This is a genomic window from Mycobacterium palustre (assembly GCF_002101785.1).
Classification (GTDB): domain Bacteria; phylum Actinomycetota; class Actinomycetes; order Mycobacteriales; family Mycobacteriaceae; genus Mycobacterium; species Mycobacterium palustre.
The window spans coordinates 1-112902 of sequence record NZ_LQPJ01000070.1 but is presented as its reverse complement, the minus strand read 5'-3'; the positions used below and the strand labels follow the sequence as shown (position 1 = coordinate 112902).

The window sequence follows — 112902 nt, the reverse complement described above, 5'->3', positions numbered from 1 at the left end:
AGGGGATAGTCGTCGACGGGCGCCAGCATCCGCAGCTGCGGATCGACGCGGCGCAGCAGGGCGCGCAGGTTGTAGTACTGGCGGAAGAAGGCGTGGAAACCGCGGTTCATCGCCAGCTCGGCGCCGTCGTGGTGTTCGGTCCAGCCGCCCACGCGGCCGCCGAGGTGGTTTTGGCGTTCCACGACGTCCACCGCGACACCGCGGTCGGCGAGTGCGGTGGCCGCCGTGAGGCCGGCGATCCCGCCGCCGACCACGACGGCGCGGGGCCGCGACGCCAGCGCGCCGGCGTCGGGCAGCCCCGGCGGCGCCGGGTGGAGGCGGCGGCGGCGGTCGGTCCCGGTCATACCGGGGCCTCCCCGAGGAACGTGTGCACGACGCCGCGCTCCCACCCGGGCATGGATTCGGCACGCACCGAGGCGAATCCGGCCTCGCGCATGCGGCGGCGGAAGCGCTCGGCGCCGTCGAAGCTGAGGACGCTGCGCCACAGATGCCGGTACAGCGTGGCGTCCCGGGTGTGCCACCACCCCGCGGGGATGATGACGCCCCAACACACGGCGTGCCAGATTGCCGTCGCGGCGCGGGAATCGCGTACCGAGTACTCGTGCACGGCCAGGGTGCCGCCCGGCCGCAATAACTGCCGGAAGGCCCGCAGTTGGTCGTCCGGGTCCGCAAGGTTGCGCAGCAGATAGGCGGCCAGGATGGCGTCGAACGGCCCGGCGACGCCATGGTCGCCCAGTTCTTCGATGCGGGCATGCACGAACCGGACCGACGGCGGCCACGGCTTGGCCGTTGCGGCGTCGAGCATTCCGCCCGACGCGTCGACGGCGACGATCTCCGCGTCGGGGGCGGCCGCCAGCAGGGCGGCCGTCGACGCGCCGGTGCCGCAACCGGCGTCGAGCAGCCGCAGGCCACGGCCGCGGGCCGGCAACCGCATCCGGCGCGCCGACAGGCCGAGGTTGGCGTGGTAACACGGGTTGGCGCCGACCAGCCGGTCGTATGCCGGCGCTCCGGCGTCGAAGGCGCCGGGGACGTCGGGCCGGGGCAAGCCCGTCCTACCGATTCGCACGTTGATGCTCCCACAGCAGCAGCACGGTGGTCACCAGCGCGAAGCCGAACAGGAAGTCCTCGAGCGGGATGTCGAACGGAAATCGCAGCCCGCTGGTGTGCCGTTCGTCGTAGATCACGATCGGGGCGCTGCGTTTGGTCAGCCAGCCGTCGACCGGCACCTGGAAGCCCAGCACGATCGCCATCGACAGCCAGTAGGCCGGTCGCCGGAACAGCCCGGTGCGCAGCACCGCGAACTCCAGCGCGCACACCGCCGCGACCGCCACCACGGCGGGCAGGGTGTAGCCGAGCCCGCTCATCGCCTCTTGCTCCGTTGCAGGATGGCGCTCACCGCGTTGTAGGTCAGCACGCCGCTTACGGGGATCACCAAGAAAAACAGCACCTCCTCGATCGGCACCCGGAACGGGACGTGGATGCCGGCGAGGTACGCGCCGTTGTACGTCCACACGCCGGCGGCGATGGCCACCGCGTCCCAGCCGAGGAACACGGCGGCGACGGGCAGCACGGCGCGCGCCAGGCGGCGCGGTTGGCGGTACACGCCGGCGCCGAACAGCTCCAGGGGCGCGGTGATCGCCAGGCACAGGCCCAGCAGGATCAGGTATTGCCACCGGTCGCTCACGCGGCGCCCGCCGGTTGCGGATCGGACCGGCCCCGGCGCGCCCACCAGGACCGCATCAGCGCGCCGCCGGCGACCTGGACTCGGCGCGCCGTGCCGACCCGCGCGCGCTCGCTGAACACCGAAAAGTCGGTTGCCTCAATGCGATCCAGGATTTCGGAGTAGAGCGTCAGCGCGGTCTGCACGCAGGGCCGCGAGCGGGGCGCCAGCAGCGCGATCCCCCCGGCGGCGAACCGGTAGACCTCGCGGGTGACGTCGTGCTGGGCGGCAAGGGCGGCCCGGACGCGGGCATCGGTGCGGCGCCGGGCGTGACACCAGGTCATGAGTTCGCGGTCCACGCCATAGGCGGCCAGCTCGTCGGCCGGCAGGTAGATCCTGTTGCGGGTCAGGTCCTCGGCGACGTCGCGCAGGAAGTTGGTGAGCTGGAACGCGCGACCCAGCGCCGCGGCGTAGGGCGCCGCCTCGTCGGGGGCCACGACGGTCCCGAGGATCGGAAGCAATTGCAGCCCAATGGCTTCCGCGGATCCGTGCATGTAGCGGTTGAGCGCGCCGCGGTCGGGATAGTCGGTGATGGTGAGATCCATGCGCATGGAGGCGAGAAAGTCTTCGAACAGGTCTGTCGCGATCCCGTAGCGGCGGACGGTGTCGTCGACCGCGGCCAGGACGGGCTCGTCACGATGGTCACCTCCGCCGAAGAAGCGGTCGGAGAGCCGCTGGAGCCGCTCGGCGCGCTCGGAAACGCCGACGGTCGAATCGAGTTCGTCGAGGATGTCGTCGGCGTGGCGGGCGAAGCCGTAAAGCGCGTGGACCGCCGGGCGCTGGTCCGGGGCGAGTAGCCGGGTGGCCAGGAAGTAGGTGCGGCCGTGTTCGGCGGCGATGGCGCGGCAGCGCCGGTATGCCCGGCGCAGGCCCGAGTCGGCGATGCCGGCGGCGTCCAGTTCGGTGCGGATCATCGGGATCGCGCCGCCAGGTCGAGGGTGGTCGGCGATCGCCCGGCGCGGCCGGTGACGCGGTCGGCGGCCAGCCGGCCCGAGATCAGGGTGGTCGGCACCCCGACGCCGGGCAGGGTCGACGACCCGGCGAGCACGGCGTTTTCGATGCCGCGCACGGTGTTGGCCGGCCGAAACGGCCCGGTCTGGGCGAACGTGTGCGCCAGCGCGAACGGTGTCCCGGCCGCCATGCCCTGGCCGGCCCAATCGGCGGGGGTGTCGACATGCAGCAGCCGCGCATCGTCGCGCAGGCCGGGCAGCAGCCTGGCTTGCACGACGTCGAGGAGGGATTCGGCGTACCCGGCGCCGATCCGCGACCAGTCGATGCCGCACCGGCTCAGGTTGGGCGCGGGTGCCAGCACGTAGAGCAGGTCGCGTCCGGCGGGGGCCAGGGTGGGGTCGCCGGCCGTGGGTCGGGTGACCAGCAGCGAGGGGTCGGCCATGAGCCGCCCGTCGCGAACGATTTCGGTGAAGGTCTGATCCCAAGCCGCGCCGAAAAGGATGGTGTGGTGGGCGATTTCCGGCGCCACGGCGCGGCAGCCCACGTGCAGCACCACCGCCGAGGGCGCCGCGCGCAACCTCACCGGGCGCCGCGGCGTCCGGCCCAACATCTGGTAGGTCTGCGGCAGTTCGGTGGTCAACACCACCGCGTCGCAGTCGATCTCGCGGCCGTCGTCGGTGCGCACCGCGGTGATCCGCCCGCCCGTGCGCTCCAGGGCGGTGACCGTCGAGGAGTAACAGAACCGCACGCCGGCGTCGGCGGCCGCCCCCGCGAGCGCGTCGGGCAGCGCCCGCACGCCGCCGCGCGGGAAGTACACGCCCGCAACGGTGTCCATGTAGGCGATCACCGCGTAGACCGCCAGCGCCTGCTGCGGCGCGACACCGGCGTAGAGCGACTGGAACGTGAAGACCCGTCGCAGCCGGGGGTCGCTGATGTAACGCTTGACCATCGTGTCCCACCGGCGGAATCCGCCCAGCGCGATCAGCCGGGCCAGCCGGGCGTTGAGCAGGCCGAGCGGCGAGTCGAAGTTCGCGGCGATGAAGCCGTCGAATTCGGTGCGATACAGCCGGCTCAGCCACTTTCGCAGGTTGCGGTAGCCCTGGGCCTGTTGGGGGCCGGCGAATTCGCGCACGGCGGCGGCCATCCGGTCCGCGTCGCTGTGCACGTCGATAACGCTGCCGTCGGCGAACCTCGCCCGGTAGGCCGGGTCCAGGGGAAGCAATTCGAGCCGCCGCGAAAGCGATTCGCCGACGGCGGCGAACGCCTCGTCGATGAGGTCGGGCATGGTCAGCACGGTCGGGCCGGTGTCGATCCGGTAGCCGTCGATGTCTCGGCGGCCCGCGCGTCCGCCGGGCCACGGGTGCCGCTCGACGACCGTGACCTGGCGGCCCCGCCCGGCCAGGTGCAGGGCGGCGGACAGCCCGGCGAATCCGGCGCCGACCACCACGACGTGATCGGTGGGCCCGCGCAGGGCGCGCGCGGTCATGCCGCGCGCCCGGCGCACAGGCCGGCCATGTCGCCCAGCGCGTCGGCGAGGGGATGCCTGATCATGCCGCGCTCCAACGCCTTTCGCGCCGCCCCGACGCGGTCGGCGATGAGGCCTTCGACCCACTGCACGGCCCCGGTGGCGAGGATCAGCTTTCGCCAGTGCTCGATCGCGGCATCGTCGAGCCGGTCGGCGGCAAACAGCTCCCGCAACTGCCGCCGGGTCGAGGCGTCGGCGAGCCGGTGTGCGGCCACCACGACGCTGGTGGCCTTCCGTTCGATCAGGTCGCCGCTGTTGGGCTTGCCCGTCGCGGTGGGTGATCCGAAGATGCCCAGGATGTCGTCCCTGAGCTGGAACGCCTCACCCACGTCGGACCCGTAGGAGGCGAGGGTCGCCAGCACGAGTTCGTCGCAGCCGGCCATCGCGGCGCCGATCTCCAGCGGCCGGCGCACCGTGTAGTTGCCCGATTTCAGCCGGGCCACCTCGAGCACGGCCTCGAGGGGTGGCAGGTCGCGCAGATCCGTTGCGAGGTCGGCGAATTGGCCGATCGCGAGCTCGGTGCGCATGGCGTCGTAGCGGGGCCACGCCCGGGCCAGGCGGTGGTGGGGCAGCCCGCTGTCGCGCAGCATCTGTTCGGCCCAGATCAAACACAGGTCGCCGAGCAGGACGGCGGCCGATTCGCCGAACCGGCGCGAGGGGCCGGACAGCCCGCGGCGGCGATGCCAGTCCGCGAACTGGACGTGGGCCGCCGGGCGGCCGCGCCGGCGCTCCGAATCGTCCATGACGTCGTCTTGCAGCAGCGCGAACGCGTGCAGCAGCTCCAGGCTGGCGGCGGCGGTGAGCGCCGCGTCACTGTCGGGCTCGCCGCACAGCCAGCCCAGGTACATGAACGTCGAACGCAGGCACTTGCCGCCGGCGACGAACTGCAGCAAGATGTCGCCGGCCACGTCGACCCCGCAGGCGCCCAACTCGTCGGCGCACCGGGGGGCCACGAACTCGGCGACGCGGGAAAGCGCGGCGCTCCGCAGGCCCGTTCGCCAGGAGTCCAGCTGGCCCGCGCCAAGCCCTCGCACTGTGGCCTCTGCGAGGCGCACCCTGGGGAACGCTTGCACAGCCCCCACCGAAACCTCCCTCGCCGGGTCGGTCAGCCACTGGCTCGAACGGCTCAGACTCACGCGCTGGTACCCCTTTGACGAGAAAACAAACACCAGGCGTCGCGGACGCGCCCTCCACCGGGCCGGCCCGTCAGCCGCTAGTAGCTTAAGTAACTGAAACGTTAATTATCTGAATGATCGAGCGATCCGCCAGCCGCGGTTTTCTCGACGGGCGCCCGGTGGTGGTGCGGCGTGTGTCCGCGTTCCCGAAACAGCCTGTGGGTTAACCCGTTACCGCATCAAGACGGGATCGCGGCGGCGCGGGGAAGCTTCGTGCCGTGCGTGTCGGTCGCGGACCATGCCGGCCAGGAAGCGCCGCCGGGAGCCGACGATGTCCTCGATCAGCTGAAGCGCCTCGGCGACCGAGCCCACGACCGGCAAGCCGTGGTCGCCGACGATGCCCAGCAGCGGGTGCAGCGCGGCCCCGGCGACGACGCTGCAGTGCACCCTGGCCTGCTGATGCTCGTGATTGAGCACCAGCAACGCTCGGAACCCGTCGACGCTCAGGAACAACTGGCTCAGATCGAGGATCAACGGCGTCTTCAGCAGGGCGAAGCGGCGGATCGCCTGGGCGACGCTCGTCGCGTTCACGGCGTCGATCTCGCCGTCGATGCGCAGCACGGTGCCCAAACTGCGCGCGTAGACGAACAGCCGGGCCCCGTCGAAGTCGGCCATGTACCGGCAGCGCGGAGGCCGGCCGTGGCCGGCCGGATCCGTGGCGTGGGTGGGTTGCGAAGCGCTCATGTCATAGCCCGTCGATGGTGCCGCAGGGGAGTGACGGGTGCAGCACGCGCCGCTCCGAAAAGCAAGGAGCTGTGGACTCAACCTTGCCTAGACTCTACGCCCGCCTGTCCTCACCGGGGGCGGAAAATCGCGGAAAGTCAAAGTCGAACAACGCGTCCGGCGCGGGCCGGTGGCCGGCTCGGCGTTTGATCCCGCCGAGAGCGGGTATCTCAGCCGGCAAATTAGCAGCCGGCGGATCCCCGTGGGATGCGAGAGGCGGTGTGGCCCAATGGAAATGACGTGCGGCCGTTGCTGTCGGGCAGCGATTGCGGTGGCGTTCACCGTCGCGTGGGCGAGCGGGTTCCCCCCGGCAACCGCGAGTCCGGGCGCCACGATGTATCCCGGCATGCAGATCTATCAGGGCGGCGCCGCCTGCATGGTGGGGTTTGTCGAGGCACGGTTGCGGGTCGCGGTGACCATCGGTCAGTGCGACGAGGGGTCGCTGGTCACCGACCGCGACAAGAAAATGCTCGGGACGGTGGTGGTGGCCCGCCGTCAGAACACCGACGACTCGCTGCAAGCGGCGGGGGCCGTCGAATACGAAGTCATCGCGGTGGCGCCGGATGTCACCGCGACGGATCTGCTGCCCACCGGCCGGCAGCTGCGCTCGACGCCCGCCCTCAGCGCGCGCCAGGGGCTGCCGGTGTGTCAATTGCGGGTGTCGGCCGGCCAGAAATGCGGCATCGTCGGGCCGGTCGGCAACGGCCGCTTCACCATCGCCGATATGGCCGTCGACGGCCGCGACTTCGGCGGTCCGGTGTATGCGCTCACCGACGACGGCGGCGCCGTGATGGTGGGGCTGTACGAGGGCATCTGGCGCTCGGCGCCCACGATCGAATCGTGGCAGGCGGTGATGGCGCAGGTTTACATCGACACCCGCTCTCGCGGCGGGCAGCAGCCGTCCGAGGGTGTGCGGCTGGCCGGCTGGCAGGCCCAGGTTTCCCGTCGCTGAGAACGGGAACCCGGCGCCGGTGAACGTTTCCGATCTCATGGAGGTCGCGGCCAAGCCCTTCCAATGGGGATCGGCCCTCCGCGGCCGCCGGTTCTTCCATCCCGTCGGGGTGTTGGCCAAGGGCAGCGTCGAACGCGTCGCGCCCGCGTCCCAGGGGCTGCCGATCCCGTCCTCCGACGTCGTTGCCCGGCTTTCGAAGGCCGTGGGCACCCCGGGTGCCTTGCCCGACTTCATCGGACTGGCTTTCCGCGTCGCGCCGCAGCAGGCGGGGGCGACGCCGTGGGACATCCTGCTCGTCTCGTCGGGCTCCGGGGTGCTGACCCGGGCGGTGGCCCTGCGGCCGACCACGTCGTGGACGGGTCAGACGCTGACCAGCCTGATGCCGCTGCGCTATCGCGGCGGCATCTGGTGGCTGCGGGCCCGAACCATCGGCGATGTCAACGGTTCGGGGTTGGCGCTGGACGGCGTCCGGGACGCGATCGCGCGCGGTGGTATCGAGTTCGCGATCGACCAAGCCCGCGGGAGGGGCGATTTCACGCCGTTGGGGCGGTTGCGGTTGACCACCGCGGTAGGCCCGGACCCTACCGATGACGTGTCGTTCGACCCGGTCCTCAACACCCCGCCGGGGTTGAGCCTTGCCCCCGGCTGGCTCGCCGATCTGCGGGCGCGCGCCTACCGGCGCAGCCGCGAGGGCCGGGACGCCGGCTAGCGCACCCGCCCCAGCAGGTGGCGCAGGGCCTGGTCAAGGTCGGGCTGGCGGAAGCGGTGCCCGCGCCCGGTGAGCTTGCGGGGCACCACTTTCTGGCTCGCGCAGGCCAGTTCGCGGGCGCCCTGCTCGCCGAGGAGTATGCGCGGGGCCGGCGACGGCACCGGCAACACCGCGGGCCGGCTCAGCACGCGGGCCAGGGTGCGGGTGTACTCCGCGTTGCGGACAGGCTGCGGCGCAACGGCATTCACCGCTCCAGACAGCGTGGTGTCCCATAGCGCGCGGTGGTAGACGTCGACCAGGTCGTCGATCCCGATCCAGGAGAGCCACTGCTTGCCGTCACCGAGCCGGCCGCCCAGCCCGGCGCTGAACAGCGGACGCATCAGCTTCAACGTGCCGCCGCGAGGGGATTGCACGATCCCGGTCCGCACCCGGACCACGCGCAGTCCGGCGAGCTCGGCGGGCGCGGTCGCGTCCTCCCAGTCGGCGACCACGCCGGCCAAAAACCCGTCGCCGCGCTCGCTGTCCTCGGTCAGCGGCTCGTCGCCGCGGTCGTATCCGTAAAAGCCGATCGCGGAGGCCGAGATGAAGGCGGCGGGCCCCGGGGAAGTGCGGCCCGCCAGTTCGGCCAGCAGACGGGTGGGCCCAATTCGGCTGTCGCGGACCGCCTTTCGGTGTCGATCGGTGAACCGACCGGCGATCGACGCCCCGGCGAGGTGGATCACGGCGTCAACCCCCGCCAGCAGCTCCGGGTCGGGATGTTCGGGGTTCCACTGCCGTTCGTCCGCACCGGAAGCGCTCCCGCGGACCAGCCGGACGACGCGATGCCCGCCGGTGCGAAGGAACGCCGTCAGCGCCGAACCGACCAGACCCGACGACCCGGTGACCGCGATCGTCGTCGACGCCAGGCCGTTGTCGGCCGCGAGCCGGTGCGCGGCCAGGTCGTCGGCCAGCTGGCGGTGCCGGTAGACGAACATGGGCCGCAACAGCGACCCCGGCACCGGGGTGTCCACCCGGTCGATGACCCGGGTCCGGTCGCCGCCGACGTCTTCGAAGTCATGGGTGTGTCGCCAGCGCACCGCGATCCGGGCGGGCAGCGAGGCCGGCCCGTCGGCGGCGACGGCGTCGGCGAAACGCCGTGGCGGGTCGTAGGAATCGGGCCGGTGCGCGGCCACCCAGCGCAGGCCACCGGGCAGGGCCAGGGTCGCCCGACCGTCGCGAAGGGAGGCCGCCTCGGTGACCAACCGCATCGGTTGCCAGGGCGGCGACAGCCGGGTGAACGCCCCGGGCCTGGCGTGCCAGGCGAAAACCTCGCCGCGCGGCGCGTCGACGACGCTGGAATATTCCAGCCCCATCGTCAGCGGTTCGGCAGCGCATGCTCGACGATGCGCTGCCGCGGCTGCGGTTGCCGTTCCCCGCGCTTGGCCGCCAGGTAGACCTGTGATGTCTCGGATGCGACTGTGCCCCAGTCGAAGTCGGAGGTGAGCCGTTCGCGGGCGGCGCGGGCGCGCCGTTGCGCGGCCGCCGGGTCGTCGAGCACGGTGCGCACCGCCGAGGCCAGGGCCGCCACGTCGCGGGGCGGGAACGAGACGCCGGTCTGCCCGTCGATCACCGCCTCACCCAGGCCGCCGATGTTGGAGGTCACCAGCGGGGTTCCCGCCGCCGCGGCCTCGAGGGCCACCAGCCCGAACGGTTCGTAGTGGCTGGGCAGCACCGCGGCGTCGGCGCGGTGCAGCAGCGCCAGCAGTTCAGCGTGGTCCAGGTGCCCGACGAACCGAGTCGCCTTGAGCACCCGGTGTTTGCGCGCCTGCTCGACGAGCCACTCCTGCTGGGTGCCCTCCCCGGCGATGGTGAGGGTGGTGCCCGGGTGGGTGCGCCTGATCCGCGGCAGCGCGGCGATTGCGTCGTGCACGCCCTTCTCGTACTCGAGGCGTCCGAGGTAGAGCAGCTCGGCGGGGCCGGTGCGCGGCCGGCGTTCCGCGAACGGCCAGCGCGCCGCGTCAATGCCGTTGCGGATCACGGTGATTGCGGCCAGCCCGGGGCCGAACAGCTCGGTGATCTCGTTGGCCATCGACGCCGAACACGTGATCAGCGAATCGGATTCGCGCACCAGCCACGACTCGATGGCGTGCACCTGCCGGCTGAGCGCGCCGCTGACCCAGCCGGAATGCCGGCCGGCCTCGGTGGCGTGAATCGTGGAAACCATTGGCGCGTCGTAGAACTGGGCGAGCGCGATGGCGGGGTGGGCGACCAGCCAGTCGTGCGCGTGCACGACGTCGGGACGCCAGGGCCGGTCGCTGCGCGGCTTTTTCAGCGACAGCCCGGCGCGGATCATCGAGTGCCCCATCGCCAGCGTCCAGGCCATCATGTCGGCGTTGAAGGTGAATTCGTGCGGATCCTGCGCGGCCGCGATCACCCGCACGCCCTCTTTGACCTCGTCCGACGACGGGTGGGTGCTGGGATCGGTGCCCGTGGGGCGGCGCGACAGCACGACGACGTCGTGGCCGGCGGCGGCCAGCGCCGTCGAGAGGTGGTGCACGTGCCGGCCCAGCCCGCCGATCACCACCGGCGGGTATTCCCACGACACCATCAGGATCTTCACGCGCCTGCCCACCCCGTTCGCGGCCACCGCCCCCACCTCACCGGGGCAGCCTACGCGCGTCCAGGGCGCCGAACAGGCCGTCGGCGCGATTCCACCCCTCGGCCAGCCGCTGCGCGGCCTCGCGGCGGCCCGACGCCAGCGCCCCGGCGATCTCGCGGGTGGCGTGGGCGTGCAGGTGGGCCCGGTATCGGGCGTAGTCGGCGGCCGAATCCTTGCTGACCATGAACGGCCAGTCGCTGGACACGGTCAGCAGGGTCTCGCGCAGGATCTGGTCGGCGACGTGGTCGCGGGGCAGCGGGGCGTCCAGCGACGCGTTCTGCGACAGCGCCTTGTCGACCGTGCTCAGGGCGGTGTCGACCACCTCGGTGTTGAGCTGCACCAGGTCGGCCACCTGCTCGCCGGCCCACACCTGCCAGTCCTTGCCGGACCCCCACGAGCTGGGCGGCAGGGCGACCGGGTCGCCGACGAAGCCGCCCGCGATCGCGTCGCGCAGGGTGCCCACCCGCACGCCGGCCGCGGGCAGCGCGCGCAGCACCCGCGCCAGCCACGTCGGGCCCTCGTACCACCAGTGGCCGAACAGCTCGGTGTCGAAGGCGGCGACCACGTGGGCGGGCCGCCCGATGCGTTCGGACTCGCCCACCAGCCGGCTGCGGACCACGTCGACGAAGTCGGCGACGTGCACGTCGACCGCCCGGTCGGCGCGCTCGGGGTCGTAGGGCGCCTTGGCCTCCGACGGCACGTTGCGGCCGGTGACCCGGGCCGGCTTGAGCCCGGTCAGGTGGTCGTAGGTGTGAAAATCGCGGTAGGCGGCGTGCCCGGGGTAGCCGGACTTGGGTGACCACACCCGGTAGCTGACCTGCAGGTCGCGCCCGAAGGCCACGACGTCGGTGTCGCCGACGGGCCGGCCCAGCGCGGTGTCGCCGTGCAGGGACGGGCCGTCGACCATGAAGTGGGTGACCCCAGCCGCGGCGTAGTCGTGCTCCATGCCGGGCGCGTAGGCGCACTCGGGCGCCCAGATCCCGGTCGGGCGGTGGCCCAGGCGCGACTGCGCGTCGGCCAGGCCCTCGCGCAGCGCGAACTCGCGCAGCCGCGGCGCCAGCAGCGGCTGGAAGGGGTGGGCCAGCGGGCCGCCGAGCAACTCCACCGTCCCGGCGTCGATCAGGCCGCGCAGCAGCGGGCTGCCGCCGTGCCGCCACAGCGTGGCGAAGTCGTCGAGCGCCCGGTCGGCCTCGGCGCCGTCACGAATCCCGAAGGCCCGCAACGCTTCCGGTGTGCAGGACTGGTAGCCGGCCGACTTCGATTTCGGGATGGCCCACACGCTGGCCGCCTCGGTCGCACGCAGCCGCCAGTTGGCCAGCCAGTGGTGCATGCCGTGCAGGCAGTACGGGTCGTCGAGCTGCGCGTTGACCACCGGGGTGACGCCGAGGGTGATCAGCCGGTGGCGGTCCTCCTCGGCCAGCGTGCGCAGCACCCGCAGCAGCGGCAGGTAGGCCGCCGCCCAGGACTGATAAAGCCATTCCTCGCCGACCGGCCAGCGGCCGTGGTGGGCCAGCCACGGCAGGTGGGTGTGCAGCACCAGGGTGAACATTCCCGGCACCGGGGTCGCGGGTGTGCTCACGGGCGCACCGCGATCGCGACGAGGTCCAGGCTGTCGTCGATGTCCCGGTCGCCCCCGGTTTGCACCAGGTCGAAGTCCTCGCAGCGCACGGCGGCGACGTCGGCCACCAGCTCGGGCGGCCACGGCGAGTCGCTCACCGCCCGCTGGATCTGCGCGTCGATGATCGACCCGCCGTGGCGGGCGTCCATCTCGAGCAGCCGCGGGCCGTGGAACAGCCCGCTGATCGACACCGGACCGAACCCGCCGCCGACCAGGAGCTCGGTCAGCTCGGCGGCGTCGAGCTCGCGGGTGTGGAACGGGTTGATCGGGGTGTCGCGGCCCGGGGAGAAGGTGATTCGGTTGGGGGTGGACATCATCAGCAGCCCGGAGGGTCGCAGCACCCTGGCGCATTCGGCGACGAATTGTGGCTGATCCCACAGGTGCTCGATGACTTGGAAGTTCACCACAACGTCCATTGACGCGTCGGGCAGCGGCAGCTCGGCCAGGTTGGCCCGCATGACCTCGACCCGGGGGTAGCGCGCGCGGACGTGGGCCACCGCGGCCGCGTCGTAGTCGAGGGCCACCACCCGGCGCGCGACGCCGGCGATCAGGTCGGCGCCGTACCCTTCGCCGCAGCCCGCCTCGAGCACCTCGCGGCCGGCGCAGCGCGGGGCCAGCCGCTGGTAAACCACCTGGTGGCGGCGGAACCAGTAGTTCTCGACGTCCAGGTCCGGGATGGTGCGCTCGCCCGTCAGGGTCAGCACCGGGGTGGCCTCGCCCGCGGCGTCGGCGGGGTCGGGTCGGGGACCGTCGGGTAGGAATGCGCTCATCGCATAGGCAGGCTAACGCGAAGTGTCCGATTCGCGAACCGGCGAAGCGGGCAGTGCCGGTGGGGGGCGGCGGACGGGGCGAAAGAACCTGCCGCCCGGCACGATGCCGCCCGCTGGCGGACGGGGGAGGAGTGGGCAGTTGTGCCTGCGTGACCCGCTATGGTGTGAAGGCAGACCGCACAAAGTTACTTGTCAGTAACGCGGGAGTGCGGCTACATAGTGCGTGACCGAGGTCCCCGGCCGGCCGCCGCGGGACTCCTTCGAGGAGGATTAGCCAGTCTCATGACGAACATCGTGGTCCTGATCAAGCAGGTCCCAGACACCTGGTCGGAGCGCAAGCTCACCGACGGCGACTACACGCTGGACCGCGAGGCCGCCGACGCGGTGCTGGACGAGATCAACGAGCGCGCCGTGGAAGAGGCGCTGCAGATCCGGGAGAAGGAGGCCGCCGACGGCGTCGAGGGATCGGTGACCGTGCTGACCGCGGGCCCGGAGCGCGCGACCGAGGCCATCCGCAAGGCGCTGTCGATGGGCGCCGACAAGGCCGTCCACCTCAAGGACGACGGCATGCACGGCTCGTGCGTCGTGCAGACCGCCTGGGCGCTGGCCCGCGCGCTCGGCACCATCGAGGGCACCGAGCTGGTCATCGCCGGCAACGAATCAACCGACGGCTCCGGCGGCGCCGTGCCGGCGATCATCGCCGAGTACCTCGGCCTGCCGCAGCTGACCCACCTGCGCAAGCTCTCCATCGAGGGCGGCAAGGTCACCGGCGAGCGCGAGACGGACGAGGGCGTCTTCACCCTGGAGGCCTCGTTGCCCGCGGTGGTGAGCGTGACCGAGAAGATCAACGAGCCGCGCTTCCCGTCCTTCAAGGGCATCATGGCCGCCAAGAAGAAAGAGGTCACGGTGCTGTCCCTGGCCGAGATCGGGGTCGAGGCCGACGAGGTCGGGCTGGAAAACGCCGGGTCGACCGTGCTGTCCGCGACGCCCAAGCCGCCCAAGACCGCGGGTGAGAAGGTCACCGACGAGGGCGAGGGCGGCAGTCAGATCGCCCAGTACCTGGTCGCCCAGAAGATCATCTAGCACCCGATCCTTACACGAGAAGAGCGAATAACCCATGGCTGAAGTTTTGGTGCTCGTCGAGCACGCCGAAGGCGCACTGAAGAAGGTCACCTCCGAACTGATCACCGCCGCCCGCGCGCTGGGCGAGCCGGCCGCCGTCGTGGTCGGCAAGCCCGGAACGGCCGCGCCGCTGGTCGACGGGCTGAAGGAGGCCGGCGCCGCCAAGATCTATGTCGCCGAGTCCGACGACGCGGAGAACTACCTGATCACCCCGGTGGTCGACGTGTTGGCCTCGCTGGCCGAGTCGAATTCGCCCGCGGCGGTGCTGCTGTCCGCCAACGCCGACGGCAAGGAGGTCGCGGGGCGCCTCGCCGCCCGCATCGGGTCCGGCCTGCTGGTCGACGTGGTGGAGGTGAAGGAAGGCAACAAGGCCGTGCATTCGATCTTCGGTGGCGCGTTCACCGTAGAGGCGCAGGCCAACGGGGACACCCCGGTGATCACCGTGCGAGGCGGCGCCATCGACGCCGAGCCGCAGCCCGGTGCCGGCGAGCAGGTCACCGTCGAGGTGCCCGCCCCCGCCGAGAACGCCACCAAGATCACCGCACGCGAGCCCGCGGTCGCCGGTGACCGGCCGGAGCTGACCGAGGCGACCATCGTCGTCTCCGGCGGGCGCGGGGTCGGCAGCGCGGAGAACTTCAGCGTCGTCGAGGAGCTGGCCGACTCGCTCGGCGCGGCTGTCGGGGCCTCGCGCGCCGCGGTCGACTCGGGCTACTACCCGGGCCAGTTCCAGGTCGGGCAGACGGGCAAGACGGTGTCCCCGCAGCTCTACATCGCGCTGGGCATCTCCGGCGCGATCCAGCACCGCGCGGGCATGCAGACCTCGAAGACGATCGTCGCGGTCAACAAGGATGAAGAGGCGCCGATCTTCGAGATCGCCGACTATGGCGTGGTCGGCGACCTGTTCAAGGTCGCCCCGCAGCTGACCGAGGCGATCAAGGCCCGCAAGGGCTGATCCGGGTCCGATGGTGCGTGACGGCCACGTCGGTCACGGGCGCACCGAGCGGGAACCACCTACACGATCCGGGAAAGCGCTATCGCATGCGATAGCGCTTTTCGCGGTCGCCTAGCGATGTCCGGCCTGTGACCGAGTGCGGGTTTTCCGCCTCATTCGTCATCTGACGTGCACCGACACGTCACAGCGGCGACGCCGATTAGCTCATCGGTTGCGCCACGTTGTTTCCCATGAGCATTGCTTCTGTCCTGATAGCCGGCGAGAGGCCGGAGGGGGCGGCGACCGGCGCGGCCGCGCCGCGGTACTCGCTGTTGTTGTCCGCCGACCCGGATCTGGTCGAGGCGGCGCAGCGGCTCCGGTACGACGTGTTCACCAGCACCCCCGGCTTCGCGCTGCCGACGGCCGGCACCGACCACATCGACGTCGACAGGTTCGACGAGTTCTGCGACCACCTGCTGGTCCGCGACGACGACACCGGTGAGCTCGTCGGGTGTTACCGCATGCTGCCGCCTTCCGGCGCGATCGCCGCCGGCGGGCTTTACACCGCAACGGAATTCGACGTGAGCGCCTTCGACCCGCTGCGGCCGTCGCTGGTGGAGATGGGGCGCGCGGTGGTGCGCGACGGCCACCGCAACGGCGGCGTGGTGCTCCTGATGTGGGCGGGCATCCTGGCCTACCTGGACCGCTACGGCTATGACTACGTCACCGGCTGCGTGTCGGTCCCCATCGGCGACGAATCCGACGGTGACGTGCCCGGCAACCGGCTGCGCGGCGTGCGCGACTTCGTCCTGAGCCGGCACGCCGCGCCGGCCGAGTTCCGCGTGCACCCGCACCGGCCGGTCCGCGTCGGCGGGCGGTCCCTCGACGACATCTCCGCTCCGCCACGGCCGTCGGTCCCGGCCCTGATGCGCGGCTATTTGCGGCTGGGCGCGCAGGTGTGCGGCCAGCCGGCGCACGACCCGGACTTCGGCGTCGGCGACTTCTGCGTGCTGCTGGACAAACGCCGGGCCGACACCCGATATCTGCGCCGACTGCGGTCGGTGTCGGCGGCGGCCGAGCTGGCCGGCGGCGCGCGATGAACGCTCCGATCGCAACCCGGCTGGCCGCCCACGCCTGGCTGCCCCGCGCGACCTGCGACAGCAGCTGCGTCGGTGTCGGCCCCGCGTCCTCGCGCTGGCGGGTGGCGCTGCGGGTGACGCTTCGCGTCATGCTGGCGCTGCTGCTGGCGCCTGGGGTGCCGCTGGTGGTGGTGCCGCTCCCGGGCCAGCTGCGGGTGCAGCGCTTCTACTGCCGCGTGGTGTTGCGCTGCTTCGGCGTGCGAATCCGGGTGTCGGGCAGCCCGATCCGCAACCTGCGCGGGGTGCTGGTGGTCAGCCCGCACATGTCGTGGCTGGACGTCTTCGCGATCGGTTCGGTGCTGCCGGGGTCGTTCGTGGCCCGCGCCGACATGTTCACGGGCCGCCTGGCCCGCATGCTCAAGATCATCCCCATCGAACGCGCCAGCCTGCGGCGGCTGCCCGGCGTCGTGGACACCGTCGCCGCCCGGCTGCGCTCCGGCCGAACGGTGGTGGCCTTCCCCGAGGGCACCACGTGGTGCGGCGTGGCGTGCGGCTCGTTCTACCCGGCGATGTTCCAGGCCGCTATCGACGCCGGGCGTCCGGTGCAGCCGCTGCGGCTGACCTATCACCACGTCGACGGCACCGTCTCCACGGCCCCGGCCTTCGTCGGCGACGACACCCTGTGGGCGGCCATCTGCCGCCTGCTCGCCGTGCGCCGCACGTGGGCGCACGTGCACGTCGAATCCCTGCAGCTGCCGGGCACCGACCGGCGGGTGCTGGCGCGCCGCTGCCAGGCGGCGGTGGGCGTGGGGAGGCCGCAGCGCCTTGGGCCCCGCCACGTGCTGGTGGCGTCCTAGCGTTAGCGCCGCCCCGGTATCGTGGGGCAAGTCATGGTCTACCTGGATCACGCCGCCACCACCCCGATGCACGCCGCCGCCGTCGAGGCGATGACGGCCGTCCTCGGCACCGTGGGCAACGCGTCGTCGCTGCACACCAGCGGCCGGGCGGCCCGGCGCCGCATCGAGGAATCCCGGGAGCTGATCGCGGACAAGCTGGGCGCGCGCCCCTCGGAGGTGATCTTCACCGCGGGCGGCACCGAGAGCGACAACCTGGCCCTCAAGGGCATCTACTGGGCGCGCCGGGCCGCCGAGCCGCACCGCCGGCGCATCATCACCAGCGCCGTCGAACACCACGCCGTGCTGGACTCGGTGAACTGGCTCGTCGAACACGAAGGCGCCGAGGTGACCTGGCTGCCCACCGCCGCCGACGGCTCGGTGTCGGCGGCCGCGCTGCGCGACGCGCTCGAAGGCCACGACGACGTCGCCCTGGTATCGGTGATGTGGGCCAACAATGAGGTCGGCACGGTCCTGCCGGTCGGCGAAATGGCAGCTGTGGCAGCCGAATTCGGCGTGCCGATGCACAGCGACGCCGTTCAGGCGGTGGGGCAGTTGCCCGTCGACTTCGCCGCCAGCGGGCTGTCGGCGATGAGCATCACCGCCCACAAGTTCGGCGGCCCGCCCGCGGTGGGCGCGCTGCTGCTGCGCCGCGACGTCGCCTGCGTGCCGCTGCTGCACGGCGGCGGCCAGGAACGCGACATCCGTTCCGGCACACCCGATGTCGCCGGCGCGGTGGCGATGGCGACGGCGGCCAGGATCGCGGTCGACGGGCTCGAGGCGCACAGCGCGCGCCTGCGGGCGCTGCGCGACCGGCTGGTCGACGGCGTGCTCTCAGGTATCGACGACGTCAGCCTCAACGGCGCCCGCGACCCGCTGCGGCTGCCGGGCAACGCGCACTTCACCTTCCGCGGATGCGAGGGCGACGCGCTGCTGATGCTGTTGGACGCCAACGGGATCGAGTGTTCCACCGGGTCGGCGTGCACCGCCGGCGTCGCGCAGCCGTCGCACGTGCTGACCGCGATGGGTGCCGACCCGGCCAGCGCCCGCGGATCGCTGCGGCTCTCGTTGGGGCACACCAGCGTCGACGCCGACGTCGACGCGGTGCTGGCCGTGCTCCCCGCGGCCGTCGACCGGGCACGACGGGCCGCGCTGGCCGCCGCGGGGGCCTAAGTGAAGGTTCTCGCCGCGATGAGCGGCGGCGTCGACTCGTCGGTCGCCGCCGCCCGCATGGTCGACGCCGGGCACGACGTGGTCGGCGTGCACCTGGCGCTGTCGGCCGCGCCGGGCGCGCTGCGCACCGGCTCGCGGGGCTGCTGCTCGAAGGAGGACGCCGCCGACGCGCGCCGCGTCGCCGACGTGCTCGGGATCCCGTTCTACGTATGGGATTTCGCGGAGCGGTTCGAGGCCGACGTGATCGACGACTTCGTCGAGTCGTACGCGCGCGGCGAGACACCGAACCCCTGCGTGCGGTGCAACCAGCGGATCAAGTTCTCGGCGCTGTCCGCCAAAGCCCTCGCGCTGGGCTTCGACGCGGTGGCCACCGGCCACTACGCGCGGCTTTCCGGCGGCCGGCTGCGCCGGGCCGTCGATCGGGACAAGGATCAGTCCTACGTGCTGGCGGTGCTGACCGCCGAGCAGTTGCGCCACGTGGCGTTTCCGATCGGCGACACGCCCAAGCCCCAGATCCGCGCCGAGGCCGCCCGCCGCGGCCTGGCCGTCGCCGACAAGCCCGACAGCCACGACATCTGCTTCATCCCGTCCGGTGACACCCGGGCCTTCCTGGGCGAGCGCATCGGCGTGCGGCGGGGCAGCGTCGTCGGCCCCGACGGCGCCGTGCTCGCCAGCCACGACGGCGTGCACGGGTTCACCATCGGGCAGCGCAAGGGCCTGGGCATCGCCGGGCCCGGGCCGGACGGCCGCCCGCGCTACGTGACGGCGATCGACCCCGACACCGCGACCGTGCGGGTGGGCCAGGCGGCCGACCTCGACGTGCACGCGCTCGCGGGGCGGTCTCCGGTTTTCACCGCGGGGGTCCCGCCGCGAGGACCCGTCGAGTGCGCCGTCCAGGTCCGGGCGCACGGCGAGACGGTCGGCGCCATCGCCGAACTGGCCGGCGACGAGCTCGTCGTGCGGCTACGCAGCTCGCTGCGCGGCGTGGCGCGCGGCCAGACTTTGGTGCTGTACCGCCCGGACCCCGATGGCGACGAGGTGCTCGGCAGCGCGACCATCGCCGCCACCGCGCGCTGAGCGCTCCAGCAATTCCTTGAGGATCCGCCAAGGGCGGTTTTCGACCTTTCCCCGTCTGCGGAGAAAGGAGCTTACCGGCATGAGCACCCAGCAAGTCGCGGCGCGTGGGGCGCCGGCCGTGCAAAGCTGCGCCCGGCTCCACCGCGCTTGCGATCGCCACTAGGCCGGAACGTTGGCGGCGATGTTGGTCATCACGATGTCGGACACCGATTGCGGGAAGCCGCAGAACGTGACCTCCAGCAGGGCCACCGAGGCGACCCGGTAGTCGCGGCCGCACCCGCCGGGTCCCAGGTGCAGGGTGCTGGTCTTGGCGGTCCAGTCGCCGACGAGCAGCTGGCCGGCCGAGCCGCCCGCGCAGTCGCCGACGGTGCGCACCAGGGCGGCGAACGCGCGCCGCGCGGTGTCGGCGTCGGGGTAGGCCGCGGCGCCCTCGGAGATCAGCGCGCCGGCGGGCGGGTCCTGGAAGGTGGTCTTGTGAAATTCCTCGACGTCCGGCCCGAAGGTCGCGGTCTCCGCATAGAGGAATCGGCACTCCCGCGGCGTGCTCTCGGCGAGGGCGTCGATGTCCACCGGGCGGTTGCCGTCCATCGAGGGAATGATTGTCAGGTGCTCACCGGCGCCGGTGATGGCGCGCATCCGCGACTGGTCGAGCAGGATGGTGTCGACGTTCACGCCGCGCACGCCCTTTGCGCCGGGGCCGAAACCGGGCAACGCCGCGCCGTCGACCACCCGGGTGCATGCCGCCGCCAACAGCACGGCGCCCCACCCGCACAGCAGCAGCCGCCGCCCTGTCTGTCTTGCCACGCCCCACACCGTTCGCACCTTCTTCGGCTTGAACCTACCCGCCGGGCACACCCCTGGCGACCGGCATCCGGCACCGGGTCGAATACGGTTGGGCGGTGAGTGCTTTCGCGCACCCGTTCGCCACGGCCAGCGGCATCGGGTCCTGGCCCGGCACCGCCGCGCGGCAGGCCGCCGAGGTGGTCGTCGGCGAGTTGGCGGACGCGCTGGCCCACCTCGTCGAGCTGCCCGCCCGGGGGGTGGGCGCCGACCTGCTCGGGCGGGCCGGCGCGCTGCTAATCGACGTGGCCATCGACACCGTGCCGCGCGGCTACCGCATCGCCGCGCGGCCCGGGGCGGTGACCCGCCGCGCTGTCAGCCTCCTCGACGAGGACATGGATGCGCTCGAGGAGGCCTGGGAGACCGGCGGGCTCCGCGGCGGCGGGCGCGTGGTGAAGGTGCAGGCCCCCGGCCCCATCACGCTGGCCGCCGGGCTCGAGCTGGCCAACGGCCACCGGGCCATCACCGATCCGGGGGCCGTGCGCGACCTGGCGGCGTCGCTGTCCGAGGGCGTGGCCGCGCACCGCGCGGCGCTGGCTCGCCGCCTCGACACCCCGGTGGTGGTGCAGCTCGACGAGCCGTCGCTGCCGGCGGCCTTGGGGGGCCGGCTCTCCGGGGTGACGTCGCTGAGCCCCGTGGCCGCGCTCGACGAGGCCGTGGCCGTCACGCTGCTCGACGCCTGCGTGGCGACCGTGGGCGGCGAGGTGCTGCTGCATTGCTGCGACCCCGAAGTGCCGTGGGAGTTGTTGCAGCGCAGCACAATTGGTGCGATATCCGTGGCGGCGTCGACGCTGCGCGCGCCGGACCTGGACGGCGTGGCCGCGTTCGTCGAATCGGGCCGGACTGTCATGCTCGGCGTGGTCGACTCCGTCGCCCCGGAGCGGCGACCCTCGGCGGAGGAGGTGGCGCGCGCGGTGGTCGCGGTGACCGATCGCCTCGGGTTCGAGCGCTCGGCGCTGCGCGACCGGATCGGCCTCACCCCCGCGTGCGGCCTGGCGGGCGCGACGCCGCAGTGGGCACGCACCGCGATCGCGCTTGCCCGCAAGGCCGCCGACGCGTTCGCCGAGGACCCCGACGCGATCTAAAAAACGCAACCAAACGGTTGCGCGTTGGCCCGCGGTGTGGTGTAGTGACAGGCAACCAGGAGGTTGCATATGAGCACCGATCGCATCGAGAAGCAAGTACTGCTGCGCGCGCCGCTGGAGCGGGTGTGGCGGGCCATCAGCGACGCCGAGGAGTTCGGCCGCTGGTTCGGGGTGCGTTTCGACGGGCCGTTCGTCGCCGGCCGGCCCGTCACCGCGACGATCACCCCGACCACCGTCGACGAGGAGGTCGCCCGGCGTCAGGAACCGCACGCGGGGGTGAGCACCACGTGGCACGTCGTCGCCATCGAACCGCCGCGACGCTTCGCCTACCGCTGGCAGCCGTGCGCGGGCGACCCGGACGTCGACGGGGGCGCCACCACGCTGGTCGAGTTCGCCCTGTCCGAGACGCCCGACGGTGTGCTGCTCACCATCACCGAATCCGGCTTCGACGCCATCCCCGAGGCGCGCCGCACGTCGGCCTTCGAGTCCAACTCCGAGGGCTGGGCCATCCAAACCGACCTGGTGCGCCGGTACCTGGAAGACGCCCGGGTATGAGCCCCGTCGGCGCGCCGCTGCACCCCTTTTTCAGCGCGCTCGGCGATCCCAACCGGCTGCGCATCGTCGTGCGGCTGTGCGAACTGGGCCCCAGCTCGACGTCGCAGGTGAGCGGCGAGATTCCGGTCACCCGGCAAGCCGCGAGCAAGCACCTGGCGCTGCTGGAGGACGCCGGGCTGGTCACCAGCAGCCGGCGCGGCCGCGAACGCGTGTGGACGGTGCAGACCGAGCCGCTGGCCCGGGCCAGCGACTACCTCACCCAGCTGTCGCGCCGGTGGGACGCCGCGGTGGAGCGGTTGCGGGCCTACGTGGAAGAGGACTGAGCGTTTACGTCTCCGCGAACGCGGCGGCCGGGCCCGTCGGCGCGCTCCGATAGCCTGCGAGGGTGAGTTCAGCAGAGGCTGATCCGACCGAGGCGCCAGCGCCCGACGTCCGGCGGGAATGGCAGGAATTGGCCGACGAGGTCCGCGAACACCAATTCCGCTACTACGTGCGCGACGCGCCGATCATCTCCGACGCGGAGTTCGACCAGCTGCTGCGCCGGCTGGAGGCGCTCGAGCAGCGCTACCCGGAACTGCGCACGCCCGACTCGCCGACCCAGCTCGTCGGCGGCGCCGGCTTCGCCACCGATTTCACCTCGGCCGAGCACCTCGAGCGGATGCTCTCCCTGGACAACGTGTTCAGCGCCGACGAATTCGAGCTGTGGGCGGCTCGCGTCCGCGCCGAGGTCGGCGGCGAGGTGCCCTATTTGTGCGAGCTCAAGATCGACGGCGTCGCGCTCGCGCTGGTCTATCGCGGTGGCCGGCTGGTCCGGGCCGCGACCCGCGGCGACGGGCGCACCGGCGAGGACGTCACGCTCAACGCCCGCACCATCGATGACGTCCCCGAACGGCTCACCCCCAGCGAGGCTTACCCCGTCCCCGACGTTCTCGAGGTGCGCGGCGAGGTGTTCTTCCGGCTCGCCGACTTCGAGGCGCTCAACGCCGCCCTGGTCGAGGACGGCAAGACGCCGTTCGCCAACCCGCGCAACAGCGCCGCGGGCTCGCTTCGGCAGAAGGACCCCGCGGTCACCGCGCGCCGCAGGCTGCGGATGATCTGCCACGGCGTGGGCCACACCGAAGGCTTCCGGCCCGCCACGCTGCACGACGCCTACCTCGCGCTGGGCGCCTGGGGGCTGCCCGTCTCCGAACACACCGCCCGGGTCGACGACGTCGCCGGTGCGCTCGAGCGCATCACCTACTGGGGCGAGCACCGCCACGACGTGGACCACGAAATCGACGGCGTGGTGGTCAAAGTCGACGACGTGGCGCTGCAGCGCCGGCTCGGATCCACCTCGCGGGCGCCGCGCTGGGCGATCGCCTACAAGTACCCGCCGCAGGAGGTGCAGACCAAGCTCCTCGACATTCGTGTCAACGTCGGGCGGACCGGGCGCGTCACCCCGTTTGCATTCATGACGCCGGTCAAGGTCGCCGGCTCGACGGTCGGGCTGGCCACCCTGCACAACGCCGCCGAGGTCAAGCGCAAGGGCGTGCTGATCGGCGACACCGTAGTGATCCGCAAGGCCGGCGACGTCATCCCCGAGGTGCTGGGCCCCATCGTCGACCTGCGCGACGGCTCGGAACGCGAATTCGTCATGCCCACAACGTGTCCCGAGTGCGGCACCCCGCTCGCCCCGGCCAAGGAGGGCGACGCCGACATCCGCTGCCCCAACGCCCGCTCCTGCCCGGCGCAGTTGCGGGAGCGGGTTTTTCACGTCGCGGGCCGCGGCGCGCTGGACATCGAGGGGCTCGGCTACGAGGCCGCCATCGCGCTGCTGCAGGCCGGCGTGATCGCCGACGAGGGCGACCTGTTCACGCTGACCGAGGACGACCTGCTGCGCACCGAGTTGTTCCGCACCAAGGCCGGCGGGCTGTCGGCCAACGGCGCCCGGCTGCTGGCCAACCTGGACAAGGCCAAGGCGCAGCCGCTGTGGCGGGTGCTGGTGGCGTTGTCGATCCGGCACGTCGGGCCGACGGCCGCGCGCGCCCTGGCCACCGAGTTCGGCAGCATCGAGGCGATCGAAAAGGCGTCGACCGAGCAGCTGGCCGCGGTCGAGGGAGTCGGTCCCACCATCGCGGCCGCCGTCACCGAGTGGTTCACCGTGGACTGGCACCGCGCGATCGTCGACAAGTGGCGCGAGGCCGGCGTGCGGATGGCCGACGAGCGCGACGAGAGCGTGCCGCGCACGCTGGAGGGCCTGACCATCGTCGTCACCGGGTCGCTGACCGGCTTTTCCCGCGACGACGCCAAGGAGGCGATCGTGGCGCGCGGCGGCAAGGCCGCGGGCTCGGTGTCGAAGAAGACCGACTACGTCGTCGCCGGCGACTCGCCCGGCTCCAAGTACGACAAGGCGGTAGAGCTGGGGGTGCCGATCCTCGACGAGGACGGCTTCCGCCGGCTGCTCGAGCACGGCCCCTCCGACACGGCGACCTAGCTCGGCCGAGACGTCGCGGGAAGCCTTTCGTGGGCGCTACGACACGGGCTGCCGACCGGCATGGGCGCTCTGATCCACCGGCGCAACGTTGCGCAGACGCCTTTTCAGGCTCGCGGTCCGCAGCAGCCGAATGGTGAGGCTTATGCTGCCCAGCATCGGGCCCAATCCGATATAGATCCGGAGCGAATGTATGCCGTGCAGTTCGAGGTTGCCGAACACATAGAAGCATCCCAGGCTGAAGACGGTGGCGGGGATGGAAAACGCCATCGGGGAACTGCGATCCGCGATGACTTGCCTCGCGTAATCCAGCTCGTCGTTGGACATCGGTTCCCCGCGGCGCAATTTATTGAGGACTTTCGCGGCGCCGCCGATTTCTTCGCTGATCGGGGCGGATTCGCGTCGCATGATCCGTTGCGAGAAGGCATAGAACAACGTGCCGAAGACCGGTATGCCCACGCCGGCGAGTATGGCCAGATAACCGAAAAGGCTCATATGACGACGCTCTCAGGGCCGGCCCGCGCGCGACGAGTCGAAAGCCACCGCGGGGTCTCCGTCCTCCCAGAGCAGCAGTTGGCGAACCGCCGAACGCGGCCCGTACGGGCGAAGCATGCTGCTGGCGGGGCGGGGGCGCACGCGCTGGGGCCACCAGAACCACCGGCCGAGCAGCGCGGCGACGGACGGCGTCATAAACGAACGCACGATCAGCGTGTCGAACAGCAGCCCTAGGCCGATCGTGGTACCGACTTGGCCCAGCACCAACAAAGCGGAGAACACGAAGGACGACATGGTGAAGGCGAACACCAGGCCGGCTGACGTCACCACCGCCCCGCTGCCCGCCATCGCACGGATGATGCCGGTGTTCAAGCCGGCGCGGACTTCCTCTTTGAACCGGGAGATCAGCAACAAATTGTAGTCGGACCCCACCGCCAAGAGGATGATGACCGACAGCGCAAGGCAAATCCAGTACAGCTTGATACCCAAAACGTCCTGCCAAATCAGCACCGAAAGCCCGAAAGAGGCGCCCAACGAAAGCGCCACCGTGCCGACGATGACGATCGCGGCGACCAGGCTGCGGGTGATGATCAGCATGATGATCAAAATCAGGCTCAGCGCGGCTATCCCGGCGATCATGAGGTCGTACTTGGCGCCGTCGGCGATGTCCTTATAGGTCGCCGCGGTGCCGGCGAGATAAATGTTCGAGTCCCCGAGGGGAGTGTTTTTCACGGCTTGTTTCGCCGCCTCCCGAATCGGGTCGATATGCGAGATGCCTTCGGGGGTGGCGGGATCCCCCTCGTGGGAAATGATCATGCGGGCGGCCTTGCCATCCGGCGAGAGGAACATTTTCAAACCCCGCTGGAACTCGGGGTTTTGGAAAGCCTCCGGGGGCATGTAGAAGGAGTCGTCGTTCTTCGCGGCGTCATAGGCCTGCCCCAGGGCGGTCGCCGTGTCGGTGTTAGCTCGCGTCTGGGCATTGATCCCGAAATTGGTGGCGTAGTTGGACAGCGTCAGTCCCAGGTTCTTCTCCTGGTCGGCGATCTGGGGCGGCAGCAGCGTCACCAGCTTCTGCTGGCCCGCATCCAATTTGTCCAGGCTGGCGGTGAGCTTTTCGAACTGCGCGCTGAGCTGATCAATGCCGTCGAGCGCGTCGAAGACGGACCTGAGCGCATAGCATGCGGGAATGTCATAGCAGTGCCTTTCCCAGTAGAAGTAACTGCGAATCGGCCGGAAGAAATCGTCGAAATTCGCGATCTTGTCGCGCAGCTCGTTAATGGTGGCGATCGTGTCGTGGAAGCTCTGGGTCTCGTCGTGGGTTGAGGCCGCGAGGTCTTTTTGCAGCGAATACTGCCGGTTCAAAATGCTGATGGTGTCTCTTAGCGTGTCGGCCTGCTTCCGTATGTCCTCCGCGCGCTCTTTTTGGTACTGCAGGTTCTCGATGTTGCCGATGCTGCCCGCGCTGATCTGAAAAGCCAACGACGTGTGTTCGATCGGCGTTCCCAGGGGCCTGGTCATCGACTGCACTTGGGCGATGCCGGGCAGGTGGGCGATGGCTTTTGCGACCCTTTCCAAATTGATCATGTCGGCCGGATTCCGCATGTCGTGATCGGTTTCGATCATCAGCAGTTCGGGATTCAGCCGGGCCTGGGAAAAATGGCGCTCGGCAGCCGCATATCCGATGTTGGCGGGCGCACTGGCGGGCATGTAGGCACGGGCGTCGTAGTTCGTCTTGTAGCCGGGCAGGGCGAGCAAACCGATGAGCGCTACCGCGGTAGCCACCACCAGAATCGGTCCGGGCCAGCGGACGATCGCGGTGCCGATGCGCCGCCACCCCCGGGTCGCGACCCTGCGCTTGGGGTCGAAGAGCCCGAACAGACCGCCCACGGCGATCACGGCGGGGGCCAGGGTGAGGGCGGCCGCCAGCGCGACCAGGATGCCTAGCGCGGCGGGAATCCCCAGGCTCTGAAAATAATTCAGCCGGGTGAAGCGCAAACAGAACACCGCGCCGGCAACGGTAAGGCCCGAGCCCAAGACCACGTGGGCGGTTCCGCGATACATGGTGTAAAAGGCGGTTTCGCGGTCCTGCCCGTCGTGCCGTGCCTCGTGGTAACGGCCGAGAAAGAATATGGCGTAGTCCGTCCCGGCGGCGATCACCAGCAGGGTGAGCAGATTCGTCGAATAGGTCGACAGCCCGATCAACCCGACGCTTCCCAAAAACGCGACCACGCCCCGGGCCGCGGCCATTTCGATGATGACCGCCGCCAGCACCACGATCGAGTTGACGAACGAACGGTAGACCCACAACAGCATCGCCAGAATCACCAAGACGGTGATGATCGTGACCTTGAAGGTGCCTTTGCTACCGACTTCGAACTGATCGGCCACCAGCGGCGCCGCGCCGGTCACGTAGGCCTTGACGCCGGGTGGCGGCGTCGTATGAGCCACGATCTGGCGGACCGTGTCGACGGACTCGTTGGCTAGGGCATCGCCCTGGTTACCGGCGAGATACACCTGAACGTAGGCGGCCTTGCCGTCCTTGCTTTGCGAGCCCGCCGCCGTCAGCGGATCTCCCCAGAAGTCCTGGACGTGCTCCACATGCTTGGTGTCTTGCTCGAGTTTGCGCACCAAGGAGTCGTAGAACCGGTGCGCGTCAGCGCCCAGCGGTTTGTCGCCTTCCAGCACGATCATGGCCGCGCTGTCGGAGTCGAACTCGCGAAACACTTTGCCGATGCGTCGCATCGCCTGAAACGACGGCGCATCGGGGGAGTTCAGGGACACGTTGTGCGCTTTGGCGACGTCTTCCAGGTTCGGCACCGCGATATTGGCGATGGCGGCCAGCCCCACCCAGAGCAGCAGGATCGGCACCGAAAGCCGGCGGATCGCGTGCGCCACGGCAGGGCGCGGGGCGTCTGGGTCGCTCATGCGGACTTCACCAGGCAAAAGGTGTAGGCGTTCACTTCGTTGACGATCCTTTCGTCCTTCACTTCGCCGTCCACCAGGATGCGACAGCCAAGGGAATCGCTATTGCCTTGTGCCACAAGGTTGCTGAATGCTCCGGGCTGCGTCGTGACCATGGTTAAGGACCACGGCAGGGGCGCGTTCAAGACCTGCCGCGGCTGAACATTGGTGTCCACGTAATTGATCGTTGCCACCGCCCCCGGGTCGCCAAAGACCTCAAGGGTAATGTGTTTGGGATTGAACGGCTCGGTCTGTTCCGAGGCGCCGCTGGCGGCCGACGTATTGTTGTGCGACCCGAAGACCCCGTGGAGTCGATAGATGCAGAACGACGCGACGGCCGCGACCACGACGACGACCAGCGCTATCCACCACCGCCTGACCCCAGTGGTGACTGACATCCTGCTCACCGTTGGCCTTTCGATCGACAGCTTGACAGTACGGTACGGGACCGGCCAGGACAAGAGACGGTACCGTCTACATCGGCCGGGGCGCACCGGCCGCCCGCCGGGCATTCGGTTAGCGAATGTCGTTATCCGCCAGGGCGCGTCAGGGCGGGGATGATCACCTCATCGACCAGGGCCTCCACGGTGCGTTGGGTGGGCGGCCGGTTGGCCATGACCGACCGAAAGATGAGGTAGCCGGGCAGCAGGTCCCAGAGTTCGTCGCTGGGGGCGGCCTCGCCGATCTCGCCCCGCTCGACGGCCTGCCGCAGGATGTGCGCGACCAAGGCCTTCCGCTGATCGAGAAACTGATGCATCGCGTCGTTGAGCGCGCTGTTGCGAGACACCTCGACCAGCACCGCGCGGATGGTGCGGGCGTGCTGGCCGGCCTGCTCGCACACCACCTGACCCAGCCGCAGCAAATCGCCCCGTAGCGTGCCGGTGTCGGGTGCGACGACCACCTGGCGGATGCCCTCGATGAACGCTGCCAGCACCAGTTCGGCTTTGGAGGGCCAGCGCCGGTACACCGTGGCTTTGCTGGCGCGCGCGGTGGCCGCGACGGCGTCCACCGTCAACCCGTCGTACCCGTGCTCCTGCAGGAGCCGCAACGTCACCGCCAACAACTCAGCCTCCCGAGGAGACCACAGCGATGACCCGGCGGTGCGATCGGAAATCTGGGTCACAATGCCTACCATAAAACGTTCGCCGAAGCGCGGCCGCGAGACGCGGATGAGGGCCCGCGGCGGTGGTAGGCGCCGGCTCAGCGCAGCATGGTGGCCACGATCCCGGCGAGGTAGCCCAGCCGCGCCACCTCCGACGGACGGAACTCCGGGCCCGGGCGGCCCAGCACCACCGCCGTGTGCGGGTCCCCGAGCGGCGCGGCGACCATCGCGATGTCCAGGTCGCGCCACGCCGCCGGCACCCATTCGCCGGCGCCGTCCAGCGTCGCCGCCCGCTCGATCGGCAGCCACGGGGCCGAATCCGCCGGCGTTTCCGGGGCGCCCGGGCTGCCCGCGAGGCGCTGCGGCTCCCCGTGTTCGTTGCGCAACACCGTGCACCAGCTGACCCGCAGCACCTTGGGCGCCTCATCGACGAGCGTCTGCAGCCGCGAGGCGTTGTCGCGGGCCGCGGCGACATGGTCGAGCAGCTCCAGCTCGCGGTGGGCCTCCAGCAGCCCGGTGTGTGGGCGGACGCTGTCGACGCGGACGTCGGGCAGCGACTCGGCCGCCGTGATCAGCCGGTCCGGCATCGCCCCCGGCGGCAGCTCGATGACCAGGTCGTCGATCGCATAGCCCGCGCTGCGCTCCACCACGTCCAGCGACAGGATGTCGGCCCCCACCGAGCCGAGCGCCACCGCCAGCGACCCCAGGCTGCCGGGGCGGTCGGCCAGCACGATGCGCAACAGGTAGGACGGCACGGCCAACACTGTTGCACAGCGATGTGTCGGCAACATTTCGGTTTGCATCGCTCCGGCGGGCGAGCGCCAAGCGCGCGCTGGGTAGGCTTTCGGGTCGTGTCTCAGATCTCTCGCGACGAGGTGGCGCACCTCGCCCGCCTGGCCCGGTTGGCGTTGACGGATGCCGAGCTCGACAGCTACGCCGGCCAACTCGACGCCATCCTGACCCACGTCGGCCAGATCCAGGGCGTCGACGTCACCGGCGTCGAGCCCACCGACAACCCGCTCAAGGACGTCAACGTCACGCGACCCGACGAGATGACGCCGTGCCTGACCCAGCAACAGGCGCTGGCCGAGGCGCCCGAGGCCGTCGACGGCCGCTTCGCCGTCCCGCAGATCCTGGGGGACGCCGAGTGAACGAGATCGTCCGCTCCGACGCCGCGACGCTGGCCGCCCGGGTCGCCGCAAAGGAGCTGTCGTCCACGGAAATCACCCGGGCCTGCCTGGACCGGATCGAGGCAACGGACGACCGGTACCACGCGTTTCTGCACGTGGCGGCCGACGAGGCGCTGGCGGCGGCGGCGGCCGTCGACAAAGCCGTGGCCGCCGGGGAGCCGCCGCCCTCGGCGCTGGCCGGGGTGCCGCTGGCGCTCAAGGACGTCTTCACCACCACCGACATGCCGACCACCTGCGGCTCCAAGATCCTCGAAGGCTGGCGCTCTCCCTATGACGCCACGGTCACCGCGCGGCTGCGCGCGGCCGGCATCCCGATCCTGGGCAAGACGAACATGGACGAGTTCGCGATGGGCAGCTCGACGGAGAACTCGGCCTACGGCCCCACCCGCAACCCGTGGGACCTGGACCGGGTGCCCGGCGGCTCGGGGGGCGGCAGCGCGGCGGCGCTGGCCGCGTTCCAGGCGCCGCTGGCCATCGGCACCGACACCGGGGGCTCCATCCGCCAGCCGGCTGCGCTGACCGCGACCGTCGGGGTCAAGCCCACCTACGGCACGGTGTCGCGCTACGGGCTGGTCGCCTGCGCGTCGTCGCTGGACCAGGGCGGGCCGTGCGCGCGCACGGTGCTGGACACCGCGCTGCTGCACCAAGTGATCGCCGGGCACGACCGCCGCGACTCGACCTCCCTGGCCGCCGAGGTGCCCGACGTCGTCGGCGCCGCCCGGGCCGGCGCGGCCGGTGACCTGCGCGGCGTGCGCGTCGGGGTGGTGCGCCAGCTGCGCGGCGAGGGCTACCAGCCGGGGGTACTGGCGTCGTTCGAGGCCGCCGTCGAGAAGCTGACCGGCTTGGGCGCCGAGGTCAGCGAAGTCGACTGCCCCCATTTCGACCACGCGCTGGCCGCCTACTACCTGATCCTGCCGTCGGAGGTGTCGAGCAACCTGGCCCGCTTCGACGCGATGCGCTACGGGCTGCGCGTCGGCGACGACGGCACCCACAGCGCCGAGGAGGTGATGGCGCTGACGCGGGCCGCCGGGTTCGGCCCGGAGGTCAAGCGGCGCATCATGATCGGCACCTACGCGCTGTCGGCCGGCTATTACGACGCCTACTACAACCAGGCGCAGAAGGTGCGCACGCTGATCGCCCGCGACCTCGATGAGGCCTACCGGTCGGTGGACGTGCTGGTATCGCCCGCGACGCCGACCACGGCGTTCCCGCTCGGCGAGAAGGTGGACGACCCGCTGGCGATGTACCTGTTCGACCTGTGCACCCTGCCGCTCAACCTGGCCGGCCACTGCGGCATGTCGGTGCCGTCGGGGCTGTCGCCGGACGACGGCCTGCCGGTGGGGCTGCAGATCATGGCCCCCGCGCTGGCCGACGACCGGCTGTACCGGGTCGGCGCCGCCTACGAGGCGGCTCGGGGCCCGCTGCCGGCCGCTCCCACGGTTTAACGGTTTGGCGGCCAACCGCGCCTTTCGACGGGCTACCGCCCGCTTCCGCGGGGCAAGATGAAGGCATGCGGATCGGAATTCTCACCGGGGGCGGCGACTGCCCCGGCCTGAACGCGGTCATCCGGGCGATCGTGCGCACCTGCGACGCCCGCTACGGCTCGTCGGTGGTCGGCTTCCAGGACGGGTGGCGCGGATTGCTGGAGAATCGGCGGCTGCAGCTGCACAACGATGACCGCAACGACCGGCTGCTCGCCAAGGGCGGCACGATGCTGGGCACCGCGCGGGTGCATCCGGACAAGCTTCGCGCCGGGCTGGACCAGATCAAGCAGACCCTGGACGACAACGGCATCGACGTGCTGATCCCGATCGGCGGCGAGGGCACGCTGACCGCGGCGCACTGGCTGTCGGAGGAGAACGTTCCCGTGGTCGGCGTGCCGAAGACCATCGACAACGACATCGATTGCACCGACGTCACTTTCGGCCACGACACCGCGCTGACGGTGGCCACCGACGCCATCGACCGGCTGCACAGCACCGCCGAGTCCCACCAGCGGGTGATGCTGGTGGAGGTGATGGGGCGACACGCGGGGTGGATCGCGCTCAACGCCGGGCTGGCGTCGGGCGCGCACATGACGCTGATCCCCGAGCAGCCCTTCGACGTCGAGGAGGTCTGCCGGCTCGTCAAACGGCGCTTCCAGCGCGGGGATTCGCACTTCATCTGCGTGGTGGCCGAGGGTGCAAAGCCGGTCGCGGGCTCAATCACGCTGCGGGAGGGCGGAATCGACGAGTTCGGCCACGAGCGTTTCACCGGGGTGGCCGCCCAGCTGGGCGCCGAGGTGGAAAAGCGGATCAACAAGGAGGTCCGGGTGACGGTGCTGGGCCACGTCCAGCGCGGCGGCACCCCGACCGCCTACGACCGGGTGCTCGCGACGCGGTTCGGTGTCAACGCGGCCGACGCGGCACACGCGGGTGAGTACGGCCAGATGGTGTCGCTGCGCGGCCAGGACATCGGCCGGGTGCCGCTGGCGGATGCCACGCGCCGGCTCAAGCTGGTGCCCGACAGCCGCTACGACGATGCGGCCGCCTTCTTCGGATAGGTGGCGACCGGTTCGCAAACATCCGGTGGCGCCGATTCGACGCCCGGCTGAATTTGCCGTCACATTTGGCAGCGCATGCCTGGTCGGGGCGGGGTTGGTGGTTTTCGGCCAGTTCGAGAGGTTATACGGTGAGGTATGAGCAACCGCGGCTCCCTTCGCGGAGTCGTTCAGCCGCCCGCCGCACCGGCAAGGCCATCGAGGTCGCCGGATCTTCGTGTGCCGCCCTTGCGCTGGCGCGCCGACGCGGATCCGACACCGGCGACGGTGCCCGAGCCCTATCGCGCCGCGCCGCCAAAGCCCGTGAAACCATTCTCGGCCCCCCATACCGCCCGGGCCCCGGTGCGGCGGGTGTCGTCGCCGTTTCGCCGCGAGCCGACAATGGGTGGGACGGCCCTCGACGGCCTGGACCAGCCGAAGCTGGACGACTCGGGGCGGACCGGCTGGCGGGATGTGCTGCGCCGGCTCACCGGAATCGACCTCGGTCCCGGCAGGGACGCCGCCTACGCACACGACCTGCGGGAGCGCATCCGCACGCCGGTGCGCGGGGCGTTCCCGATCGCGGTGCTCAACCTCAAGGGCGGGGTGGGCAAGACCGTGGTGGTCGAGGCGCTCGGCTCGACCTTGGCCGCGGTGCGCAACGACCGGGTGATCGCCGTGGACCTCGACGCCGGCGACCTCGCGGAGCGCCACGGCCGCCGCAACCCGCTGAGCTTGGCCGACCTGCTCGCCGACGGCTCGGTCGCGGACTACGCGCGGATCCGGGCGCACACCTACATGAACAGCTTCGGGCTGGAGGTGCTCGGGCTGCCGGACTATTCGCGCACCGACTGGCGACTGGAGCGCCGCGACGTCGTCAAGGCGTTTTCGATTCTGCGCAAACACTATTCGCTGGTTCTGGTGGACTGCGTCAAGGCGGTCAACTCGGCCGTGATGGACGCCGTCCTGCCGGCGGCCTGTGCCCTGGTGGTTGTCACCAGCACCTCCACCGACGCGATACGCAAGACGAAGACCACCCTGGATCTGTTGAGCCACAACGGGTATCAGCGTTTGATGGCATCCACGGTGCTGGTGATCAACCATGTCCAGCCCGGCAAGGTCGGCGTGCTGGCCGCCAAGGAGCTCGACGAGCTGTCCGCCCGCGTGGGCGCCAGCGTGGTGCTGCCCTTCGACCGCCATGTGCAGGACGGCAAAGAGATCGGGCTGGACCGGCTGAGCAGGGAAAGCAGGCGGGCGTACCTGGAGATGGCGGCCGCGATCGCCGACATGTTCGGGCCGCCGGCTGGCGGGGGAAACCTGCGGTTCGGGGCCCGGCGGGCGCCGCACGGGTCGTGACCGGCGTCCCTCGTTAGGATCGACGGCATGAGTGTTGCTGCCGGCGAGTTGCTGGAGTACGACGAGGTCGTCGCGCGTTTCGACCCGGTCCTGGGCCTCGAGGTGCACGTCGAGCTGTCCACCGTGACCAAGATGTTCTGCGGCTGCGCCACCACGTTCGGCGCCGAACCCAACACCCAGGTGTGCCCCGTATGCCTGGGGCTGCCCGGTTCGCTGCCCGTGCTCAACCAGGCCGCGGTCGAGTCGGCGGTCCGGATCGGCCTGGCGCTGAACTGCGAGATCGTGCCGTGGTGCCGCTTCGCGCGGAAGAACTACTTCTACCCGGACATGCCGAAGAACTACCAGATCTCGCAGTACGACGAGCCGATCGCCATCAACGGCTACCTCGAAGCACCGCTCGAGGACGGCAGCACCTGGCGGGTGGACATCGAGCGGGCGCACATGGAAGAGGACACCGGCAAGCTCACCCACCTGGGCAGCGAGACCGGCCGCATCCACGGCGCGACGACGTCGCTGATCGACTACAACCGGGCCGGCGTGCCGCTGATCGAGATCGTCACCAAGCCCATCGTCGGCGCCGGCGCTAAGGCGCCGCAGATCGCCCGCGCCTACGTGACGGCGTTGCGAGACCTGTTGCGCGCCTTGGGCGTATCCGACGTCCGAATGGACCAGGGGTCGATGCGCTGCGACGCCAACGTGTCGCTGATGCCCAAGGGGGCCGCCGAGTTCGGCACCCGCACGGAAACCAAGAACGTCAACTCGCTGCGTAGCGTCGAGGTCGCCGTCCGTTACGAAATGCAGCGCCAGGCAGCCGTGTTGGCGGCGGGCGGCCGAATCACCCAGGAGACCAGGCACTTTCACGAGGCCGGGTACACCAGCCCGGGCCGCACCAAGGAGACCGCCGAGGACTACCGCTATTTCCCCGAGCCCGACCTGGAGCCCGTCGCACCCGACCGCGAGTGGGTCGAGCGGCTGCGAAAGACCATTCCCGAGCTACCGTGGTTGACCCGCAAGCGGATTCAGCAGGAATGGGGTGTTTCCGACGAGGTGATGCGCGACCTGGTCAACGCCGGCGCCGTCGACCTGGTCATCGAGACCGTCAAGCACGGCGCGGGAAGCGAGCCGGCGCGGGCCTGGTGGGGAAACTTCCTCGTGCAAAAGGCCAACGAGGCCAACGTCGGGTTGGACGAGCTGGCCATCACGCCGGCCCAGGTCGCCGCGGTGATCGCGCTGGTCGACGAGGGCAAGCTGTCGGTCAAGCTGGCCCGCCAGGTCGTCGAGGGGGTGCTGGCCGGTGAGGGCGATCCGGACCAGGTGATGGCCGCGCGCGGCCTGGAACTGGTGCGCGACGACTCCGTCACGCAGGCCGCCGTCGACGAAGCCCTGGCCGCCAATCCCGATGTGGCCGAAAAGATCCGCGGCGGCAAGGTGGCCGCGGCCGGCGCGATCGTGGGGGCGGTGATGAAGGCCACCCGCGGGCAGGCCGACGCGGCGCGGGTGCGCGAACTGGTGCTGGCCGCCTGCGGACAAAGCTGACCGGCGCCGCCGCGGGCCGAGTGTGAAAACGGCGGCGCGACACGCCGATACGGCGTCGCAAGATTCACGCTCGCCGAGCGAAATCAGGTCTTGTCGTCGTTGTTGCGCGGGAAGCCGCCGCCCTGCGGGAACAGCGGGAACACCACGTCGTCGAGCTTCTCGGCGTCCCCGGCCGTCTTGTTGACCGTTGCGCCCCAGACGTTTCCGTCGGGCGACATGCGCAGCGCCCACGCGTGGGCGTGGGTGTCCTTGCGGACCACGTCGGGTTCACCGGTCACGGCGCCCGTCGACGGCGCGAGCCGTACCGCCACCGTCAGCTTCGTGTTGATCAGGTTGACCAACACCGTGCCATCCATCGCCGCGCACCCGGCCACGCCCGGCTTGTCCGGCCAGGTCCACACCGTGGAGACCTCCGAGTTCTTGGTGATGCGCTGCAGGCGATCCGCGGTGGGGGTGCGGTCGGCGACATACAGCGAGCCGTCGACCGGGTCGATGCACAGGCCGCCGCCGGCCCCGACCCCGGACAGCGCCGTCGTCGGCGGCGCCTGACCGATGGTCGTCGGCTGCTCGATGCGCAGCACCTTGCCGGCCAGCGACTTCGGGTCGGCGGCCGCCGCCGGGTTGCCCGCGTCGCCGGTCATCACGACCAGCGTGGTGGGGCTGGTGAAGATCAGCGCCCCGGTGTTGCCGGTGGCCCCCTTCGGGATCCCGGTCAGGATGTCCTTGGGGATGTCGCCGTCGGCGATGCGGATCACCCGGTTGTCGCTCGGCGTGCTGATGTAGGCGTACATCAGCCGGTCCTGGGTGTAGGTGGGCGAGAGCACGATGTCCATCAAGCCGCCGTCGCCGGACGGGTCGACCGGGATCACCATCTTCACCTTCGGCTCGGCGCTGACGGAGATCTCCTTGACCGCCCCGGTGGTGCGCTCGGCGACCAGCGCGGTTTTGCTGTCGGTGCCCATGATCAGGCCGCTGGTGCTCTCCAGGCAGCCCTGCATGACGCCGGGCGCCGGGCACGCCTTCGGGAACGGCGTGGGCGGCAGCGGCGGCGGCGGGGGAGGCGTCGAGCTCGGCTGCGGCTTGAGTTCGGGGTTGGTCGTGAACGGCTGTGACTGGGCGTCGTTGAACCGGGCGCACCCGCTCGACACGAGCGCCACCGCGCACAGCGCGGCGAGCCCCCGCCGCGCCGAGCGCCCTGACAGCCCTAGTCGCATGACCGACAGGCTACGGACACTGCGCCCACCGCCGCCACATGCCCGCCCGTGTCGGGCGCCCGGCCGGCCCCGCTTTGGCGACCCGTCCGGCAAAGCGCGCGGGGTGATTTTGGGGGCATCGGGGCCGTTTTGGCGTACTATCCGCCGATTGCCCGGCCAAAGCGTCGCTCAAATCCCCAATTCAGGGCCATTTGCCCTTACCCTGACACCCGTGACCAGTCAATCGAATGACGCACATTGGCAGCGGCCGGGAGAGTCCCCGGAGGCAATTCCCGGGCGCCCCGCGTCGGCGCGCCTGGTCGATCCCGAAGATGACCTGACGCCGGTCGGGTATCCGGGCGATTTCGGGACCACCACGGTCATCCCCTACCAAGACCCCGGCCAGCACTCCGCGGCGGGCCCGGGTGGCTACAACCTGCTCGACCAGCAGGAGCCCTTGCCTTACGTGCAGCCGCAGTCGGTGCCGCATGCGGCGCCGATCTCGGCCACCGAGCCGGCCCGCATCGACTCGGACATCGAGGACGACCCGCACCGCGCCGCGGGCCGGCGCGGGACCCAGCATCTGGGTTTGCTGCTGTTGCGGGTCGGGCTTGGAGTGGTGCTCGGCGCCCACGGGCTGCAGAAGCTGTTCGGATGGTGGGGCGGCGGGGGGCTGGCCGGTCTGAGGAACTCACTGTCCGACGTCGGCTATCACCACGCCGACGTGCTGGCGTACGTGAGCGCCGGCGGCGAGATCGTGGCGGCCGTGCTGCTCATCCTGGGTCTGTTCACCCCGCTGGCCGCGGCGGGCGCGTTGGCGTTCCTGATCAACGAGCTGCTGGCCACCGTCTCGGCGAAGCCGCATTCGCATTCGTTCTCGTACTTCCTGCCGCAGGGGCACGAATACCAGATCACCCTGATCTTCCTGGCGGCCGCCGTGATCCTGTGCGGGCCGGGCCGCTACGGCTTCGACGCCGGCCGGGGCTGGGCGCATCGCCCGTTCATCGGGTCGTTCGTGGCGCTGCTGGGCGGCATCGCCGGAGGCATCGGGGTATGGGTGCTGCTCAACGGGGTCAACCCGATCGCCTGACCCTCATCGGTAGGGATTGGGGACCCGCCCCGCGCTCGCCTCGGTCAGCAGCGGCAGGGTCGCGAAGCTGACCGCGGGCAGCCGCAGCTCCGCCCCGCTCTTAAGGCGCGCCCGCGCCCAGGATCCCCGGTGAAAGCGCAGCCCGTCGATGTCGTCCCAGGCCACCGCGCGGCTGCCCAGCAGCGTGCGAACGGTCACCCCGGCCTCGTCGGCGACGGTGCGCAGCCGGATGATCAACGCCGACAACAGCACCGGGATGGCCAGCAGCGGCGCGGACACCGGCCACGCCAGCACCGGTATCAGCAATCCCAGGGTCAAGAAGCCGACGGCCAAGTGCGCCATCGGCGACACCTTGATCACGACGGGGGAGTCGGTAACCACCCTGGCATCATCGCACCGCCGCTCGACGCCGGTTCCGGCGCGGAGTCGGGTCGGCGTCGTCGGTGACCGGATTTGACTCTTGAGCTGTGCGAAGGCTACCGTCGGACCCTATGGAAACCGCCGGAAAGCCCGGGATGCTCGTAGTACTTAGTCAGCGCGTTGGTGCCTGACTGAGCCCTTCAGCATTTGAAGCGATCCAGCACCAACGCGCAACCCTCGTTCAGCCGCTGAGCTGACGGGGGTTTTTTCATGCGCGACAACGAGACTGCCAAGTGAAGAGGACGAAATCACAGTGAGCGCTCCCGCCAGGCCGCACGCGCAGCAGCAGCGTGCGACCGACATCGCCACCGACGCGGTGAAACCCGCCGCGAAGACCCCCGCTGTCCAATCGAAACGCGTTGCGCCCGAACAACTTACCGGCGCCCAGGCGGTGATCCGATCGCTGGAGGAGCTCGACGTCGAGGTGATCTTCGGGATCCCCGGCGGCGCGGTGCTGCCGGTATACGACCCGCTGTTCGACTCGAAAAAGCTTCGCCACGTGCTGGTTCGCCACGAGCAGGGCGCCGGCCACGCCGCCAGCGGGTACGCCCACGCCACCGGCAAGGTCGGCGTGATGATGGCGACGTCGGGTCCCGGCGCCACCAACCTGGTCACCCCGCTGGCCGACGCGCAGATGGACTCGATTCCCGTCGTCGCGATCACGGGCCAGGTCGGGCGCGGGCTGATCGGCACCGACGCCTTCCAGGAGGCCGACATCTCGGGCATCACGATGCCGATCACCAAACACAACTTCCTGGTTCGCTCCGGCGACGAGATCCCGAGGGTGATCGCCGAGGCATTCCACATCGCGGCGTCGGGGCGCCCGGGCGCGGTGCTCGTCGACATCCCCAAGGACGTGCTGCAGGGGCAGTGCACGTTCAGCTGGCCGCCGAAGATGGACCTGCCGGGCTACAAGCCCAACACCAAGCCGCACAACCGCCAGATCCGCGAGGCCGCCAAGCTGATCGCGGCCGCGCGCAAGCCGGTGCTCTACGTCGGCGGCGGGGTCATCCGCGGCGAGGCGACCGAGCAGCTGGCCGAACTGGCCGACCTGACCGGCATCCCCGTGGTCACCACGCTGATGGCGCGCGGCGCGTTCCCCGACAGCCACCCGCAGAACCTCGGCATGCCCGGCATGCACGGCACCGTGGCGGCGGTGGCCGCGCTGCAGCGCAGCGACCTGCTGATCGCGCTGGGCACCCGCTTCGACGACCGGGTGACCGGCAAGCTGGACTCGTTCGCGCCCGAGGCCAAGGTCATCCACGCCGACATCGACCCCGCCGAGATCGGCAAGAACCGGCACGCCGACGTGCCGATCGTCGGCGACGTCAAGGCCGTCATCACCGACCTGATCGCGATGCTGAAACACCATGATGTTCCCGGTCACATCGAGATGACCGAGTGGTGGGCGTACCTGCGCAGCGTGCAGGCCACCTACCCGCTGAGCTACGGCCCGCAGAGCGACGGCAGCCTGAGCCCGGAATACGTCATCGAGAAGCTGGGCGAGATCGCCGGGCCGGACGCGGTGTACGTCGCCGGGGTCGGGCAGCACCAGATGTGGGCGGCGCAGTTCATCTCTTACGAAAAGCCGCGCACCTGGCTGAACTCCGGCGGCCTGGGCACCATGGGATTCGCCGTTCCGGCGGCCATGGGCGCCAAGCTCGGCCGCCCGGAGGCGGAGGTGTGGGCGATCGACGGCGACGGCTGCTTCCAGATGACCAACCAGGAGCTGGCCACCTGCGCGATCGAGGGCGCGCCGATCAAGGTGGCGTTGATCAACAACGGCAACCTGGGCATGGTGCGGCAGTGGCAGACTCTGTTCTACGAGGAGCGCTACTCGCAGACCGACCTGGCCACGCACTCGCACCGCATCCCGGACTTCGTGAAGCTGGCCGAGGCGCTGGGTTGCGTCGGATTGCGTTGCGAGCGGGCCGAAGACGTCGTCGACGTCATCAACAAGGCACGCGAGATCAACGACCGCCCGGTGGTGATCGACTTCATCGTCGGCGCCGACGCGCAGGTGTGGCCGATGGTGGCCGCCGGGACCAGCAACGACGAGATCCAGGCCGCGCGCGGCATCCGCCCGCTGTTCGACGACGAGAGCGAAGGGCACGCATGACCAAGACGCACACGTTGTCGGTGCTCGTCGAGGACAAGCCCGGTGTGCTCGCCCGGGTGGCGGCACTGTTCTCGCGCCGCGGCTTCAACATCGAGTCGCTGGCCGTCGGCGCCACCGAGCAGAAGGACATGTCGCGGATGACCATCGTGGTCTCCGCCGAGGACACCCCGCTCGAGCAGGTCACCAAGCAGCTCAACAAGCTCATCAACGTCATCAAGATCGTCGAGCTGAATGAGGACAATTCGATGTCCCGGGAGCTGGCGCTGATCAAGGTGCGCGCCGACGCCGGCAGCCGCAGCCAGGTCATCGAGGCGGTGAACCTGTTCCGCGCCAAGGTGATCGACGTTTCGCCGGAGGCGTTGACCATCGAGGCGACCGGCAACCGGGGCAAGATCGAGGCCCTGCTGCGGGTGCTGGAGCCGTTCGGCATCCGCGAGATCGTCCAGTCCGGGCTGGTGTCGCTGTCCCGCGGCGGGCGCGGAATGAGCTCCGCCAAATAGTTTTTCAGCTGATCGATTCGAAGGAGATAGGAAGTGACGAAGCCTTCTGGTGAGGCATTGCAAATGTTCTACGACGACGACGCCGACCTCACCATCATCCAGGGTCGCAAGGTCGGGGTGATCGGGTACGGCAGTCAGGGGCACGCGCACTCGCTGAGCCTGCGCGACTCCGGCGTGCAGGTGCGCGTGGGCCTGAAGGAGGGTTCGAAGTCGCGGCCCAAGGTGGAAGAGCAGGGCCTGGACGTCGACACCCCCGCCGAGGTCGCCAAGTGGGCCGACGTCATCATGCTGCTGGCCCCGGACACGGCCCAGGCCGACATCTTCAAGAACGAGATCGAGCCCCACCTGAACGACGGCGACGCTTTGTTTTTCGGTCACGGGCTCAACATCCACTTCGACTTGATCAAGCCGCCCGCCGAGGTCACCGTCGCGATGGTCGCGCCGAAGGGGCCGGGCCACTTGGTGCGCCGCCAGTTCGTCGACGGCAAGGGCGTGCCCTGCCTGATCGCCGTCGACCAGGACCCCACCGGAAAGGGCGAGGCGCTGGCGCTGTCCTACGCCAAGGCCATCGGCGGTACCCGGGCCGGCGTCATCAAGACCACCTTCAAGGACGAGACCGAGACCGACCTGTTCGGTGAGCAGGCCGTGTTATGCGGCGGCACAGAGGAATTGGTGAAGGCCGGCTTCGACGTGATGGTCGAAGCGGGCTACCCGCCGGAGATGGCCTACTTCGAGGTGCTGCACGAGCTCAAGCTGATCGTGGACCTGATGTACGAGGGCGGCATCGCGCGGATGAACTACTCGGTGTCCGACACCGCGGAGTTCGGTGGCTACCTCTCGGGCCCGCGCATCATCGATGCCGACACCAAGGACCGGATGCGCACCATCCTGCGCGAGATCCAGGACGGCACCTTCACCCGCAAGCTGGTCGCCAACGTCGAGGGCGGCAACAAGGAGCTGGAGCGGTTGCGCAAGGAGAACGCCGAGCACCCGATCGAGGTCGTCGGCAAGCGGCTGCGTGACCTGATGAGCTGGGTCGACCGCCCGATCACCGAGACGGCGTAATCGTTTCCGCCGAACGTGCTCTCAGGGCGCACTTTTCGCGATTTTTTCGCCCTGAGAGCACGTTGGGCGGCTCACGGCGCCGGCCCAGACGACGTCGTCGCCGGTGGCCGCCGGAAGGTCTTTGGTTGCTTCGTAATCCGCGGTCCACGCAGGGTTGTGAGCGAACGTCTGGGGGTCCTTGCGTCTCGGCGACGTGTCGCAGCCGCACCTCGGCGTCCGCGGACTGCGCCGCCGCGGCGACGCGCCGTGCGATCGTGGTGGCCGAGTAGTAGATGATCGCGAGCTTGGTCATGGGGCCAGCCCAGGCATGCCGAGGCCGAATTCGCGGCGCAACAGCGTTCGCGCGGCGTAGTAGCCGGCCATGCCGTGCACGCCGCCGCCGGGTGGGGTGGCCGCCGAGCACAGATAGGCCTTGGGAATCGGTGTGCGCCAAGGGTTTAGGCGCGGTGTGGGGCCGGCGATCGCGCGCCAGGCGGAGTTGGCGCCCATCCCAATGTCGCCGCCGACGTAGTTGGCGTTGTGGTCGGTCATCCGCGCGGCGGGTACGGCCCGCGCCGCCACCACGATGTCGCGAAAGCCCGGGGCGAACCGCTCGACGATCCCGGTCACGGTCTCGGTCGCGTCGAGGGTGGAGCCCGACGGCACGTGGGCGTAGGTCCAGAACGGCCGGCGGCCGACGATGTCGATGCGGCCGGGATCGGCGATGTGCGGCGAGGCGGCCAGCACCATCGGCCACTGGGCGTGGCGCCCCGCGGCGATGTCGGCCTCGGCGCGCGCCATCTGCTCGCGGGTTCCGCCCAAATGCAGCGTCGGCGCCCGCCGCAGGCGCGGGTCCGACCACGGGATCTCGTCGCTGAGCACGAAGTCGACCTTGGCGACACCCGGACCAAAACGATAGCGGCGCAACGCTTTTGCGTAGCGAGCGGGAAGCGCGTCGCCGTAGATCCGCAGCAGCGCGGTCGGCGCCGTGTCGAAGACGACGACGCCCGGCGGCGGCTCGGTGACCTCGGTGTTGGCGGCGAGCTCGCCGCCGTGCGCGCGTAGGTCGGCGATCAGCGCGTCGGTGATCGCGCGGGTGCCACCCACCGGGATCGGCCAGCCGACCGAATGGGCCAGCGTGGCCAAAAGCATCCCGGCGCCGGCCGCCGTCGGCGACGGCATTCGCGAAATGACATGGGCGGCAACGCCGGTGAACAGCGCCCGCGCGTCTTCTCCGGCCAGCAAGCCCCACGCCGGGGTGCCCTGGGCCAGCATCCGCAGCCCGAGCCGCAGCGCGGTCGGCGGCGAGGGTGGCACCGAGCGTTTGTCGCCGAGCAGCAATCCCACCACGCCGTCGGAGTGGGTCACCAGCGGGCCGAGCAGCCGCCGCCAGGAGGCGCCGTGCTCCAGCTCGGCGCAGGTGCGCTCGAGGTCGCGGTAGGCGATGGCCGCCGGGCGGCCCGGCAGCGGGTTGGCGTAGGAGATCTCCGGCACCGCCAGCTGCACGCCGCGCGCGGGCAGGTCGAACTCGGCGAAGAACGGCGAGGCCAGCGCCAGCGGGTGAACCGCCGAGCACACGTCGTGTACGACTCCGGGAGAGTCCGGGTCGGCCGCGGTGCGGGCGCCGCCGCCGAAGGTCGGCTGTGCCTCGATGACCTGCACTTTCAGGCCGGCCCGCGCGCAGATGACGGCCGCGGCGAGCCCGTTGGGTCCGCTCCCCACGACGGTGACGTCCACCGGTCAATTACAGCCGATAGGCTGGCCGGGTGAACCTGCCAGTTGTACTTATCGCCGACAAACTCGCCGAATCAACCGTGGCCGCCCTGGGGGACCAGGTCGAGGTGCGCTGGGTGGACGGGCCCGACCGGGAGAAGCTGCTGGCCGCCGTGCCCGAGGCCGACGCGCTGCTGGTTCGGTCGGCCACCACCGTCGACGCCGAGGTGCTGTCGGCCGCCCCCAAGCTCAAGATCGTCGCCCGCGCCGGGGTGGGTCTGGACAACGTCGACGTGGACGCCGCCACCGAGCGCGGGGTGCTGGTGGTCAACGCGCCGACGTCGAACATCCACAGCGCCGCCGAGCACGCGCTGGCGCTGCTGCTGTCCGCGGCCCGCCAGATCCCGGCCGCCGACGCGTCGCTGCGCGCCCACACCTGGAAGCGGTCGTCGTTCTCGGGCACCGAAATCTTCGGCAAGACGGTCGGTGTCGTCGGCCTCGGCCGGATCGGCCAGTTGTTCGCGCAACGGATCGCGGCCTTCGGCACCCACGTCGTCGCCTATGACCCGTACGTCGCGCCCGCCCGGGCCGCGCAGCTCGGCATCGAGCTGCTCTCGCTGGACGAGCTGCTGGCCCGCGCCGACTTCATCTCGGTGCACCTGCCGAAGACGCCCGAGACGGCGGGCCTGATCGACAAGGAGGCGCTGGCGAAGACCAAGCCGGGCGTCATCATCGTCAACGCCGCGCGCGGCGGCCTGGTGGACGAGGCGGCGCTGGCCGACGCGGTCAGCAGCGGCCACGTCCGCGGCGCCGGCATCGACGTGTTCGCCACCGAACCGTGCACCGACAGCCCGCTTTTCGAGCTGCCGCAGGTGGTCGTCACGCCGCACCTGGGGGCGTCCACCGCCGAGGCCCAGGACCGTGCGGGCACCGACGTGGCCGAGAGCGTGCGGCTGGCGCTGGCCGGCGAGTTCGTCCCGGACGCGGTCAACGTCGGCGGCGGCGTCAGCGAAGAGGTGGCGCCGTGGCTGGATTTGGCGCGCAAGCTCGGCGTGCTGGCCGCCGCCCTGTCCGACGGCCTCCCGTCGTCGCTGCAGGTGCAGGTGCGCGGCGAGTTGGCTTCCGAAGACGTTGCGGTGCTGAAGCTTTCGGCGCTGCGCGGACTGTTCTCGGCGGTGATCGAGGATCAGGTCACCTTCGTCAACGCGCCGGCGCTGGCCTCCGAACGCGGCGTGACCGCCGAAATCAGCACGGCGTCGGAGAGCCCCAACCACCGCTCCGTCGTCGACGTGCGCGCGCTCGCCCACGACGGATCGTGCGTCAACGTGGCGGGCACCCTGTCGGGACCGCAGTTGGTCGAAAAGATCGTGCAGATCAACGGCCGCAACTTCGACCTGCGCGCCCAGGGCACCAACCTGGTGATCAACTACGTCGATCAGCCCGGCGCGCTGGGCAAGATCGGCACCTTGCTGGGGGCGGCCGGGGTGAACATCCAAGCGGCGCAACTGTCCGAGGACGCCGAGGGCCCGGGCGCGACGATCCTGCTCCGACTCGATCAGGACGTGCCGGGCGACGTGCGGTCGGCGATCGCCGCCGCCGTCGGCGCCAACAAGCTTGAGGTGGTTGACCTCTCGTGAAGCTGGCTGTTATCGGTGGCGACGGGATCGGTCCGGAGGTGGTGGCCGAGGCGCTCAAGGTCCTCGACGCGGTGCTGCCCGGTGTGGAGAAGACCAGCTACGACCTGGGCGCCCGCCGGTTCCACGCTACCGGCGAGCTGCTGCCGGATTCGGTGCTCGCCGAGTTGCGCGAGCACGACGCGATCCTGCTCGGGGCGGTCGGCGACCCGTCGGTGCCCAGCGGCGTGCTGGAGCGAGGTTTGTTGCTGCGCCTGCGTTTCGAGCTGGACCACCACGTCAACCTGCGGCCGGGCCGGCTCTACAAAGGGGTGACCAGCCCGCTCGCCGGCAACCCGGACATCGACTTCGTGGTGGTGCGCGAAGGAACCGAGGGGCCCTACACCGGAAACGGTGGCGCCCTTCGCGCCGGCACGCCCCACGAGGTGGCCACCGAGGTGAGCGTCAACACCGCGTTCGGTGTCCGCCGGGTGGTGCGCTACGCGTTCGAGCGCGCCATGCAACGCCGCAAACACCTGACGCTGGTGCACAAGAACAACGTGCTGACCTTCGCGGGCAAGCTGTGGTCGCGGATTGTGGCCGAGGTCGGCGAGGAGTATCCCGACGTTGAGGTGGCGTATCAACACGTCGACGCCGCCACCATCTTCATGGTGACCGACCCGGGCCGCTTCGACGTGATCGTCACCGACAACCTGTTCGGCGACATCATCACCGACCTGTCCGCGGCCGTGTGCGGCGGAATTGGCTTGGCCGCCAGCGGGAACATCGACGCCACCCGCGCCAACCCCTCGATGTTCGAGCCGGTGCACGGCAGCGCGCCCGACATCGCCGGGCAAGGCATCGCGGATCCGACCGCGGCGATCATGTCGGTGGCGCTGCTGCTTTCCCACCTCGGCGAGGACGCGGCCGCTGCTCGGGTGGACCGGGCCGTCGAAACCTATCTGGCAGCCCGCGGTGACGGACGACCCGCCACCAGCGCAGTCGGCGAACGGATTGCAGCCGCGCTCTAGCCTCCAAGCCGGGCGGCAGCAGCCGCGTCGGCACCAACGGTATTGCCACCAACGGGAATAGCCCGCACAGGGCCCACGCCGGCGGGTATTTCGCGGCGGTGATCAAGACACCGAACAGCGGGGACCCGGCCGCGGCCGCCAGCCGCTGGGTGGTGTTCTGAATGCCCAGGGCGCGGCCGCTCCAGAAGGGCCCGGCGAATTCGGTGACCGCGGTCGCCTCGAGGCCGTTGTCGAGCACGGCGATCACCGAGACGGCGATCATGAGCGGCACCTCGTAGCGCGAACTCAGGTGATCGGCGATGGCCAGCAGGAACAGGGTCGAGGCGGCCGCGACGGCGATGATGCGGACCGGTCGCATCCGCGAGCCCACCCGGTCCGACCAGCGACCCGCGGCGATGCGGCCCAGCGCGCCCAGCAGCTGGGACACGGTCACCAGGCCACCGGCGGCCGCGACCGACCAGCGGTGATGGTCCATGAGCCACACCAGCATGAAGGTCACGGTCACCGTCTGCGGCATCATCAGCAGGCCGGCCACCGCGTGGATGCGCCACAGCACCGACGAGCCGCGGTACGGGCTGGACAATTCCTGGGTGGTGGCCGTCTCGCGGGGTTTTCGCGGCGGGTCGACGACGCCGACCGCGCTCGCCAATGCCGCCGCCGTGCACACCAGCGCGGGAAACATCAGCCCCGCGCGCGGTCCCCGCTCGGCCAGCTCGGGCATGATCAGCGCGCCCAACGCGATGCCCAGCGGCTGCGCGGTCTGGCGAATGCCCATCGCCAATCCGCGCTGCTGTGGCGGAAAACACGCCGACACCAGCCGGCCGCCGGCGGTGTTGCAGCTCGCCGCGGCCATGCCGCCGAGGAACAAGTAGACGCCGACCCACACCATCGAGTGCACCGACGCCGACGCGTAGGCGGCCGCCGCCGTGAGGCACGAGCCCGACGTCAACACCAGCCGCTCGCCGACCCGGTCGAGCACGTAGCCCCACGGGATCAGCGTGACGACCATGCCCCAGCTCGGCATCGACGCCAGCAGACTGGCTTCCGCCAACGGGGTTCCGCGGTTGGCTTCCAGCGACGGGATCAGGAAGGCGACGCCGTTGATGAACAGGAAGGAGCCGGTCGTGACGAACAGCGAGACCATCATCATCGACCAGCGCTTGCCGGCGCCGAGCCCGGCGGCCTGGCCCTCGGGCATCAGCCCATGTTGACACAGGCCCGCAGCGCCCGGCTGCGCCGCGCTCGCGACCGTCACGGGGTCGATGGTGACGGCCCGCAGCGCCCGGCTGCGCCGCGCTCGCGACCGTCACGGGGTCGATGGTGACGGCCCGCAGCGCCCGGCTGCGCCGCGCTCGCGACCGTCACTAGGCTTAGCCCAATGCGCCTTGGTCGAATCGCCAGCCCCGACGGTGTCGCGTTCGTCAGCATCGAGGGCGAACTCGACGATCCCGCCGGCATGGTCGCCCGGGAAATCGCCGAACACCCTTTCGGCACGCCGACCTTCACGGGCCGCTCGTGGCCGCTGGCCGACGTCCGGCTGCTGGCACCGATGCTGGCCGGCAAGGTGGTCTGCGTCGGCAAGAACTACGCCGATCACATCGCCGAGATGAGCAACTTCGCAACCGGTCCCGCCGCGGCGGACCCGATCATCTTCCTCAAGCCCAACACCTCGATCATCGGCCCGAACGTCCCGATTCGGTTGCCGGCCAACGCTTCACCCGTTCATTACGAGGGGGAGCTGGCCGCGGTGATCGGCCGGCCGTGCAAGGACGTCACCGTGGCCCAGGCCGCCGACAACATCCTGGGCTACACCATCGGAAACGACGTGTCGGCGCGCGACCAACAAAAGGCCGACGGCCAATGGACGCGCGCCAAGGGGCACGACACCTTCTGCCCGGTCGGGCCCTGGATCGTCACCGATGTCGACCCGGCCGACCTCGAATTGCGCACCGAGGTCAACGGGGAGGTGAAGCAGCACAGCCGCACCTCGCTGATGATCCACGACGTCGGGGCCATCGTGGAGTGGATCTCGGCGGTAATGACGCTGCTGCCGGGCGATCTCATCCTCACCGGAACCCCGGCGGGCGTGGGCCCCATCGAGGACGGCGACACGGTGTCCATCACCGTCGAGGGCATCGGCACCCTGACCAATCCCGTAGTCCGCAAGGGTAAGTCGTGACCGCCCCGGCCGCCGCGGAAGGCACAGTGCGCGTGCGGTTCTGCCCGTCGCCCACCGGCACCCCGCACGTCGGGATGGTCCGCACCGCGCTGTTCAACTGGGCCTACGCGCGACACACCGGCGGCACCTTCGTGTTTCGCATCGAAGACACCGACTCCCAGCGCGACACCGAGGAGAGCTATCTGGCGCTGCTCGACGCGCTGCGCTGGCTCGGCCTGGACTGGGACGAGGGGCCCGAAATCGGGGGGCCCTACGGCCCGTACCGGCAGTCGCAGCGCAGGGACATCTACCGCGACGTGGTGGAAAAGCTGCTCGAGGCGGGAGAGGCCTACTACGCCTTCTCCACCCCCGAGGAGGTCGAGGCGCGCCACGTCGCGGCGGGCCGCAACCCCAAGCTGGGCTACGACAACTTCGACCGGCAGCTGACCGATGCGCAGCGCGCGGCCTATCTCGCCGAGGGCCGTCGGCCGGTGGTGCGGCTGCGGATGCCGGACGAAGACCTCGGCTGGGACGACCTGGTGCGCGGCCCCACCACGTTCGCGGCGCGGACCATCCCCGATTTCGCGCTCACCCGCGCCAACGGAGAACCGTTGTACACCTTGGTCAATCCGGTCGACGACGCGCTGATGAAGATCACCCACGTGCTGCGCGGTGAGGACCTGCTGCCGTCGACCCCACGCCAGCTTGCCCTGTATCAGGCGCTGATCCGGATCGGAGTCGCCGAGGGGACGCCCCAATTCGCCCACCTGCCAACGGTGTTGGGCGAGGGAACGAAGAAACTTTCTAAGCGCGACCCGCAGTCGAACCTGTTCGCCCATCGCGACCGCGGCTTCATCCCCGAGGGCCTGCTGAACTATCTGGCGCTGCTCGGCTGGGCGATCGCCGACGACCACGACCTGTTCACGCTTGACGAGATGGTGGCCGCGTTCGACGTCGTCGACGTCAACTCCAACCCGGCCCGGTTCGACCAGAAGAAGGCCGACGCGCTCAACGCCGAGCACATCCGGATGCTGGACGTCGGCGACTTCACCGCCCGGCTGCGCGACTACTTCGACGCGCACGGCCATCGCATCCCCCTCGACGATGCCGGGTTCGCCATGGCCGCCGCATTGGTGCAGACCCGCATCGTGGTCCTGGGCGACGCGTGGGAGCTGCTGAAGTTCCTCAACGACGACGACTACGCGATCGACCCCAAGGCCGCCGCCAAGGAGCTCGGCCCGGACGGGATCGCGGTGCTCGACGCCGCGCTGGCCGCGCTGGACGGTGTGACGGAGTGGACCACGCACAACATCGAGGCGGCCCTCAAGGCCGCCCTCATCGAGGGCCTGGCGCTCAAACCGCGCAAGGCCTTCGGTCCGATTCGGGTCGCCGCGACGGGAACAACGATCAGCCCGCCGCTGTTCGAATCGCTCGAGCTGCTCGGCCGTGATCGCAGCATGCGGCGGCTGCGGGCCGCCCGCGACGACGCGGCGTAGATCTTTGATAGTCTGCACTGCGGTTCGCAAACGTCCACAGCGGCCTACAGCGGCCGGCAGACGCGGTCCCGGGGCGGGCATCAACCTCAGGAACCCGCTCTGACCAGCGTTTTTAGGCAGCCAATGGGGTATGGTGTAATTGGCAACACAGCTGATTCTGGTTCAGCCGTTCTAGGTTCGAGTCCTGGTACCCCAGCAAAGCCGCACCAGCGCAAGCGATTAGGTGCGCCCCCGGCTGTGAGCTATGCTGGCAGCTCGGATCGGTTCTGGCCCCGTCGTCTAGCGGCCTAGGACGCCGCCCTCTCACGGCGGTAGCGTGGGTTCGAATCCCATCGGGGCTACAAAACCGTCTGCGCGCCGTTACTGGCCGTCGCGCAGGGCCGCCGGCGCGGTCGACCCGCCCACCGGCATCGGCGGCAGGCCGAGCTTGCGGTGATCCCAGGAGCGGGCGCGACGCGCGACGATGCGCACGCAGACTCGCTTGTTCATCATCTGCTCGACGAAGGGCTTCATCTCGTCGCTGTAGGGGCCGGTGTAGCGCTCGAACACGCTGACCCCGACCCGGTGCGAGACCTCTGGATCGTCGACGATCTCGGCGACGCCTTCGAAGGACACCCCACGCAGCGTGTCGTAGGTGTCGCCGTCCTCGATCAGAAAGCTCACCCGGGGGTCCCGCTTGAGGTTGACCGCCTTCTGGGATTTCGCCTTGGTCTCGAGCCAGATTTCGCCGTCGACCACCGCGTACCACATCGCGGTCAGGTGCGGCTGGCCGTTGGGCCCGACCGTGGCCAGCGTGCCGGTGCGGCTCTTGGCGACGAAATCGGCGATCTCGTCGTCGGACATGACGATGCTCGCGCGCTGATTGGTTCCCATGGTTCGTCAGTGTGTCAGGTCGGCTGCGGCGCCCGGCGTTTGGCTACAGCCGACGGGTGAGGGCCTCGGCCGCGGCGAGAAGGTCGGCGGCCCAGCGGGCACCCGGTCGCCGCCCGATCCGGTCGACGGGCCCCGACACCGAAATCGCCGCGACGACGATGCCGCGGCGGTCGCGAACCGGCGCGGACACGCTCGCGACGCCCGGCTCGCGCTCGGCGACGCTTTGCGCCCAGCCGCGCCGGCGCACCTCGGCCAGCGCGCGATCGGTGAATTTCGCCGTCGGCAACACGGTTTTCTGCGTCGCTGCGTCGCTGTAGGCGAGCAGTACTTTGGCCCCCGACCCCGCGGTCATCGGCAGACGCGCGCCGACCGGAACCGTATCGCGAAGACCCGCAGCCGGTTCCGCGGCGGCCACGCAGACCCGCGAAGTGCCCTCGCGGCGATACAGCTGCACGCTCTCGCCAGTCGTCTCACGCAGCGCGGGCAACACCGCCGCGCTGGCCGCCAGCAGGGGATCGTCGACGCGCGACGCGAGCTCGCTGAGCGCGGGACCCAAACACCAGCGCCCTTCGTCGTCGCGCGCGACCAGCCGATGCACCTCCAGGGCGGCCGCCAGGCGGTAGGCGGTGGCCCGGGGCAAGCCCGTCCGTTCGCACAGTTCGGCTAACCCGCAGGGCGATTCCGCGATCGTGTGCAGCACCCCCACCGCTTTGTCGAGGACGCCGATGCCGCTATGCTGTCTCACATAGAGATAGTAACGTCTCGGATTCTGAGACGCAGCTTAAGGCACCGAACAGAGGCGAAATGGCATACGACTCCAAGGCGGCCGGCGCAGCCGGGCCGCGCACCCTGGCCGAAAAGGTCTGGGCCGACCACGTTGTGGTGAAAGGCGGCGACGCCGAACAAGGCGATGCGCCCGACCTGATCTACATCGACCTGCACTTGGTCCACGAGGTCACCAGCCCGCAGGCCTTCGACGGCCTGCGCCTGGCCGGCCGGCCGGTGCGTCGCCCCGAGCTGACGCTGGCCACCGAGGACCACAACGTGCCCACCGTCGACATCGATAAGCCGATCGCCGACCCGGTGTCGCGCACCCAGGTCGAGACGTTGCGGCGCAACTGCGCCGAATTCGGTGTCCGGCTCTACCCGATGGGCGACATAGACCAGGGCATCGTCCATGTCGTCGGGCCCCAATTGGGCCTCACCCAACCGGGAATGACGATCGTCTGTGGCGACAGTCACACCTCCACCCACGGCGCGTTCGGTGCGCTGGCGATGGGCATCGGCACCTCGGAGGTGGAGCACGTGCTGGCCACCCAGACGTTGCCGCTGCGGCCATTTAAGACGATGGCGGTCAACGTCGACGGCGAGTTGCCCCCCGGCGTCACCGCCAAGGACATCATCCTCGCGCTGATCGCCAAGATCGGCACCGGCGGCGGACAGGGTCACGTCATCGAATATCGCGGCAGCGCCATCGAATCGCTGTCGATGGAGGGCCGCATGACGGTGTGCAACATGAGCATCGAGGCCGGCGCCCGCGCCGGCATGATCGCCCCGGACGAAACCACCTACGAATTCCTGCGCGGCCGCCCGCACGCGCCGACCGGCGCGGACTGGGATGCCGCGCTCGGGTATTGGCGCCAGCTGCGCACCGACCCCGGTGCCGTCTTCGACACCGAGGTCTATCTGGACGCGGCCGCCTTGAGCCCGTTCGTCACGTGGGGAACCAACCCGGGCCAGGGGGTGCCGCTGGCGGCGACGGTGCCGGATCCCGAGGAGATGCCCGACGACGGCGAACGCCAGGCCGCGGAGAAAGCTTTGGCATACATGGACCTTCGCCCGGGCACCCCGATGCGCGACATCGGTGTCGACGCCGTGTTCGTCGGCTCTTGTACCAACGGTCGTATCGAAGACCTGCGTGCGGTGGCCGATGTGTTGCGTGGGCGGAAGGTGGCCGACGGCGTCCGGATGCTCGTCGTCCCGGGCTCCATGCGGGTGCGCGCGCAGGCCGAAGCCGAAGGGCTGGGCGAGGTTTTCACCGCCGCGGGCGCCGAGTGGCGGCAGGCGGGCTGCTCGATGTGCCTGGGCATGAACCCCGATCAGCTCGCGCCGGGGGAGCGCTGCGCCGCGACGTCCAACCGCAATTTCGAAGGGCGGCAGGGCAAAGGCGGCCGCACACACCTGGTGTCGCCGGCCGTCGCCGCGGCGACGGCCGTGCGGGGCCGGCTGTCCGCGCCGGCCGACTTGAACTAAGAGACCACACCGAATCGAGGACGAGATGGAAGCCTTTCGCACCCACACCGGTATTGGCGTGCCGCTGCGCCGGTCCAATGTCGACACCGACCAGATCATTCCCGCGGTCTTTCTGAAGCGGGTAACCCGAACCGGTTTCGAGGACGGCTTGTTCGCTTCGTGGCGGTCGGATCCCTCATTCGTGCTCAATCTCAGCCCCTTTGATCGGGGCTCGGTTCTGGTTGCCGGACCCGATTTCGGCACCGGCTCGTCGCGTGAGCACGCGGTGTGGGCGCTCATGGACTACGGGTTCCGGGTCGTCATCTCGTCTCGATTTGGTGACATTTTTCGGGGCAACGCGGGCAAAGCGGGCCTCCTGGCGGCCGAAGTTTCCCAAGACGGCGTGGAACTGCTTTGGAAGCTGATCGAGCAGAGCCCCGGCTTGGAAATCACTGCCAATCTTCAAGATCGAAATATCACCGCGGGAACGACGGTGCTGCCGTTCAAGATTGACGACCACACCGCCTTCAGACTGCTCGAGGGTCTCGACGATATAGCCCTTACGCTGCGGAAACTCGACGAAATCGAGGCGTTCGAGGCGGCGCGTCCGCAGTGGAAACCGAGCACCTTACCCGCCCCGTGACGGGCCGACGGGGATCGGGTTTCTTCTCGGTCGGCTAAGTAAACCGGACCGGTTTTGCGGCCCCGCCACCGGTCAAGGGCGGCAACCGGATTGCGAAACATCGACCGTTCGGTCGGTGAAATTGCGCGTGGCTCTTGGAAATTTGCTGGGTAAGGGTTTACCGTGTCCACTAGTCGGTTCGCAAAACGAGGACCACTAGCTTCGGAGGGTTTGGATGAACAAAGCAGAGCTCATTGACGTGCTCACACAGAAATTGGGCTCGGACCGTCGGCAAGCGACCGCTGCCGTCGAGAATATCGTCGACACCATTGTGCGCGCGGTGCATAAGGGTGACAGCGTGACCATTACCGGGTTCGGTGTGTTCGAGCAGCGTCGGCGCGCGGCGCGGGTGGCCCGCAATCCGCGCACCGGTGAGACGGTGAAGGTGAAGCCGACGTCGGTCCCGGCGTTCCGGCCCGGTGCCCAATTCAAAGCGGTTGTCTCTGGCGCACAGCGCCTCCCGGCGGAAGGACCGGCCGTGAAACGTGGTGTGGTTGCAAGCGGTGGCGCGGCCAAGAAGGCGGCCAAGAAGTCGCCGGCGAAGAAGGCGGCGACCAAGGCCCCGGCCAAGAAGGCCGCGACCAAGGCGCCGGCCAAGAAGGCGGCGACCAAGGCGCCGGCCAAGAAGGCGGCGACCAAGTCGCCGGCCAAGAAGGCCGCGACCAAGTCGCCGGCCAAGAAGGCGGCGACCAAGGCCTCGACTTCGGCCAAGAAGGCCCCCGCCAAGAAGGCCGCGACCAAGGCCCCGGCCAAGAAGGCAGCGTCAAAGAGGCCGGCCAGCAAGGCTCCTGCCAAGAAGGCCACCTCGCGGCGCGGCCGCAAGTAGGTAGTTCCACACGCGAATACCCTTCGGGGTGGCACCGGAGCCACCCGGAGGGTATTCGCGTGTTAGGCCCGCACGTTGGCGGCCAACGCACCGCCGATGTGGTCGGCGGCGATGAGCCGGCCGGCTGACAGCGACAGCACCCACGTGCTGCCCTTGTGGTTGCGGGACTTATCGGGCTTGACCCCGTCGCGGTCGCACCACCACTCGATCAGGTTCGGAATCACCTTGCCCTGCGTGCAGATCACCGGCGTGCCCGTCCCCTCGGCAATCTCCAGCACCCGGTGCCGGCCGCGTTTGGGGTTCTTGGCGTAGGCCTCCTCGGTCAGTGTGGGCTCGTTCTGCACCGTCACCCCGAGTTCCTCGGCGAGCGGTTCGACGGTCTGCTGGCAGCGCAGCCGGTCGGCCGCGTGCACTTCGGTGGCGCCGAACGCCAGCAGCTGCGGAACCAGCGCCTCGGCCTGGGCAAGGCCGCGTTTGTCCAGCGGCCGCTTGGTGTCGTCGCCCTTGAAGCGCGACTTCCGCCCGGCGGTGCCATGCCGCACGACCAGCACGGTGCGCGTGTCCGCGGGGTGTTTTGCGAAGCGGCGCAACAACTTTCGGTCGTGGCTGTAGGTGAGTTTGTCGTTGGCGTCGGCGATGGGCAACCACACCAAGTCGTCGACCTCGCTGCCCGGGGCGAATTCGCCGCCGGTGCTGCGCGCCGCCCAGTAGTAGACCTTTTTGACGCCTCGAGCGGGTGGGTCGATCGGGTAGCTCACCATGTCGAGCCGCCTGCCGAGCACGGCGTGGTGACCGGTCTCCTCCACCACCTCCCGCACCGCGGCGACGGGCGCCGTCTCGCCGGGATCCACTTTGCCCTTGGGCAGCGACCAGTCGTCGTAGCGCGGGCGATGGATCAGGGCGATCTCGAAGTCCGGGCCCGCGGAATCGGGGTGGGCCGGGCGCCACAACACCGCGCCCGCGGCGTACACGATCTTGCTCCCCGAGCGCCGAGCGGCGGACGAGTTCTGGGTCGGCAAGTCAACTCCTGCAGGTCAATTCGGCTAGGGTCGCTCCGGCCGTTGGCGTGATTGGCAAAGCTACCACATGGCGTCAGCTGCTGCGGTGCAGCTCCATCAGTGACTCCTGATGGTCGCGCACGCTGTGGCCATCCTGCGGCGACGCGGCCCACTGCCCGTCCGCCCCGAGCTCCCAGCATCGCGTGGACGGGTCCAGAGCGGACTCGAACAAGTCGTTCAGATACGCGGTGAGCCTTGGGTCCTTGACCTGAACCAACACCTCGACCCGCCGGTCGAGATTGCGGTGCATCATGTCGGCGCTGCCGATCCAGAACTCGTTGAGGCTTTCGAAATGGATGATGCGCGAGTGCTCCAAAAACCGGCCCAGGATCGAGCGGACGGAAATGTTTTCCGAAAAGCCTTCCGCGCCCGGGCGCAGCGCGCAGATGCCGCGCACCACTATCTCGACGCGCACGCCGGCCTGCGACGCGCGGTACAGGGCGTCGATGACCTGCTCGTCGACCAAAGCGTTCATCTTGAGCCGGATCCGGCCCCCGCCGCGCTGGCGGTGCGCCTCCACCTCCCGCTCGACGCGGTCGATGATGCCGGTCCGAATGCTGTGCGGGGCCACCAAGAGGTTGCGGTAGGACACCTTGCGTGAGTAGCCGGTGAGCGAGTTGAACAGGTCGGTCAGGTCGGCCCCGATGTCGGGGGCGGCGGTGAGCAGACCCACGTCCTCGTAGAGCCGCGCCGTCTTGCCATTGTAGTTACCGGTCCCCACGTGGCAGTAGCGCCGGATCGTCGACCCCTCGCGGCGCACCACCAGGCAGGTCTTGCAATGTGTCTTCAGCCCGACGAAGCCGTAGACCACGTGCACGCCCGCCTGCTCAAGCGTGCGGGCCCAGCGGATGTTGGCCTGTTCGTCGAAGCGCGCCTTGATCTCCACCAACGCCACGACCTGCTTTCCGGCCTCGGCGGCGGCGATGAGCGCCCGGACGATCGGCGAGTCACCGGACGTGCGGTACAGGGTCTGCTTGATCGCCAGCACATTGGGGTCGGCCGCGGCCTGCTCGATGAAGCGCTGCACGCTGGTCGAGAACGAGTCGTACGGATGATGAACCAACACGTCGCCTTCGCGCAGCGTCGCGAAGATGCTCTTCGGTGTTTCGCGGTCGACGAAGGCGGGGTGGGTGTCCGGGATGAACGGGCGGTCCTTGAGCGCCGGGCGGTCCAGCGCGTAAATCTGCCACAGCGATGAAAGGTCGAGAAGCCCAGGCACTTCGATGACGTCGTCGGGATTGACGTCGAGCTCGCGCAGCAGCAGCTCCAGCATGCTCTCGGTCATGTCGTCGGCGACCTCGAGCCGCACCGGGGGGCCGAACCGCCGGCGCGCCAACTCCCGTTCCAGCGCCTGCAGCAGGTCCTCGTCGCGGTCCTCTTCCACCTCGAAGTCGGCGTTGCGGGTGATGCGAAAGGCGTGATGCTCGACGATCTCCATGCCGGGGAACAACACCGGAAGGAACGCCGCGATCAGCTCTTCCATTGGCAGGTACCGGATTATCGTGTGTCCCTCGGACCCGTCGAAGCCGTCGCGGCCTTCGAGTTCGACGAAGCGGTCGACGTTGTTGGGCACCTTGACCCGCGCGAAATGCGTGCCGCCGTCGTCGGGCTGGCGCACCGTGACCGCCAGATTCAAGCTGAGCCCGCTGACGAACGGGAACGGGTGAGCGGGGTCGACGGCCAGCGGTGTCAGGACCGGGAAGACCTGCTCGTTGAAATAGGTCGACAGTTCGTCGCGTTCGGCTTGATCCAAATCGGCCCACGTGACGATGCGGATGCCTTCCTCGGCCAGCGCCGGCCGCACCGAATCCAAAAACACCCGGGCGTGCCGGGTCGCGATCCGCTGGGTCTGTTCGCCGATGCGGGCCAGCTGTTCGCGCGGGCTCAGGCCGTCGGCGGAGCGCACCGACAGCCCCATCTCGTCGCGGCGCTTGAGGCCCGCGACCCGAACCATGTAGAACTCGTCGAGGTTGGACGCGAAGATCGCCAAGAATTTGGCGCGCTCCAGCAGCGGCAGGGAAGTGTCGTCGGCGAGGGCCAGCACGCGCGCGTTGAAGTCCAGCCAGCTCAGTTCGCGGTTGAGGTAACGGTCCTCCGGCAGCGCGTCATGGATGGCGGCGGGCGTCGCCGCGGGCGGGGCCGCCACGGCCGAGTCGGCGGATCGCCATTCGGTTTCGTCGAGGCGCGCTTCGGCTTCAATTTCAGTCACCCTGGAATCATTGCTCATCATCCGCCGTGCCTGCCAGCGTCGCGGGGCCATCCGTTCGCCGTTAGCGTGGCGTTCATCGGCCGGACAGGTTTGCTGCCGCGGCGGCGCGCCGATGCCGCATCGCTAGTGCGCGGCGAGGGCCCGGGCGGTCGCGGGCCCCACCCCGAGGCGGCGCGCGGCCGCCAGGTCGGCGGGAGTGTCGACGTCACACCGTAGGCCGGGCCACGCACCGGTCAGTTCGATCGCACCCGAACGGCGGTGGCGCGCGCAGGAATCCGGCCCGAACTGCGGATCGAGCGGGGCGCCGAACGCGCACAGCGCGGCGGTTCCGGTGGCCAGCCGGTCGGCGACAAAGCTGCGCCGGTGCTGGCGGGCCGCGGCGATCGCCTCGGCCAGCTCCTGAGGCTGCAACGCGGGCAAATCCCCTTGCAACACAACAATATTCGAATAAGACTCGGCCAGGACACGCTCCGCGGCGCCGATGGCGTGGTTCAGCGGGTCGCCGTGCCCTTCGGGCGTCGGATCGGGCAGCACGTTGGCTCCCAGGCCGGTCACCGCGGCGGCCGCGGCCTCGTCGGGCGTGATGACGGTGATCGAGCCCAACGCCGTGACGCGGGCCGCGGCCGACAGGGTGTCGACCAACATGGCCACCACCACCGCCTCGCGCGTGCGCGCCGAGAACACCGGGGCCAGCCTGGTCTTCGCGGCGGCCAGCCGCTTGACGGCGATGATGAGCGCCACGTCACCCGCGTCGTCGCCCCCGCCGCCGGCGCGTGTGCCGCTCATGGGGCCATCCTGCCAGCCGCGCGCTCGCGATCGCCGCGAGTGCGGCGTGACGGCAACCCGCCGCTGGATCTAAGGTGTAGCGGCTGCAGATGCCGCGCGACGACAGACGGGGGTGATGAATGGCCGGCACGAGGCCCGGTGCGGACGGTGCCGTCGCGGTGATGGGCGCCGGTGCCTGGGGCACGGCGCTGGCCAAGGTGCTCGTCGACGCCGGCGGACCCGGGACCGAGGTGATTCTCTGGGCGCGGCGATCCGACGTTGCCGAGGAGATCAACGCCACCCGATACAACGCGGCATACCTGCCCGGCACGTTGCTGCCTGCCGGAATCCGTGCCACCACCGACGCCGGCGAGGCGCTGCGCGGCGCGTCGACCGTCCTGCTGGGCGTGCCGGCCCAGACGATGCGGGCCAACCTCGAGGCCTGGGCGCCGCTGGTGGCCGACGGCGCGACGCTGGTCAGCTTGGCCAAGGGAATCGAGCTCGGCACGCTCATGCGCATGAGCCAGGTGATCCTGTCGGTGACCGGCGTGGACCCCGCACAGGTCGCGGTCATCTCGGGCCCCAACCTGGCCAGCGAGATCGCCCAGTGTCAGCCCGCGGCCACGGTCGTGGCGTGCAGCGACTCCGGCCGGGCCGTTGCCGTCCAGCGCATGCTGAACAGCGGGTACTTCCGCCCCTACACCAACAGCGACGTGGTCGGCACGGAGACCGGCGGGGCGTGCAAGAACATCATCGCCCTGGCCTGCGGGATGGCGGCCGGCGTCGGGCTGGGCGAAAACACCGCGGCGGCCATCATCACCCGGGGCCTGGCCGAGATCATGCGGCTGGGCATGGCGCTGGGCGCCAAGGGCGCGACGCTGGCCGGGCTGGCCGGCGTGGGTGATTTGGTCGCCACGTGTACGTCGCCGCACTCGCGCAACCGGTCGTTCGGCGAATGCCTGGGCCGTGGCGGAACGATGGAGTCGGCGATGCAGGCCCGCGACGGACACGTCGTCGAGGGGGTGACGTCCTGCGAGGCGGTGCTGGCCCTGGCGTCCAGTTACGACGTGGAGATGCCGCTGACCGACGCCGTGCACCGGGTGTGCCACAAGGGGCTGTCGGTGGACGAGGCGATGGCGCTGCTGCTCGGCCGCAGGACCAAGCCCGAGTGAGCCCGCGCGGCGAAAACCGCAGCTAGCGGCCCGGAGCCCGACCCGAGGTCCGCTCACCCGGTAGCCTCTGAAGGTTGTGAGTGCCAGCGCCAGCCGCGTGCGTGTCGCCGTCGTGTTCGGCGGGCGCAGCAACGAGCACGCGATTTCGTGCGTGTCGGCGGGCAGCATCCTGCGCAACCTGGACCCGCAGCGGTTCGACGTGATCGCGGTCGGCATCACCCCGGAGGGGTCGTGGGTGTTGACCGACGGCGATCCCCGGGCGCTGGCGATCACCGACCGCCGGCTGCCCGAGGTGACCGCGGAATCGGGGACCGAGCTGGCCCTGCCGGCGGATCCGCGGCGAAGCGGCCAGCTGGTGTCGCTTTCGCCCGGCGCCAGCGAGGTGTTGGCGTCCGTCGACGTGGTGTTCCCGGTGCTGCACGGCCCCTACGGCGAGGACGGCACCATCCAGGGGCTGCTCGAATTGGCGGGGGTGCCCTACGTCGGCGCCGGCGTGCTGGCCAGCGCCGTGGGCATGGACAAGGAGTTCACCAAGAAACTGCTTGCCGCCGAGGGCCTTCCGATCGGACCGCACGCGGTGCTGCGGCCGTCGCGGTCCGCACCAGAGCTCGACGGGTGCCGGAGGCTGGGTTTGCCGGTGTTCGTCAAACCCGCGCGCGGCGGCTCGTCGATCGGCGTGAGCCGGGTTTCGAGCTGGGACGAGCTGCCCGCGGCGGTCGCCCATGCGCGCCGCCACGATCCCAAGGTGATCGTCGAGGCGGCGATCAACGGTCGCGAGCTGGAATGCGGCGTGCTCGAAATGCCCGACGGCACAGTGCAAGCCAGCACGGTCGGCGAGATCCGGGTGGCCGGGGTGCGGGGGCGCGAGGATTCGTTTTACGACTTCGCCACGAAATACCTCGACGACGCAGCCGAATTGGACGTGCCGGCCAAGATCGACGACGACGTCGCCGGTGCGGTGCGCCAATTGGCGATCCGGGCGTTCAGGGCCATCGACTGCCAGGGCCTGGCCCGGGTCGACTTCTTTCTCACCGAGGACGGCCCGATCATCAACGAGATCAACACGATGCCGGGGTTTACCACGATCTCGATGTACCCGAGGATGTGGGCGGCCAGCGGCGTCGACTATCCCACCTTGCTCGCGACGATGGTCGAGACGGCGTTGGCGCGGGGTGTGGGCCTGCGCTAGTGGCGATCGCAAGCGCGGCGTAGCCGGGCGCGGCGGGTCGCCACCATGGGTCTAGTGGCGATCGCAAGCGCGGCGTAGCCGGGCGCGGCGGGTCGCCACCATGGGTCTCGTGGCGATCGCAAGCGCGGCGTAGCCGGGCGCGGCGGGTCGCCACCATGGGTCTGACAAGCGCTACCGGGGCTCGGCGGGATTGATGGGCACCGCCGCGAGGGCGCGATCGATCACCTCGGATATCTGCTGGATCGGCGTCGGCCCGGAGCCCGGCGGCAGCGTCAGCGCCACGTACACCGACCGGTCCACCGCGTACCAGGTCGATCGGCCGTCACCGCCGGATTGCGGGCCGCTCGTTACCTCGAACCACTGCACCCGGTCGACGACCTGGATCGGGGAACCGACCACGAACTCGGCGGGGCGGTCGAGCCCGCAGCGCAACACCACCGGCTGCCCGTCGGCCCCGGCTCGCCAGGCCGCCGCGCCCGGGGGCGCGGGCTGCGCGAGCTGCGTTCGCTGATAGTCGCCGAGCCGCTGCGGCAGCGCGTCGGACAGCGCGCGGCACGGCGCGCTGCTCGCCTGCGGCGCCGGAAACCCCGGCAGGACCACTGGTTGCGGCCGCGCCTGGCGGGTGGCCGCGACGGCCAGGACTACGCCGATCGCCGCGGCGGCCACCGCGATTGCGGCGATGATCGCGGCGCGCGGCGGTCCCGTATCGGCGGCGGAACGGGTTTCGGGGTCGGTCGGCACCGCCCGCGGACCTCCTCCTCATCGTCGCGGCGCTCTAGACTGGCGCGGTCCGAAGAACCCAACTTACCGCAGGTCGGTGACCTCGAACCGGCCGAAGGAGGCGGCGTGCGAGACGACGAATCGTCAGAATCGCCCACGCTGCAACAGCTTGGCGAGTTCGCCGTCATCGATCGGGCGGTACGCGGCCGCCGGCAGCCCGCCCAGGTGCTGCTCGGGCCCGGCGACGACGCGGCGGTGGTTTCGGCACGCGACGGCCGCGCCGTGGTCTCGACCGATGTGCTGGTGCAGGATCGGCACTTTCGGCTGGACTGGTCGACGCCCCACGACGTCGGCCGCAAGGCGATCGCCCAGAACGCCGCCGACATCGAGGCGATGGGCGCCCGGCCGACGGCCTTCGTGGTCGGCTTCGGGGCGCCCGGTGACACGCCCGCGGCGCAGGTGGACGCGCTGATCGACGGAATGTGGGAGGAGGCCGGGCGGGTCGGTGCCGGCATCGCCGGCGGTGACCTGGTCAGCTGCCCGCAGTGGGTGCTGTCGGTGACGGTGCTGGGCGACCTCGACGGCCGCCGGCCGGTGTTGCGGTCGGGGGCTACGGCCGGCTCGGCGGTCGCCGTGACGGGTGATCTGGGCCGCTCTTCCGCCGGATATGCGTTGTGGCGCAAAGACATTCACGAGTTCGACGACCTGCGGCGTCGTCATCTGGTGCCGCAGCCGCCGTACGGCCAGGGGGTGGTGGCCGCCGACGCGGGGGCGCGGGCGATGATCGACGTCTCCGACGGCCTGATCGCCGACCTGCGCCACGTCGCCGAGGCGTCGGCGGTGACGATCGACCTGTCCACCGCGGCGCTGCGCGCCGATCGCGACGCGCTGGATGAGGCGGCCCGCGCGGCGGGCGAGGACCCGTGGCCGTGGGTGCTGGCCGGCGGCGAAGACCACGCCCTGGTGGCCTGTTTCGCCGGTCCGGTGCCCGCCGGGTGGCGCGAGATCGGCCGGGTGCTCGACGGGCCGGCGCGCGTGCTCGTCGACGGGGCGGAGTTCGGCGGCTACGCCGGCTGGGTCTCGTACTTGGGTGGCCCGGTGATGTCAACGTGACCGTCTACGCCATCGCCCAGCTGAGGTTTTCCGACCGTGCGGCCTACGACCGGTACCAGGCGCGGTTCTTCGACGTCTTTCGCCGTCATCCCGGCACGCTGCTGGCCGCCGACGAGTCGCCGACGGTCGTCGAGGGCTCCTGGGACCGCGAGAAGCTGGTGTTGATGTCGTTTCCCGACGAGGCGGCATTTTACGGCTGGGCGCAATCGCCTGAATACCAAGAGATTTCGAAGGACCGCCGCGCGGGCGCCGACACGGTGGTGCTGCTGGTGCGGGGGCTGCGATGACGGCGCGCCCGCTGAGCGAACTCGTCGAGCCGGGCTGGGCGGACGCGCTCAAGCCGGTGGCCGATAAGGTCGCCCAGATGGGGCAGTTCCTGCGCGCCGAGCTCGCGGCCGGGCGCCGGTACCTGCCCGCGGGCCCGAACGTGTTGCGCGCCTTCACCTATCCGTTCGACGACGTCCGGGTGTTGATCGTCGGTCAGGACCCCTATCCGACGCCGGGACACGCTGTGGGCCTGAGCTTTTCGGTCGCGCCCGAGGTGCGTCCCCTGCCGCGCAGCCTGGCCAACATCTTCGACGAATACACCGCCGACCTCGGGCACCCGCCGCCCTCGTCCGGTGACCTGACGCCGTGGGCGCAGCGCGGGGTGATGCTGTTAAACAGGGTCCTCACCGTGCGCCCCAACAACCCGGCGTCGCATCGCGGGAAGGGCTGGGAGGCGGTGACCGAGTGTGCGATCCGCGCGCTGGCCGAGCGGGCGCGCCCGCTGGTGGCAATTTTGTGGGGCCGCGACGCGTCGACGCTCAAACCCATTCTGGCCGAGGGCAATTGCGTGGCGATCGAGTCGCCGCACCCGTCACCGCTGTCGGCGGCGCGCGGTTTCTTCGGTTCGCGTCCGTTCAGCCGCGCCAACGAGCTGCTGACCTCGATGGGCGCCGAGCCGATCGATTGGAGGCTGCCGTGACCGAGATGACCGCGCTGCGCGCGCACCGCCGCGGCGGCCCCGAGGTGCTGGTCGTCGAGCGCGCGCCGGTGCCGGTCGCCGCCGCCGGCGAGGTGCTGGTCGAGGTGCGCGCCGCGGCGATCACCTTCGACGAGCTGACCTGGGACGAGACCTGGACCCGTGACGGCGCCGACCGCACCCCGATCATCCCGTCGCACGAGGTCTCAGGCGTCGTGGCCGAAACCGGCTCGGGGGTAACGGATTTCGCCCCCGGTGACGAGGTGTACGGGCTGATCGATTTCGAGCGTGACGGCGCGGCGGCCGAATTCGTCGCCGTCCCCGCCGCCGACGTCGCCGCCAAGCCGTCGACCGCGTCGCACGCCGTGGCCGCGGCGCTGCCGCTGGCGGGGCTCACCGCCTTGCAGGCCCTCGTCGACCACGCCGCGGTCCGGCCCGGCGAGGCGGTGCTCGTGCTCGGCGGCGCGGGCGGCGTCGGCGCTCTGACGGTCCAGCTGGCCGCCGGCCTCGGCGCCCGCGTCACCGCCACCGTCCGCAGCGACGCCCGCCAGTTGCTCAGCGGTTTCGGCGCGCAGCGCGTGATCGACGTGCGCACCGAGGCGTTCGACGACAGCGGGCCCTATGACGTCGTGATCGACACCGTCGGCGGCGAGACGCTAAAGCGCTCCTTCGGCGTGCTGCGCCGCGGCGGGCGGCTGATCACGCTGTCGGCACCCCCGCCCGAAGGCAAGGCCGACGAGTACGGCGTCTCGGCGACGTTCTTCATCGTGACGCCGAACCGGGATCAGCTCGGCGAACTCGCGACCCTCGTGGACGGCGGGCGGCTGCGCGTGGAAATCGCCGCGACGTTCCCGCTCGGCCAGGGCCGCGAGGCGTTCGAAAGCGGCCGGCGGCCGGGCCGGCGACCCGGCAAGACTGTCATCATCGTCGGGCGGTGACGGACCCGGCGCCTGGCCTGCGCCTTGACTAGCCGCGGACGACCTTGCCGGCCTTGATGCAGGACGTGCAGACGTTGAGCCGCTTCTTGTTGCCGCCCGGGCGGGTGACGACGTGAACGGTTTGGACGTTGGGGTTCCACCGGCGGCTGGTGCGGCGGTGGGAGTGCGACACCGACTTGCCGAAGCCGGGGCCTTTCCCGCAGATATCGCACACAGCGGCCATCGTTCTAGCTCCTCAAATGTTGGGGGTCCGGCGCGTCGGATACGTCGGGACGTGCCGGGCCAGCCCAGAATACCGACTGCTGCCAGAAACCACCAAAACGATCCACAGTGACAGCGCCGCTGAACCCCGGCGCTGTCGCCCCCGCTGGCTAGGCTCGACGGGGGCTACGCTGGCGCGCATCGGGAGGCCGGTGCGGGAGGAGGTGGGTGGCACTGGGCACTTCGGATGCGTCGGAGGAGCGTCCGCTGGACGCGGTGACCCTGCGCGATTGGGCGCACACCGCCGTCAGCGACCTGATCACCCATATCGACGAAATCAACCGGCTCAACGTGTTCCCCGTCGCCGATTCCGACACCGGCGCCAACATGCTGTTCACCATGCGTTCGGCCCTGGCGGAGGCGAACGCGGGCGCCGGCGCCGACGGCGGCCAGCGTTGCGTCGCCCGGGTGGCGGCGGCCCTGTCGGTCGGGGCGCTCAACGGCGCGCGGGGTAATTCCGGCGTCATCCTGTCGCAGATCCTGCGCGGCATCGCCGACGTCGCCGCGACCGCGGCGGCCGAGTCCGGCGGCGAGCTGCACCACATCGACGCCCCCACGCTGGGGGCCGCGCTGCGGCGCGGCGTCGAGCTGGTGATCGCGTCGATGGGCGGACAGGAGGTGGCCGGGACCATCGTCTCGGTGCTGCGGGCCGCCGCCGACACCGTCAGCGAATGCGCCGACGAAGGCCTGGCCGCGGCGGTCACCGCGGCCGGCGACGCGGCGGTGGTCGCGCTGGAGAAGACCCCCGAGCAGCTCGACGTGCTGGCCGACGCCGGCGCCGTGGACGCCGGCGGGCGTGGCCTTCTCGTCCTGCTGGACGCGCTGCGCTGCACCGTCGCCGGCCAGGCGCCGGCCCGCACGGTGTACGAGCCGTCGCCGCGAGCGCCGCGGCCGGAAGCCCAAGCCGCGCATCCCGGGCCCCAGTTCGAGGTGATGTACCGGCTCGACGACTGCGACGCCGCGGCGGCCGACGCGCTGCGCAACCGGCTCGAGGAGCTCGGCGAATCGGTGGCCATCGCCCAGGCCGCCGCCCGCGAAGCCGACGCCCGCGACAGCTACTCCGTGCACGTGCACACCGACGACGCCGGGGCCGCGGTCGAAGCGGGACTGGCGGCCGGGCGGCTCAGCCGGATCGTCATCTCGGCGCTGGGCCCCGGCGCCACCGGCCTGCCCGCGGGCGGCTGGACGCGGGAGCGGGCCGTGCTGGCCGTCGTCGACGGCGCCGGCGCGGCCGAGCTGTTCGCCGGGGAGGGCGCCTGCGTGCTGCAACCCGATCCGGCGGCCGGCGTCAGCGCCCATCAGCTGATGCGGGCCGTCGTCGACACCGGCGCCGCGCAGGTGATGGTGCTGCCCAACGGCTACGTGGCCGCCGAGGAGCTGGTGGCCGGGTGCACCGCGGCCATCGGCTGGGGGATCGACGTGGTGCCGATACCGAGCGGGTCGATGGTGCAGGGGCTGGCCGCCCTGGCCGTGCACGAAACCGATCGGCAGGCCGTCGACGACGGCTACACCATGGCCCGCGCCGCCGGTGCCGCCCGGCACGGATCGGTGCGCGTCGCGACCGAGAGCGCGCTGACCTGGGCCGGGCGCTGCCAGCCCGGTGACGGCCTCGGCATCGCGGGTGACGAGGTGCTGATCGTGGCGGCCGACGTCACCACCGCGGCGATCGGCCTGCTCGACCTGCTGCTGGCCTCCGGCGGCGACCTGGTGACCGTGCTGGTCGGTGCCGGCATCGAAACCGGCGCCGAGGCCGCCGGGATCGGCGACACCCTGCAACGGCACGTTCACGACAACCACCCGGGGACCGAACTGGCCACCTACCGCACGGGTCACCGCGGCGACGTCCTGCTGATCGGGGTCGAATAGCCGTGACGTCGCTGTCGGACCGGTTGGAATACGCCGTGGGCGCCAAGGCCGCGCGGCCGCTCGAGGAGATCTTCGGCATCCGCACCGTCGACGACCTGCTGCGCCACTACCCGCGTGGCTACTCCGTGGGCGCGGCTCGCTGGGGCTTCGAGGACGAGCGGCCCGAAGAGGGCGAGCACATCACCGTCGTCGACGTGATCACGGACGCGGTGACCAAGTCGATGAACAAGGACCCGAGGAAGAAGTACTGCCGCATCACGGTGGGCAGCGGCCGCAACAAGGTGACGGCCACGTTTTTTAACGCGGGCTGGATCAGCAAGGAGCTGACGAAAAACACCAAGGTGATGCTGTCCGGGGAAGTGGGTTACTACAAGGGCGTCATGCAGTTCACCCACCCCGCGTTTCTCGTCCTCGACTCGTCGGACGGAAAGGTCCATGGCACAAGGTCGTTGGCCAAGATCGCCGGCGCGTCCCGAGCCAGCAGCGCCGAAGAGGTCGTCGAGGCCTACCAAAGCCGGTTCTTCCCGATCTATCCGGCCAGCGCGAAACTGCAGAGCTGGGACATCTTCGCGTGCGTGCGGCAGGTGCTCGACGTCTTGGACCCGGTGCCCGATCCGCTGCCGGACGAGCTGCGCGCCGAGCTGGGCCTGATGTCCGAAGACCAGGCGCTGCGCGCCATTCACCTCTCTGAGGACGAACACGAACGCGACCGCGCGCGCGAGCGGTTGACCTTCGACGAGGCCGTCGGCCTGCAGTGGGCGCTGGTCACCCGCCGGCACGGTGAGCTGTCGCAATCGGGGCCGCCGGCGCCGCCGCGGGTCGACGGCCTGGCGGCGGAGTTGTTGCTGCGCTTGCCCTTTCAGCTCACCGCGGGGCAGCGCGAGGTGCTCGACTCGCTATCCGACGGGCTCTCGGCGACGCGCCCGATGAACCGCCTGCTGCAGGGCGAGGTGGGATCGGGCAAGACCATCGTCGCGGTGCTGGCGATGCTGCAGATGGTCGATGCCGGCTATCAGTGCGCGCTGCTGGCTCCGACAGAAGTGCTTGCCGCACAACATCTTTCGTCGATCACCGACGTGCTGGGTCCGTTGGGCATGGGCGGCCAGCTGGGGGGCGCCGACCAGGCCACCCGGGTGGCGCTGCTGACGGGCTCGATGACGGCCGCGCAGAAAAAGCGGATCCGCGCCGAGGTGGCCAGCGGTCAGGTCGGCATCGTCGTCGGCACCCACGCGCTGCTGCAGGACGCGGTGGAATTTCACAACCTGGGAATGGTGGTGGTCGACGAGCAACACCGCTTCGGCGTCGAGCAGCGAGACCAGTTGCGCGCCAAGGCCCGTCCCGGAATCACACCGCACCTGCTGGTGATGACGGCGACGCCGATACCGCGCACCGTCGCGCTGACCGTGTACGGCGACCTGGAGACGCTGACGCTGCGCGAACTGCCGCGCGGGCGCCAACCGATCACCAGCAACGTCATCTTCATCGCGGACAAGCCCGGGTGGCTCGAGCGCGCGTGGCAGCGCATCGTCGAAGAGGTCGCCGCCGGGCGCCAGGCCTACGTGGTGGCGCCGCGGATCGACGAGACCGACGAGCCCGCCACGCAGGCCGGCAAGGAAGCCGGCAGGGAAGCCAAGCCGACCCGGCCGTCGGCCACCGCCGTCGGGCTTTTCGACCGGTTGCGCTCCCGGGAGTTGGCGAACCTGCGGCTGGGCCTCATGCACGGCCGGTTGGCGGCCGAGGAGAAGGACGCCGCGATGGCCGCCTTCCGCGCGGGCGAAATCGATGTGCTGGTGTGTACCACCGTGATCGAGGTCGGCGTCGACGTCCCGAATGCGACGGTCATGCTCGTCATGGACGCCGACCGATTCGGGATCAGCCAGCTGCACCAGCTGCGCGGGCGGATCGGTCGCGGCGCGCATCCCAGCCTGTGCCTGCTGGCCACCTGGGTCCCCGAGGACTCGCCGGCAGGCCGGCGGCTACGGGCCGTCGCCGACACCATGGACGGGTTCGCCCTCGCGGATTTGGACCTCAGGGAGCGTCGGGAGGGAGATGTGTTGGGCCGCAACCAATCCGGGCGGGCGGTAACGCTGCGGCTGTTGTCGCTGGCCGACCACGGGACGTTCATCGAGGCCGCCCGCGAGTTCTGCGTCCGCACCTATGCCGAGGACCCCTCGAATCGCGAATTGGCCTTGCTGGCATCGCGATTCATCAGCACCGACCGGATCGAATACCTGGACAAGTCGTGACCGCCGGCGACGATGCAGTGGGGGCACCCCCAGCCGCGAAGCGGCGAGGGGGACGTAGCGACGAGGTGGGGGCGCCACCCGGTTGCGGGGGAAAGCGGCGCAAGTGAATCGCAGGCTGCTGCTGTGGTTGACGGCCGCCGCGGTGCTCGCGGTGCTGGTCGCGTACCAGACGCTGGGATCGTCGGCGGCCCGGCGCGCCGAGGTCGCCGCCCGCGCCGACGTGCCCACCGTGCAGCCCGGCGCCGACGTGCTGGCCGGCGTCGCGGTGCTGCCGCAGCGAACGCACCGCTACGACTACCGCCGCGCCGCGTTCGGCGACGCCTGGGACGACGACAACGACGCCCCGCTGGGGCACAACGGCTGTGACACCCGCGACGACATCCTCGACCGCGACCTCGTCGACAAGACGTACGTGTCGATCAAGCGGTGTCCGAACGCGGTCGCCACGGGCACCCTGCACGACCCATACACCAACACCACCGTCGTCTTTCAGCGCGGCGCCAAGGTCGGCGAAGCGGTGCAGATCGACCACATCGTGCCCCTGGCCTACGCCTGGGACATGGGCGCCTACGGCTGGCCGCAGCCCGAACGGCTGCGTTTCGCCAACGATCCGGCCAACCTGCTGGCCGTCGAGGGCCAGGCCAACCAGGACAAGGGCGATTCGCCGCCGGCGTTGTGGATGCCGCCGAACGCCGCGTTCGCCTGCCAGTACGCCATGCAGTTCATCGCCGTGCTGCGCGGCTATCAGCTGCCGGTGGATCAGGCTTCGGCGGGCGTGCTGCGCCGGGCGGCGGCCACCTGCCCCGCGGGGTGACGTGGGCCGCTACGAGCCTTCGTAGGTGTTCGGTTCCGGGCGCAGCCGGGTGCCGTCGTTGAGGCCGTTGATCAGGTCCATGTGTTCGTTGGCCAGTTCGAAGTCGAAGATGTCGAGGTTGCTGGCGATGTGTTCGGGCTTGCTGGACCGGAAGATCACCGAATTGCCCAGTTGTACGTTCCAGCGCAGCAGCACCTGGGCCGGCGTCTTGCCGTACTCGCCGGCCACCGAGGTCACCGTCGGGTTTTCCAACAGCTTGCCCAGCGCCAGCGGCGTGTAGGCCTGCGTCACCACGTTGTGCTGCGCGTTGGCCTTGCGCAACTCGGCCTGGTTGAGCAGGGGGTGCAGCTCGATCTGGTTGACCGCCGGGGTGACGAAGGTGAGGTCGATGACGGTCTCGAGGTGGTCGGCGGTGAAGTTGGATACGCCGATGGAGCGGGCGAGCTTCTCGCCGCGGCACTGGATCAGGCCACCGAAGGCGTCCACGTATTTGCCGAGCGTCGGCACCGGCCAATGGATGAGGTAGAGGTCGACGTAGTCCAGGCCGAGCCGTTCCAGGCTGGCGACGCAGGCCTCCTGCGCCTTGGTGAAACCCTGGTCGGCCGTGGCCAGCTTGGTGGTGACGAACAGCTCGGCGCGCGGAATCCCCGACGCCGCGATCGCGCGTCCGACGGCGGCCTCGTTGCCGTAGGCGCTGGCGGTGTCGATCAGCCGGCAGCCGACCTCGAGCGCGCCCGACACCGCGCGTTCGGTCTCGTCCTCCAATAAATCTGCGACGCCGAGTCCGAGCACCGGGATGGTGTTTTCGTCATTGAGAGCTACCGAGGGTATGGCGGTGCCCGACTCGCCAGTCAACGTCATTCACCTGCCTAAAGATTCGTGGGTCCGGACCCAGTCGGTGTCGTCCGTAAGGCACTGAGTTCGAGATCGAACACGTCGAAATTGCTCCCAATCCGTGCGGGTTCACCGGCTTGGAGATCACGATATTACCCAGCTGGATATGCCACCTCGTCAACGCCTGCGCCGGGCGCCGCGCGCGTGCCGCGGCGGCGGCCGAGCGGGGGATGGGTGGGCGGCGCTCCGCGGAGGTGGGAAGCGCCCGCGGGGTGGTCCGGGTCGGCGCTGGCCGGCGAGCTCACGACGTAGAGTTGGTCGCGCGGTCGACGACGGGGATCGCGTTGCCGTCGCTTTGCGTCAATAGGTCAATAGGGGAGCACTCATGACCGGAAGCCTGCCAGGCGCACCGGCCCTCGATCGGGGAGCGGAAGGCGCATCGATGCGGTGGACCAGTCGCCTGCAGGGCACCGCGACCACCCTGGGTGTGAAGGTCATCCCGTGGATTCCGACCGCCGTGCGGCGGGCGCTGGTCCACGGACGGGCGGTGATCATCGACGGCAACACGCTGGACCCGACGCTGCAGCTGATGCTGTCAGGCCTGCACGCGGTCGGCGTCGACGGGCTGGTCGTCGACGACGACGTCGCGGCCTCCCGCGCCCAGATCCGGGAGACGACGACCAGCTTCCCCGGCCCGCAGATTCACGTCGAGGCCGACGAGCTCACGCTGCCCGGCCCCGCCGGCGACATCCGGGCGCGGCACTACCGCCCGCCCAACGGCGCGGCGGCGCCTTTGCTCGTCTACTACCACGGTGGCGGCTGGACGCTCGGCGACCTGGACTTCGCCGACGCGCTCTGCCGGTTGACCTGCCGCGACGCGGGGATTCACGTGTTGTCGATCGACTACCGGCTGGCTCCCGAGCACCCGGCGCCCGCCGCGATTGACGACGCCTACGCGGCCTTCAAGTGGGCCTACGAGCACGCCGGCGACCTCGGCGCGACGCCCGGGCAGGTCGCGGTCGGCGGCGACAGCGCGGGCGGCAACCTGTCGGCCGTCGTGTGCCAGCTGGCGCGGAACGACGGCGGCCCCGCGCCGGTGCTGCAGTGGCTGATCTACCCGCGGACCGACTGCACCGCCCAAACCCGCTCGATGAGCCTGTTCTCCCGCGGTTTTTTGCTGACCCGCCGCGACATCGACTGGTTCCACGCGCAATACCTCCGCGGTTCCGGCATCGACGCGACCGACCCGCGGGTGTCGCCGGCGCTGGCCGAATCGCTGTCCGGCCTGGCGCCCGCTCTGATCGCCGTCGCCGGCTTCGACCCGTTGCGAGACGAGGGCGAAAGCTACGCGGCGGCGCTGCGCGCCGCGGGCACCCCGGTCGATCTGCGCTACATGGGTTCGCTGACCCACGGCTTCGTCAACCTGTTCCAGCTGGGCGGCGGCAGCGCCGCGGCGACCAGCGAGCTGATCTCCGCGCTGCGCGCCCACCTGAGCCGGATCTGATTTTTCGGCGCGATCGGTACTCTAGAGGCGCCTGTCCGACCCGCCAGCCCGAAGGATCAGCGAACCCGTGGCCGACAAACCCAAACCCCCGCGCTTTGATGTGAAGGCCGCGACCGGCAAATCCGGCCGACTGGTCCAGATCGGCGGCACCGCCTTCATCGTGGTCTTCGCCGTCGCGCTCGTCTTCTACATCGTGACGTCGCATCACAAGAAGGCCGGGGGCACCGGCGAGGGCGACACGGTGCGTGTCACATCGAGCAAGGTGGTGAACCAGCCCGGGACCAACAACCCCAAGGCCGTGGTGAGCTTCTACGAGGACTTCCTGTGCCCGGCGTGCGGCAACTTCGAGCGCACCTTCGGGCCCACGGTGTCCAAGCTCATCGACATCGGCGCGATCGCGGCCGACTACTCGATGGTGTCGATCCTGGACAGCCAGAAGAACCAGAATTACTCGTCGCGGGCGGGCGCGGCGGCGCTGTGCGTCGCCGACGAATCCATCGACGCGTTCCGGCGTTTCCACAGCGCGCTCTACAGCCCCGACATCCAGCCCGACGAGCGCGGCACCCGCTTCCCCGACAACGCCAGGCTGATCGAGCTGGCCCGCGAGGCCGGTGCCGCCGGCAAGGTCCCCGACTGCATCAACAGCGGCAAGTACCTGTCCAGGGTCACCGGCGAGGCCGCCGCGGCCAAGATCAGCGCTACCCCGACCATCAAGATCAACGGCCAGGACTACGAGCCTTCGACGCCCGATGCGCTGGTCGCCAAGATCAAGCAGATCGTCGGCGACGTGCCGGGCATCGACGGCGCCGTCGCTCCCGCCGCCGCATGACGACCCCGGTGTCAGCCCAAACTGCCGACCTGACACCGGATCCGCGCCCCGCGACGCGGGTGTCCACCGCCAGCGCGTGGGCGGTGTTGATCGCCGGCGCGGTCGGTCTGGTGGCCTCGATGACGCTGACGGTCGAGAAGATCGACCTGCTGCTCAACCCCGCGTACGTGCCGTCGTGCAACATCAACCCGATCGTGTCGTGCGGTTCGGTGATGGTCACGCCGCAGGCGTCGCTGCTGGGGTTTCCCAACCCGCTGCTGGGCTTGGTGGGCTTCACCGTGGTGCTGGTCACCGGCGTGCTGGCGGCAGCGAAAGTGTCGCTGCCCCAATGGTATTGGATGGGCCTTACGGCCGGTGTGCTGATCGGTGCGCTGTTCGTGCACTGGCTGATCTTCCAGAGCCTGTACCGCATCGGGGCGCTGTGCCCGTACTGCATGGTGGTCTGGGTGGTCACCATCGCGCTGCTGGTTCTGAGCGCGTCGATCGCGTTCCGTTCTGCACTGAAATCAGTTGTGCCACAGGCCCTTTACCAGTGGCGGTGGTCGATCGCCGCGCTGTGGTACACCGCGGTGGTCCTGCTGATCATGGTGCGGTTCTGGGACTACTGGTCGACGTTGTTGTGATTGCCGGCACGTGACGCGGATCATCGGCGGCGTCGCCGGCGGCCGGCGCATCGCCGTCCCCCCGCGGGGGACCAGGCCAACCACCGACCGGGTCCGCGAGTCGCTGTTCAACATCCTCACCGCGCGACGCGACCTGACGGGCCTGTCGGTGCTCGACCTCTACGCCGGTTCGGGCGCGCTGGGGCTCGAGGCGCTGTCGCGCGGAGCCGCCGCGGCGCTCTTCGTGGAATCCGACCCGCGGACCGCGCGCGTCATCGCCCGCAACATCGAAACCCTGGGCTTTCGCGGCGCGACGCTGCGCCGCGGCACTGTGGCGGCCGTCCTGGCGGGCGGGGCCGCGTCCCCGGTGGATCTGGTCCTGGCCGACCCGCCCTACGACGTCGGGGCCGCCGAGGTGGACGCGGTGCTGACCGCGTTGAGCGCCCACGGCTGGGTGCGCGAGGGGACCGTGGCGGCGGTCGAGCGGGCCGCGGCGGGCGCGGCGCTCAGGTGGCCGGCGGGCTGGTCGGTGTGGCCCGAGCGCGTGTACGGCGACACCCGTCTGGAGCTGGCCGAGCGGCTCTGACGCGCCGTGTACGGTAATTGTTCATGGCTGGCGCCGTATGCCCGGGGTCGTTCGACCCAGTCACGCTGGGCCACATCGACGTATTCGAACGCGCCTCGGCGCAGTTCGACGAAGTGGTGGTGGCGATCCTGACCAATCCCGCCAAGAAGGGCATGTTCGACCTCGACGAGCGGATCGCGATGATCGAGGAGTCTACGACGCATCTGCCAAACCTGCGGGTGGAATCCGGGCAGGGGCTGGTGGTCGACTTCGTCCGGTCCCGGGGCATGACGGCCATCGTGAAGGGGCTGCGCACCGGCACCGACTTCGAATACGAGTTGCAGATGGCGCAGATGAACAAGCACATCGCCGGCGTCGACACCTTTTTCGTGGCAACCGCGCCGCGCTATTCCTTCGTGTCGTCGTCGTTGGCCAAAGAGGTCGCGATGCTCGGCGGCGACGTGTCCGAGCTGTTGCCCGAGTCGGTGAATCGTCGCCTGCGCGAGAAGCTTTCGGGTCGATAACGGCGACTGCATCGAGGCTGTCGTCGCGCACGATCCGCCGTCAGTGGCCTTCGTGTGAGTGGTCGTGGCGCTCGGTGTCGGTATCGGGGGAGCCGCCCATCATCCGCACCATCGCCAGGCCGCCCGTCGTGACGAACCGGGCGATCAGTATCGCCGCGACGAGCAAAAACGCGATGTTGAGCCACGTGGTGTAGTTCCACGAGATCGACGCTTCCATGACCGTCGCGTTGCGCTGCTTCGGGATGAAACCGGCTGTGCCGAAGAGCAATTCGACAAGGTAGCCGGCGACGGCCATCGCGGCGTAGAAGGTGCCCAGCAGTGTGAGCATCATCCGGGTGCCGTAGTACTTGCGGTAGATGTTGAGGATCGGCAGGATCACCAGGTCGGCGTAGATGAACGCGATGACGCCCCCGAAGCTGATGCCCCCGTTCCAAAGCACCGCTGCCAGCGGCACGTTGCCGATCGAGCACACGAACGACACGATCGCCACGATCGGCCCCACAAGCGGGCCCCACACCGCAGACCAGCCGGGGTGATCGGTCAAAAAGAAGCTGCGCCAAAAGCTTTCGGGTACCCACGCCGCGATCGCGCCCGCGATCAACAGGCCCACGACGAGGTCGCGCAAAATCGCCAACCACTCCATGACGAACACGTGCGAGACTGAGGTAAACCCCTGCGGGGAGATTAGCCGTCGCCAAAACGAACCGTCCGCCTTGATGGACATGTCCATGGCGGCATGGCCTTCCATCGAGCCGGCGATCCCGCGCTCGGCCTGTTCGCGGGCGGCCTCGACGAGCCGGGACCGCACGAACACGCGGAACAAGGCGGCCAGCACCACGATCATCAGCGGGCCGCCGACGAACTCCGCGGCGGTGAACTGCCAGCCCATCAGCAGGGCCAGGATGATTCCCAACTCGATCACCAAGTTGGTGGAGCCGATCTCGAACGCCATCGCGGCGGTGAAGTCGGCACCCTTGCGGAACAAGGAGCGCGCCAGGGCCACCGCGGCGTACGAGCACGACGACGACGCCGCTCCCAACCCGGCCGACACCGCCAGGGTGCGCGGCCGGTCGTCGCCCATCAGCGACACGATCGTCGAGCGGCGGACCACGGCCTGCACGACCGCCGACAGGGCGAAGCCGAGGATCAAGGCCCACAGGATTTCCCATGTCATCGATCCCGCCAGCCCCAAGGCGTGGCCGATGGCCGCCAACATTCTCATCGGGTCCTCCGCTTCGGGTGTGCGATGCATTAACCTATACCCCCTGGGGGTATTAGTCAAGCCGGCACCGTCCGGCCGACGGCGCCTTATTCCGTCGGGCCGTCCACTCGGCCCTTGGCCCGGAGAATGAGGCCCGACCGGCCGGTCATAGCAAAATCGGTGCCGTGGCCCGCGGGTCCCTAGAATGGCTGCACAACCGGTGCGGGGGCCGGCGGCAAGGGCGTGAATAGGGCAAAGAGGTGCGGCGGCGGCCTGCGGTTGGTCGGGCGAAAGGCCGACACACCGGCTCAGCACCGCTGTCACAGACGTAACAGCAGGCACACTGGTAACAACGTGGATTTGCAGGAAGCCAGGAGGGTATCGCCGTGTACCGAGTTTTTGAAGCGCTGGACGAATTGGGCGCCATCGTCGAAGAGGCCCGCGGCGTGCCGATGACGGCCGGCTGCGTGGTACCCCGCGGCGACGTGCTCGAACTGATCGACGACATCAAGGACGCGATCCCCGGCGAGCTGGACGACGCCCAGGACGTGCTCGACGCCCGTGACTCGATGCTGTCCGACGCCAAGGCGCACGCCGACTCGATGGTGTCCTCGGCGACCACCGAGTCGGAATCGATGCTCAACCACGCCCGCGCCGAGGCCGACCGGCTGCTTTCCGACGCCAAATCGCAGGCCGACCGCATGGTGAGCGAGGCGCGCCAGCACAGCGAGCGGATGGTCGGCGAGGCACGCGAGGAGGCCATCCGGATCGCCACGGCCGCCAAACGCGAGTACGAGGCCAGCGTCAGCCGCGCCCAGGCCGAGGCCGACCGGCTGATCGAGAACGGCAACATCTCCTACGAGAAGGCCGTCCAGGAGGGCATCAAGGAACAGCAGCGCCTGGTGTCGCAGAACGAGGTGGTCCAGGCCGCCAACGCCGAGGCCACCCGCTTGATCGACACCGCGCACGCCGAGGCCGACCGGCTGCGCGGCGAGTGCGACATCTACGTCGACAACAAGCTCGCCGAGTTCGAGGAGTTCCTTAACGGCACGCTGCGGTCGGTCGGGCGCGGTCGCCACCAGCTCCGCACGGCTGCGGGCACGCACGACTACGCGACTCGCTAGCGGCGATCGCGAGGGCGGCGAAGCCGGGCGATGCGGGTCGCCGCCATCGGGCCAGCGGCGATCGCGAGGGCGGCGTAGCCGGGCGATGCGGGTCGCCGCCATCAGGCCAGCGACCTTTTCTTACGCGCCCGGCGCCGTAGGATTTCACCTATGACGCGGCAACACGGCACGACAGCGCGCCATCCGACCTCGCCGACGCGGCTCGACATCACCCGGCTCGGCCGGCGTCCCGGAGCGATGGTCACCCTGCGAAACACGGTGCCGAGCCCCTCGCGCATCGGGCTGCCGATGATCGCGATCGACGAGGGCGCCCCGCTGGAGATGGACTTGCGGGTCGAGTCGGTGTCCGAAGGCGTCCTGGTGACGGGAACGGTCGCCGCGCCGACCGTCGGCGAGTGCGCTCGCTGCTTGACGGCCCTCAACGGGCGGGTGCAGGTCGGGCTGACCGAACTGTTCGCCTACCCGGACAGCACCACCGAGGCGACCACCGAGGAAGACGAGGTCGGTCACATCGTCGACGACACCATCGACCTGGAGCAGTCCATCATCGACGCCGTCGGGCTGGAGCTGCCGTTTTCGCCGGTGTGCAGCCCCGATTGCCCCGGCCTGTGCCCGGACTGCGGCGTCTCGCTCGCTGCCGAACCCGACCATCACCACGACCGCATCGACCCGCGCTGGGCCAAGCTGGCTGAAATGCTGTCCGACCCGGATAACCCGCGGGACCGACGGTGACGTCGCGCAAAACGCTGCTCGACGCGCTCGGGGTCGACCTGCCCGAGGAGCTGCTGTCCCTGGCGCTGACGCACCGCAGCTACGCCTACGAGCACGGCGGGCTGCCGACCAACGAGCGGCTGGAATTCCTCGGCGACGCCGTTCTGGGGCTGACCATCACCGACGAGCTCTACCACCGCCATCCCGACCGTTCGGAGGGCGATCTGGCCAAGCTGCGGGCGAGCGTCGTCAACACGCAGGCGCTGGCCGACGTCGCGCGCAACCTGGCCGATGAGGGCCTGGGCGTCCACCTGTTGCTGGGCCGCGGCGAGGCCAACACCGGCGGCGCGGACAAGTCGAGCATCCTGGCCGACGGCATGGAATCGCTGCTGGGGGCCATCTACCTGCAGCACGGCATCGACACGGCGCGTGAAGTCATCCTGCGGTTGTTCGGCCCGCTGCTCGACGCCGCGCCGACGCTTGGGGCGGGGCTGGACTGGAAGACCAGCCTGCAGGAGCTCACCGCGGCGCGCGGGATGGGCGCCCCTTCTTACGTCGTCACCTCCACGGGACCCGACCACGACAAGGAGTTCACCGCCGTCGTGGTCGTGATGGACACCGAATACGGGACCGGCGTGGGCCGCTCGAAGAAGGAGGCCGAGCAGAAGGCCGCGGCCGCGACCTGGAAGGTGCTGGAAACCCTCGATGCCGCCGGGAAAACCTCCGTTTGAATCCCATGGTGATGACCCGCCGCGCCCGGCTTCGCCGCGCTTGCGATCATCACTGAATCGATGGTGATGACCCGCCGCGCCCGGCTTCGCCGCGCTTGCGATCATCACTGAATGCCCGAGCTGCCCGAAGTCGAGGTGGTGCGCCGCGGCTTGGACGCCCACGTGGTGGGCAAGACGATCACCGCGGTGCGGGTGCACCATCCGCGTGCGGTGCGCCGCCACGAGGCCGGCCCCGCCGACCTCACCGCCCGGCTGCTGGACGCGAAGATCACCGGAACCGACCGGCGCGGCAAGTACCTGTGGCTGCTGCTGGACGCCGACACCGCGCTCGTCGTGCACCTCGGCATGAGCGGGCAGATGCTGCTGGGCGAGGTGCCCCGCAGCGACCACGTCCGGATCTCGGCGCTGCTCGACGACGCAACCGTGCTGAGCTTCGCCGACCAGCGCACCTTCGGCGGCTGGATGCTGGCCGACCTGGTTGAGGTGGACGGCAGCGTGGTGCCGGAGCCGGTCGCCCACCTGGCGCGCGACCCCCTGGACCCCCGGTTCGACGTGGACGCCGTCGTTAAGGTATTGCGCCGCAAGCATTCCGAGATCAAACGCCAACTCCTGAACCAGGAGGTGGTGTCGGGAATCGGCAACATCTACGCCGACGAGGCGCTGTGGCGGGCCAAGCTGCACGGCGCGCGGATCGCGGACACGCTGAGTCGCCGCCAGCTGACCGCCGTCTTGGAGGCCGCGGCCGACGTAATGCGCGACGCGTTGGCGCAGGGCGGAACGTCGTTCGACTCGCTGTACGTCAACGTCAATGGCGAGTCGGGTTACTTCGACCGATCGCTGGATGCCTACGGCCGCGAGGGCCAGAGCTGTCGCCGCTGCGGGGCGGTGATGCGCCGGGAAAAGTTCATGAACCGGTCGTCGTTCTTCTGCCCGCGCTGCCAACCGCCACCGCGGCGTTCGAGTGTGAACTGACGGCTTTGAGTGTGAGGCTGCGGTGACGACACGCCGAGCCGCGCCGCCCAGGGCACACACGCAAAGCCGTGGCTTCACACGCAGCGCCGTGGCTTCACAGGCAGCGCCGTGGCTTCACAGGCAGCGCCGTGGCTTCACACGCGGCGCCGTGGCTTCACACGCGGCGCCGTGGCTTCACACGCGGCGCCGTGGCTTCACACGCGGCGCCGTGGCTTCACAGGCAGCGCCGTGGCTTCACTGGCAGCGCCGTGGCTTCACTGGCAGCGCCGTGGCTTCACTGGCAGCGCCGTGGCTTCACAGGCAAAGCCGTGGCTTCACACGCGAACCCGTGGCTTCCTTTCTGCCTGAGCTGGCGGGAGCGAGCGCCCGGTAGACCGGTAGAAAAGACCCATGACCAAACTGTGGGTGGAACGCACCGGATCGCGCCGCTACACCGGGCGCAGCTCGCGCGGCGCGCAGGTCCTCGTCGGCGGCGAGGACGTCGAGGGCGTCTTCACGCCCGGGGAACTGCTCAAGATCGCGCTCGCGGCCTGCAGCGGCATGTCCACCGACGAGCCGCTGGCCCGCCGGCTCGGCGACGACTACCAGGCCGTGGTCAGGGTGTCGGGCCCGGCCGACCGCGAACAGGAGCGCTACCCGCTGCTCGAGGAGACCCTCGAGCTGGACCTGTCCGGGCTCTCCGACGACGAGAAGCAGCGCGTGCTGGTGGTGGTCAATCGGGCCGTCGAGCTGGTCTGCACCGTCGGGCGCACGCTGCAGTCCGGCACCAAGGTCAACTTCGAGGTCAAGAATGTCGGAGCCTGACGCCCGGCTGACCGCCTGGGTGCACGGCCGGGTCCAGGGGGTTGGCTTTCGCTGGTGGACCCGCTGCCGTGCGCTGGAGCTCGGCCTGACCGGGTATGCGGCCAACCAGGCCGACGGCCGCGTCCTGGTGGTCGCCCAGGGGCCGCGCGAGGCGGCCGAAAAGCTGCTGCAACTCCTCGACGGTGGCGACACCCCGGGCCGGGTCGACAAGGTGGTCGCCGACTGGTCGGCGCCGCAGGAGCGGTTCGACGGCTTTGTCGAGCGGTGAGACGCAAGAACAGGTGACCGATGTGGCCCGTGTGACCGGTGCGTCGCAACGTGAACGGGCGGCGAATTTTGGGCCAGCCCGACACCCCGCGGTGCGCCGGAACAGGCCAACCTGAGCGGTAGTCTGGCTCGCCGTGTACCTCAAGAGTCTGACGCTGAAGGGCTTCAAGTCCTTCGCCTCGCCGACGACTCTGCGCTTCGAGCCGGGCATCACCGCCGTCGTCGGGCCCAACGGTTCGGGCAAGTCCAACGTCGTCGACGCGCTGGCGTGGGTGATGGGGGAGCAGGGGGCAAAGACGCTGCGCGGCGGCAAGATGGAAGACGTCATCTTCGCCGGCACGTCGTCGCGCGCCCCGCTCGGGCGCGCCGAGGTCACCGTCACCATCGACAACTCCGATAACGCTCTGCCCATCGAGTACTCCGAGGTGTCGATCACCCGCCGGATGTTCCGCGACGGCGCCAGCGAGTACGAAATCAACGGCGCGAGTTGCCGTTTGATGGACGTCCAGGAGCTGCTGAGCGACTCGGGGATCGGGCGCGAGATGCACGTCATCGTAGGGCAGGGCAAGCTCGACGAGATCCTGCAGTCGCGCCCCGAAGACCGCCGCGCGTTCATCGAAGAGGCCGCGGGCGTGCTCAAGCACCGCAAGCGCAAGGAAAAGGCGCTGCGCAAACTCGATGCGATGTCGGCGAACCTGGCCCGGCTCACCGACCTGACGACCGAGCTGCGCCGCCAGCTCAAGCCGCTGGGCCGCCAGGCCGAAGTGGCCCGTCGCGCCCAGACCATCCAGGCCGACCTGCGCGACGCCAAGTTGCGCCTGGCGGCCGACGATCTGGTCAACCGGCGGAACGAGCGCGACGCGATCTTCGAGGCCGAGGCCGCGATGCGCCGCGAGCACGACGAGGCCGCCGCGCGGCTGGCGGTGGCTTCAGAAGAGCTGAGCGCGCACGAGACCGCGCTGGCCGACCTGTCGGTGCGCGCCGAATCCGTGCAGCAGACCTGGTTCGGGCTGTCGGCCCTGGCCGAACGGGTGGCCGCCACGGTGCGCATCGCCAACGAGCGTGCCCAGCACCTCGACGTCGAGCCCGTGAGCACCGGCGACACCGACCCGGACGCGCTCGAGGCCGAGGCCCAGCGGGTCGAGGCGGCCGAGCAGCGGCTGCTGGCGGAGCTGGCCGAGGCGCGCACCCGGCTCGACGCCGCCCGCGCCGAGCTCGCCGAGCGCGAGCGCGAGGCCGCCGAGGCCGACCGGGCGCACCTCGCGGCCGTGCGCGCCGAGGCCGACCGGCGCGAGGGCCTGGCGCGGCTGGCCGGCCAGGTGGAGACCATGCGGGCGCGGGTCGAATCGATCGACGACAGCGTCGCCCGGCTGTCCGAGCGCATCGAAGAGGCCGCGACCCGCGCGCAGCAGACGCGGGCGGAGTTCGAAACCGTGCAGGCCCGCGTCGCCGAGCTCGACCAGGGCGAGGTGGGCCTCGACGAGCACCACGAGCGGACCGTGGCCGCGCTGCGGCTGGCCGACGAACGCGTCGCCGAGCTGCAGGCGGCCGAGCGGGGCGCCGAGCGCGAGGTGGCGTCGCTGCGGGCCCGCATCGACGCCCTTTCGGTGGGCCTCGAGCGCAAGGACGGCGCGGCCTGGCTGACCGAAAACCGCTCCGGCGCAGGCCTTTTCGGGCCCATCGCCAAGCTGGTCAAGGTCCGGCCCGGTTACGAGGCGGCGCTGGCCGCGGTGCTCGGGTCGGTGGCCGACGCGCTGGCCGTCGAGAGCTTCGGCGCGGCCCGGTCGGCCATCGCCGCGCTCAAGGAAGCCGACGGCGGCCGGGCGGCCCTGGTGTTGGGCGACTGGCCGGCCGAGCCGCCCGCGCCGGCCGCGGCGCTGCCGGGCGGTGCGTTGTGGGCGCTCGACCTGGTCGAAGCCCCGCCGCGGCTGCGCGGCGCGATCGTCGCCATGCTGTCGGGCGTCGCGGTGGTCCACGACCTGGGCGAGGCGCTGGACCTGGTTGCCGCGCGGCCCGAGCTGCGCGCCGTCACCCTCGACGGCGATCTCGTCGGCGCCGGCTGGGTGAGCGGCGGTTCCGACCGCAAGCTGTCGACTTTGGAGCTGACCTCCGAAATCGACCGCGCAGAAAGCGAATTGAGCGCCGCCGAGGCGCGGGTGGCCCAGCTGAGCGCGGCGTTGTCGGGGGCGCTCGTCGAGCAGGCGGCCCGGCAGGACTCCGCGGAGCAGGCGCTGGCCGCGCTCAACGAGTCCGACACCGCGATCTCCGCGATGTACGAGCAGCTGGGCCGGCTCGGGCAGGATGCCCGCGCCGCCGAAGAGGAGTGGAGCCGGCTGCTGCGGCAGCGCGAGGAGCTGGAGGCGGGGCGCGCGCAGACCGTCGAAGAGGTCACCGAGCTGGAAACGCGACTGCGCAACGCCCAGGAGACCCAGCCGGTGCACGCTGTCGAACCGGTGAACCGCCAGCAGATCGCCGCGGCCGCCGAGAGCGCTCGCGGCGCCGAGGTGGAGGCCCGGCTGGCCGTGCGCACCGCCGAGGAGCGCGCCAACGCGGTGCGCGGGCGCGCGGACTCGCTGCGGCGCGCCGCGGCCGCCGAGCGCGAGGCGCGGATCCGGGCCCAGCAGGCGCGCGCGGCGCGGCTCCGCGCGGCCGCGGTGGCGGCGGCGGTGGCCGATGCCGGCCGGCTGCTGGCGGCGCGGCTGGACCGGGTGGTCGCCGCGGCCGCGGCGATCCGCGACGCCCTGCTCGCCGAACGCCAGCAGCGTTCGGCGGCGATGGCCGCGGTGCGCGACGAGGTCAACGCGCTGGGCGCGCGGGTCGCCCAACTCACCGACGCACTGCACCGCGACGAGGTGGCCAACGCCCAGGCGGCCCTGCGCATCGAGCAGCTCGAGCAGATGGTGCTCGAGCAGTTCGGCATGGCGCCGGCCGACCTGATCGCCGAGTACGGCCCGCAGGTCGCGCTGCCGCCCACCGAGCTGGAAATGGCCGAGTACTTGCAGGCCCGCGAGCGCGGCGAGCAGGTGTACGCCCCCGCCCCGATTCCCTACGACCGGGCCACTCAGGAGCGCCGGGCCAAGCGTGCCGAGCGTGAGCTGGCCGAGCTGGGCCGGGTCAACCCGCTGGCGCTGGAGGAGTTCGCCGCGCTCGAGGAACGCTACAACTTCCTGTCCACCCAGCTCGAGGACGTCAAGGCGGCCCGCAAGGACCTGCTCGACGTCGTCGCCGACGTCGACGCCCGCATCCTGCAGGTGTTCAGCGACGCCTTCGCCGACGTCGAACGGGAATTCGCCGAAGTTTTCACCGTGCTGTTCCCCGGCGGGGAGGGCCGCCTGCGGCTCACCAACCCCGCCGACATGCTCACCACCGGCATCGAGGTCGAGGCGCGGCCCCCCGGCAAAAAGGTGACCCGGCTGTCGTTGCTGTCCGGCGGCGAGAAGGCGCTGACCGCGGTGGCGATGCTGGTGGCGATCTTCCGGGCCCGCCCGTCGCCGTTCTACATCATGGACGAGGTGGAGGCCGCGCTCGACGACACCAACCTGCGCCGCCTGATCAGCCTGTTCGAGCTGCTGCGGGCCCGGTCGCAGCTCATCATCATCACCCACCAGAAGCCCACGATGGAGGTCGCCGACGCGCTGTACGGCGTCACCATGCAGGGCGACGGCATCACCGCCGTGATCTCGCAGCGAATGCGGGGCCAGCAGGTGGGGCAGCTGGTTTCCAGCTCCGCCTAACCAGGCCCGGTCGGGCCGGCGCCGGGCCGCTTGGGAGAATGTCAGCGTGTCCCAAGGTCTTTGGATCGCCGTCGCGGTGGTCGCCATTCTGGTCGTCATCGCCGCGCTGGTCGCAGGCCTGGTGCGGTACCGCCGGCGCCGGATCCGACTGGCCCGGCCAGAGCCGGGCGCGCTCGACCGCTCGGGTGGCTACACCGCGTCGTCCGGCATCACGTTCAGCCGGACCCCGACGGCGGAGCGGATCGACACCAGCGGGCTGCCCGGGGTAGGCGACGACGCGACCGTCCCCCGCGACGCGCCGCGGCGCACGATCTCCGACGTAGAGCTGCCCGAACCCGAGACGGTCGCGCCGCCGAAGCCGCCCGAGGCCCCCGAGATCTCGGTGGCCGCCGGGGCTCCGTTGGCCGCCGAGATCGAGGCCATCGCCCCCACGCAGGGCAGGCTGGAGCGCCTGCGAGGCCGGCTCGCCAAGTCCCAAAACGCGCTGGGGCGCAGCGTGCTGGGCCTGATCGGCGGCGGCGACCTGGACGAGGAATCCTGGCAGGACGTCGAGGACACCCTGCTGGTCGCCGACCTGGGCCCGGTGGTCACCGAGTCGGTGGTCGGGCAGCTGCGCGGCAGGCTCGCCAGCGGCAACGTCCGCACCGAGGCCGACGCCAAGGCCGTGCTGCGCGACGTGCTGATCACCGAGCTGCAGCCGGGCATGGACCGCTCGATCCGCGCGCTGCCGCACCCCGACCACCCCTCTGTGCTGCTGGTCGTCGGCGTCAACGGCACCGGCAAGACCACCACCGTCGGCAAGCTGGCCCGGGTGCTGGTGGCCGACGGGCGGCGCGTCGTGCTGGGCGCGGCCGACACCTTCCGGGCCGCGGCCGCCGATCAGCTGCAAACCTGGGCCTCGCGGGTGGGCGCGGAGGTGGTGCGGGGGCCCGAGGGCGCCGACCCGGCGTCGGTGGCGTTCGACGCCGTCGCCAAGGGCATCGCCTCCGGCGCCGACGTGGTCGTCATCGACACCGCAGGGCGGCTGCACACCAAGGTCGGGCTGATGGACGAGCTCGACAAGGTCAAGCGCGTGGTGACCCGGCGCGCCGAGGTCGACGAGGTGCTGCTGGTGCTCGACGCGACGATCGGGCAGAACGGGCTGGCGCAGGCCCGGGTGTTCGCCGACGTCGTCGACATCACCGGCGCGGTGCTGACCAAGCTGGACGGAACGGCCAAGGGCGGCATCGTTTTCCGCGTCCAGCAGGAGCTCGGGGTGCCGGTCAAGCTGGTCGGGCTCGGCGAGGGCCCCGACGATTTGGCGCCCTTCGAACCCGCCGCCTTCGTCGACGCGCTGCTCGGCTGATCCCCCCTGATAGGGCGCGCGCGACGTTAATAACGCCGAAACACGGCGGCCCCATTGCGGAAACAACCATTGCGCATGGTTCTCGCAGGCCACAGGCACCTGCCTGCCGGCCTGCTGATGCCGACCGGAGGTGAAAGCGAGTGAGTTTCCCGCAATTGGGCCAACCCGATACCGGTGATACCGCCTGGATGTTGGCGAGTTCCGCTCTGGTGCTGTTGATGACGCCGGGTCTTGCCTTTTTCTACGGCGGCATGGTCCGTACCCGAAGCGTGCTCAACATGATCATGATGAGCATCAGCGCGATGGGCGTGGTCACCGTGCTGTGGGTGCTGTACGGCTACTCGATGTCATTCGGTGACGACAAATGGGGTGTCGTCGGAAAGCCGTCCGACTACTGGGGTCTGGCGAAACTGATCGGCGGCAACGCGGTCAAAGCCGACCCGAGCAAGGGCGTCTCCCAGGTGGACATCCCGCTCGCCGGCACCATGCCCGCCACCGTGTTCGTGGCCTTCCAGCTGATGTTCGCGATCATCACCGTCGCCCTAATCTCGGGCGCGGTGGCCGACCGGCTGAAGTTCACCGCGTGGCTGGTGTTCGCCGGTCTGTGGGCGACACTGGTGTACTTCCCGATCGCACACTGGGTCTTCGCGGTCGACGGCTTCGCTTCGGAGCACGGCGGGTGGATCAACAACAAGCTGCACGCCATCGACTTCGCGGGCGGGACGGCGGTCCATATCAACTCCGGTGTCGCGGGCTTGGCGCTGGCGATCGTGCTGGGCAAGCGCCGCGGCTGGCCGACGACGCTGTTTCGCCCGCACAACCTGCCGTTCGTGATGCTGGGCGCCGGGCTGCTGTGGTTCGGCTGGTTCGGTTTCAACGCCGGGTCGGCCACCAGCTCGAACGGCACGGCCGGGTCGACCTTCATGACGACGACGGTCGCCACGGCCACGGCCATGCTCGCGTGGCTGCTGACCGAGCGCATCCGCGACGGGAAGCCCACGACTTTGGGGGCCGCCTCGGGCATCGTCGCCGGGCTGGTCGCCATCACCCCGTCGTGCTCGTCGGTCAACATCCTGGGCGCGATCGTGGTCGGCGCGGTCGCCGGCGTGGTGTGCGCGCTGGCGGTCGGCCTGAAGTTCAAGCTCGGGTTCGACGACTCGCTGGACGTGGTCGGGGTGCACCTGGTCGGCGGGCTCGCGGGCACGCTGCTGGTCGGCCTGCTCGCCGCGCCGGAGAGCACGGCCATCAACGGCGTGGCCGGGGTGTCCAAGGGGCTGTTCTACGGCGGCGGCTGGGCGCAGCTCGAGCGCCAGGCAATCGGCGCGTTCGCCGTCCTGTTCTACTCCGGCATCGTCACCTTCATCCTGGCCTTGATCCTCAAGTACACCATCGGGCTGCGGCTCAACCCCGAGGCGGAATCCTCGGGCATCGACGAGGCTGAGCACGCTGAGAGCGGTTACGATTTCGGAGTGATCGGCGGCCAGGGGTCGGTGCTTCCGACACGGATCGCCGTGGCGGATACGCGCAACGGCCTTGATGAAGAGCGATTGGGCGACAAAGTGGAGGCAGAGCAGTCATGAAGCTGATCACCGCGATCGTCAAGCCGTTCACTCTCGACGACGTCAAGACCAGTCTCGAGGAGGCGGGCGTCCTGGGGATGACGGTCAGCGAAGTCCAGGGCTACGGACGCCAGAAGGGCCACACCGAGGTGTACCGCGGCGCGGAATACTCCGTGGACTTCGTGCCCAAGGTGCGCATCGAGGTCGTCGTCGACGACTCCATCGTCGACAAGGTCGTGGACAGCATCGTCCGAGCGGCGCGCACCGGCAAGATCGGCGACGGCAAGGTGTGGGTCAGCCCCGTGGAGACGATTGTGCGGGTGCGCACCGGTGAACGCGGGACCGACGCTCTGTGACGCTGACCGAAAATTGCTGATCGAACCCCGGCGGGCCGGGGAGGGATGAATCCCAACTCTCCCGACCCGTCCGGGGACCAAGCGGGAACCGAAAGCGCCGGCGCGGCAATCGATTTGGCTGCCGCCCGGCGCGATCTGCTGTCCGAGGGTGCCCGGCTGCACGCGGCCGAACTGCGGCACGCGTGGCTGGATTTGCACCTGTCATGGTTGGCGGCCAAGGCCACCGAGATCGGAATCACCGACAGCAGTGGCCTTTCCATCGTCGGCATCGGCGGCTTGGGGCGCCACGAACTATTGCCCTATTCCGACCTCGACCTGATGCTGTTGCACGCCAACAAATCCGACAGCGAGTTACAACGGGTCGCCGACAAACTCTGGTATCCGTTGTGGGACGCCAACGTTCGGCTCGACCACAGCGTGCGAACGGTCGCCGGGGCGCTCGGCGTCGCCAACGCGGACCTGATCGCGGCGCTGGGCATGTTGGACGCCCGCCACATCGCCGGGGATGCGCGGCTGTCCGACGAATTGATCGCCGGCGCAAGAAGGCAGTGGCGCAGCGCGATTCGCTCGCGGATGGACGAGCTCGTCGACATCACCAACGCCCGCTGGCAGCGTTGCGGCCGGATCTCGCAACGCGCCGAGCCCGACCTGAAGTCGGGCCGCGGCGGGCTGCGCGACGTGCAACTGCTCGACGCGCTGGGGGTGGCCCAGCTCATCGACCGCCACGGCATGGCCCGCCCGGAAACGCCGGGAGGTTCGCTGGACGACGCCTACCTGACGCTGCTCGACGTGCGCACCGAGCTGCACCGCGTCTCGGGTCGCGGCCGTGATTTGCTGCTGGCCCAGTACGCCGACGAGATCAGCGCGGCCCTGCATTTCGGCGACCGGTTCGACCTGTCGCGCAAGCTGTCCGGCGCCGGGCGCACCATCGCCTACCACGCCGAGGCCGGCCTGCGGACCGCCCAGAACGCGCTGCCGCGGCGGGGCGTCTCGGCCTTGGTGCGTCGCCCGAAGCGGCGACCGCTCGACGAGGGCGTCGTCGAATACGCCGGGGAGATCGTGCTGGCCCGCGACGCGGCGCCGGAGACCGACGTCGGCTTGGTGCTGCGGGTGGCCGCGGCGTCGGCCGACACCGGCTTGCCGATCGCCGCCGGGACGCTGGCCCGGTTGGCCGCCGCCGCGCCCGACATGCCGAGCCCCTGGCCCAGCGAGGCGCTGGACGACCTGCTCGTCGTGCTGTCCTCCGGACCGACCATGGTCGCGACCATCGAGGCGCTCGACCGCACCGGGCTGTGGGGTCGGCTGCTGCCGGAATGGGACGCGATCCGCGACCTTCCCCCCCGCGACGTCGCGCACAAATGGACGGTGGACCGCCACGTCGTCGAAACCGCCGTCAACGCGGCGCCGCTGGCCACCCGCGTGGCGCGGCCCGACCTGCTCGCGCTCGGGGCGCTGCTGCACGACATCGGCAAGGGCCGCGGCGTCGACCACAGCGAACTCGGGGCGGCGATGACCCACGAAATCGGTCCCCGGCTCGGCGTCGCGCCCGAAGACGTCGAGCTGCTGGCCACGTTGGTCCGCCACCACCTGCTGCTGCCCATCGTCGCCACCCGCAGCGACCTGAAGGACCCGAAAACCATCGAGGGCGTCTCCGAAGCCCTCGGCGGCGACCCGTTGGTGCTCGAGGTGCTGCACGCGCTGACCGAGGCGGACTCGAAGGCCACCGGTCCAGGCGTGTGGAGCGAATGGAAGGCGTTGCTGATCGACGACCTGGTGCGGCGCTGTCGGATGGTGATGGCCGGCGAGCCGCTGCCGCATGCGGACCCGACTGCCCCGCATTACCTTTCGCTGGCCGCCGACCGTGGCGTGCATGTGGACGTCGCGCCGGGCGACAGCGCGCGGACCTATCGCGTGGTGATGATCGCCCCGGACCAGCGCGGGTTGGTGTCGAAGGCGGCCGCCGTGCTGGCGCTCAACTCGCTGCGGGTGCATTCGGCCACGGTCAACAGCCACGGAGGCGTCGCGATCACCGAGTTTGTGGTGTCACCGCACTTCGGCTCCCCGGCCGCGGCCGAGCTGCTGCGCCAGCAGTTCGTCGGCGCGCTGGCCGGCGACATCGACGTCCTGGCCATGGTAAAACAGCGTTCCGACGAGGCCGCCAGTTCTCGCGCGGGCGAGGTGCAGGCCGGGGTACCGGTGACCCGCTCGACCGCCCCGCCCCACGTGGTGTGGCTCGACACCGCCGGCGACGGCCGGCTGATCCTCGAGGTCCGCGCCACGGACCGGCCCGGCCTGCTAGCGCTGCTGACCCGGGCCCTCGAGCGCGCCGGGGCCGACATCGGGTGGGCCAAGGTGCACACGTTCGGCTCGACGGCGGCCGACGTGTTCTGTGTGGAGCTGCCCTCCGAGGCCCCCGAAGAGCTCGACGCGCAGGCCGCGGTGGAAAAGCAGCTGCTGGCCGTGCTGGGCGAGCCGGGCGAGGTGACGTTCGGTTAGGCGGGCCGCTTACCTCAAGTAGGTCCACGCCGTCTGCTCGGAATTCAGCTGCCGCAGCGCCTCGATGCGGGCCTGGATCTGCTCGCGGGTCGCCGCGGCGATCGGCGGGCCGCCGCAGCGCCGCCGAAGTTCACTGTGGATCCAGCCGTGCGGTTTGCCGGTGCGGTGGTGGGTGGCCGACACCAGGGTGTTCAGCTCGCGGCGCAGCTCGCGCAGCTGGCCGTGCATGGACGGCACCGCCGTCGGTGGCGCCGCGGGGCCGGAGGCGGCCCGCTTGCGGAGCTGCTCGTCCTGGCGCCGGTGCAGCAGGGCGCGCATCTGCTCGGCGTCGAGCAAGCCGGGCAGGCCGAGGTAGTCGGCCTCCTCGTCGCTTCCGGCCGGGGTCGCGGTGCCGAACGAGGACCCGTCGAAGATGACCTGGTCCAGTTCGGCGTCGGCCCCCAGCGCGGTGAATGCCTTGTCGGTGTCGGTCTTCTCGGTCTGCGTCCGGACGGCCGGGTCGCCGTCGAGGGGATCCACGGCCTCGCGGTGCGGCTGGCCGAGCACGTGGTTGCGCTGGGCCTCCAGCTCGCTGGCCAGCTGCAGCAGGCTGGGCACCGAGGGAAGGAAGACGCTCGCGGTTTCCCCGGGCCGCCGCGACCGCACGAACCGGCCGATGGCCTGGGCGAAGAACAGCGGCGTGGAGGCGCTGGTGGCGTAGATCCCGACCGACAGCCTCGGCACGTCGACGCCCTCGGAGACCATGCGCACCGCGACCAGCCATCGGCTGGTGCTCTCGGCGAACTCGGTGATGCGTGCCGACGATCCCGGGTCGTCGGACAGCACGACCGTCGGTTCCTCGCCGGTCAGCCGCTTCAGCAGGGCGGCGTAGGCGCGCGCCGCCGCCCGGTCGGACGCGATGATCATGCCGCCGGCGTCGGGCACATCGACCCGCTTCTGGCGCAGCCGCTCGTCGGCGGCCGCGATCACCGCGGGCATCCACTCGCCGGCGGGGTCGAGCGCCGTGCGCCACGCCCGCGCGGTCTGCTCGGCCGACAGCGGCTCGCCCAACCGCGCGGCGTGCTCTTCGCCGGCGCTGTCGCGCCAGCGCGCCTCCCCGGAGTAGGCGAGGAACACCACGGGCCGCACTACGCCGTCGGCGAGCGCCTCGGCATAGCCGTAGACGTGATCGGCCCGCGACCGCAGCACCCCGTCGGCCCCGGCCTCATATGTGACGAACGGGATCGGGCTGTCGTCGCTGCGAAACGGTGTGCCGGTCAGGGCGAGTCGGCGGGTGGCGTCGCCGAAGGCCTCGCGGATGGCCTCGCCCCAGGTCTTGGCGTCGCCTCCGTGGTGGATCTCGTCGAAGACGACCAGTGTCTTGCGCTGCTCGGTGCGCACCCGGTGCAGCGTCGGATGCGCGGCGACCTGGGCGTAGGTGACCATCACGCCGTGGTACTCCGGCGAGGTCTGGGGGCTGGTGTTGGAAAATCGCGGGTCCAGGGCCAGGCCGTGCCGCTGCGCTGCCAGCGCCCACTGCACCTTGAGGTGTTCGGTGGGCACCACGACGGTGATCTGCTCGACGGCCCGCTGGCCGAGCAGCTCGGCCGCCACCCGCAGCGCAAACGTCGTCTTGCCCGAGCCCGGGGTGGCCACCGCGAGGAAGTCGCGCGGCTGGGCGGCGAGGTAGCGCACCAGCGCGCGGCGCTGCCACCCGCGCAACGCCAGGCCCGCGTCGCTGCCCGACTGCATCGACTTGGGCTCCCCCCGTAGCGCGCAAAGGTGTTGGTGTTCCGCGACATGGCCGGCGGCCGAACGCGGGTGTGAAATGTAGCATGCCAACGGTTTTCGCCGCAGCAGCGACGCGGGGGCGGTTATCGGGCCGGGGCCGCCAGGTCCCGGGTTTGCAGCCAGCCGTGGATTCGTTTGGCGACGTCAGGCCAGCCGGGCTCGAGCATCATGTTGTGTCCCATCGCAAAGAATTCCGGCCGCGTCCCGTACGCCCGCGCCGTGGCGCGCACGGCGCCCCGGCTGACGAAGCCGTCGTGCACGGCGCCGAGCACCAGGATGGGGGTCGTGACCCGCCGGGTGTCGACCCGGCGCCGCATCGGGTCGGTCATCGCGGCGCGGATGCTTTCGGGCCCGGCGCGGCGCCAGCACTGTTCGACGATGGCCGCGGGCGTGTCGGCGCAGAACAGGTATCTGCGGGCGAGCGTCGCAGAGCTCAGGAACCTGACCAGGGTGGGGTCGTTGAACGACTTGACCATCATCTGTGGGCGGCGCCGCCAGACCCGCAGCGCCGTGCCCAGCACGCCGGACGGCGGCAGCGAGCCCACCAGCACCGCGGCGGGGGCGGCGTGGTCCTCGAGGTAGCGCTGTATCACGTAGCCGCCCAGGGAGTGCCCGATCAGCACGGGGCCACCGCCCAGATCGTCGGCCACCGAACGGACGTCGTCGATGTAGTCGGCGACCGACACCTTCTGCAGGGGTTTGTCCGTGGGGCTGGTGCCGTGCCCGCGCATGCTCATGGCCACGGCGCGATAGCCGGCGTCGGCGAAATAGTCGAGGAAGTTCTCCCAGCACCACGCGGCATGCCAACCGCCGTGGACGAACAGCAGCGGCACCGGATGCGCGTCGCCGCCCGACCCCTTCTCGATCACCTCGAGCATGAGCCGACTTTGGTTTGCCGGCCGCCGGCCGTCAAGGCCCTAGCCGAGCCGCGCCCCGCGGCGCGGGGCTCGCACTCACCACTAGGCTGGTCGGGTGTTTGAATCGCTGTCTGACCGGTTGACCGGTGCCCTACAGGGACTGCGCGGCAAGGGTCGACTGACCGACGCCGATATCGAGGCCACCACCCGCCAGATCCGGCTGGCGCTGCTGGAAGCCGACGTTTCGCTCCCCGTCGTGCGCGCGTTCGTCGGCCGCATCAAGGACCGCGCCAGGGGCGCCGAGGTCTCGGGCGCGCTGAACCCGGCGCAACAGGTCGTCAAGATCGTCAACGAAGAGCTCATCGGCATCCTGGGCGGCGAGACCCGCCAGCTCGCGTTCGCGAAGACCCCGCCGACGGTCGTGATGCTCGCCGGCCTGCAGGGTTCCGGAAAGACCACGCTGGCGGGCAAGCTGGCGGCGTGGCTGCGCGGCCAGGGACACACCCCGCTGCTGGTGGCCTGCGACCTGCAGCGCCCCGCCGCCGTCAACCAGCTCCAGGTCGTCGGTGAGCGCGCGGGCGTACCGGTGTTCGCGCCGCATCCGGGCGCCGGGGCGCCGGGCGCCGACGCCGGGCCGCCCGACCCGGTCGCCGTCGCCGCGGCGGGGCTTGCCGAGGCGCGCACCAAGCACTTCGACGTCGTCATCGTCGACACCGCCGGCCGGCTGGGCATCGACGACGAGCTGATGGACCAGGCGGCGGCCATCCGCGACGCCGTCGACCCCGACGAGGTCCTGTTCGTCCTCGACGCGATGATCGGCCAGGACGCCGTCACCACCGCCGAGGCGTTCCGCGAGGGCGTCGGCTTCACCGGGGTGGTGCTGACCAAGCTCGACGGGGACGCCCGCGGTGGCGCCGCGCTCTCGGTCCGCGAGGTCACCGGGGTGCCGATCCTTTTCGCGTCCAGCGGCGAGAAGCTCGAGGACTTCGACGTCTTCCACCCGGACCGGATGGCCAGCCGCATCCTGGGCATGGGCGACGTGCTCACCCTGATCGAACAGGCCGAGCAGGTCTTCGACGCCCAGCGCGCCGAGGAGGCCGCGGCCAAGATCGGCACCGGCGAGCTGACGCTGGAGGACTTCCTCGAGCAGATGCTGGCCATCCGCAAGATGGGCCCGATCGGAAACCTGCTGGGCATGCTGCCCGGCGCGGGCCAGATGAAGGAGGCGCTGGCCCAGGTCGACGACAAGCAACTCGACCGGCTGCAGGCCATCATCCGAGGCATGACGCCCGAGGAGCGGGCCGACCCGAAGATCATCAACGCCTCGCGCCGGCTGCGCATCGCCAACGGTTCGGGGGTGACGGTGTCGGAGGTCAACCAGCTGGTCGACCGCTTCTTCGAAGCCCGCAAGATGATGTCGTCGGTGATGGGCGGCATGGGGTTCCCCGGCATGGGCCGCAAGACCTCCTCGCGCAAGGCCAAGTCGGGCAAGGGCAAGAAGGGCAAGAAGGGGGCGCGCGGCCCGACGCCGCCGAAGGTGCGCAACCCGCTCGGCGCGGGGATGCCCGGCATGCCCGCCGGGTTCCCCGACCTCTCGCAGATGCCCGAGGGCCTCAACGAGCTGCCCCCCGGGCTGGCCGACTTCGACCTGTCCAAGCTCAAGTTCCCTGGCAAGAAGTAGCGCGCGGTGCGCCTGCACGTGCGAGGCCTCGGGCTGCCCGACGAGGCCGAGACCCAGCTGTGGATCGTCGACGGCCGCATCAGCGCCGAACCCGTGGCGGGGGCCGACACCGTCTTCGGCTCGTCCGGTTCGCCGGGCTGGATCCTGCCCGGGCTGGTCGACGCGCACTGCCATGTCGGGCTCGGCGACCGGGGCGAGATCCCGCTCAAGGACGCGGTCGCGCAGGCCGAGACCGAGCGTGACGTCGGCGCGCTGCTGCTGCGGGACTGCGGCTCACCCACGGACACCCGCAGCCTCGACGACCACGACGACCTGCCGCGCATCATCCGCGCCGGAAAGCACCTGGCCCGGCCCAAGCGATACGGGCCGGGCATGTCCCGCGAGCTCGAAGACGAATCGCAGCTGCCGGCCGCCGTCGCCGAGGAGGCGCGGCGCGGCGACGGCTGGGTCAAGCTGGTCGGCGACTGGATCGACCGCAGCGTCGGCGATCTGGCGCCGCTGTGGTCCGACGAGGTCCTCAAGGCGGCCATCGACGCCGCGCACTTTCACGGCGCCCGCGTCACCGCACACGTCTTCAGCGAGGACGCGCTGCCCGGCCTGATCAAGGCGGGCATCGACTGCATCGAACACGGCACCGGGCTCACCGACGACACCATCGCCCTGATGGTCGAGCACCACACCGCGCTGGTTCCGACGCTGGTCAACATCACCGAGAACTTCCCCGGCATCGCCGACGCCGCGGCGCGGTACCCGACCTACGCGGCCCACATGCGCGACCTGTACGCCCGAGCCCCGGCACGGATCGCCGCCGCGCGCGAGGCCGGGGTGCGACTGTACGCCGGCAGCGACGCCGGCAGCCTGGTGGCCCACGGGCGCATCGCCGACGAAATCGAGGCCCTCAAGGGCATCGGGATGAGCCCGACCGAGGCCCTGGGGGCGGGGTGCTGGGACGCCCGCCGCTGGCTGGGCCGCCCCTGCCTGGAATACGGGGCCTCGGCCGACCTGTTGTGCTACTCGCGGGACCCACGGTCGGGTCCCGCGGTTCTGAACCGGCCAGATCTTGTGATCCTGCGCGGCAAGGTCTTTCGGCCATCGGGCTAGACGGGCGCGGCGTCGCGATCGCGGATAGGATCGTTCGATGGCGTTGGCCAGCGGTGCGTCGTTCGCCGGATGCATCGTCGCGCGGAGGCTGGGTGCTGGAGCGACCGGCGCGGTCTACCTCGCCCAGGACCCCCGACGGTCGCGCTGGCAGGTCCTCAAGGTTCTGACGCCGGCGCTGTCCGGCGACGAGGGATTCCGCCGGCGCTTTCTGGCCGAGAGCCCGGTCGCGGCAAGCCTTCGCCACCCGCACATCGTCGACGTGAGCGACCGCGGCGAGTTCGACGGCCAGCTTTACGTCGTCATGGATTACGTCGACGGGATCAACGCCGCGCGGCTGATCACCGATCGATTCCCGGCGGTCGCCCCGGTGGGGGAGGCGCTTGCCGTCGTGACCGCCGTCGCGGCCGCCCTCGACCACGCGCACGAGCGCGGTGTGCTGCACGGTGACGTCAAACCCGCCAACATCTTGCTGCCGGGCCGCGACGAGGGCGAGCAGCGGATCCTGGTGTCCGACTTCGGGATAGCGCCTGGACGCGGCACGGCGGGCTACGCCGCGCCCGAACGCTTGCGCGGCGGCCTCCTCGACGGGCGCGCCGACCAGTACGCGCTGGCCGCCAGCGCCTTCCACCTGCTGACCGGCGCGCCGCCGCCACCGGGCCAGGAGCCGCCCAGGCTCAGCGACCAACGCCCGGAACTGGCGCGCCTCGACCGCGTGTTCGCCCGGGCGCTCGCCGCAGAACCCGCCGACCGGTTCGAGACCTGCCGCGACTTCGCCGAGGCGGCCAACCGAGCCGGCATCTTTGGCGGTGACCGCCGGGGAGATCCCGTCCTGGTCGGCGAGCATCCCGTCCGCGCCCGGCCCTCCCGCGGCGACATCGATGCCGGCAAGGTCGCCGCCAAGGTCCGGCCCGCGCGCGGCCGGCGCGCGCCCCAGGGCAGCTCCGCGGCGCCCCCCGCCCCGCGGCGGCCGGGCGGGCCCGCGCCGAGAGGCCGGCGCCGGCGCAAGATCCTGCTGGCCGTCACCGCCATGGTGCTCGTCGCCGGATTGCTCGCGCTGAACCTGGTCGCCGGCCGCAAGACCGGGGCCGCGCCCGCCCCGGCCGTCCGGCCGACCGGCCCATCGGCGGCGCCGCGCGACCCGGCCGCCCCGCCGGTCGCGCTCGAAGGCACCTACCGCCTCGAGGTGCGGCGCACCGAGCAGACGTTCGACCACACGCCCGACCCGCAGCCGCCCGACGTCGACACCTGGTGGGCGTTCCGCTCGTCGTGCGCGGCCGGTTCGTGCACGGCCGTCGGCGTGCTGCTGGACGACGCCGACCACACGCGGCCGAAGTCGCCCGGTGGCCAGCCCGTCGTCCTCGACTTCCGTGACGGCCGATGGCTCTCCCGCCCGGAGCCCTCGACGTTTCCCTGTGTCGGGCGCGACGGGGTGGCGGCGGCGCAGGCGACCACGCAGGTGCTGTCGCTGCGGCCGGGGCCGGCGGGGGAGTTGGCGGGCGAGATGACGGTGACCGCGCACGGCGACGAGTGCGGCCAGCGGGGGGCCGTGCTGCGGGCGCCCGCGGTGGCCACCCGCACCGGCGACACGCCCCCGGCCGTCGCGGTGCCGGACCCGCCCGCGCCCCGCTGACCAGCGGTTTTGCCGGGCCGGGCGCTTCCCCGAATAAAGATTGCGAGCACTTGCTATCTATGTTACGGTTGCCGGCACCCAATGAGGTGGAGGAAACCGTGGCCTACGACGTGATCATTCGACAGGGACTGTGGTTCGACGGGACCGGCGGCCCGCCCAAGACCCGCACGCTCGGCATCCGCGACGGGGTGGTGGCCACGGTTTCGGACCAGCCGCTCGACGAGGCCGGCTGCCCCGACGTCATCGACGCCGCCGGCAAGTGGATCGTGCCCGGCTTCATCGACGTGCACACCCATTACGACGCGGAGGTGCTGCTGGACCCCGGGCTGCGCGAGTCGGTGCGCCACGGCGTCACCACGTTGCTGCTGGGCAACTGCTCCCTGTCGACCGTCTACGCCGACGCCGAGGACGCCGCGGACCTGTTCAGCCGGGTCGAGGCCGTGCCGCGCGAATACGTCCACGGCGCATTGCAAGCCAACAAGACATGGTCGACGGCGGCCGAATACGTCGGGGCGATCGACTCCTTGCCGCTCGGGCCCAACGTCGGTTCCCTGGTCGGTCATTCGGACCTGCGCACCGCGGTGCTGGGGCTCGACCGCGCCACCGACCCGACCGTTCGGCCCACCGACGCCGAGCTGGAGAAGATGGCGGCGCTGCTCGACGCGGCGCTCGACGCCGGGATGCTGGGCATGTCCGGGATGGACGCGGCCATCGACAAGCTCGACGGCGACCGGTTCCGGTCGCGCGCGCTGCCGTCCACCTTCGCCACGTGGCGCGAGCGGCGCCGGCTGATCGAGGTGCTGCGCAAGCGCGGCCGCATCCTGCAAAGCGCCCCCGACGTCGACGACCCCAAGTCCGGGATCCTGTTCTTTTTGTCCAGCAGCCGGATGTTGGGGTGGCGCAAGGGGGTTCGGATGAGCCTGCTGGTGTCGGCCGACGCCAAGTCGATGCCGCTGGCCGTGCACACCTTCGGCCTGGGCACCCGGCTGCTGAACAAGATCCTGGGCTCGGCCGTGCGGTTCCAGCACCTGCCGGTGCCGTTCGAGCTGTACTCCGACGGCATCGACCTGCCGGTGTTCGAGGAGTTCGGCGCGGGCACCGCGGCGCTGCACCTGCGCGACCAGCTGCAGCGCAACGAGCTGCTGGCCGACGAGGACTACCGGCGGCGGTTCCGGCGCGAGTTCGACCGCGTCAAGCTCGGCCCGTCGCTGTGGCACCGCGACTTCCACGACGCGGTCATCGTGCAATGCCCGGATAAGTCGTTGGTGGGCAAGAGTTTTGGGGCGATCGCCGACGAGCGCGGGCTGCACCCGCTCGACGCGTTCCTCGACGTGCTCGTCGAGAACGGCGAGCGCAACGTCCGGTGGACCACGGTCGTCGCCAACCACCGGCCCAAGCAGCTCGACAAGCTCGCCGCCGAGCCGAGCGTCCACATGGGCTTCTCGGACGCCGGCGCGCACCTGCGCAACATGGCCTTCTACAACTTCCCGCTGAAGCTGCTGAAGCGCACCCGCGACGCCCACCGGGCCGGCGCGCCGTTTTTGTCGATGGAGCGCGCGGTGCACCGGCTGACCGGCGAGCTGGCCGAGTGGTTCGGCATCGACGCCGGCACGCTGCGCGAGGGCGACCGGGCGGACTTCGTCGTGATCGACCCCGCCGGCCTCGACGACTCGGTGGACGGCTACTACGAGGAAGAGGTGCCGTTCTACGGCGGGCTGCGGCGCATGGTCAACCGCAACGACGACGCCGTCGTCGCGACCGGTATCGGCGGGACCGTGGTCTTTCGCGGCGGCGAATTCCGGGAGGGCTACGGCCGCACCGTGAAGTCCGGCCGCTACCTGCGGGCCGGCGAGCCGCACCGCGGCCGCAGCGCCGCCAAAGTCGGTGCGTGACATGGCCAGAACCCAGCAGCAGCGCCGTCAGGAGACCGTCGGGCGGCTCCTCGAGGCCGCCATCGCCACCATCATCGAGGTGGGCTACGCCCGGGCGTCGGCCGCCGTGATCACCAAGCGCGCCGGGGTGTCCGTCGGCGCGTTGTTCCGCCACTTCGAGACGATGGGCGATTTCATGGCGGCCACGGCGTCGGAGGTGCTGCGCCGCCAGCTGGAGTCGTTCACCAAGCGGGTCGCTGAATTACCGGCAATACCACCGGACCGGCCCGCGCTCGGCGCCGCGCTGGCCATCCTGCGCGACATCACCAGCGGCCCGACCAACGCCGTGCTCTACGAGCTGCTGGTGGCCGCGCGCACCGACGAAAAGCTAAGAGAGACTTTGCAACACGAGCTGGGGCAGTACGCGGCGAAGATCCACGAGGCCGCCCGCGCGCTGCCGGGCGCCGAGAACTTCCCCGCGGAGACGTTCCCGGTCGTCGTGGCGTTGCTGACCAACGTGTTCGACGGGGCAGCGGTGGTGGAAGGCGTGCTGCCGCAACCCGAGATCGCCGAGCGGCGCATCCCGGTGCTGACGGCGTTGCTCAGCGCGGCGCTGCCGAACACGGCCGGGCTATAGCGAGCCGACGCCCGCCTCGGGGTTGAGCGCGAAGCCCCAGTCGAACAGGCTGGCGGCCTGGTCCCAGTACGTCGGGCCACCCTCCTTGACCAGCCCGTACATCATCGCGATCACCAGCCGGCGGCCACCGCGGGCGGCCGCGCCGACGAAGGTCTTGCGGGCCGCGTTGGTGAAGCCCGTCTTGCCGCCGATGGCGCCGGGGTAGCGCTGCAACAGTTCGTCCTGGTTGGTGATCGGGTGATCGCCGTTATCGCCGGGGAACATCGCCGACGGCTCGGCGGTGATCTGGGCGAAGACCGGGTTGGCCATCGCGGCGCGGAAGATGACGGCCAGGTCGTGCGCCGTCGAGGCGCCGGAGCCGCCGGGCCCGTCCAGGCCGGACGGGGTCGCGGCGTGGGTGCTGGTCGCTCCCAGCGACGCGGCCTTGGCGTTCATCTTGGCCACCGTGGCGTCGGCGCCGCCCATCAGGTGCGCCAGGGTGTTGGCGGCGTCGTTGCCCGAGACCAACAACAGCGCGTCCAGCAATTGGCGCGCGGTGTAGGTGCGGCCCGGCTTGATGCCGACGCAGTTGCACTCGACCTGGGTGTCGGCCACGTCGGCGACCACGGTGGAGTCCAGGCTCACCTGGTCCAGGGCCACCAGCGCCAGCAGCACCTTGATGGTGCTCGCCGGCGGGTGGGCCACGTTCGCGTCGCGTTCGGCCAGCACCTGCCCGCTGTCGAGGTCGGCGACGATCCACGTCTGGGCCGGACCGTCCGGAATGGGAAGCGAACCGGCCGGCTGTGCGCTATCGGCCGAGGCCGCGGGCAGGCCGACGGCGGCCGCGACCGTCAGCAGGGCGGTGATCGCGGCCATCAGCTTCCGCATGGCCGCACAGTTTAAGGGTCAGTGCCAGGGCATGTCCCGCCAGGAGTAGAACGCCCCGTCGCCGATGTCGTGCACGCCGTAGTAGTCCCAGAAGTAGTCGTGGCAGACGCTGCCGTCCCACGGGACCGGCCGGCCCGCCGGGTTCGCGTCGCCCGGGCACCAGTGCTGGCAAGATTTCCCGGCCGGGCACGGGCCGGCCTGCGCGGCGGGCGCGACCAGCGCCGCCCCGCCGAACATCACCAGCGGGGTCGCCACCGCCGCGATCGCAGCCCTGCCCGGGCGGAATCGTCGCGCTCGGTTCATGCTGGCTCCTTCGTTTGCCGGCGGTCCTTGAAAAAAGTAGACCGCACCCGCGGCGCTACCGATCCCAAATTCGGGCAAACGGTCACCGCCGGCCATCGCCCCGACCACCACGCCGAGATGGACCGGCCGCGGCGGCGAAAGTCATCGTGTTGAATCGACGCATGCTGAGCCTGGAGGAGATCTCGGACCGGTTGGAGATCCAGCAGCTGCTGGTGGACTACTCCACGGCCATCGACAACCGCCGATTCGACGACCTGGACAACGTGTTCACCGAGGACGCGTACATCGACTACACCGCGCTGGGCGGGATCCAAGGCCGCTATCCGGAGGTGAAGAAGTGGCTGTCGGAGGTGCTGCCCAACTTCCCCGTCTACGCGCACATGCTGGGCAACTTCTCGGTGCGCATCGACGGCGACACCGCGTCGTCACGGGTCATCTGTTTCAACCCGATGGTGCTGCCCGGTGACTCGCCCGACAACAAAGACCAGGTGCTGTTTTGCGGCCTGTGGTACGACGACGAGTTCGTGCGCACGCCCCAGGGTTGGCGGATGACGCGGCGGGTCGAGACCAAGGTCTTCCAGAAGGTGATGTGACGGGAATTTCCGCCGACGGGTCCGGCTCTGGCACAATGGGCGGCTGTCCGCCGAACGACCCACCGCGCGACGGTGCTCGTTCGTCCGGTCACACACGCGAGGCAAAACCGGACCCGGGCAACCCGCCCGGGTCGCTGAATTGCAGCGTGACACCCGCAGGAGAAGTCGCTTAACCATGGCTGTCAAGATCAAGCTCACCCGGCTCGGCAAGATCCGCAATCCCCAGTACCGCATCGCCGTCGCCGACGCGCGCACCCGCCGCGACGGCCGCTCGATCGAGGTCATCGGCCGCTACCACCCCAAGGAAGAGCCGAGCCTCATCGAGATCGACTCCGAGCGCGCGCAGTACTGGCTTTCCGTCGGGGCTCAGCCCACCGAGCCCGTCCTCAAGCTGCTGAAGATCACCGGTGACTGGCAGAAGTTCAAGGGCCTGCCGGGCGCCGAGGGCAGCCTGAAGGTCGCCCCGCCCAAGCCGTCCAAGCTGGAGCTGTTCAACGCCGCGCTGGCCGAGGCCGAGGGCGGGCCCACCACCGAGGCCGCCAAGCCGAAGAAGAAAGCCCCGGCCAAGAAGGCCGCCAAAACCGACGAGTCCGCCACCGACGCGGCCGACACCGCCGAGGCCGAGAAGGCCGCGGCACCCGCCGAGGGTGGCGAGCAGTCCGAGCCGGCCCAGCCCGCCGCGGGGAGCTGACCCACGATGAGCACCGTCGTCGTCGACGCTGTCGAGCATCTGGTCCGCGGAATCGTCGACAACCCCGACGACGTCCGCGTGGACCTCGTCACCAGCCGCCGCGGGCGGACCGTCGAGGTGCACGTCCACCCCGACGACCTGGGCAAGGTGATCGGCCGCGGGGGCCGCACCGCGACCGCGTTGCGCACACTGGTCGCCGGGATCGGCGGCCGCGGCATCCGCGTCGACGTGGTGGACACCGACCAGTAGCGGGTCGGGGATACTCCCTTGGAGTTGACCGTCGGGCGCGTGGTCAAGGCGCACGGCATCAGCGGCGAGGTGGTGGTGGAAATCCGCACCGACGATCCCGCCGCCCGGTTCGCGCCCGGTAATGCTCTGCGCGCCAAGAATTTTCGCAGTGGCGCCGAGGGCACCTACGTCGTCGACACGGCGCGTGAGCACGGCGGCCGGCTGCTGTTGCGCCTGGCCGGCGTCGACGACCGGGACGCCGCCGAGGCGCTGCGGGGCAGCGTGTTCGTCGTCGACTCCGACGACCTGCCGCCCATTGACGAGCCGGACACCTACTACGACCACCAACTCGAGGGCCTGCGGGTCCGCACGACGACGGGGCGCGACGTCGGCGTCGTGGCCGAGGTGCTGCACACCGCGGCCGGTGAATTGCTGGCCGTGCGAAGCGATTCCGGCTCCGGCAAGGACGAAGTGCTGGTGCCGTTCGTCAGCGCGATCGTCACGTCGGTGTCGCTGGACGACCGGTTGGTCGAGATCGATCCGCCGGACGGCCTGCTGGACCTGGCATGAGAATCGACGTCGTCACGATCTTCCCGTCGTACCTCGATCCGTTGCGGCAATCGCTGCCGGGCAAGGCGATCGCATCGGGCCTGGTCGACTTGCGGGTGCACGACCTGCGGCGGTGGACCTACGACGTGCACCACTCGGTGGACGATGCGCCGTACGGCGGCGGCCCCGGAATGGTGATGAAGGCGCCGGTGTGGGGCGAGGCGCTGGACGAAATCTGTTCGGCGGAAACGGTTTTGGTGGTCCCCACCCCGGCGGGCGCGCTGTTCACGCAGGCGACCGCGCAGCGTTGGGCGAGCGAGGCGCACCTGGTCTTCGCCTGCGGGCGCTACGAGGGCATCGACCAGCGGGTCGTCGAGGACGCCGCGCGGCGGATGCGGGTCGAGGAAATCTCGATCGGCGACTACGTGCTGCCGGGCGGGGAGTCGGCGGCCGTGGTGATGATCGAGGCCGTGCTGCGGCTGCTCGACGGGGTCATCGGCAATCCCGCGTCGCACCGCGACGATTCGCACTCGCCGGCGCTGGACCGGCTGCTCGAAGGGCCCAGCTACACCCGGCCGCCGAGCTGGCGTGGCCTCGACGTCCCCGAGGTCCTGCTGTCCGGTGACCATGCGCGGATCGCCGCCTGGCGGCGCGAGGTCTCGCTGCGGCGCACCCGCGAACGCCGCCCCGACCTGTTGGACTGAACGCGCGCCCGGCTCAGATGCGGCCGTTGGGAAATATCGTCTTGACGGCCTGGGTGATGGTCTGCCGCGCGGTCGCGTCGTCGGAGGCCTGCAGCGACTGCACGACCACCACGTAGCGGTGATCGGCGCCGATCACGCCGGTCGACAGGTGCATCCAGTCCGCCCCGACGCAGCACATCCAGCCCTGCTTGACCGCCACCGGCTCGGCGAACAGGCCGTCGGGAATGCCGAACCGCTGCGGGTAGCCGTCGACTCCGGTCGGCGTGGACTGGGCCAGGTCGTTGACGATGACCTCCGCCTCCCGCGTCGGCAGCCCGCCCGACCCGTCGAGCAGCATGTCGTAGTAGCGGGTGAGGTCGGTCAGCGTGCTCGTCGTGTTCCACCAGCGCCCGTCGCTGGGCGGAACGGTGGACGACAGCCCGTAGCGGGCGGCGACCTGCGTGATGATGGCGCCGGCGCCGCCCTGATCCCAGAACCTCTCGGCCGCGCCGTCGTCGGACGATTGCAGCATGGCGTCGAAAGCCTGGCGGTCCTCGGGGGTAAGGCTGGTCTTGCCCTCGGACTCGTGCAGCAGCAGATCGTCGGCGATGAACAGCTTGGCCACCGAGGCCGTCCCGACGATCTGGGGGTTGCCGTTGGTGACCAGCTCGTGGGTCTTGCGGTCGAGGACGGCCACCGAGAGCGCGGCCCCGCCCGCGGCGGCCTCGTCGATGGCCTGCTGGATGCGGGCCGGCAGGCCGCCGATCGGGCCGGGCACGGCCTGCGGCGCCGTCGGCGCCTTGACCGCGTCGAGCAGCAGCTGGACCGTCTCGGGCTGGGCGGGCAGCAGCCGGGTGGGCGTGTCGCGCACCGGCTTGACGGACTCCTTCGCCCGCAGCTGCGGCTCGATCAACGCCTCGTCGCACCCGGCCAGCACCAGCGTGACCACCGCCACGGCGGCCAGCAGGGTGAGCGGGCGGGCGCGCATTTTTCGATCTCCTCCGACGCGAAACAGTTGTGGGCGGGCCGCGTCGCGGGCTGCCGCGGAAGCCAGAGTTTCAGGCGCCACCAGCGCGTTTCGACCCCAGTCATGTGTACCACCCGCCGACGCCTTGAGCGCGCTGCGAACCGCGACGTTTACACGTGATTTTCAAAGCGCGCGGGCCGTCTGGCACAATTGGCCAGTTGTCTCCAACGTGTCAGTGGGCCGGGCCGCTTCCCGCCTGCTGCGAGATACGCGCTAGAAGCCCGAAACCCATCGGCTTGACCACGCCCACGCCCCCGCGTGGGCCGCCGCCGCAAGCCGCGACCGCAAGGAAGTTCTAAGAATGAACCGGCTGGACTTCGTCGACCAAGCGTCGCTGCGCGACGACATCCCGGCCTTCAACCCGGGTGACACCATCAACGTGCACGTGAAGGTCATCGAGGGCGCCAAGGAGCGTATCCAGGTGTTCAAGGGCGTGGTGATCCGCCGGCAGGGCGGAGGCATCCGCGAGACGTTCACCGTGCGCAAGGAGAGCTACGGCGTCGGCGTCGAGCGGACCTTCCCGGTGCACTCGCCGAACATCGACCGCATCGAGGTGGTGACCCGTGGCGACGTGCGCCGCGCCAAGCTGTACTACCTGCGTGAACTCCGCGGCAAGAAGGCCAAGATCAAGGAAAAGCGCTGACCGAGCGGCCCTGGCTAGGGTGATCTCGTGACCGACAACCCGGACTCACCTGAGCCTCCGTCCGACGCCGGCCAGTCAGAGCCGAAGGTTTCGACCCGCGACCCCAGGGACCCCGAGGCGTCCGCCGACGGTCTTCAGGCCCTGCCGCCCCCCGTGCCTCCCGAGTCGGTCGGGCCGGAACCCAAGAAGAAGTCGGCGCTGCGCGAGACGGTCATCCTCGCGCTCATCGCGGTGGTGCTCTACTACGTGATGCTGACGTTCGTGGCGCGCCCGTACCTGATCCCGTCGGAGTCCATGGAACCCACGCTGCACGGCTGCAGCGGCTGCGTCGGCGACCGGATCATGGTGGACAAGCTCACCTACCGCTTCGGCTCGCCGCATCCCGGCGACGTGATCGTCTTCAAGGGACCGCCGTCGTGGAACCTCGGGTACAAGTCGATCCGCTCGAACAACACCGCGTTGCGCTGGGTGCAGAACGCGCTGTCGTTCATCGGGTTCGTGCCACCCGACGAGAACGACCTGGTCAAGCGGGTGATCGCGGTCGGGGGACAGACCGTGCAGTGCCGGGCCGACACCGGGCTGACGGTCAACGGCAAGCCGCTCAAGGAGCCCTACCTGGACCCGGCCACCATGATGGCCGACCCGTCGGTGTACCCGTGCCTGGGCAGCGAGTTCGGGCCGGTCACCGTGCCGGCCGGCCGGCTGTGGGTGATGGGCGACAACCGGACGCACTCGGCGGACTCGCGGGCGCACTGCACCAGCGTCCCCGCCGAGGCGCTCAAGGGCATCCTGTGCACCGGCGACCCGATGGCGGGCACGGTGCCGGTGTCCAACGTCATCGGCAAGGCGAGGTTCATCGTCTGGCCGCCCTCACGGTGGGGTGGCGTGGGTTCGGTGAACCCCCAACAAAGTCGGTAGCCGTGGCCACGACGTGGCCGCCGCGGACGGTGATCCGCAAGTCGTCCGGATTGCGCACCCTCGAGTCCGCGCTGTACCGCAGCGGGCTCGGCCCCGTGGCCGGGGTCGACGAGGTGGGCCGCGGCGCCTGCGCGGGCCCGCTGGTGGTGGCGGCCTGCGTGCTGGGGCCGGGCCGATTCGAAAGCCTTGCGGCCCTTGACGATTCGAAAAAGCTCACCGAGAAGATGCGGGAGAAGCTGTTCCCGCTGATCCGCCGCTACGCCCTGGCCTACCACGTGGTGTTCATCCCGCCCGAAGAGGTCGACCGGCGCGGGGTGCACGCGGCCAACATCGAGGGCATGCGCCGCGCGGTCGCCGGCCTGGCGGTGCGCCCGGGCTACGTGCTCAGCGACGGTTTCCGGGTGCCCGGCCTGCCGATGCCGTCGCTGCCGGTGATCGGCGGAGACGCGGTGGCCGCCTGCATCGCGGCGGCCAGCGTGCTGGCCAAGGTCAGCCGCGACCGGCTGATGGTCGAGATGGACGGCGAGCATCCCGGCTACGGCTTCGCCGACCACAAGGGCTACAGCACGCCGGCGCATTCGACGGCGCTGTCCCGGCTGGGGCCCTCGCCCGCGCACCGCTATTCGTTCATCAACGTGCGGCGGGTGGCTACCGGCGCGGGACCGCGACTGGTGGCCGAATGCAAACCGGACCCTCCGGCCGAGCGCGCCGGATACGGGTGAGGAAAGATGGAACCAGGTTCCTGGGAAGAAGGACGTCTGAGCAGATGAGTGGCAGATGAGCGCAGAAGATCTCGAAAAGTACGAAACCGAGATGGAGCTCTCGCTGTACCGCGAATACAAGGACATCGTCGGCCAGTTCAGCTACGTCGTGGAAACCGAGCGGCGCTTCTATCTCGCCAACAGCGTCGAGATGATGCCGCGCAACGCCGACGGCGAGGTCTACTTCGAGCTGCGGCTGTCCGACGCCTGGGTGTGGGACATGTACCGCCCGGCCCGGTTCGTCAAGCAGGTGCGCGTGGTGACCTTCAAGGACGTCAACATCGAAGAGGTCGAAAAGCCCGAGCTGCGGCTGCCGGAATAGGCCGGGCCGATCTACCTGGCCGCCAGGGACTGGCCGGCGCCGTGGGTCGGCAGTTCACCGCGCTTGTCGATGACGGCGCGCGCCACGTCGGCCAGCTTGATGTTGAGCGCCTGGGAGTGCCGCCGCAGCAGGTCGAACGCCTGGTCTTCGCTCATGTCGTGTAGCAGCATCAGCATGCCGACCGCCTTGCCGATCTCGCGGTTGCTCAGCAGCCCGCGCCGCAGGCTCGCCGCGTCCTCGCCCTTGGAAACCGCGCTGATCGCCACGCTGGCGAACGACGCCAGCACCGCCGCCCGGCCGGCCGACTCGGCGTCGAACATGTTGGGGGTGTCGCTGAAAAGGTTGAGCGCGGCCGCCTTTCGCTTGTCGATCAAAAGTCGAAAGCCCATGGCTCCGCGCACCGGCGTCTCGTCCACCAAAATCTTCGCCAGCTTGGGCCACAGCGACGGCGAGGTCAGGTCCGTGTCGATCTGCGGGGTCTCCTCCTCGATGGCGTCGATGCACGGGCCGTCGCCGGCGCGCCGCTCCAGCTCGTCGATCTGCTGGGCCAGCCGGTCGCTGGCCCCGACGGTGACGTATCGGTCGTTTTCCCGGACCATCAGGCTGGCGTGGTCGCAGCCCCGCACGGTCAGCGTGGCGGCGATGCAGATCGCCGCGTACATCTGTCTGGCGTCCGAACCCTGGTAGATGATCTCGGCCAAGGCGGCGAAGACGGTCGCCGGGTCGGCCCTCTCGCCCCCGGGTGTCGAACCGCCGACCGATTCGTCAGCCATCTGGTGCCCCATTCTGCGGTGCAGGTAGTTAGGCCCGCGCGCAATCGCCGTCCATTATCGTCCGCCACACCGGACGTACACGGTATCTCGCCTTTATGCGCCGAAAGATTCGCATCCGCAAGGAGGCGACGGCGCAGACGGGGTGTCGGGACTTCTGCGATCGTGGTTTCCGCAGGGCTGCGGAAGGGAAGGAGGTTCAGGTGGGATTGACCGTGGCCGTGACCGGGCCGACCGGCGAGATCGGTATCTCCGCGGTGACGGCGCTGGAGGGCGAGCCGGCGGTGGACAGCATCATCGGGATGGCCCGCCGGCCGTTCGACCCGTCGTCGCGTGGCTGGGTGAAAACCCGCTACCAGCAGGGCGACATCCTCGACCGCGACGCCGTTGACGCCCTGGTGGCCCAGGCGGACGTGGTGGTCCACTTGGCGTTCATCATCATGGGTTCGCGAGACGAGAGCTCGCGGATCAACCTGCAGGGCACGCGCAACGTGTTCGAGGCGACCGTCGCCGCCGAGCGTCCGCGGCGCCTCGTGTACACGTCGTCGGTCGCGGCGTACGGCTACCACTCCGATAACCCCGTTCCGATCACCGAGGACGTGCCGCCGCGGGGCTCGGCCGAGCACTACTACTCCGCCCAGAAGGCCCAGTGCGAGGCGCTGCTCGTCGAGATCACCAAGGATTCGCCGCTCGAGGTGTTCATCCTGCGGCCGTGCATCGTGGCCGGGCCCGAGGCAACGGCCCTGGCCGACGCGATGCCGTGGAACCAGCTGCCCGGGCCGGTGCGCGCGTTGGCCAAGGTGGCGCCGGTGTTGAAGCCGGTGGTGCCGGATCCCGGTTTCCCGCTGCAGCTGGTCCATCACGACGACGTCGCCGAGGCGATCGCCCTGGCGGCGACGGCGCCCGCCCCGCCCGGCGCCTACAACATCGCCGGCGACGGCCTGGTCACGGTGTCGGATGTCGCCCGGGCGCTGGGGGGCCGGCCGGTGCGGGTTCCGGCCGTGGCCGCCTCCGCGGCGTCGGCCGCGATCTCGAAGGTGCCGTTCATCCCGTCGATGCTGGAATGGCTGCACGTCGCGCGCACGTCGGTGGTGATGGACACCAGCAAGGCGCGCGATCAGCTCGGCTGGCGCCCGGTGCACTCCTCGGCGGACACCCTGGCGGCGCTGGCTCAGGCGGTCTGACGGGCGCACCAAGGTAGTTTGGCCTGCGTGGGTCAGGTAACGGCACGCCGCCGCGCACGCCATCTCACCGCCGGCCGCGCGGTCACGCGACCGGAAACTCTGGCCGTCGAGGAGCCCCTCGAGATCAGGGTCGACGGGGCGGCGGTCACGGTGACGATGCGCACGCCCGGTTCGGATTTCGAACTGGCGCAAGGCTTTCTGCTCACCGAAGGGGTGATCGGGGCCCGCGAGGACGTGGTGGCCATCCGGTATTGCGGCGGGCGCGGCGACGACGACGCCAACACCTACAACGTCCTCGACGTCACCCTGGCCCCGGGTGTCGCCCCGCCGGGCCTCGACGTCACCCGCAACTTCTACACCACCTCGTCGTGCGGGGTCTGTGGCAAGGCGTCGCTGGAGGCGGTCCGGCTGATCAGCCGCTTCATGCCCGAAACCGATCCGGCGGCCGTCGCCGCGGCGGCGCTGCAGGAGATGCCCGGCCGGCTGCGCGCCGCGCAAAAGGTGTTCGACACCACCGGCGGGCTGCACGCCGCGGCGCTGTTCGGCGTCGACGGCACCATGCTTGTGGTGCGCGAGGACATCGGCCGCCACAACGCCGTCGACAAGGTCATCGGCTGGGCGCTGGAACAGCACCGGGTGCCGCTGCGCGGTTCGGTGCTGCTGGTCAGCGGCCGGGCGTCGTTCGAGCTGACGCAGAAGGCGGTGATGGCCGGGATACCCGTGCTGGCGGCGGTGTCCGCGCCGTCGTCGCTGGCGGTCTCGCTGGCCGAGGAGTCCGGGATGACGCTGGTCGCGTTTTTGCGGCAGGACTCGATGAACGTCTACACCAGGGCCGACCGCATCACCTAACCGCTGTGGACGGATCCCCGTCTGGGGATAACCGCCGGTTTCGGTGACGGTTCGGCCCCCGCGGCGTCGCCTCGCGTCGTGGTCACCGGGCACGGTGGCTCCCATGACGACGCACACGACGATGACCCGAATCGAGCTCGGGGCGATGGGCGAGGCGCTCGCGGTGGACCACCTGACCCGGATGGGATTGCGGATCCTGGGCCGCAATTGGCGGTGCCGCTATGGCGAACTGGACGTCATCGCCTGCGACGACGCCACCCGCACCGTGGTTTTCGTCGAGGTGAAGACCCGCCGCGGCGACGGCTACGGCGGGCTGGCCTACGCGGTCACGCCGCGCAAGGTCGGTCGGCTGCGCCGGCTGGCCGGGCTGTGGCTGACCGGGCAGGACCAGCGGTGGGCGGCGTTGCGCCTGGACGTGATCGGCGTGCGCGTCGGGCGGCACCGCACCCCGGAAATCACGCACCTGCAGGGGATCGGCTGATGGCGCTGGGGCGGGCCTTCTCGGTCGCCGTTCGCGGACTGGACGGCGAGATCGTCGAGATCGAGGCCGACATCAGCTCCGGATTGCCGGGCGTGCACCTGGTGGGCCTGCCCGACGCCGCGCTGCAGGAGTCCCGCGACCGCGTCCGCGCGGCGGTCACCAACTGCGGAAACGACTGGCCGCAGTCCCGCCTGACGCTCGCCCTATCGCCGGCGACGCTGCCCAAGATGGGGTCGGTCTACGACATCGCCCTCGCCGCGGCGGTGCTGTCGGTGCAGCGGAAGCGCCCATGGGCGCGCCTGGAGAAGACGGTGCTGCTGGGCGAGCTTTCACTCGACGGGCGGGTGCGGCCGGTGCGCGGGGTGCTGCCGGCCGTGGTGGCCGCCAAGCGCGAGGGCTGGCCGACCGTCGTCGTGCCGGCGGACAATCTGGCCGAGGCCAGCCTCGTCGACGGGATCGACGTGTGGGGCGTGCGCACGCTGCGGCAGCTGCGGGGCTGGTTGGGCGGCGCCGGCGACCTGGACCCCCGGGTCACCGCGAAGGCCCCGCCCGCCGAGCCGGCGGCGGATCTGGCCGACGTGGTCGGGCAGTCGCAGGCGCGGTACGCGGTGGAGGTGGCGGCGGCCGGGGCGCATCACCTGATGCTCACCGGGCCGCCCGGAGTGGGCAAAACGATGCTGGCGCAACGCCTTCCGGGACTGTTGCCGCCGCTGACCGAGGACGAGTCCCTGGAAGTCACCGCGATCCACTCGGTGGCCGGCCTGCTGGCCGCGGACACGCCGTTGATCACCAGGCCGCCGTTCGTGGCGCCGCACCACAGCTCGAGCGTCGCGGCGCTGGTCGGCGGCGGCTCGGGGATGGCCCGCCCGGGCGCCGTCAGCCGGGCCCATCGCGGCGTGCTGTTCCTCGACGAGTGCGCCGAGATCAGCGTCCGCGCGTTGGAGGCGCTGCGAACGCCGTTGGAAGACGGGGAAATTCGGCTGGCCCGCCGCGACGGGGTGGCCACCTACCCGGCGCGCTTCCAGCTGGTGCTGGCCGCCAACCCGTGCCCGTGCGCGCCGGCCGACCCGCGCGACTGCGTCTGCGCGGCGCCGGCCAAGCGGCGCTATCTGGGCAAGCTGTCCGGGCCCTTGATGGACCGTGTCGACTTGCGGGTTCAGATGAATCCCATCCGCGCGGGCGCGATCTCGGTGACCGACGGCGAGTCGACGGCGCAGGTTCGCCGCCGGGTGGCCGCGGCGCGCGGCGCGGCCGCCGAGCGCTGGCGGCCCTACGGGGTCCGCACCAACGCCGAGGTGAGCGGTACGCTGCTGCGGCGAAAATTCCGTCCCGGCAACGCCGCCATGGAGCCGCTGCGCAAGGCGCTTGACGGCGGGCTGCTCAGCATCCGCGGCCTGGACCGCACGCTGCGGGTCGCGTGGAGCCTGGCCGACCTGGCCGGCCGGCAGGTCCCCGGGCCCGGCGAGGTCGCCGCCGCGCTGAGTTTCCGCCAACCGGGGGCGCACCGATGACGCCGCCGGATCCCGTGCCACTGGCGTGGGCCTACCTGTCGCGGGTGGCCGAACCGCCCTGCGCGAGGCTGGCAGAGCTGGTGCAGCGGGTCGGTCCGGTGGAGGCGGCCGACCGGGTGCGGCGCGGGGCGGTCGACGACGCCTTGGCGCGCCACACCGAGGCCAGGCGGGAAATCGACAGGGCCGCGGCCGATCTGAAGTTGCTCACCGACCGCGGCGGCCGGCTGATCACCCCCGACGGCGACGAATGGCCGACGCTGGAATTCGCCGCGTTCGGCGGCGCCAAGGTCAAGGCCCGCGGTGGGGCGCCGCTGGTGTTGTGGGCGCTTGGACCGCACCGCCTCGACGACGTGGCGCGCCGCGCGGCCGCCCTGGTGGGAACGCGCGCCTCGACCGTGTACGGCGAGCAGGTGGCCGCCGACCTGGCGTCGGGCCTCGTCGAGCGCGACGTCGCGGTGGTCTCCGGCGGGGCCTACGGAATCGACGGTGCGGCGCACCGCGCCGCGCTGCACTGCGACGGCGTCACGGTGGCGGCCCTGGCGGGCGGGATCGACATCCCTTATCCGGCAGGGCATGCCACCTTGCTGCACCGCATCGGGCGGCACGGGTTGCTGTTCACCGAGTATCCGCCCGGGGTGCGCCCGGCGCGGCACCGGTTCTTGACCCGCAACCGCCTGGTGGCCGCCGTCGCGGGGGCCGCGGTGGTGGTGGAGGCGGGGTTGCGCAGCGGCGCGGCCAGCACCGCGGCGTGGGCTCGGGCCCTGGGGCGGGTGGTGGCCGCGGTGCCCGGACCGGTCACCTCGTCGGCGTCGGCGGGGTGTCACGCGCTGCTGCGCGACGGCGCCGAACTGGTCACCCGTGCCGAGGACATCGTCGAATTGGTCGGCCGCATGGGCGAATTCGCGCCTGCAGAACCCCTGCCCGCCACCGAGCTGGACGGGCTGAGCTCCGACGAGCGCCGGGTGTACGAGGCGCTTCCGGGCCGGGGCTCCGTCACGGTCGACGAGGTCGCGATCTCGTCGGGGCTGGCACCCGAGCGGGTGCTCGGGCCGCTGGCGATGCTGGAGCTGGGCGGCCTGGCGCGCCGCGACGAGGGGAGCTGGCGCATCGTTCGCGCCGGTTCCCGATGAGCCGGGTAAGGCGGGAAGCCGTTCGCCGATCACCCATTCCAGCGCGTGCGCGGTGGACCGGGCGGCTTGGGCGACCGACGGCCGGCTCAGCCGCGGCGCCAGCGCGTCGATGAGGTGTGCGAGGCCACGGGCGCCGACGTCAAGGTGCTGGCCGACGCGCTCGGGTACGACCCCCGCATCGGGCGCCAATTCCTCAACGCCGGATTGGGTTTCGGCGG

At 70.5% G+C, this 112902-nt stretch carries 107 protein-coding genes, 2 tRNA genes and 6 pseudogenes (1 of these 115 only partly in view); 76 read left to right on the top strand and 39 right to left on the bottom strand.

From position 1 onward, the window contains the following. The 8 genes from AWC19_RS06795 to AWC19_RS06760 form a co-directional block, all read right to left on the bottom strand. Positions 1-344, bottom strand: the 5' end (the start) of a protein-coding gene (locus AWC19_RS06795) for an FAD-dependent oxidoreductase (protein WP_085077299.1). It extends 1183 nt beyond the left edge of the window; only the first 344 of its 1527 coding nucleotides appear in the window; the start codon lies at positions 342-344; its stop codon lies beyond the left edge, outside the window. Further along, positions 341-1066 (bottom strand): class I SAM-dependent methyltransferase, encoded by a 726-nt coding sequence (locus tag AWC19_RS06790; RefSeq protein WP_085077298.1) that lies wholly within the window; start codon positions 1064-1066, stop codon positions 341-343. Before AWC19_RS06790 ends, AWC19_RS06795 begins: the two co-directional genes overlap by 4 nt. Beyond that, positions 1053-1364 (bottom strand): lycopene cyclase domain-containing protein, encoded by a 312-nt coding sequence (locus AWC19_RS06785; protein WP_085077297.1) that lies wholly within the window; start codon positions 1362-1364, stop codon positions 1053-1055. The genes AWC19_RS06790 and AWC19_RS06785 overlap by 14 nt, the downstream gene beginning before the upstream one ends. Continuing rightward, positions 1361-1684 (bottom strand): lycopene cyclase domain-containing protein, encoded by a 324-nt coding sequence (locus AWC19_RS06780; protein ID WP_085077365.1) that lies wholly within the window; start codon positions 1682-1684, stop codon positions 1361-1363. Before AWC19_RS06780 ends, AWC19_RS06785 begins: the two co-directional genes overlap by 4 nt. Further along, positions 1681-2634: a phytoene/squalene synthase family protein gene (locus tag AWC19_RS06775; protein ID WP_085077296.1), complete on the bottom strand. Its 954-nt coding sequence runs from the start codon at positions 2632-2634 to the stop codon at positions 1681-1683. The genes AWC19_RS06780 and AWC19_RS06775 overlap by 4 nt, the downstream gene beginning before the upstream one ends. Beyond that, the gene (gene crtI / locus AWC19_RS06770; RefSeq protein ID WP_085077364.1) at positions 2631-4157 is read right to left on the bottom strand and encodes a phytoene desaturase family protein; all 1527 of its coding nucleotides are present in this window, start codon (positions 4155-4157) and stop codon (positions 2631-2633) included. The genes AWC19_RS06775 and crtI overlap by 4 nt, the downstream gene beginning before the upstream one ends. After that, on the bottom strand, positions 4154-5251 hold the full coding sequence (locus AWC19_RS06765) for a polyprenyl synthetase family protein (protein WP_245848792.1): 1098 nt from the start codon (positions 5249-5251) through the stop codon (positions 4154-4156). The genes crtI and AWC19_RS06765 overlap by 4 nt, the downstream gene beginning before the upstream one ends. Positions 5252-5542: 291 nt before the next feature. Continuing rightward, positions 5543-6055 carry an STAS domain-containing protein gene (locus AWC19_RS06760; RefSeq protein WP_245848777.1) on the bottom strand — a complete coding sequence of 171 codons (513 nt, stop codon included), beginning with the start codon at positions 6053-6055 and terminating at the stop codon, positions 5543-5545. Between the two features lie 268 nt (positions 6056-6323). Between AWC19_RS06760 and AWC19_RS06755 the strand changes: the two genes are divergently transcribed. Together AWC19_RS06755 and AWC19_RS06750 are read left to right on the top strand one after the other, a co-directional pair. Then, the gene (locus AWC19_RS06755; protein ID WP_085077294.1) at positions 6324-7046 is read left to right on the top strand and encodes an Rv1815 family serine proteinase; all 723 of its coding nucleotides are present in this window, start codon (positions 6324-6326) and stop codon (positions 7044-7046) included. A gap of 37 nt (positions 7047-7083) precedes the next feature. Continuing rightward, the gene (locus tag AWC19_RS06750; RefSeq protein ID WP_085077293.1) at positions 7084-7755 is read left to right on the top strand and encodes a catalase family protein; all 672 of its coding nucleotides are present in this window, start codon (positions 7084-7086) and stop codon (positions 7753-7755) included. Here the strand turns inward: AWC19_RS06750 and AWC19_RS06745 are convergent. The 4 genes from AWC19_RS06745 to AWC19_RS06730 are packed head-to-tail and all read right to left on the bottom strand — an operon-like array spanning position 7752 to position 12781. Then, a complete protein-coding gene (locus AWC19_RS06745; RefSeq protein WP_085077292.1) occupies positions 7752-9107 on the bottom strand; it encodes a TIGR01777 family oxidoreductase in 1356 nt (451 codons plus the stop codon). The genes AWC19_RS06750 and AWC19_RS06745 overlap by 4 nt on opposite strands. A 2-nt stretch (positions 9108-9109) precedes the next feature. Continuing rightward, complete coding sequence (locus tag AWC19_RS06740; RefSeq protein ID WP_085077362.1) at positions 9110-10354, bottom strand: glycosyltransferase family 4 protein; 1245 nt, start codon at positions 10352-10354, stop codon at positions 9110-9112. Between the two features lie 37 nt (positions 10355-10391). Continuing rightward, positions 10392-11972: a 1,4-alpha-glucan branching protein domain-containing protein gene (locus AWC19_RS06735; RefSeq protein ID WP_085077291.1), complete on the bottom strand. Its 1581-nt coding sequence runs from the start codon at positions 11970-11972 to the stop codon at positions 10392-10394. Beyond that, complete coding sequence (locus AWC19_RS06730; protein WP_085077290.1) at positions 11969-12781, bottom strand: class I SAM-dependent methyltransferase; 813 nt, start codon at positions 12779-12781, stop codon at positions 11969-11971. The genes AWC19_RS06735 and AWC19_RS06730 overlap by 4 nt, the downstream gene beginning before the upstream one ends. A gap of 282 nt (positions 12782-13063) precedes the next feature. On the opposite strand from AWC19_RS06730, the gene AWC19_RS06725 reads away from it, so the two are divergent. The 6 genes from AWC19_RS06725 (at position 13064) to mnmA (ending at position 19056) form a co-directional block, all read left to right on the top strand. After that, complete coding sequence (locus AWC19_RS06725; protein WP_085077289.1) at positions 13064-13864, top strand: electron transfer flavoprotein subunit beta/FixA family protein; 801 nt, start codon at positions 13064-13066, stop codon at positions 13862-13864. 34 nt (positions 13865-13898) lie between these two features. Beyond that, positions 13899-14855, top strand: coding sequence for an electron transfer flavoprotein subunit alpha/FixB family protein (locus AWC19_RS06720; protein ID WP_085077288.1), 957 nt, complete (start codon positions 13899-13901; stop codon positions 14853-14855). A gap of 230 nt (positions 14856-15085) precedes the next feature. After that, positions 15086-15934, top strand: coding sequence for a GNAT family N-acetyltransferase (locus tag AWC19_RS06715; protein ID WP_085077287.1), 849 nt, complete (start codon positions 15086-15088; stop codon positions 15932-15934). Continuing rightward, a complete protein-coding gene (locus tag AWC19_RS06710) occupies positions 15931-16770 on the top strand; it encodes a lysophospholipid acyltransferase family protein (RefSeq protein ID WP_085077286.1) in 840 nt (279 codons plus the stop codon). The genes AWC19_RS06715 and AWC19_RS06710 overlap by 4 nt, the downstream gene beginning before the upstream one ends. A 33-nt stretch (positions 16771-16803) precedes the next feature. Further along, positions 16804-17979: a cysteine desulfurase family protein gene (locus AWC19_RS06705; RefSeq protein WP_085077285.1), complete on the top strand. Its 1176-nt coding sequence runs from the start codon at positions 16804-16806 to the stop codon at positions 17977-17979. After that, complete coding sequence (mnmA, locus tag AWC19_RS06700; RefSeq protein ID WP_169718085.1) at positions 17980-19056, top strand: tRNA 2-thiouridine(34) synthase MnmA; 1077 nt, start codon at positions 17980-17982, stop codon at positions 19054-19056. A 159-nt stretch (positions 19057-19215) separates the two neighbouring features. Here mnmA and AWC19_RS06695 read toward each other — a convergent pair whose 3' ends face one another. Then, positions 19216-19860 (bottom strand): sensor domain-containing protein, encoded by a 645-nt coding sequence (locus tag AWC19_RS06695; protein ID WP_211284863.1) that lies wholly within the window; start codon positions 19858-19860, stop codon positions 19216-19218. 95 nt (positions 19861-19955) lie between these two features. On the opposite strand from AWC19_RS06695, the gene AWC19_RS06690 reads away from it, so the two are divergent. The 4 genes from AWC19_RS06690 (at position 19956) to ligA (ending at position 24009) form a co-directional block, all read left to right on the top strand. Then, the gene (locus AWC19_RS06690) at positions 19956-20981 is read left to right on the top strand and encodes a uroporphyrinogen decarboxylase/cobalamine-independent methonine synthase family protein (protein ID WP_085077284.1); all 1026 of its coding nucleotides are present in this window, start codon (positions 19956-19958) and stop codon (positions 20979-20981) included. 69 nt (positions 20982-21050) lie between these two features. Beyond that, entirely contained in the window at positions 21051-21536 is a 486-nt protein-coding gene (locus AWC19_RS06685) for an SRPBCC family protein (RefSeq protein ID WP_085077283.1), read from the top strand. After that, positions 21533-21859: an ArsR/SmtB family transcription factor gene (locus AWC19_RS06680; RefSeq protein WP_085077282.1), complete on the top strand. Its 327-nt coding sequence runs from the start codon at positions 21533-21535 to the stop codon at positions 21857-21859. The genes AWC19_RS06685 and AWC19_RS06680 overlap by 4 nt, the downstream gene beginning before the upstream one ends. A gap of 62 nt (positions 21860-21921) precedes the next feature. Next, positions 21922-24009, top strand: coding sequence for an NAD-dependent DNA ligase LigA (gene ligA, locus AWC19_RS06675; RefSeq protein WP_085077281.1), 2088 nt, complete (start codon positions 21922-21924; stop codon positions 24007-24009). A gap of 36 nt (positions 24010-24045) precedes the next feature. Here ligA and AWC19_RS06670 read toward each other — a convergent pair whose 3' ends face one another. From AWC19_RS06670 to AWC19_RS06650, 5 genes are all read right to left on the bottom strand, one after another. Beyond that, positions 24046-24501 (bottom strand): hypothetical protein, encoded by a 456-nt coding sequence (locus tag AWC19_RS06670; protein ID WP_085077280.1) that lies wholly within the window; start codon positions 24499-24501, stop codon positions 24046-24048. Positions 24502-24513: 12 nt separating this feature from the next. Continuing rightward, on the bottom strand, positions 24514-27426 hold the full coding sequence (locus AWC19_RS06665; protein ID WP_085077279.1) for an MMPL/RND family transporter: 2913 nt from the start codon (positions 27424-27426) through the stop codon (positions 24514-24516). After that, complete coding sequence (locus AWC19_RS06660; RefSeq protein ID WP_276043198.1) at positions 27423-27860, bottom strand: MmpS family transport accessory protein; 438 nt, start codon at positions 27858-27860, stop codon at positions 27423-27425. The genes AWC19_RS06665 and AWC19_RS06660 overlap by 4 nt, the downstream gene beginning before the upstream one ends. Positions 27861-27991: 131 nt before the next feature. Further along, positions 27992-28597: a TetR/AcrR family transcriptional regulator gene (locus AWC19_RS06655; protein WP_085077278.1), complete on the bottom strand. Its 606-nt coding sequence runs from the start codon at positions 28595-28597 to the stop codon at positions 27992-27994. A gap of 65 nt (positions 28598-28662) precedes the next feature. Further along, positions 28663-29319, bottom strand: a complete 657-nt coding sequence (locus AWC19_RS06650; protein WP_142281027.1) for an ACT domain-containing protein — start codon at positions 29317-29319, stop codon at positions 28663-28665. A 96-nt stretch (positions 29320-29415) separates the two neighbouring features. Here AWC19_RS06650 and gatC point away from each other — a divergent pair, with 96 nt between their 5' ends. The 5 genes from gatC (at position 29416) to gatB (ending at position 35164) form a co-directional block, all read left to right on the top strand. Further along, complete coding sequence (gatC, locus tag AWC19_RS06645) at positions 29416-29715, top strand: Asp-tRNA(Asn)/Glu-tRNA(Gln) amidotransferase subunit GatC (RefSeq protein ID WP_085077276.1); 300 nt, start codon at positions 29416-29418, stop codon at positions 29713-29715. After that, on the top strand, positions 29712-31199 hold the full coding sequence (gatA, locus tag AWC19_RS06640; protein WP_085077275.1) for an Asp-tRNA(Asn)/Glu-tRNA(Gln) amidotransferase subunit GatA: 1488 nt from the start codon (positions 29712-29714) through the stop codon (positions 31197-31199). Before gatC ends, gatA begins: the two co-directional genes overlap by 4 nt. Positions 31200-31264: 65 nt before the next feature. Beyond that, positions 31265-32296, top strand: a complete 1032-nt coding sequence (locus AWC19_RS06635; protein ID WP_085077274.1) for an ATP-dependent 6-phosphofructokinase — start codon at positions 31265-31267, stop codon at positions 32294-32296. 378 nt (positions 32297-32674) lie between these two features. Further along, positions 32675-33628 (top strand): MinD/ParA family ATP-binding protein, encoded by a 954-nt coding sequence (locus tag AWC19_RS06630; RefSeq protein ID WP_245848772.1) that lies wholly within the window; start codon positions 32675-32677, stop codon positions 33626-33628. A 27-nt stretch (positions 33629-33655) separates the two neighbouring features. Beyond that, positions 33656-35164 carry an Asp-tRNA(Asn)/Glu-tRNA(Gln) amidotransferase subunit GatB gene (gene gatB / locus AWC19_RS06625; RefSeq protein ID WP_085077272.1) on the top strand — a complete coding sequence of 503 codons (1509 nt, stop codon included), beginning with the start codon at positions 33656-33658 and terminating at the stop codon, positions 35162-35164. Positions 35165-35247: 83 nt separating this feature from the next. Here gatB and AWC19_RS06620 read toward each other — a convergent pair whose 3' ends face one another. Then, complete coding sequence (locus AWC19_RS06620) at positions 35248-36378, bottom strand: PQQ-dependent sugar dehydrogenase (RefSeq protein ID WP_085077271.1); 1131 nt, start codon at positions 36376-36378, stop codon at positions 35248-35250. A gap of 211 nt (positions 36379-36589) precedes the next feature. On the opposite strand from AWC19_RS06620, the gene AWC19_RS06615 reads away from it, so the two are divergent. Next, a complete protein-coding gene (locus AWC19_RS06615; RefSeq protein ID WP_085077270.1) occupies positions 36590-37447 on the top strand; it encodes a DoxX family protein in 858 nt (285 codons plus the stop codon). 3 nt (positions 37448-37450) lie between these two features. On the opposite strand, the gene AWC19_RS06610 is transcribed toward AWC19_RS06615, so the two are convergent. Then, entirely contained in the window at positions 37451-37789 is a 339-nt protein-coding gene (locus tag AWC19_RS06610; RefSeq protein ID WP_085077358.1) for a PH domain-containing protein, read from the bottom strand. Between the two features lie 331 nt (positions 37790-38120). On the opposite strand from AWC19_RS06610, the gene AWC19_RS06605 reads away from it, so the two are divergent. The 3 genes from AWC19_RS06605 (at position 38121) to ilvC (ending at position 41551) form a co-directional block, all read left to right on the top strand. Further along, positions 38121-39986 carry an acetolactate synthase large subunit gene (locus AWC19_RS06605; protein WP_085077269.1) on the top strand — a complete coding sequence of 622 codons (1866 nt, stop codon included), beginning with the start codon at positions 38121-38123 and terminating at the stop codon, positions 39984-39986. Then, positions 39983-40486, top strand: a complete 504-nt coding sequence (ilvN, locus tag AWC19_RS06600; protein WP_085077268.1) for an acetolactate synthase small subunit — start codon at positions 39983-39985, stop codon at positions 40484-40486. The genes AWC19_RS06605 and ilvN overlap by 4 nt, the downstream gene beginning before the upstream one ends. A 63-nt stretch (positions 40487-40549) precedes the next feature. Further along, positions 40550-41551 (top strand): ketol-acid reductoisomerase, encoded by a 1002-nt coding sequence (gene ilvC, locus AWC19_RS06595; protein ID WP_085077267.1) that lies wholly within the window; start codon positions 40550-40552, stop codon positions 41549-41551. A 72-nt stretch (positions 41552-41623) separates the two neighbouring features. Here the strand turns inward: ilvC and AWC19_RS06590 are convergent. Beyond that, a pseudogene (locus AWC19_RS06590) lies at positions 41624-41843 on the bottom strand (NAD(P)H dehydrogenase); the annotation flags it as partial. Continuing rightward, positions 41840-43267 (bottom strand): phytoene desaturase family protein, encoded by a 1428-nt coding sequence (locus AWC19_RS06585; protein WP_085077266.1) that lies wholly within the window; start codon positions 43265-43267, stop codon positions 41840-41842. The pseudogene AWC19_RS06590 and the gene AWC19_RS06585, both read right to left, overlap by 4 nt. A gap of 29 nt (positions 43268-43296) precedes the next feature. Here AWC19_RS06585 and serA point away from each other — a divergent pair, with 29 nt between their 5' ends. Together serA and AWC19_RS06575 are read left to right on the top strand one after the other, a co-directional pair. Next, entirely contained in the window at positions 43297-44880 is a 1584-nt protein-coding gene (serA, locus tag AWC19_RS06580) for a phosphoglycerate dehydrogenase (RefSeq protein WP_085077265.1), read from the top strand. Then, on the top strand, positions 44877-45887 hold the full coding sequence (locus tag AWC19_RS06575; RefSeq protein ID WP_085077264.1) for a 3-isopropylmalate dehydrogenase: 1011 nt from the start codon (positions 44877-44879) through the stop codon (positions 45885-45887). The genes serA and AWC19_RS06575 overlap by 4 nt, the downstream gene beginning before the upstream one ends. Positions 45888-46023: 136 nt before the next feature. Here the strand turns inward: AWC19_RS06575 and AWC19_RS06570 are convergent. Further along, positions 46024-47031: pseudogene (locus tag AWC19_RS06570) on the bottom strand (MFS transporter); the annotation flags it as partial. A gap of 234 nt (positions 47032-47265) precedes the next feature. Between AWC19_RS06570 and AWC19_RS06565 the strand changes: the two are divergent. The 4 genes from AWC19_RS06565 (at position 47266) to AWC19_RS06550 (ending at position 49882) form a co-directional block, all read left to right on the top strand. Continuing rightward, the gene (locus tag AWC19_RS06565; protein WP_085077263.1) at positions 47266-48066 is read left to right on the top strand and encodes a fumarylacetoacetate hydrolase family protein; all 801 of its coding nucleotides are present in this window, start codon (positions 47266-47268) and stop codon (positions 48064-48066) included. Then, positions 48063-49541: a glutamate--tRNA ligase gene (gene gltX, locus AWC19_RS06560; protein WP_085077262.1), complete on the top strand. Its 1479-nt coding sequence runs from the start codon at positions 48063-48065 to the stop codon at positions 49539-49541. Before AWC19_RS06565 ends, gltX begins: the two co-directional genes overlap by 4 nt. A 124-nt stretch (positions 49542-49665) precedes the next feature. Further along, positions 49666-49737, top strand: a tRNA-Gln gene (locus AWC19_RS06555). A gap of 72 nt (positions 49738-49809) precedes the next feature. Continuing rightward, a tRNA-Glu gene (locus AWC19_RS06550) sits at positions 49810-49882 on the top strand. A gap of 19 nt (positions 49883-49901) precedes the next feature. Here the strand turns inward: AWC19_RS06550 and AWC19_RS06545 are convergent. Further along, on the bottom strand, positions 49902-50414 hold the full coding sequence (locus AWC19_RS06545) for a pyridoxamine 5'-phosphate oxidase family protein (protein ID WP_085077261.1): 513 nt from the start codon (positions 50412-50414) through the stop codon (positions 49902-49904). 43 nt (positions 50415-50457) lie between these two features. Continuing rightward, the gene (locus tag AWC19_RS06540; RefSeq protein WP_085077260.1) at positions 50458-51159 is read right to left on the bottom strand and encodes an IclR family transcriptional regulator; all 702 of its coding nucleotides are present in this window, start codon (positions 51157-51159) and stop codon (positions 50458-50460) included. A gap of 59 nt (positions 51160-51218) precedes the next feature. Here AWC19_RS06540 and leuC point away from each other — a divergent pair, with 59 nt between their 5' ends. From leuC to AWC19_RS06525, 3 genes are all read left to right on the top strand, one after another. Further along, positions 51219-52667: a 3-isopropylmalate dehydratase large subunit gene (leuC, locus tag AWC19_RS06535; protein ID WP_085077259.1), complete on the top strand. Its 1449-nt coding sequence runs from the start codon at positions 51219-51221 to the stop codon at positions 52665-52667. Between the two features lie 25 nt (positions 52668-52692). After that, positions 52693-53289 carry a 3-isopropylmalate dehydratase small subunit gene (gene leuD / locus AWC19_RS06530; RefSeq protein WP_085077258.1) on the top strand — a complete coding sequence of 199 codons (597 nt, stop codon included), beginning with the start codon at positions 52693-52695 and terminating at the stop codon, positions 53287-53289. Between the two features lie 214 nt (positions 53290-53503). Then, positions 53504-54154 (top strand): HU family DNA-binding protein, encoded by a 651-nt coding sequence (locus tag AWC19_RS06525; RefSeq protein ID WP_085077257.1) that lies wholly within the window; start codon positions 53504-53506, stop codon positions 54152-54154. Between the two features lie 62 nt (positions 54155-54216). Here the strand turns inward: AWC19_RS06525 and mutT1 are convergent, their stop codons facing one another. From mutT1 to cofC, 3 genes are all read right to left on the bottom strand, one after another. Next, positions 54217-55173 (bottom strand): 8-oxo-(d)GTP phosphatase MutT1, encoded by a 957-nt coding sequence (gene mutT1 / locus AWC19_RS06520; protein WP_085077256.1) that lies wholly within the window; start codon positions 55171-55173, stop codon positions 54217-54219. A gap of 73 nt (positions 55174-55246) precedes the next feature. Next, entirely contained in the window at positions 55247-57442 is a 2196-nt protein-coding gene (locus AWC19_RS06515) for an RNA degradosome polyphosphate kinase (protein ID WP_085077255.1), read from the bottom strand. Between the two features lie 102 nt (positions 57443-57544). Continuing rightward, on the bottom strand, positions 57545-58207 hold the full coding sequence (gene cofC, locus AWC19_RS06510) for a 2-phospho-L-lactate guanylyltransferase (protein WP_085077254.1): 663 nt from the start codon (positions 58205-58207) through the stop codon (positions 57545-57547). A gap of 119 nt (positions 58208-58326) precedes the next feature. Between cofC and AWC19_RS06505 the strand changes: the two genes are divergently transcribed. Then, positions 58327-59358, top strand: coding sequence for an NAD(P)H-dependent glycerol-3-phosphate dehydrogenase (locus AWC19_RS06505; protein WP_085077253.1), 1032 nt, complete (start codon positions 58327-58329; stop codon positions 59356-59358). A gap of 76 nt (positions 59359-59434) precedes the next feature. Beyond that, complete coding sequence (locus AWC19_RS06500) at positions 59435-60547, top strand: D-alanine--D-alanine ligase family protein (RefSeq protein WP_085077252.1); 1113 nt, start codon at positions 59435-59437, stop codon at positions 60545-60547. Positions 60548-60718: 171 nt separating this feature from the next. Here the strand turns inward: AWC19_RS06500 and AWC19_RS06495 are convergent, their stop codons facing one another. Continuing rightward, a complete protein-coding gene (locus tag AWC19_RS06495) occupies positions 60719-61288 on the bottom strand; it encodes a DUF3515 domain-containing protein (protein ID WP_085077251.1) in 570 nt (189 codons plus the stop codon). Between the two features lie 105 nt (positions 61289-61393). Here AWC19_RS06495 and AWC19_RS06490 point away from each other — a divergent pair, with 105 nt between their 5' ends. Genes AWC19_RS06490 through AWC19_RS06475 form a run of 4 tightly spaced genes read left to right on the top strand, consistent with a single transcriptional unit; the run spans position 61394 to position 64282 of the window. Then, positions 61394-62380, top strand: coding sequence for a thiamine-phosphate kinase (locus AWC19_RS06490; RefSeq protein WP_085077250.1), 987 nt, complete (start codon positions 61394-61396; stop codon positions 62378-62380). Then, the gene (locus AWC19_RS06485; RefSeq protein ID WP_085077249.1) at positions 62377-62667 is read left to right on the top strand and encodes a DUF1330 domain-containing protein; all 291 of its coding nucleotides are present in this window, start codon (positions 62377-62379) and stop codon (positions 62665-62667) included. The genes AWC19_RS06490 and AWC19_RS06485 overlap by 4 nt, the downstream gene beginning before the upstream one ends. Next, entirely contained in the window at positions 62664-63347 is a 684-nt protein-coding gene (locus AWC19_RS06480) for a uracil-DNA glycosylase (protein ID WP_085077248.1), read from the top strand. The genes AWC19_RS06485 and AWC19_RS06480 overlap by 4 nt, the downstream gene beginning before the upstream one ends. A gap of 5 nt (positions 63348-63352) precedes the next feature. Further along, on the top strand, positions 63353-64282 hold the full coding sequence (locus AWC19_RS06475) for an NADP-dependent oxidoreductase (protein WP_085077357.1): 930 nt from the start codon (positions 63353-63355) through the stop codon (positions 64280-64282). Positions 64283-64310: 28 nt separating this feature from the next. Here the strand turns inward: AWC19_RS06475 and rpmB are convergent, their stop codons facing one another. After that, a complete protein-coding gene (rpmB, locus tag AWC19_RS06470; protein WP_085077247.1) occupies positions 64311-64505 on the bottom strand; it encodes a 50S ribosomal protein L28 in 195 nt (64 codons plus the stop codon). A 245-nt stretch (positions 64506-64750) separates the two neighbouring features. Here rpmB and AWC19_RS06465 point away from each other — a divergent pair, with 245 nt between their 5' ends. The 3 genes from AWC19_RS06465 to AWC19_RS06455 all read left to right on the top strand — a co-directional run bounded on the left by AWC19_RS06465 (position 64751) and on the right by AWC19_RS06455 (position 69469). Continuing rightward, a complete protein-coding gene (locus AWC19_RS06465; protein WP_425436882.1) occupies positions 64751-66409 on the top strand; it encodes a DAK2 domain-containing protein in 1659 nt (552 codons plus the stop codon). 2 nt (positions 66410-66411) lie between these two features. Further along, complete coding sequence (gene recG, locus AWC19_RS06460; RefSeq protein ID WP_085077246.1) at positions 66412-68655, top strand: ATP-dependent DNA helicase RecG; 2244 nt, start codon at positions 66412-66414, stop codon at positions 68653-68655. Between the two features lie 103 nt (positions 68656-68758). Continuing rightward, positions 68759-69469, top strand: coding sequence for an HNH endonuclease family protein (locus AWC19_RS06455; RefSeq protein ID WP_085077245.1), 711 nt, complete (start codon positions 68759-68761; stop codon positions 69467-69469). Between the two features lie 9 nt (positions 69470-69478). On the opposite strand, the gene AWC19_RS06450 is transcribed toward AWC19_RS06455, so the two are convergent. Then, positions 69479-70324 (bottom strand): aldo/keto reductase, encoded by an 846-nt coding sequence (locus AWC19_RS06450; RefSeq protein ID WP_142281039.1) that lies wholly within the window; start codon positions 70322-70324, stop codon positions 69479-69481. Beyond that, positions 70278-70517: pseudogene (locus AWC19_RS31535) on the bottom strand (hypothetical protein); the annotation flags it as partial. The gene AWC19_RS06450 and the pseudogene AWC19_RS31535, both read right to left, overlap by 47 nt. A gap of 171 nt (positions 70518-70688) precedes the next feature. Here AWC19_RS31535 and AWC19_RS06440 point away from each other — a divergent pair. The 5 genes from AWC19_RS06440 (at position 70689) to coaD (ending at position 74327) form a co-directional block, all read left to right on the top strand. Next, entirely contained in the window at positions 70689-71807 is a 1119-nt protein-coding gene (locus AWC19_RS06440) for an alpha/beta hydrolase (RefSeq protein WP_085077243.1), read from the top strand. Positions 71808-71874: 67 nt separating this feature from the next. Next, complete coding sequence (locus tag AWC19_RS06435; protein WP_085077242.1) at positions 71875-72636, top strand: DsbA family protein; 762 nt, start codon at positions 71875-71877, stop codon at positions 72634-72636. Further along, complete coding sequence (locus tag AWC19_RS06430; RefSeq protein ID WP_085077241.1) at positions 72633-73259, top strand: vitamin K epoxide reductase family protein; 627 nt, start codon at positions 72633-72635, stop codon at positions 73257-73259. Before AWC19_RS06435 ends, AWC19_RS06430 begins: the two co-directional genes overlap by 4 nt. A gap of 10 nt (positions 73260-73269) precedes the next feature. Continuing rightward, complete coding sequence (rsmD, locus tag AWC19_RS06425; protein ID WP_085077240.1) at positions 73270-73824, top strand: 16S rRNA (guanine(966)-N(2))-methyltransferase RsmD; 555 nt, start codon at positions 73270-73272, stop codon at positions 73822-73824. 23 nt (positions 73825-73847) lie between these two features. After that, a complete protein-coding gene (coaD, locus tag AWC19_RS06420; protein ID WP_085077239.1) occupies positions 73848-74327 on the top strand; it encodes a pantetheine-phosphate adenylyltransferase in 480 nt (159 codons plus the stop codon). 40 nt (positions 74328-74367) lie between these two features. Here coaD and AWC19_RS06415 read toward each other — a convergent pair whose 3' ends face one another. Next, positions 74368-75579 (bottom strand): permease, encoded by a 1212-nt coding sequence (locus AWC19_RS06415; protein WP_211284861.1) that lies wholly within the window; start codon positions 75577-75579, stop codon positions 74368-74370. A gap of 335 nt (positions 75580-75914) precedes the next feature. Between AWC19_RS06415 and sepIVA the strand changes: the two genes are divergently transcribed. From sepIVA to AWC19_RS06360, 12 genes and pseudogenes are all read left to right on the top strand, one after another. After that, positions 75915-76652, top strand: coding sequence for a cell division protein SepIVA (gene sepIVA, locus AWC19_RS06410; protein ID WP_085077237.1), 738 nt, complete (start codon positions 75915-75917; stop codon positions 76650-76652). 150 nt (positions 76653-76802) lie between these two features. Further along, entirely contained in the window at positions 76803-77384 is a 582-nt protein-coding gene (locus AWC19_RS06405; protein ID WP_085077236.1) for a YceD family protein, read from the top strand. After that, positions 77381-78094, top strand: coding sequence for a ribonuclease III (rnc, locus tag AWC19_RS06400; RefSeq protein ID WP_085077235.1), 714 nt, complete (start codon positions 77381-77383; stop codon positions 78092-78094). The genes AWC19_RS06405 and rnc overlap by 4 nt, the downstream gene beginning before the upstream one ends. After that, positions 78066-78146 (top strand): annotated as a pseudogene (locus AWC19_RS31530) (hypothetical protein); the annotation flags it as partial. The gene rnc and the pseudogene AWC19_RS31530, both read left to right, overlap by 29 nt. A 59-nt stretch (positions 78147-78205) precedes the next feature. After that, positions 78206-79066: a DNA-formamidopyrimidine glycosylase gene (gene mutM, locus AWC19_RS06395; protein WP_085077234.1), complete on the top strand. Its 861-nt coding sequence runs from the start codon at positions 78206-78208 to the stop codon at positions 79064-79066. 390 nt (positions 79067-79456) lie between these two features. Further along, positions 79457-79870 (top strand): OsmC family protein, encoded by a 414-nt coding sequence (locus AWC19_RS06390; protein WP_085077233.1) that lies wholly within the window; start codon positions 79457-79459, stop codon positions 79868-79870. Then, positions 79857-80138 carry an acylphosphatase gene (locus AWC19_RS06385; RefSeq protein ID WP_085077232.1) on the top strand — a complete coding sequence of 94 codons (282 nt, stop codon included), beginning with the start codon at positions 79857-79859 and terminating at the stop codon, positions 80136-80138. The genes AWC19_RS06390 and AWC19_RS06385 overlap by 14 nt, the downstream gene beginning before the upstream one ends. A gap of 133 nt (positions 80139-80271) precedes the next feature. Next, positions 80272-83871 carry a chromosome segregation protein SMC gene (gene smc / locus AWC19_RS06380; RefSeq protein ID WP_085077231.1) on the top strand — a complete coding sequence of 1200 codons (3600 nt, stop codon included), beginning with the start codon at positions 80272-80274 and terminating at the stop codon, positions 83869-83871. Positions 83872-83917: 46 nt separating this feature from the next. Further along, on the top strand, positions 83918-85216 hold the full coding sequence (gene ftsY / locus AWC19_RS06375; RefSeq protein ID WP_085077230.1) for a signal recognition particle-docking protein FtsY: 1299 nt from the start codon (positions 83918-83920) through the stop codon (positions 85214-85216). Between the two features lie 188 nt (positions 85217-85404). Then, on the top strand, positions 85405-86796 hold the full coding sequence (locus tag AWC19_RS06370; protein WP_085077229.1) for an ammonium transporter: 1392 nt from the start codon (positions 85405-85407) through the stop codon (positions 86794-86796). Next, positions 86793-87131, top strand: a complete 339-nt coding sequence (gene glnB, locus AWC19_RS06365; protein WP_085077228.1) for a nitrogen regulatory protein P-II — start codon at positions 86793-86795, stop codon at positions 87129-87131. The genes AWC19_RS06370 and glnB overlap by 4 nt, the downstream gene beginning before the upstream one ends. 45 nt (positions 87132-87176) lie before the next feature. Then, complete coding sequence (locus AWC19_RS06360) at positions 87177-89627, top strand: [protein-PII] uridylyltransferase (RefSeq protein WP_085077227.1); 2451 nt, start codon at positions 87177-87179, stop codon at positions 89625-89627. 9 nt (positions 89628-89636) lie between these two features. Here AWC19_RS06360 and AWC19_RS06355 read toward each other — a convergent pair whose 3' ends face one another. Next, positions 89637-91358: a DEAD/DEAH box helicase gene (locus tag AWC19_RS06355; protein WP_085077226.1), complete on the bottom strand. Its 1722-nt coding sequence runs from the start codon at positions 91356-91358 to the stop codon at positions 89637-89639. Between the two features lie 122 nt (positions 91359-91480). Further along, a complete protein-coding gene (locus AWC19_RS06350) occupies positions 91481-92275 on the bottom strand; it encodes an alpha/beta hydrolase (protein ID WP_085077225.1) in 795 nt (264 codons plus the stop codon). Positions 92276-92369: 94 nt separating this feature from the next. Here AWC19_RS06350 and ffh point away from each other — a divergent pair, with 94 nt between their 5' ends. The 5 genes from ffh (at position 92370) to AWC19_RS06325 (ending at position 99174) form a co-directional block, all read left to right on the top strand. Beyond that, positions 92370-93935 carry a signal recognition particle protein gene (gene ffh, locus AWC19_RS06345; protein WP_085077224.1) on the top strand — a complete coding sequence of 522 codons (1566 nt, stop codon included), beginning with the start codon at positions 92370-92372 and terminating at the stop codon, positions 93933-93935. A gap of 6 nt (positions 93936-93941) precedes the next feature. After that, positions 93942-95036 (top strand): metal-dependent hydrolase family protein, encoded by a 1095-nt coding sequence (locus AWC19_RS06340; protein WP_085077223.1) that lies wholly within the window; start codon positions 93942-93944, stop codon positions 95034-95036. A 37-nt stretch (positions 95037-95073) separates the two neighbouring features. Beyond that, positions 95074-96666 (top strand): serine/threonine-protein kinase, encoded by a 1593-nt coding sequence (locus AWC19_RS06335; RefSeq protein WP_085077222.1) that lies wholly within the window; start codon positions 95074-95076, stop codon positions 96664-96666. A gap of 68 nt (positions 96667-96734) precedes the next feature. Then, positions 96735-98558 (top strand): N-acyl-D-amino-acid deacylase family protein, encoded by a 1824-nt coding sequence (locus AWC19_RS06330; protein WP_372508654.1) that lies wholly within the window; start codon positions 96735-96737, stop codon positions 98556-98558. A gap of 1 nt (position 98559) precedes the next feature. Beyond that, positions 98560-99174: a TetR/AcrR family transcriptional regulator gene (locus AWC19_RS06325; RefSeq protein ID WP_085077220.1), complete on the top strand. Its 615-nt coding sequence runs from the start codon at positions 98560-98562 to the stop codon at positions 99172-99174. Here the strand turns inward: AWC19_RS06325 and AWC19_RS06320 are convergent. Further along, on the bottom strand, positions 99169-100041 hold the full coding sequence (locus tag AWC19_RS06320; RefSeq protein WP_085077219.1) for a D-alanyl-D-alanine carboxypeptidase family protein: 873 nt from the start codon (positions 100039-100041) through the stop codon (positions 99169-99171). The genes AWC19_RS06325 and AWC19_RS06320 overlap by 6 nt on opposite strands. A gap of 18 nt (positions 100042-100059) precedes the next feature. Further along, the gene (locus AWC19_RS06315; RefSeq protein ID WP_142281026.1) at positions 100060-100344 is read right to left on the bottom strand and encodes a hypothetical protein; all 285 of its coding nucleotides are present in this window, start codon (positions 100342-100344) and stop codon (positions 100060-100062) included. 161 nt (positions 100345-100505) lie between these two features. Here AWC19_RS06315 and AWC19_RS06310 point away from each other — a divergent pair, with 161 nt between their 5' ends. The 5 genes from AWC19_RS06310 to trmD all read left to right on the top strand — a co-directional run bounded on the left by AWC19_RS06310 (position 100506) and on the right by trmD (position 103109). Next, positions 100506-100937, top strand: a complete 432-nt coding sequence (locus tag AWC19_RS06310; protein WP_085077217.1) for a nuclear transport factor 2 family protein — start codon at positions 100506-100508, stop codon at positions 100935-100937. 175 nt (positions 100938-101112) lie between these two features. Beyond that, the gene (gene rpsP, locus AWC19_RS06305) at positions 101113-101628 is read left to right on the top strand and encodes a 30S ribosomal protein S16 (RefSeq protein WP_085077216.1); all 516 of its coding nucleotides are present in this window, start codon (positions 101113-101115) and stop codon (positions 101626-101628) included. A 6-nt stretch (positions 101629-101634) separates the two neighbouring features. Then, positions 101635-101877, top strand: coding sequence for an RNA-binding protein (locus AWC19_RS06300; RefSeq protein ID WP_036354608.1), 243 nt, complete (start codon positions 101635-101637; stop codon positions 101875-101877). Between the two features lie 18 nt (positions 101878-101895). Beyond that, positions 101896-102426, top strand: a complete 531-nt coding sequence (rimM, locus tag AWC19_RS06295) for a ribosome maturation factor RimM (protein ID WP_085077215.1) — start codon at positions 101896-101898, stop codon at positions 102424-102426. Further along, a complete protein-coding gene (gene trmD / locus AWC19_RS06290; protein WP_085077214.1) occupies positions 102423-103109 on the top strand; it encodes a tRNA (guanosine(37)-N1)-methyltransferase TrmD in 687 nt (228 codons plus the stop codon). Before rimM ends, trmD begins: the two co-directional genes overlap by 4 nt. A gap of 13 nt (positions 103110-103122) precedes the next feature. Here the strand turns inward: trmD and AWC19_RS06285 are convergent, their stop codons facing one another. Beyond that, positions 103123-104076, bottom strand: a complete 954-nt coding sequence (locus AWC19_RS06285; protein ID WP_085077213.1) for a serine hydrolase — start codon at positions 104074-104076, stop codon at positions 103123-103125. Positions 104077-104416: 340 nt separating this feature from the next. Between AWC19_RS06285 and rplS the strand changes: the two genes are divergently transcribed. The 4 genes and pseudogenes from rplS (at position 104417) to AWC19_RS06265 (ending at position 106759) form a co-directional block, all read left to right on the top strand. After that, entirely contained in the window at positions 104417-104758 is a 342-nt protein-coding gene (gene rplS, locus AWC19_RS06280; RefSeq protein WP_067116496.1) for a 50S ribosomal protein L19, read from the top strand. 27 nt (positions 104759-104785) lie between these two features. Then, positions 104786-105676, top strand: a complete 891-nt coding sequence (lepB, locus tag AWC19_RS06275; protein ID WP_085077212.1) for a signal peptidase I — start codon at positions 104786-104788, stop codon at positions 105674-105676. Between the two features lie 2 nt (positions 105677-105678). Continuing rightward, a pseudogene (locus tag AWC19_RS06270) lies at positions 105679-106438 on the top strand (ribonuclease HII). A gap of 15 nt (positions 106439-106453) precedes the next feature. Further along, positions 106454-106759, top strand: coding sequence for a DUF2469 domain-containing protein (locus AWC19_RS06265; RefSeq protein WP_076122808.1), 306 nt, complete (start codon positions 106454-106456; stop codon positions 106757-106759). A gap of 11 nt (positions 106760-106770) precedes the next feature. Here AWC19_RS06265 and AWC19_RS06260 read toward each other — a convergent pair whose 3' ends face one another. Beyond that, on the bottom strand, positions 106771-107532 hold the full coding sequence (locus AWC19_RS06260) for a GAF and ANTAR domain-containing protein (protein ID WP_085077355.1): 762 nt from the start codon (positions 107530-107532) through the stop codon (positions 106771-106773). Positions 107533-107732: 200 nt separating this feature from the next. On the opposite strand from AWC19_RS06260, the gene AWC19_RS06255 reads away from it, so the two are divergent. The 6 genes and pseudogenes from AWC19_RS06255 to AWC19_RS06230 all read left to right on the top strand — a co-directional run. Then, a complete protein-coding gene (locus AWC19_RS06255) occupies positions 107733-108713 on the top strand; it encodes an NAD-dependent epimerase/dehydratase family protein (RefSeq protein WP_085077354.1) in 981 nt (326 codons plus the stop codon). Between the two features lie 27 nt (positions 108714-108740). Next, positions 108741-109562 (top strand): formate dehydrogenase accessory sulfurtransferase FdhD, encoded by an 822-nt coding sequence (gene fdhD, locus AWC19_RS06250; protein ID WP_085077210.1) that lies wholly within the window; start codon positions 108741-108743, stop codon positions 109560-109562. A gap of 103 nt (positions 109563-109665) precedes the next feature. Next, positions 109666-110043 (top strand): YraN family protein, encoded by a 378-nt coding sequence (locus AWC19_RS06245; RefSeq protein WP_085077209.1) that lies wholly within the window; start codon positions 109666-109668, stop codon positions 110041-110043. Then, on the top strand, positions 110043-111554 hold the full coding sequence (locus AWC19_RS06240; RefSeq protein WP_085077208.1) for a YifB family Mg chelatase-like AAA ATPase: 1512 nt from the start codon (positions 110043-110045) through the stop codon (positions 111552-111554). Before AWC19_RS06245 ends, AWC19_RS06240 begins: the two co-directional genes overlap by 1 nt. Next, positions 111551-112684: a DNA-processing protein DprA gene (dprA, locus tag AWC19_RS06235; protein ID WP_085077207.1), complete on the top strand. Its 1134-nt coding sequence runs from the start codon at positions 111551-111553 to the stop codon at positions 112682-112684. The genes AWC19_RS06240 and dprA overlap by 4 nt, the downstream gene beginning before the upstream one ends. Before the next feature lie 105 nt (positions 112685-112789). Beyond that, positions 112790-112902 (top strand): annotated as a pseudogene (locus tag AWC19_RS06230) (hypothetical protein); the annotation flags it as partial.

Bases quoted from the DNA above. Each gene is read 5' to 3' on its own strand.
- AWC19_RS06475 (WP_085077357.1), top strand. From the start codon at position 63,353: ATGACCGCGCTGCGCGCGCACCGCCGCGGCGGCCCCGAGGTGCTGGTC.
- AWC19_RS06760 (WP_245848777.1), bottom strand. From the start codon at position 6,055: ATGAGCGCTTCGCAACCCACCCACGCCACGGATCCGGCCGGCCACGGC.
- AWC19_RS06785 (WP_085077297.1), bottom strand. From the start codon at position 1,364: ATGAGCGGGCTCGGCTACACCCTGCCCGCCGTGGTGGCGGTCGCGGCG.
- AWC19_RS06360 (WP_085077227.1), top strand. From the start codon at position 87,177: ATGAATCCCAACTCTCCCGACCCGTCCGGGGACCAAGCGGGAACCGAA.
- AWC19_RS06565 (WP_085077263.1), top strand. From the start codon at position 47,266: ATGCGCCTTGGTCGAATCGCCAGCCCCGACGGTGTCGCGTTCGTCAGC.
- ilvC (WP_085077267.1), top strand. From the start codon at position 40,550: ATGTTCTACGACGACGACGCCGACCTCACCATCATCCAGGGTCGCAAG.
- AWC19_RS06320 (WP_085077219.1), bottom strand. From the start codon at position 100,041: ATGCGGAAGCTGATGGCCGCGATCACCGCCCTGCTGACGGTCGCGGCC.
- AWC19_RS06670 (WP_085077280.1), bottom strand. From the start codon at position 24,501: ATGAGCCTTTTCGGTTATCTGGCCATACTCGCCGGCGTGGGCATACCG.
- AWC19_RS06715 (WP_085077287.1), top strand. From the start codon at position 15,086: ATGAGCATTGCTTCTGTCCTGATAGCCGGCGAGAGGCCGGAGGGGGCG.
- rpsP (WP_085077216.1), top strand. From the start codon at position 101,113: ATGGCTGTCAAGATCAAGCTCACCCGGCTCGGCAAGATCCGCAATCCC.
- AWC19_RS06405 (WP_085077236.1), top strand. From the start codon at position 76,803: ATGACGCGGCAACACGGCACGACAGCGCGCCATCCGACCTCGCCGACG.
- AWC19_RS06355 (WP_085077226.1), bottom strand. From the start codon at position 91,358: ATGCAGTCGGGCAGCGACGCGGGCCTGGCGTTGCGCGGGTGGCAGCGC.
- rpmB (WP_085077247.1), bottom strand. From the start codon at position 64,505: ATGGCCGCTGTGTGCGATATCTGCGGGAAAGGCCCCGGCTTCGGCAAG.
- ilvN (WP_085077268.1), top strand. From the start codon at position 39,983: ATGACCAAGACGCACACGTTGTCGGTGCTCGTCGAGGACAAGCCCGGT.
- gatB (WP_085077272.1), top strand. From the start codon at position 33,656: ATGAGTGTTGCTGCCGGCGAGTTGCTGGAGTACGACGAGGTCGTCGCG.
- AWC19_RS06630 (WP_245848772.1), top strand. From the start codon at position 32,675: ATGGGTGGGACGGCCCTCGACGGCCTGGACCAGCCGAAGCTGGACGAC.
- AWC19_RS06315 (WP_142281026.1), bottom strand. From the start codon at position 100,344: ATGAACCGAGCGCGACGATTCCGCCCGGGCAGGGCTGCGATCGCGGCG.
- AWC19_RS06390 (WP_085077233.1), top strand. From the start codon at position 79,457: ATGACCAAACTGTGGGTGGAACGCACCGGATCGCGCCGCTACACCGGG.
- AWC19_RS06260 (WP_085077355.1), bottom strand. From the start codon at position 107,532: ATGGCTGACGAATCGGTCGGCGGTTCGACACCCGGGGGCGAGAGGGCC.
- leuD (WP_085077258.1), top strand. From the start codon at position 52,693: ATGGAAGCCTTTCGCACCCACACCGGTATTGGCGTGCCGCTGCGCCGG.
- AWC19_RS06665 (WP_085077279.1), bottom strand. From the start codon at position 27,426: ATGAGCGACCCAGACGCCCCGCGCCCTGCCGTGGCGCACGCGATCCGC.
- AWC19_RS06610 (WP_085077358.1), bottom strand. From the start codon at position 37,789: ATGGCGCACTTGGCCGTCGGCTTCTTGACCCTGGGATTGCTGATACCG.
- AWC19_RS06745 (WP_085077292.1), bottom strand. From the start codon at position 9,107: ATGGGGCTGGAATATTCCAGCGTCGTCGACGCGCCGCGCGGCGAGGTT.
- AWC19_RS06725 (WP_085077289.1), top strand. From the start codon at position 13,064: ATGACGAACATCGTGGTCCTGATCAAGCAGGTCCCAGACACCTGGTCG.
- rplS (WP_067116496.1), top strand. From the start codon at position 104,417: ATGAACCGGCTGGACTTCGTCGACCAAGCGTCGCTGCGCGACGACATC.
- AWC19_RS06370 (WP_085077229.1), top strand. From the start codon at position 85,405: ATGTTGGCGAGTTCCGCTCTGGTGCTGTTGATGACGCCGGGTCTTGCC.
- cofC (WP_085077254.1), bottom strand. From the start codon at position 58,207: ATGAGCGGCACACGCGCCGGCGGCGGGGGCGACGACGCGGGTGACGTG.
- dprA (WP_085077207.1), top strand. From the start codon at position 111,551: ATGACGCCGCCGGATCCCGTGCCACTGGCGTGGGCCTACCTGTCGCGG.
- AWC19_RS06480 (WP_085077248.1), top strand. From the start codon at position 62,664: ATGACGGCGCGCCCGCTGAGCGAACTCGTCGAGCCGGGCTGGGCGGAC.
- AWC19_RS06325 (WP_085077220.1), top strand. From the start codon at position 98,560: ATGGCCAGAACCCAGCAGCAGCGCCGTCAGGAGACCGTCGGGCGGCTC.
- AWC19_RS06505 (WP_085077253.1), top strand. From the start codon at position 58,327: ATGGCCGGCACGAGGCCCGGTGCGGACGGTGCCGTCGCGGTGATGGGC.
- AWC19_RS06720 (WP_085077288.1), top strand. From the start codon at position 13,899: ATGGCTGAAGTTTTGGTGCTCGTCGAGCACGCCGAAGGCGCACTGAAG.
- AWC19_RS06685 (WP_085077283.1), top strand. From the start codon at position 21,051: ATGAGCACCGATCGCATCGAGAAGCAAGTACTGCTGCGCGCGCCGCTG.
- AWC19_RS06350 (WP_085077225.1), bottom strand. From the start codon at position 92,275: ATGCTCGAGGTGATCGAGAAGGGGTCGGGCGGCGACGCGCATCCGGTG.
- trmD (WP_085077214.1), top strand. From the start codon at position 102,423: ATGAGAATCGACGTCGTCACGATCTTCCCGTCGTACCTCGATCCGTTG.
- crtI (WP_085077364.1), bottom strand. From the start codon at position 4,157: ATGACCGCGCGCGCCCTGCGCGGGCCCACCGATCACGTCGTGGTGGTC.
- AWC19_RS06515 (WP_085077255.1), bottom strand. From the start codon at position 57,442: ATGATGAGCAATGATTCCAGGGTGACTGAAATTGAAGCCGAAGCGCGC.
- AWC19_RS06310 (WP_085077217.1), top strand. From the start codon at position 100,506: ATGCTGAGCCTGGAGGAGATCTCGGACCGGTTGGAGATCCAGCAGCTG.
- AWC19_RS06705 (WP_085077285.1), top strand. From the start codon at position 16,804: ATGGTCTACCTGGATCACGCCGCCACCACCCCGATGCACGCCGCCGCC.
- AWC19_RS06300 (WP_036354608.1), top strand. From the start codon at position 101,635: ATGAGCACCGTCGTCGTCGACGCTGTCGAGCATCTGGTCCGCGGAATC.
- coaD (WP_085077239.1), top strand. From the start codon at position 73,848: ATGGCTGGCGCCGTATGCCCGGGGTCGTTCGACCCAGTCACGCTGGGC.
- AWC19_RS06620 (WP_085077271.1), bottom strand. From the start codon at position 36,378: ATGCGACTAGGGCTGTCAGGGCGCTCGGCGCGGCGGGGGCTCGCCGCG.
- AWC19_RS06635 (WP_085077274.1), top strand. From the start codon at position 31,265: ATGCGGATCGGAATTCTCACCGGGGGCGGCGACTGCCCCGGCCTGAAC.
- AWC19_RS06265 (WP_076122808.1), top strand. From the start codon at position 106,454: ATGAGCGCAGAAGATCTCGAAAAGTACGAAACCGAGATGGAGCTCTCG.
- AWC19_RS06440 (WP_085077243.1), top strand. From the start codon at position 70,689: ATGACCGGAAGCCTGCCAGGCGCACCGGCCCTCGATCGGGGAGCGGAA.
- glnB (WP_085077228.1), top strand. From the start codon at position 86,793: ATGAAGCTGATCACCGCGATCGTCAAGCCGTTCACTCTCGACGACGTC.
- AWC19_RS06385 (WP_085077232.1), top strand. From the start codon at position 79,857: ATGTCGGAGCCTGACGCCCGGCTGACCGCCTGGGTGCACGGCCGGGTC.
- AWC19_RS06335 (WP_085077222.1), top strand. From the start codon at position 95,074: ATGGCGTTGGCCAGCGGTGCGTCGTTCGCCGGATGCATCGTCGCGCGG.
- AWC19_RS06430 (WP_085077241.1), top strand. From the start codon at position 72,633: ATGACGACCCCGGTGTCAGCCCAAACTGCCGACCTGACACCGGATCCG.
- AWC19_RS06240 (WP_085077208.1), top strand. From the start codon at position 110,043: ATGGCGCTGGGGCGGGCCTTCTCGGTCGCCGTTCGCGGACTGGACGGC.
- AWC19_RS06775 (WP_085077296.1), bottom strand. From the start codon at position 2,634: ATGATCCGCACCGAACTGGACGCCGCCGGCATCGCCGACTCGGGCCTG.
- AWC19_RS06415 (WP_211284861.1), bottom strand. From the start codon at position 75,579: ATGCATCGCACACCCGAAGCGGAGGACCCGATGAGAATGTTGGCGGCC.
- AWC19_RS06710 (WP_085077286.1), top strand. From the start codon at position 15,931: ATGAACGCTCCGATCGCAACCCGGCTGGCCGCCCACGCCTGGCTGCCC.
- mutM (WP_085077234.1), top strand. From the start codon at position 78,206: ATGCCCGAGCTGCCCGAAGTCGAGGTGGTGCGCCGCGGCTTGGACGCC.
- leuC (WP_085077259.1), top strand. From the start codon at position 51,219: ATGGCATACGACTCCAAGGCGGCCGGCGCAGCCGGGCCGCGCACCCTG.
- AWC19_RS06755 (WP_085077294.1), top strand. From the start codon at position 6,324: ATGGAAATGACGTGCGGCCGTTGCTGTCGGGCAGCGATTGCGGTGGCG.
- AWC19_RS06245 (WP_085077209.1), top strand. From the start codon at position 109,666: ATGACGACGCACACGACGATGACCCGAATCGAGCTCGGGGCGATGGGC.
- AWC19_RS06545 (WP_085077261.1), bottom strand. From the start codon at position 50,414: ATGGGAACCAATCAGCGCGCGAGCATCGTCATGTCCGACGACGAGATC.
- AWC19_RS06655 (WP_085077278.1), bottom strand. From the start codon at position 28,597: ATGGTAGGCATTGTGACCCAGATTTCCGATCGCACCGCCGGGTCATCG.
- AWC19_RS06525 (WP_085077257.1), top strand. From the start codon at position 53,504: ATGAACAAAGCAGAGCTCATTGACGTGCTCACACAGAAATTGGGCTCG.
- AWC19_RS06750 (WP_085077293.1), top strand. From the start codon at position 7,084: ATGGAGGTCGCGGCCAAGCCCTTCCAATGGGGATCGGCCCTCCGCGGC.
- AWC19_RS06660 (WP_276043198.1), bottom strand. From the start codon at position 27,860: ATGTCAGTCACCACTGGGGTCAGGCGGTGGTGGATAGCGCTGGTCGTC.
- AWC19_RS06680 (WP_085077282.1), top strand. From the start codon at position 21,533: ATGAGCCCCGTCGGCGCGCCGCTGCACCCCTTTTTCAGCGCGCTCGGC.
- AWC19_RS06730 (WP_085077290.1), bottom strand. From the start codon at position 12,781: ATGAGCGCATTCCTACCCGACGGTCCCCGACCCGACCCCGCCGACGCC.
- AWC19_RS06285 (WP_085077213.1), bottom strand. From the start codon at position 104,076: ATGCGCGCCCGCCCGCTCACCCTGCTGGCCGCCGTGGCGGTGGTCACG.